This window comes from Methanosarcina sp. DH2 (genome assembly GCF_020804225.1).
In the GTDB taxonomy this organism is placed as follows: Archaea; Halobacteriota; Methanosarcinia; order Methanosarcinales; family Methanosarcinaceae; genus Methanosarcina.
On record NZ_WJBI01000002.1, the window covers coordinates 507,684 to 623,026 of the forward strand.

General features: G+C 43.2%; 105 protein-coding genes and 3 tRNA genes (1 of these 108 only partly in view). 40 read left to right on the top strand and 68 right to left on the bottom strand.

The window, feature by feature from the left end; all coding sequences use genetic code 11:
* Positions 1 to 290: 290 nt before the first annotated feature.
* Positions 291 to 1,154 (top strand): winged helix-turn-helix domain-containing protein, encoded by an 864-nt coding sequence (locus FXV91_RS06135; protein ID WP_229389470.1) that lies wholly within the window; start codon positions 291 to 293, stop codon positions 1,152 to 1,154.
* A 251-nt stretch (positions 1,155 to 1,405) separates the two neighbouring features.
* On the opposite strand, the gene FXV91_RS06140 is transcribed toward FXV91_RS06135, so the two are convergent.
* On the bottom strand, positions 1,406 to 2,476 hold the full coding sequence (locus FXV91_RS06140) for a formate--phosphoribosylaminoimidazolecarboxamide ligase (protein WP_229389472.1): 1,071 nt from the start codon (positions 2,474 to 2,476) through the stop codon (positions 1,406 to 1,408).
* Positions 2,477 to 2,675: 199 nt separating this feature from the next.
* On the opposite strand from FXV91_RS06140, the gene FXV91_RS06145 reads away from it, so the two are divergent.
* Positions 2,676 to 3,626, top strand: coding sequence for a winged helix-turn-helix domain-containing protein (locus tag FXV91_RS06145; protein ID WP_229389474.1), 951 nt, complete (start codon positions 2,676 to 2,678; stop codon positions 3,624 to 3,626).
* Between the two features lie 11 nt (positions 3,627 to 3,637).
* Positions 3,638 to 4,447: a tRNA pseudouridine(38-40) synthase TruA gene (gene truA / locus FXV91_RS06150; protein WP_229389476.1), complete on the top strand. Its 810-nt coding sequence runs from the start codon at positions 3,638 to 3,640 to the stop codon at positions 4,445 to 4,447.
* Between the two features lie 143 nt (positions 4,448 to 4,590).
* On the opposite strand, the gene FXV91_RS06155 is transcribed toward truA, so the two are convergent.
* The 6 genes from FXV91_RS06155 to FXV91_RS06180 form a co-directional block, all read right to left on the bottom strand.
* Positions 4,591 to 5,661 (bottom strand): TRM11 family methyltransferase, encoded by a 1,071-nt coding sequence (locus FXV91_RS06155; RefSeq protein WP_229389478.1) that lies wholly within the window; start codon positions 5,659 to 5,661, stop codon positions 4,591 to 4,593.
* A gap of 459 nt (positions 5,662 to 6,120) precedes the next feature.
* A complete protein-coding gene (locus FXV91_RS06160) occupies positions 6,121 to 6,408 on the bottom strand; it encodes a DUF1805 domain-containing protein (RefSeq protein ID WP_229389479.1) in 288 nt (95 codons plus the stop codon).
* A 45-nt stretch (positions 6,409 to 6,453) separates the two neighbouring features.
* Complete coding sequence (locus tag FXV91_RS06165) at positions 6,454 to 7,299, bottom strand: hypothetical protein (RefSeq protein ID WP_229389481.1); 846 nt, start codon at positions 7,297 to 7,299, stop codon at positions 6,454 to 6,456.
* Between the two features lie 40 nt (positions 7,300 to 7,339).
* A complete protein-coding gene (gene map, locus FXV91_RS06170) occupies positions 7,340 to 8,230 on the bottom strand; it encodes a type II methionyl aminopeptidase (protein ID WP_229389483.1) in 891 nt (296 codons plus the stop codon).
* Positions 8,231 to 8,437: 207 nt separating this feature from the next.
* Positions 8,438 to 9,619: a Xaa-Pro peptidase family protein gene (locus FXV91_RS06175; RefSeq protein ID WP_229389485.1), complete on the bottom strand. Its 1,182-nt coding sequence runs from the start codon at positions 9,617 to 9,619 to the stop codon at positions 8,438 to 8,440.
* A 179-nt stretch (positions 9,620 to 9,798) separates the two neighbouring features.
* Positions 9,799 to 10,446, bottom strand: a complete 648-nt coding sequence (locus FXV91_RS06180) for a hypothetical protein (RefSeq protein ID WP_229389488.1) — start codon at positions 10,444 to 10,446, stop codon at positions 9,799 to 9,801.
* A gap of 103 nt (positions 10,447 to 10,549) precedes the next feature.
* Between FXV91_RS06180 and FXV91_RS19715 the strand changes: the two genes are divergently transcribed.
* Positions 10,550 to 10,681: a hypothetical protein gene (locus FXV91_RS19715; protein ID WP_255679942.1), complete on the top strand. Its 132-nt coding sequence runs from the start codon at positions 10,550 to 10,552 to the stop codon at positions 10,679 to 10,681.
* Positions 10,682 to 10,824: 143 nt separating this feature from the next.
* On the opposite strand, the gene FXV91_RS06185 is transcribed toward FXV91_RS19715, so the two are convergent.
* From FXV91_RS06185 to FXV91_RS06195, 3 genes are all read right to left on the bottom strand, one after another.
* Positions 10,825 to 10,897, bottom strand: a tRNA-Asp gene (locus tag FXV91_RS06185).
* 111 nt (positions 10,898 to 11,008) lie between these two features.
* Positions 11,009 to 11,122 (bottom strand) — tRNA-Tyr (locus FXV91_RS06190).
* The gene (locus FXV91_RS06195; protein WP_229389490.1) at positions 11,113 to 11,250 is read right to left on the bottom strand and encodes a hypothetical protein; all 138 of its coding nucleotides are present in this window, start codon (positions 11,248 to 11,250) and stop codon (positions 11,113 to 11,115) included. Before FXV91_RS06195 ends, FXV91_RS06190 begins: the two co-directional genes overlap by 10 nt.
* Positions 11,251 to 11,385: 135 nt before the next feature.
* Here FXV91_RS06195 and FXV91_RS06200 point away from each other — a divergent pair, with 135 nt between their 5' ends.
* A complete protein-coding gene (locus tag FXV91_RS06200) occupies positions 11,386 to 11,724 on the top strand; it encodes a protease inhibitor I42 family protein (protein WP_229389492.1) in 339 nt (112 codons plus the stop codon).
* A gap of 703 nt (positions 11,725 to 12,427) precedes the next feature.
* Here FXV91_RS06200 and FXV91_RS06205 read toward each other — a convergent pair.
* A complete protein-coding gene (locus tag FXV91_RS06205; RefSeq protein WP_229389494.1) occupies positions 12,428 to 13,624 on the bottom strand; it encodes a methionine adenosyltransferase in 1,197 nt (398 codons plus the stop codon).
* Between the two features lie 598 nt (positions 13,625 to 14,222).
* Here FXV91_RS06205 and hisG point away from each other — a divergent pair.
* From hisG to hisB, 3 genes are all read left to right on the top strand, one after another.
* On the top strand, positions 14,223 to 15,092 hold the full coding sequence (gene hisG, locus FXV91_RS06210) for an ATP phosphoribosyltransferase (protein WP_229389497.1): 870 nt from the start codon (positions 14,223 to 14,225) through the stop codon (positions 15,090 to 15,092).
* Positions 15,093 to 15,397: 305 nt separating this feature from the next.
* Complete coding sequence (gene hisA / locus FXV91_RS06215) at positions 15,398 to 16,135, top strand: 1-(5-phosphoribosyl)-5-[(5-phosphoribosylamino)methylideneamino]imidazole-4-carboxamide isomerase (protein WP_229389773.1); 738 nt, start codon at positions 15,398 to 15,400, stop codon at positions 16,133 to 16,135.
* A 173-nt stretch (positions 16,136 to 16,308) separates the two neighbouring features.
* Complete coding sequence (gene hisB, locus FXV91_RS06220) at positions 16,309 to 16,884, top strand: imidazoleglycerol-phosphate dehydratase HisB (protein ID WP_229389500.1); 576 nt, start codon at positions 16,309 to 16,311, stop codon at positions 16,882 to 16,884.
* A gap of 61 nt (positions 16,885 to 16,945) precedes the next feature.
* Here the strand turns inward: hisB and fdhD are convergent, their stop codons facing one another.
* From fdhD to FXV91_RS06245, 5 genes are all read right to left on the bottom strand, one after another.
* Complete coding sequence (gene fdhD / locus FXV91_RS06225; RefSeq protein ID WP_229389502.1) at positions 16,946 to 17,683, bottom strand: formate dehydrogenase accessory sulfurtransferase FdhD; 738 nt, start codon at positions 17,681 to 17,683, stop codon at positions 16,946 to 16,948.
* A gap of 112 nt (positions 17,684 to 17,795) precedes the next feature.
* Positions 17,796 to 19,205: a hypothetical protein gene (locus FXV91_RS06230; protein WP_229389504.1), complete on the bottom strand. Its 1,410-nt coding sequence runs from the start codon at positions 19,203 to 19,205 to the stop codon at positions 17,796 to 17,798.
* 115 nt (positions 19,206 to 19,320) lie between these two features.
* A complete protein-coding gene (locus FXV91_RS06235; protein WP_229389506.1) occupies positions 19,321 to 19,503 on the bottom strand; it encodes a hypothetical protein in 183 nt (60 codons plus the stop codon).
* Between the two features lie 81 nt (positions 19,504 to 19,584).
* Positions 19,585 to 20,592: a hypothetical protein gene (locus FXV91_RS06240; protein ID WP_229389508.1), complete on the bottom strand. Its 1,008-nt coding sequence runs from the start codon at positions 20,590 to 20,592 to the stop codon at positions 19,585 to 19,587.
* A gap of 39 nt (positions 20,593 to 20,631) precedes the next feature.
* Positions 20,632 to 21,630, bottom strand: coding sequence for a type IV pilin N-terminal domain-containing protein (locus FXV91_RS06245; protein ID WP_229389510.1), 999 nt, complete (start codon positions 21,628 to 21,630; stop codon positions 20,632 to 20,634).
* A 300-nt stretch (positions 21,631 to 21,930) separates the two neighbouring features.
* On the opposite strand from FXV91_RS06245, the gene FXV91_RS06250 reads away from it, so the two are divergent.
* Both FXV91_RS06250 and FXV91_RS06255 read left to right on the top strand, forming a co-directional pair.
* A complete protein-coding gene (locus FXV91_RS06250; RefSeq protein ID WP_229389512.1) occupies positions 21,931 to 22,371 on the top strand; it encodes a type IV pilin in 441 nt (146 codons plus the stop codon).
* 283 nt (positions 22,372 to 22,654) lie between these two features.
* The gene (locus FXV91_RS06255; protein WP_229389514.1) at positions 22,655 to 22,801 is read left to right on the top strand and encodes a hypothetical protein; all 147 of its coding nucleotides are present in this window, start codon (positions 22,655 to 22,657) and stop codon (positions 22,799 to 22,801) included.
* Between the two features lie 755 nt (positions 22,802 to 23,556).
* On the opposite strand, the gene FXV91_RS06260 is transcribed toward FXV91_RS06255, so the two are convergent.
* From FXV91_RS06260 to larE, 12 genes are all read right to left on the bottom strand, one after another.
* Complete coding sequence (locus tag FXV91_RS06260) at positions 23,557 to 24,489, bottom strand: hypothetical protein (protein WP_229389516.1); 933 nt, start codon at positions 24,487 to 24,489, stop codon at positions 23,557 to 23,559.
* Between the two features lie 27 nt (positions 24,490 to 24,516).
* Positions 24,517 to 24,663 carry a hypothetical protein gene (locus tag FXV91_RS06265; protein ID WP_229389518.1) on the bottom strand — a complete coding sequence of 49 codons (147 nt, stop codon included), beginning with the start codon at positions 24,661 to 24,663 and terminating at the stop codon, positions 24,517 to 24,519.
* A 31-nt stretch (positions 24,664 to 24,694) separates the two neighbouring features.
* Positions 24,695 to 25,204: a type IV pilin N-terminal domain-containing protein gene (locus FXV91_RS06270; RefSeq protein ID WP_229389520.1), complete on the bottom strand. Its 510-nt coding sequence runs from the start codon at positions 25,202 to 25,204 to the stop codon at positions 24,695 to 24,697.
* Positions 25,205 to 25,289: 85 nt separating this feature from the next.
* Positions 25,290 to 26,267, bottom strand: a complete 978-nt coding sequence (locus FXV91_RS06275; RefSeq protein ID WP_229389522.1) for a type IV pilin N-terminal domain-containing protein — start codon at positions 26,265 to 26,267, stop codon at positions 25,290 to 25,292.
* Positions 26,268 to 26,352: 85 nt separating this feature from the next.
* On the bottom strand, positions 26,353 to 28,341 hold the full coding sequence (locus tag FXV91_RS06280) for a type II secretion system F family protein (protein WP_229389524.1): 1,989 nt from the start codon (positions 28,339 to 28,341) through the stop codon (positions 26,353 to 26,355).
* Positions 28,342 to 28,352: 11 nt separating this feature from the next.
* Positions 28,353 to 30,029: a type II/IV secretion system ATPase subunit gene (locus tag FXV91_RS06285; protein WP_229389526.1), complete on the bottom strand. Its 1,677-nt coding sequence runs from the start codon at positions 30,027 to 30,029 to the stop codon at positions 28,353 to 28,355.
* Positions 30,030 to 30,793: 764 nt separating this feature from the next.
* Positions 30,794 to 31,498 (bottom strand): RAD55 family ATPase, encoded by a 705-nt coding sequence (locus FXV91_RS06290; RefSeq protein WP_229389528.1) that lies wholly within the window; start codon positions 31,496 to 31,498, stop codon positions 30,794 to 30,796.
* 225 nt (positions 31,499 to 31,723) lie between these two features.
* On the bottom strand, positions 31,724 to 32,905 hold the full coding sequence (locus FXV91_RS06295; protein ID WP_229389530.1) for a cysteine desulfurase: 1,182 nt from the start codon (positions 32,903 to 32,905) through the stop codon (positions 31,724 to 31,726).
* 42 nt (positions 32,906 to 32,947) lie between these two features.
* Positions 32,948 to 33,106, bottom strand: coding sequence for a hypothetical protein (locus tag FXV91_RS06300; RefSeq protein ID WP_229389532.1), 159 nt, complete (start codon positions 33,104 to 33,106; stop codon positions 32,948 to 32,950).
* Between the two features lie 413 nt (positions 33,107 to 33,519).
* Positions 33,520 to 34,068, bottom strand: coding sequence for a DUF531 domain-containing protein (locus tag FXV91_RS06305; protein ID WP_229389534.1), 549 nt, complete (start codon positions 34,066 to 34,068; stop codon positions 33,520 to 33,522).
* A 49-nt stretch (positions 34,069 to 34,117) separates the two neighbouring features.
* Positions 34,118 to 34,579: a GNAT family N-acetyltransferase gene (locus FXV91_RS06310; RefSeq protein ID WP_229389536.1), complete on the bottom strand. Its 462-nt coding sequence runs from the start codon at positions 34,577 to 34,579 to the stop codon at positions 34,118 to 34,120.
* A 149-nt stretch (positions 34,580 to 34,728) separates the two neighbouring features.
* Positions 34,729 to 35,646 (bottom strand): ATP-dependent sacrificial sulfur transferase LarE, encoded by a 918-nt coding sequence (larE, locus tag FXV91_RS06315; protein WP_229389538.1) that lies wholly within the window; start codon positions 35,644 to 35,646, stop codon positions 34,729 to 34,731.
* A gap of 239 nt (positions 35,647 to 35,885) precedes the next feature.
* Here larE and glmM point away from each other — a divergent pair, with 239 nt between their 5' ends.
* The gene (glmM, locus tag FXV91_RS06320; RefSeq protein ID WP_229389540.1) at positions 35,886 to 37,232 is read left to right on the top strand and encodes a phosphoglucosamine mutase; all 1,347 of its coding nucleotides are present in this window, start codon (positions 35,886 to 35,888) and stop codon (positions 37,230 to 37,232) included.
* Between the two features lie 879 nt (positions 37,233 to 38,111).
* On the opposite strand, the gene FXV91_RS06325 is transcribed toward glmM, so the two are convergent.
* The 8 genes from FXV91_RS06325 to FXV91_RS06360 all read right to left on the bottom strand — a co-directional run bounded on the left by FXV91_RS06325 (position 38,112) and on the right by FXV91_RS06360 (position 50,710).
* On the bottom strand, positions 38,112 to 39,236 hold the full coding sequence (locus tag FXV91_RS06325) for a TIGR04013 family B12-binding domain/radical SAM domain-containing protein (protein WP_229389542.1): 1,125 nt from the start codon (positions 39,234 to 39,236) through the stop codon (positions 38,112 to 38,114).
* Positions 39,237 to 39,371: 135 nt separating this feature from the next.
* A complete protein-coding gene (locus FXV91_RS06330) occupies positions 39,372 to 40,490 on the bottom strand; it encodes a site-2 protease family protein (protein WP_229389544.1) in 1,119 nt (372 codons plus the stop codon).
* A gap of 242 nt (positions 40,491 to 40,732) precedes the next feature.
* Entirely contained in the window at positions 40,733 to 41,167 is a 435-nt protein-coding gene (locus tag FXV91_RS06335) for a DUF126 domain-containing protein (protein ID WP_229389546.1), read from the bottom strand.
* Positions 41,154 to 42,359: an aconitase X gene (locus FXV91_RS06340; protein WP_229389548.1), complete on the bottom strand. Its 1,206-nt coding sequence runs from the start codon at positions 42,357 to 42,359 to the stop codon at positions 41,154 to 41,156. The genes FXV91_RS06335 and FXV91_RS06340 overlap by 14 nt, the downstream gene beginning before the upstream one ends.
* Before the next feature lie 243 nt (positions 42,360 to 42,602).
* Complete coding sequence (locus FXV91_RS06345) at positions 42,603 to 43,871, bottom strand: UbiD family decarboxylase (RefSeq protein ID WP_229389550.1); 1,269 nt, start codon at positions 43,869 to 43,871, stop codon at positions 42,603 to 42,605.
* A gap of 420 nt (positions 43,872 to 44,291) precedes the next feature.
* Entirely contained in the window at positions 44,292 to 45,359 is a 1,068-nt protein-coding gene (locus FXV91_RS06350; RefSeq protein ID WP_229389552.1) for a citrate/2-methylcitrate synthase, read from the bottom strand.
* A gap of 411 nt (positions 45,360 to 45,770) precedes the next feature.
* Positions 45,771 to 48,578 carry an aconitate hydratase AcnA gene (acnA, locus tag FXV91_RS06355; RefSeq protein ID WP_229389554.1) on the bottom strand — a complete coding sequence of 936 codons (2,808 nt, stop codon included), beginning with the start codon at positions 48,576 to 48,578 and terminating at the stop codon, positions 45,771 to 45,773.
* A gap of 746 nt (positions 48,579 to 49,324) precedes the next feature.
* Entirely contained in the window at positions 49,325 to 50,710 is a 1,386-nt protein-coding gene (locus FXV91_RS06360) for a hypothetical protein (RefSeq protein ID WP_229389556.1), read from the bottom strand.
* 463 nt (positions 50,711 to 51,173) lie between these two features.
* Between FXV91_RS06360 and FXV91_RS06365 the strand changes: the two genes are divergently transcribed.
* The gene (locus tag FXV91_RS06365; RefSeq protein ID WP_229389775.1) at positions 51,174 to 51,905 is read left to right on the top strand and encodes a hypothetical protein; all 732 of its coding nucleotides are present in this window, start codon (positions 51,174 to 51,176) and stop codon (positions 51,903 to 51,905) included.
* Between the two features lie 129 nt (positions 51,906 to 52,034).
* Here the strand turns inward: FXV91_RS06365 and FXV91_RS06370 are convergent, their stop codons facing one another.
* Both FXV91_RS06370 and FXV91_RS06375 read right to left on the bottom strand, forming a co-directional pair.
* The gene (locus tag FXV91_RS06370; protein WP_229389558.1) at positions 52,035 to 53,765 is read right to left on the bottom strand and encodes a VWA domain-containing protein; all 1,731 of its coding nucleotides are present in this window, start codon (positions 53,763 to 53,765) and stop codon (positions 52,035 to 52,037) included.
* A gap of 40 nt (positions 53,766 to 53,805) precedes the next feature.
* Entirely contained in the window at positions 53,806 to 55,317 is a 1,512-nt protein-coding gene (locus FXV91_RS06375) for an AAA family ATPase (RefSeq protein WP_229389560.1), read from the bottom strand.
* An 829-nt stretch (positions 55,318 to 56,146) separates the two neighbouring features.
* Here FXV91_RS06375 and FXV91_RS06380 point away from each other — a divergent pair.
* Together FXV91_RS06380 and FXV91_RS06385 are read left to right on the top strand one after the other, a co-directional pair.
* Positions 56,147 to 56,881 carry a HesA/MoeB/ThiF family protein gene (locus FXV91_RS06380; protein ID WP_229389562.1) on the top strand — a complete coding sequence of 245 codons (735 nt, stop codon included), beginning with the start codon at positions 56,147 to 56,149 and terminating at the stop codon, positions 56,879 to 56,881.
* 137 nt (positions 56,882 to 57,018) lie between these two features.
* On the top strand, positions 57,019 to 57,963 hold the full coding sequence (locus FXV91_RS06385) for a hypothetical protein (protein ID WP_229389564.1): 945 nt from the start codon (positions 57,019 to 57,021) through the stop codon (positions 57,961 to 57,963).
* A gap of 319 nt (positions 57,964 to 58,282) precedes the next feature.
* Here the strand turns inward: FXV91_RS06385 and FXV91_RS06390 are convergent, their stop codons facing one another.
* The 3 genes from FXV91_RS06390 to FXV91_RS06400 all read right to left on the bottom strand — a co-directional run bounded on the left by FXV91_RS06390 (position 58,283) and on the right by FXV91_RS06400 (position 63,799).
* Positions 58,283 to 60,307: a PAS domain S-box protein gene (locus tag FXV91_RS06390; RefSeq protein ID WP_229389566.1), complete on the bottom strand. Its 2,025-nt coding sequence runs from the start codon at positions 60,305 to 60,307 to the stop codon at positions 58,283 to 58,285.
* A 241-nt stretch (positions 60,308 to 60,548) separates the two neighbouring features.
* A complete protein-coding gene (locus tag FXV91_RS06395) occupies positions 60,549 to 63,023 on the bottom strand; it encodes an MEDS domain-containing protein (RefSeq protein WP_229389568.1) in 2,475 nt (824 codons plus the stop codon).
* Between the two features lie 702 nt (positions 63,024 to 63,725).
* Positions 63,726 to 63,799: transfer RNA gene (locus tag FXV91_RS06400), tRNA-Thr, on the bottom strand.
* A gap of 154 nt (positions 63,800 to 63,953) precedes the next feature.
* Here FXV91_RS06400 and FXV91_RS06405 point away from each other — a divergent pair.
* From FXV91_RS06405 to FXV91_RS06420, 4 genes are all read left to right on the top strand, one after another.
* The gene (locus FXV91_RS06405; protein WP_229389570.1) at positions 63,954 to 64,544 is read left to right on the top strand and encodes an aldolase; all 591 of its coding nucleotides are present in this window, start codon (positions 63,954 to 63,956) and stop codon (positions 64,542 to 64,544) included.
* Between the two features lie 215 nt (positions 64,545 to 64,759).
* Entirely contained in the window at positions 64,760 to 65,371 is a 612-nt protein-coding gene (gene pgsA, locus FXV91_RS06410) for an archaetidylinositol phosphate synthase (RefSeq protein ID WP_229389572.1), read from the top strand.
* Between the two features lie 134 nt (positions 65,372 to 65,505).
* Positions 65,506 to 65,946, top strand: a complete 441-nt coding sequence (locus FXV91_RS06415; RefSeq protein ID WP_229389574.1) for an archease — start codon at positions 65,506 to 65,508, stop codon at positions 65,944 to 65,946.
* A 289-nt stretch (positions 65,947 to 66,235) separates the two neighbouring features.
* Positions 66,236 to 67,738 (top strand): RtcB family protein, encoded by a 1,503-nt coding sequence (locus FXV91_RS06420; protein ID WP_255679945.1) that lies wholly within the window; start codon positions 66,236 to 66,238, stop codon positions 67,736 to 67,738.
* Positions 67,739 to 67,809: 71 nt separating this feature from the next.
* On the opposite strand, the gene FXV91_RS06425 is transcribed toward FXV91_RS06420, so the two are convergent.
* The 9 genes from FXV91_RS06425 to mtrE all read right to left on the bottom strand — a co-directional run bounded on the left by FXV91_RS06425 (position 67,810) and on the right by mtrE (position 75,327).
* Positions 67,810 to 68,940, bottom strand: coding sequence for a hypothetical protein (locus FXV91_RS06425; RefSeq protein ID WP_229389576.1), 1,131 nt, complete (start codon positions 68,938 to 68,940; stop codon positions 67,810 to 67,812).
* A gap of 1,448 nt (positions 68,941 to 70,388) precedes the next feature.
* Positions 70,389 to 71,339, bottom strand: a complete 951-nt coding sequence (mtrH, locus tag FXV91_RS06430; RefSeq protein ID WP_229389578.1) for a tetrahydromethanopterin S-methyltransferase subunit H — start codon at positions 71,337 to 71,339, stop codon at positions 70,389 to 70,391.
* 12 nt (positions 71,340 to 71,351) lie between these two features.
* Positions 71,352 to 71,573: a tetrahydromethanopterin S-methyltransferase subunit G gene (mtrG, locus tag FXV91_RS06435; protein WP_229389581.1), complete on the bottom strand. Its 222-nt coding sequence runs from the start codon at positions 71,571 to 71,573 to the stop codon at positions 71,352 to 71,354.
* Between the two features lie 17 nt (positions 71,574 to 71,590).
* The gene (locus FXV91_RS06440) at positions 71,591 to 71,815 is read right to left on the bottom strand and encodes a tetrahydromethanopterin S-methyltransferase subunit F (RefSeq protein ID WP_229389583.1); all 225 of its coding nucleotides are present in this window, start codon (positions 71,813 to 71,815) and stop codon (positions 71,591 to 71,593) included.
* Positions 71,815 to 72,537, bottom strand: coding sequence for a tetrahydromethanopterin S-methyltransferase subunit A (gene mtrA / locus FXV91_RS06445; RefSeq protein WP_229389585.1), 723 nt, complete (start codon positions 72,535 to 72,537; stop codon positions 71,815 to 71,817). Before mtrA ends, FXV91_RS06440 begins: the two co-directional genes overlap by 1 nt.
* Position 72,538: 1 nt before the next feature.
* Positions 72,539 to 72,865 (bottom strand): tetrahydromethanopterin S-methyltransferase subunit B, encoded by a 327-nt coding sequence (locus FXV91_RS06450; protein WP_229389587.1) that lies wholly within the window; start codon positions 72,863 to 72,865, stop codon positions 72,539 to 72,541.
* Positions 72,862 to 73,665 (bottom strand): tetrahydromethanopterin S-methyltransferase subunit C, encoded by an 804-nt coding sequence (gene mtrC, locus FXV91_RS06455; protein ID WP_229389589.1) that lies wholly within the window; start codon positions 73,663 to 73,665, stop codon positions 72,862 to 72,864. The genes FXV91_RS06450 and mtrC overlap by 4 nt, the downstream gene beginning before the upstream one ends.
* 1 nt (position 73,666) lies before the next feature.
* Positions 73,667 to 74,416 carry a tetrahydromethanopterin S-methyltransferase subunit D gene (gene mtrD, locus FXV91_RS06460; RefSeq protein WP_229389591.1) on the bottom strand — a complete coding sequence of 250 codons (750 nt, stop codon included), beginning with the start codon at positions 74,414 to 74,416 and terminating at the stop codon, positions 73,667 to 73,669.
* Entirely contained in the window at positions 74,413 to 75,327 is a 915-nt protein-coding gene (mtrE, locus tag FXV91_RS06465) for a tetrahydromethanopterin S-methyltransferase subunit E (protein WP_229389593.1), read from the bottom strand. The genes mtrD and mtrE overlap by 4 nt, the downstream gene beginning before the upstream one ends.
* 780 nt (positions 75,328 to 76,107) lie before the next feature.
* Between mtrE and FXV91_RS06470 the strand changes: the two genes are divergently transcribed.
* On the top strand, positions 76,108 to 76,914 hold the full coding sequence (locus FXV91_RS06470) for a sugar phosphate isomerase/epimerase family protein (RefSeq protein WP_229389595.1): 807 nt from the start codon (positions 76,108 to 76,110) through the stop codon (positions 76,912 to 76,914).
* A 136-nt stretch (positions 76,915 to 77,050) separates the two neighbouring features.
* Here FXV91_RS06470 and FXV91_RS06475 read toward each other — a convergent pair whose 3' ends face one another.
* Positions 77,051 to 78,970, bottom strand: coding sequence for a sodium:solute symporter family protein (locus tag FXV91_RS06475; protein WP_229389597.1), 1,920 nt, complete (start codon positions 78,968 to 78,970; stop codon positions 77,051 to 77,053).
* 507 nt (positions 78,971 to 79,477) lie between these two features.
* On the opposite strand from FXV91_RS06475, the gene wtpA reads away from it, so the two are divergent.
* The 4 genes from wtpA to FXV91_RS06495 all read left to right on the top strand — a co-directional run bounded on the left by wtpA (position 79,478) and on the right by FXV91_RS06495 (position 83,161).
* On the top strand, positions 79,478 to 80,569 hold the full coding sequence (wtpA, locus tag FXV91_RS06480; RefSeq protein ID WP_229389599.1) for a tungstate ABC transporter substrate-binding protein WtpA: 1,092 nt from the start codon (positions 79,478 to 79,480) through the stop codon (positions 80,567 to 80,569).
* Positions 80,570 to 80,707: 138 nt separating this feature from the next.
* The gene (locus FXV91_RS06485) at positions 80,708 to 81,526 is read left to right on the top strand and encodes an ABC transporter permease (RefSeq protein WP_229389601.1); all 819 of its coding nucleotides are present in this window, start codon (positions 80,708 to 80,710) and stop codon (positions 81,524 to 81,526) included.
* Positions 81,513 to 82,559: an ATP-binding cassette domain-containing protein gene (locus tag FXV91_RS06490; RefSeq protein WP_229389603.1), complete on the top strand. Its 1,047-nt coding sequence runs from the start codon at positions 81,513 to 81,515 to the stop codon at positions 82,557 to 82,559. The genes FXV91_RS06485 and FXV91_RS06490 overlap by 14 nt, the downstream gene beginning before the upstream one ends.
* A 14-nt stretch (positions 82,560 to 82,573) precedes the next feature.
* Positions 82,574 to 83,161, top strand: coding sequence for a TOBE domain-containing protein (locus tag FXV91_RS06495; RefSeq protein WP_229389605.1), 588 nt, complete (start codon positions 82,574 to 82,576; stop codon positions 83,159 to 83,161).
* Between the two features lie 235 nt (positions 83,162 to 83,396).
* On the opposite strand, the gene FXV91_RS06500 is transcribed toward FXV91_RS06495, so the two are convergent.
* The 3 genes from FXV91_RS06500 to FXV91_RS06510 are packed head-to-tail and all read right to left on the bottom strand — an operon-like array spanning position 83,397 to position 87,959.
* A complete protein-coding gene (locus FXV91_RS06500; protein ID WP_229389607.1) occupies positions 83,397 to 84,458 on the bottom strand; it encodes a COG1361 S-layer family protein in 1,062 nt (353 codons plus the stop codon).
* Complete coding sequence (locus FXV91_RS06505) at positions 84,451 to 85,608, bottom strand: hypothetical protein (protein ID WP_229389609.1); 1,158 nt, start codon at positions 85,606 to 85,608, stop codon at positions 84,451 to 84,453. Before FXV91_RS06505 ends, FXV91_RS06500 begins: the two co-directional genes overlap by 8 nt.
* On the bottom strand, positions 85,605 to 87,959 hold the full coding sequence (locus tag FXV91_RS06510; RefSeq protein WP_345945478.1) for an RND family transporter: 2,355 nt from the start codon (positions 87,957 to 87,959) through the stop codon (positions 85,605 to 85,607). Before FXV91_RS06510 ends, FXV91_RS06505 begins: the two co-directional genes overlap by 4 nt.
* A 226-nt stretch (positions 87,960 to 88,185) precedes the next feature.
* Here FXV91_RS06510 and FXV91_RS06515 point away from each other — a divergent pair, with 226 nt between their 5' ends.
* From FXV91_RS06515 to FXV91_RS06525, 3 genes are all read left to right on the top strand, one after another.
* Complete coding sequence (locus FXV91_RS06515) at positions 88,186 to 88,965, top strand: TrmB family transcriptional regulator (RefSeq protein WP_229389613.1); 780 nt, start codon at positions 88,186 to 88,188, stop codon at positions 88,963 to 88,965.
* 256 nt (positions 88,966 to 89,221) lie between these two features.
* Positions 89,222 to 89,881: an MBL fold metallo-hydrolase gene (locus FXV91_RS06520; protein ID WP_229389615.1), complete on the top strand. Its 660-nt coding sequence runs from the start codon at positions 89,222 to 89,224 to the stop codon at positions 89,879 to 89,881.
* 98 nt (positions 89,882 to 89,979) lie between these two features.
* Positions 89,980 to 90,303: a ribonuclease P protein component 4 gene (locus FXV91_RS06525; protein WP_229389617.1), complete on the top strand. Its 324-nt coding sequence runs from the start codon at positions 89,980 to 89,982 to the stop codon at positions 90,301 to 90,303.
* 34 nt (positions 90,304 to 90,337) lie between these two features.
* On the opposite strand, the gene FXV91_RS06530 is transcribed toward FXV91_RS06525, so the two are convergent.
* Together FXV91_RS06530 and FXV91_RS06535 are read right to left on the bottom strand one after the other, a co-directional pair.
* The gene (locus tag FXV91_RS06530) at positions 90,338 to 90,607 is read right to left on the bottom strand and encodes a hypothetical protein (protein ID WP_229389619.1); all 270 of its coding nucleotides are present in this window, start codon (positions 90,605 to 90,607) and stop codon (positions 90,338 to 90,340) included.
* Between the two features lie 543 nt (positions 90,608 to 91,150).
* Positions 91,151 to 91,456: a signal recognition particle protein Srp19 gene (locus FXV91_RS06535; protein WP_229389779.1), complete on the bottom strand. Its 306-nt coding sequence runs from the start codon at positions 91,454 to 91,456 to the stop codon at positions 91,151 to 91,153.
* A 166-nt stretch (positions 91,457 to 91,622) separates the two neighbouring features.
* Between FXV91_RS06535 and FXV91_RS06540 the strand changes: the two genes are divergently transcribed.
* The 13 genes from FXV91_RS06540 to FXV91_RS06600 all read left to right on the top strand — a co-directional run bounded on the left by FXV91_RS06540 (position 91,623) and on the right by FXV91_RS06600 (position 105,224).
* A complete protein-coding gene (locus FXV91_RS06540) occupies positions 91,623 to 91,880 on the top strand; it encodes a hypothetical protein (RefSeq protein ID WP_229389621.1) in 258 nt (85 codons plus the stop codon).
* A gap of 195 nt (positions 91,881 to 92,075) precedes the next feature.
* Entirely contained in the window at positions 92,076 to 92,936 is an 861-nt protein-coding gene (locus tag FXV91_RS06545; protein WP_229389781.1) for a DUF5803 family protein, read from the top strand.
* 109 nt (positions 92,937 to 93,045) lie between these two features.
* A complete protein-coding gene (locus FXV91_RS06550; RefSeq protein WP_229389623.1) occupies positions 93,046 to 93,723 on the top strand; it encodes a type IV pilin N-terminal domain-containing protein in 678 nt (225 codons plus the stop codon).
* A gap of 1,018 nt (positions 93,724 to 94,741) precedes the next feature.
* Positions 94,742 to 95,065 carry a hypothetical protein gene (locus tag FXV91_RS06555; protein ID WP_229389625.1) on the top strand — a complete coding sequence of 108 codons (324 nt, stop codon included), beginning with the start codon at positions 94,742 to 94,744 and terminating at the stop codon, positions 95,063 to 95,065.
* Positions 95,066 to 95,933: 868 nt separating this feature from the next.
* Positions 95,934 to 96,545, top strand: coding sequence for an FmdE family protein (locus FXV91_RS06560; RefSeq protein WP_229389783.1), 612 nt, complete (start codon positions 95,934 to 95,936; stop codon positions 96,543 to 96,545).
* An 18-nt stretch (positions 96,546 to 96,563) separates the two neighbouring features.
* Positions 96,564 to 97,604: a 4Fe-4S binding protein gene (locus FXV91_RS06565; RefSeq protein WP_229389627.1), complete on the top strand. Its 1,041-nt coding sequence runs from the start codon at positions 96,564 to 96,566 to the stop codon at positions 97,602 to 97,604.
* A gap of 1 nt (position 97,605) precedes the next feature.
* Complete coding sequence (locus FXV91_RS06570; protein WP_229389629.1) at positions 97,606 to 99,360, top strand: formylmethanofuran dehydrogenase subunit A; 1,755 nt, start codon at positions 97,606 to 97,608, stop codon at positions 99,358 to 99,360.
* Between the two features lie 4 nt (positions 99,361 to 99,364).
* The gene (locus tag FXV91_RS06575; protein WP_229389631.1) at positions 99,365 to 100,231 is read left to right on the top strand and encodes a formylmethanofuran dehydrogenase subunit C; all 867 of its coding nucleotides are present in this window, start codon (positions 99,365 to 99,367) and stop codon (positions 100,229 to 100,231) included.
* A 10-nt stretch (positions 100,232 to 100,241) separates the two neighbouring features.
* A complete protein-coding gene (locus FXV91_RS06580) occupies positions 100,242 to 100,631 on the top strand; it encodes a molybdopterin dinucleotide binding domain-containing protein (protein WP_229389633.1) in 390 nt (129 codons plus the stop codon).
* Positions 100,632 to 100,633: 2 nt separating this feature from the next.
* Positions 100,634 to 101,935, top strand: coding sequence for a formylmethanofuran dehydrogenase subunit B (locus FXV91_RS06585; protein WP_229389635.1), 1,302 nt, complete (start codon positions 100,634 to 100,636; stop codon positions 101,933 to 101,935).
* 285 nt (positions 101,936 to 102,220) lie between these two features.
* Entirely contained in the window at positions 102,221 to 102,970 is a 750-nt protein-coding gene (locus FXV91_RS06590) for an SIMPL domain-containing protein (RefSeq protein WP_229389637.1), read from the top strand.
* Between the two features lie 369 nt (positions 102,971 to 103,339).
* Positions 103,340 to 104,242 carry an IS5 family transposase gene (locus FXV91_RS06595; protein ID WP_229389639.1) on the top strand — a complete coding sequence of 301 codons (903 nt, stop codon included), beginning with the start codon at positions 103,340 to 103,342 and terminating at the stop codon, positions 104,240 to 104,242.
* Between the two features lie 19 nt (positions 104,243 to 104,261).
* Positions 104,262 to 105,224: a hypothetical protein gene (locus tag FXV91_RS06600; protein WP_229389641.1), complete on the top strand. Its 963-nt coding sequence runs from the start codon at positions 104,262 to 104,264 to the stop codon at positions 105,222 to 105,224.
* Between the two features lie 84 nt (positions 105,225 to 105,308).
* Here the strand turns inward: FXV91_RS06600 and FXV91_RS06605 are convergent, their stop codons facing one another.
* From FXV91_RS06605 to FXV91_RS06655, 11 genes are all read right to left on the bottom strand, one after another.
* The gene (locus FXV91_RS06605) at positions 105,309 to 106,148 is read right to left on the bottom strand and encodes a DUF364 domain-containing protein (RefSeq protein WP_229389643.1); all 840 of its coding nucleotides are present in this window, start codon (positions 106,146 to 106,148) and stop codon (positions 105,309 to 105,311) included.
* 24 nt (positions 106,149 to 106,172) lie between these two features.
* On the bottom strand, positions 106,173 to 106,964 hold the full coding sequence (locus FXV91_RS06610; RefSeq protein ID WP_229389645.1) for a nicotinate-nucleotide pyrophosphorylase: 792 nt from the start codon (positions 106,962 to 106,964) through the stop codon (positions 106,173 to 106,175).
* A 176-nt stretch (positions 106,965 to 107,140) separates the two neighbouring features.
* Positions 107,141 to 108,202, bottom strand: a complete 1,062-nt coding sequence (locus FXV91_RS06615; protein ID WP_229389647.1) for an ATP-binding cassette domain-containing protein — start codon at positions 108,200 to 108,202, stop codon at positions 107,141 to 107,143.
* On the bottom strand, positions 108,199 to 109,005 hold the full coding sequence (locus tag FXV91_RS06620; RefSeq protein WP_229389649.1) for an ABC transporter permease: 807 nt from the start codon (positions 109,003 to 109,005) through the stop codon (positions 108,199 to 108,201). The genes FXV91_RS06615 and FXV91_RS06620 overlap by 4 nt, the downstream gene beginning before the upstream one ends.
* Entirely contained in the window at positions 108,993 to 109,811 is an 819-nt protein-coding gene (gene modA, locus FXV91_RS06625; RefSeq protein WP_229389651.1) for a molybdate ABC transporter substrate-binding protein, read from the bottom strand. Before modA ends, FXV91_RS06620 begins: the two co-directional genes overlap by 13 nt.
* Positions 109,812 to 109,982: 171 nt before the next feature.
* The gene (locus FXV91_RS06630) at positions 109,983 to 110,624 is read right to left on the bottom strand and encodes an NAD(P)H-dependent oxidoreductase (RefSeq protein ID WP_229389653.1); all 642 of its coding nucleotides are present in this window, start codon (positions 110,622 to 110,624) and stop codon (positions 109,983 to 109,985) included.
* Between the two features lie 348 nt (positions 110,625 to 110,972).
* Positions 110,973 to 111,548 carry a flavodoxin family protein gene (locus FXV91_RS06635; RefSeq protein WP_229389654.1) on the bottom strand — a complete coding sequence of 192 codons (576 nt, stop codon included), beginning with the start codon at positions 111,546 to 111,548 and terminating at the stop codon, positions 110,973 to 110,975.
* 123 nt (positions 111,549 to 111,671) lie between these two features.
* Positions 111,672 to 112,229 carry a flavin reductase family protein gene (locus FXV91_RS06640; protein ID WP_229389656.1) on the bottom strand — a complete coding sequence of 186 codons (558 nt, stop codon included), beginning with the start codon at positions 112,227 to 112,229 and terminating at the stop codon, positions 111,672 to 111,674.
* Between the two features lie 116 nt (positions 112,230 to 112,345).
* Positions 112,346 to 112,657, bottom strand: a complete 312-nt coding sequence (locus FXV91_RS06645) for a putative quinol monooxygenase (protein WP_229389658.1) — start codon at positions 112,655 to 112,657, stop codon at positions 112,346 to 112,348.
* Positions 112,658 to 112,683: 26 nt separating this feature from the next.
* Positions 112,684 to 113,208 carry a nitroreductase family protein gene (locus FXV91_RS06650; protein ID WP_229389660.1) on the bottom strand — a complete coding sequence of 175 codons (525 nt, stop codon included), beginning with the start codon at positions 113,206 to 113,208 and terminating at the stop codon, positions 112,684 to 112,686.
* A 148-nt stretch (positions 113,209 to 113,356) separates the two neighbouring features.
* On the bottom strand, positions 113,357 to 113,914 hold the full coding sequence (locus tag FXV91_RS06655) for a flavodoxin family protein (RefSeq protein ID WP_229389662.1): 558 nt from the start codon (positions 113,912 to 113,914) through the stop codon (positions 113,357 to 113,359).
* A gap of 160 nt (positions 113,915 to 114,074) precedes the next feature.
* On the opposite strand from FXV91_RS06655, the gene FXV91_RS06660 reads away from it, so the two are divergent.
* Positions 114,075 to 114,461 (top strand): helix-turn-helix domain-containing protein, encoded by a 387-nt coding sequence (locus FXV91_RS06660; RefSeq protein WP_229389664.1) that lies wholly within the window; start codon positions 114,075 to 114,077, stop codon positions 114,459 to 114,461.
* Between the two features lie 57 nt (positions 114,462 to 114,518).
* Here the strand turns inward: FXV91_RS06660 and FXV91_RS06665 are convergent, their stop codons facing one another.
* A protein-coding gene (locus tag FXV91_RS06665; protein ID WP_229389665.1) for an MATE family efflux transporter crosses the window boundary here: on the bottom strand, positions 114,519 to 115,343 show its 3' portion. It continues 579 nt past the right edge of the window; the window shows 825 of its 1,404 coding nt (coding positions 580–1,404); the start codon falls outside the window, past its right edge; it ends in the stop codon at positions 114,519 to 114,521.

Genomic DNA, 115,343 nt, shown 5'->3' on the forward strand with positions numbered 1-115,343 from the left:
CGGGATAAAAGTAAGTTCCGCAGAATGTACGCTTGATTCTGCGCAATTATTAATTTGCTGGCAATTTGTGCCAAAATTTCTATGTCGGCTTCAAGAAAACACGGGAGCAATCTTGCAGCCTGACAGATATTACTTAAGGGGAGTTATAGTTCATAACAGAGATAGGCATCCGGTTTTGGGCAAAAGGCTGAGACAGGGTTTTGCTGCCCCGGCAGGAATCAGTCTAATGTCTGTGTATAGTCATGTCTGTGTAACAGCCGTGTATTTACTATAGTCTGGTGGTGGTAGATGTGGATTCTCTTCAGAAATCTACGCTGATAGATCTGCTTTTGAGGTCGGATAAAAGAAGAAAAATTCTGCTTTTTCTCAAGGACGGATCAAAAAATATTGAGGAAATTACGGAGCTTCTGGGCTCTTCCTGTACCGCAGTCCTTCCTCAAATAAAAAAATTAACGGAAAAGGGGCTGATCGAGCAGGAAAATAAAAATTACAAACTTTCTACGATTGGATTGATTATCACTGAAAAAATGGCTCCCCTGATAGGGGCTTTCGAGGTTTTTGAAGATAATCTTGATTACTGGGCACAGAAAGATCTTACAGGAATCCCTTCTTTTTTACGTTTGAAACTTGGGAAGTTGTCTCAATATAAGGTGATTGAACCCCAGCTTAACAGGATGTTTGAACCGCCTGAAGAATTCGTAAATAATCTCAAACAATCAACAGAAATTATGTATTTTTCTTCGTTTTTCCAGCCTTCTTGTTCAGGGTTTGATCAGAATTTTTTGAAGAAAAAAACGGATTCTACCTTTATTTTTACAAAAAATCTTTTTGAAAGGGTTTTCAGTCCTCATCTTGAGGAAACCGAAGATTTACTGCTGCCGAAAAACTCGACCCTCTATATATATGACGATACTTCGTCCGTAGTTTCACTTACTGTGACTGAGAGGTTTATGGCATTATTGCTCCTCAATAAAAAAGGAAAACTTGACCGAAATCTTCTAATAAGTTCCGAAAGTGAGGCGATAGAGTGGGGTAAAGAACTTTTTATGTACTACAGGGGACTTTCCAGAAAGGTCTCAAGAGAGAAAAACAATTGCCCGATCTCTGGAAATAACTCTGATATGGAAAACACTCTGATATGGAAAACACTCTGATATGGAAAACACTCTGATATGGAAAACACTCTGATCTGTGAAAAATCTCCTGTTTGAGAAATCAGGGAGATTCAGGATTAAAAAAGCATTTCAATCAGGATTAAAAAAGCATTTCAATCCTGAAAACCTAATGAAAAATATAATTATTTGGAAGCTTTTGAAGATTCCGGCAATTTCAGAGTACTTCAGCAGCTTCAGAGTATTTCAGCAACTTTGGAATATTTCAGCAATTTCGAAATATTTCAGCAACTTCAGGATATTATTTTATCCAGCTGGTTTGTCCGGGCTGCCTTTTTTATTTCCTGAGCTATTCTTCTTCCGGTAGAGAGATCTTCCTGAATCAAGTCCGCATAAGGGGAACCTGAAATGTAAAGGTTTGTCCCTGCAACGATTCTGGCTGAAATCTCAAACACCTTGATCTCAAGCTCATCCGTGAAGACGGTTTCAAGGCAGAAAGCCCCTATCATCCCGCCGAAAAGGCCAAGGGATTCTTCAACCACTCTTTCTCCAAGGGAGAAGATCAGAGGCAGGAGGGACTCCCTTGCAACGAGAGGCACGTTTCCTGTAACCACGTATGTCGGACGGATACCTGCTTCTACAAGTTCTTTAGGAGAGCCAAGCCTGAAGATTTCATCGGCATTGGATTCTACCCTGCGGTCCATGCTGAGAAGCTCAAGGCTGCCTTCGCTTAAAGTATAGCCTTCATTCCGGATCGGGGAGTAAAAGTAGTGCAGGTAGTAACGGGTCCCGGTAATGAATTCCTGGATCGTGTACTTCTGGGTGCGGTCTACGAGCTCGTCGAATTCTTCATAGGTCTTTGCAACGAAGAAACCTTTGCCTCCTTTTGCACCGTTGTACTTGACCATTACAGGCCCGTTGATATTGTGAGGGTCATCTATTTTTCCGGGCATGTGGATGCCTGCTCCAAGCAGCCATTCCCGTTCTTTATCCCGGTCCGACTCCCATTCCAGTACAGCCCGGTTCCCGAAGGTAGGCACAGCTATCTTTGCAAAATTCTCCGTACCCAGGTAAGCAACAAACGAACCATGTGCGATAATGATTACATTTTTCTTTCTGAGTTCCTCAGCCTTATTCATTATGTCCGCATAGCTTTCAACAATAAGGTACTCGTCAGGTTTTGCTTTGGGAAATGCTTCGTAGAACTTGGGTGGTTTGCCAACGCATATCCCCAGAGTTTTGAAGCCTTCTTTTCGCGCCCCGTCAAAGATTTGAAGGCTTGAGTGAGAACAGACTGTTGCAATAGTAATGTTTTCTAAATCGTAATTTTTCAGAAATTCAAGAACCTGCTGTTTTGTTATCATGATTGCTACCAGCGGAAAATTTAGATTAGAATATACAATGTTGTATTTAAGGTTAAGGGCAGGATTCTATATATAAATATAGTAGTGGATCTATAATAACCCGCAAAAAATAAAACTTTATATTAAGATCGGTCCAAAGTACAGTATAGAGTACAATTAAAAATTACTTATAAGAAGGTTTTTAACTCAGGAAATACGCATGAACGGGCTTGAAGATAGAGACGGTTTATCTGAAACCGGCGAGCCTCCCCAGGGGCCTGTACTCGGGGAGCAGGACAACAGGGTACTTGTTCTCCCTGTGAACGGAGACTCCAGAAAACTCACTCAGATCCTTTCCAATGAAACATCATTGAAGATCCTCGAACTTCTCGGAAAGAAAAGCATGTCTGCAACAAATATTGCAGAGGAGCTGAATCTCCCCCTCACTACGGTCAAATATAACCTTGATTCTCTGGTTGAATCCGACCTGATTAAGGTAAAACAGATAAAGTGGAGCCAGAAAGGACGACAGATCAAGATTTATGAATCAATGGAAAAATTAATTGTGCTTGTCCCTTCCAGGAGCTCAATGGATAAGCTTTCCATTATAAATTTGCTGCAGAAATACATCGGGGTTATAGGAGCAGCCGTCTTTGCAGCTGCAGGCATAGAGTACCTCTCAGCCTATCTGAGGGCAAAAAGTATCATTGATGCTACTGCTCCTTTGCGGATGGGGGTTACGGGGCCGGTAAATGAGACTTATCCCGAAGCAACAATTATGGAGAATGTTAAAGATGAGAGCCTGAGCCCGAAAGCAGGGAGCCCGGATTCTACTTTTGACCAGTCAGTTCCAGAAGAGGAAGGGATGAATATAAGCCCTGATACCTTTGCAGGAGAGCAGGCAATGGATGGCGCAGGCGCAGAAAATCTTTCTTCGGGAATGGAAACTACTCTGGAGGCGGAAAGTGCTGAAGTTTCCATTCCTGAAGAACTGGATTCTGGTCAGGGACTACCCCCAGTCCCTCCCGAAGGGCTTACACATTTCGGAGGGGTACATGGGTTTTATGACTCACTTTCTCTTCACCCAGGTGTCTGGTTCCTTTTCGGGTGTATTTTTGTAATATTTTTAGTGATTGTAAGAGAAGTCTATTATAAGAAAAAGACCAAGTAATCAGGGATTGTATGAGAGTCGCTTTAAAACTTGCATACATAGGCACTGAGTTTCATGGGTCCCAGATTCAGCCGAATGTCGAGACCGTGGAGAAAGAACTCTTCAAAGCTCTTCGGAACGTCAGGCTTATCGAAAGCCCCAAATCTGCTAACTATACATGTGCGGGCAGGACTGATGCAGGGGTTCATGCCCTCGGACAGGTCGTCGCTTTTGATACGGATAAACCCAACCTGGCAATTCCCAGAGTTATCAACTCCGAACTTCCTCCAACCGTGTGGGCATGGGCTCATTCGGAAGTTCCCTTTGATTTCGACGCCAGGAGGAGTGCGGTTTCCAGGCACTACCGTTACGTGATGAGCGGTGAAGGTTACGACATTTCGAAGATCAGGGAAGCTTCAAAATTGCTGCTCGGAACCCATGATTTTGAAAATTTTTCCAGGTCAAACGGAGAAAAAAGTACGGTCCGTACTCTGGAGAGGATCAATGCCCGTGTAGATGGTGAACTTACAAAGATTGACGTCGTCGGCAACAGTTTTCTCTGGAACATGGTACGAAAAATAGTGACCGCTCTTTCAATGATTGGAAAAGGTGTGCGTGATAATGACTGGCTGCTCCAGATGCTGAATCCCGACATTTATGAAGAAGGAATTGAGCCGGCTCCTGCCTATGGGTTAACCCTTATGGGAGTAAACTACGGAGAAAATATAGAATGGATCGAAGACAATTACTCAATCAGGCGGGCAGGTGAGCACAACCATAAACGCATTCTCAGGCACAGGGTCATGGCTGAAGTGCTTGGGGAGTTGATTTCCCGTGAGTGAAAAGTTCCTTTAAAGGTGATTTCTCACCTTTCTATCTTTACTCTCCTTTTTTAATCATTTCTACCTTACTCTATTCTTTTCGCCCTTAGTTTTCATTATTTTCATTTTTTTGCCTTTGCCAGGTTTTTTCCTTTTACCGCTTTTTACTCTTTCATTTCTCCGGAATACAGATCCTTATCTTTCTGGAAAATAGTTATTATTCGTGTAAGGCTCCTGTGCACTCTCTGGACATAGATCTCAAGAACCTTAAGTCCAGCCTTCTCCCCGTACTCGAATGCCGCCTTATCCGAGACAACCACCGCAATACCTCCGGGTTTCAGGACACGCTGGATTTCTATAAGGGCGCCGGAATATAGCTCTTCTAAGGACCCGGCAAGGATTGCTGCCGACCTGCCGTAGGGTGGATCAGTGACAACTGCGTCGATTGTGGAATCTTTTAAAGGAATCCTGCAGGCATCCCCCTCCATCAGTATGTAGTCCAGTTTATAGGCTTCAAGGTTCATGTGAGCCCCGAGGACAAGTTTTTCCTGGGCATCAACCCCTATGACCCTTGCACCCACAAGCCCGGCTTCTACAAGTATTCCTGCAGTACCGCAGAAAGGGTCAAGGAAAAGCTCTCCCGGCTTTATCCCGGATAAATTTGTAAGGGCTCGGGCAACTCTTGGCATAAGTACGCCAGGGTGAAAAAAAGGCTTGTTCTGGGGAGTCCTGGCTTCATATGCGCTCCTGTCAACTGAGGACAGGAGAGTCCCGAGTACGGCTTTTTCACTCACGATAAGCCGGAATTCCACATCAGGGCTCTTCAGGTTTGCCCTGAAGCCTTTCCTGTAAATACACCCTCCAATCTTCTGTTCCAGGTACTCGCACGGAAAGTCAACGTGATGTTTGATCCTCTTTGCCCTAACAACAAAGCTTTCCCTTTCTTTTATATATCTTGCAGGTTCGAAGGTCTCAGCAAGCTCCAGAATGGCATCAGGATTGTTTTCGGCAATCCCGACAACTTTCAGTACATGGTGAGTCATTGCCAGCCTTTCGGTCACAGTGCCTGTCAGGGTTTTTTCAACATCCTCTTCTTTGCCTGCTATGTCCACTATAAGGCACTGGTCAACCCTTATATAGGGCCGGAAATCAAGCCCTTCTATTTTGAGGCAGGCAGTGACTTCGGCAGCTGGCAGTTCTTCGTGTTCTCCAGAGAGTTCAAAAGCGTATAGCATTGATGATCAGAAATAAGTTGGTTTATATCGTTCGAAATAATCTTCAGGCAGTTTGAAATAGCTTGACTCGATTGAAAATGCTTGAAGCGATTCAAAATAATTTCTTGCGGGTTAGGGAATAAAATACAAAATATCATGAATTTAAAGTTGTGTTAAAACTGTGTTTCATTTAGGTCTGTGTTTAATTCGTGTTTAATTTCGTGTTTAATTTCGTGTTTAATTTCGTGTTTAATTTCGTTTTTAATCTCGTGTTTAATTTCGTTTTTAATTCGTGTTTAAACCTGCGGGCTATTTGCGGATTCTGTGAGGAATGTTGAGATCAAAAACAGTATATGTAAGAAAAAGTTGCCTGAACAGGTGGCAGCCTTTGAGATATTAATCGTAATATATCAGGGTATAGGGTCCCATATTCAGGATTCCAATATGTAAAACCTCTATCAGTGAAGCGGGTTATATTCTTCAAAACATTTTTTCCAGGGCTTCCCTGCCAGTCATCCCTATCTCAATTCCAAGCTCTCTGGCAAATTTTGTTACCTCGACAACAGTGGCTTTGAGCATATCTTCGAAACTCTGTACACCTTTCACTTTTGCTGCCACATCTCCGAGTGTTTCTGCAGCACTGACATTCAGGTAGCCGCACATCAGAAAACCCTTTTCTGCCCTTATGGTCATCAGAGGATATTTCTGCATTTCAAATCGGAGGCCAAGTGCGCACCCGTTTTTAAGTGGAATCTGTTCGATGAGCATGTTTTTCTGAATAAGCTTCAAGCAAGATTAACTTTTGGGCTCAGTTCAGGCTGCGTTCAGGCTCCGGTTAATTTCTTTGAAGATATTTTTGAAAAACCCGGAGGAGTAACTGGCTCCAGTCTTTTCTCCAGCAGCCAGAGTTTTGTTTTCTCCGGTTCCGTTCTCGCTTTCCGCACTTTTATTCTCCGCGCTCTGATTCTTATTCATTTCCATATTCAGCAGTTCGGCTTTAAAGCTTTCATTTTCCGAAAGCCATAAAGTAATGTTTTTTTCAGGACCGAAATTTCCTTTCAGTAATGTACGGTTATTTTCAAATCCAAGGCTTTTGTTTTCAAGCCCTTCGGTTAATTCTGCATTAAGGCCTTGCGGGAGAGTAATTGTAACACTTGAGTTCGGAGTGCCCATTAGCCTTATGTCTGTTCCGGGACCTGCTTCTTCTTTGAAACTGTAGCTTACACTGGCAAGGTTTGTAATTGACGGGCTCTTTTCAGTTCTTCCAAGAGCTTCTTTTGAGATCCAGAACTCTACTTCCCTTAATTCAACAGTATCTGAAGTCGCGTTGAGCCTTACATCAGGTTCTTCTTTTATGGCTTTCTCCATTCTGTCCTTTAAAAGAACCTCCATTTTCAGAATTTCCCAGGCATTAACAAAATTGTCGTTATTACCTGTTTCTTTGTCTATTAGATTTCTGAAAAAAATAGCTTCGTTATCTGTAATTTTTTCGTCGTAATTCCATGTAATTTCACTTCTTTCCAGTGTAATGTTATTGTCAGGAATAAAGGCTGCAGAACAGGGTTCTGCCAGGAGGGCAGGAGTAAGGAGAGTTGCCAGTAAAAGACTGGCTAAGGGGAGGTGATACAGTTTCAAAGGTGTCAACTCTTTTTTATTCATCCTTTATCTTATTCGTTTTTCTGTTTTTCTTTTTGAGAACTTATTTTGTTGTGACTTCACATCCGTCCCGGGTTATTATTACTGTATGTTCTGCCTGAGACACAAGCCCTCCGGCACTCTCGATAAGTACGGGGTAAGAATGGAAGATTCCGGCTTTTTCCAGCTGGATTAACGAAAATTCGAGCTTGTCTGAATCGAGCCAGCGCTTTGCAAAGGGGAGTTCTCTGTACTCTTCTGCCTGCTTCAGGACGTTTCTGACTGCTGGCATGCGGACAGGCTTTTTCTTTATAATGCTGAATATCTCTGACCAGCTTCCGTCATGTACAAGCCCTGTCCCGTTAGTTGCAAAGGGTTCTATTGCAAGCACATCTCCTTCTTTCAGAACAACCCCGCCTTCTACCCGTTTATTGGGTACTGAAGGGTCATCGTGAGCTTCGTACTGAGAAAGCCCATGACCTGAGAGATTCATAATAGGGCTTAAACCGTAGCTGCGGATACTCTCTTCTATTGCAGCCCCTACCTCTCCTGTGCTGACCCCGGGCTTCATCAGGTCAATAGCTGCTGCAAGGGCTTCTTCAGAAGCTTTTACGAGATCGGAATTACCTGAAAGGTCCACAGTTACTGCCGAGTCTGCTATGTACCCGTCAACATGGACTCCGATATCCAGCTTCACTATATCCTTTGCAAAGACATCTTTATCCCCTGCTTTCGGAGTTGCATGGGCAGCTTCCTGGTTTCTTGAGATATTACAGGGGAATGCAGGCCTGCCTCCAAGTTCTATAGTTTTCTTTTCAACAAATTCAGCAACTTCAAGCAGGCTGTTCCCGATTCTAACCATATCTGCGGCTTCGGTCCTGACAATCTTCAGTATCCTGCCTGCTTCTCTGTACTTTTCAAGGACATCTTCTCTATTGTATACATTATCTGTCATGTTAACCCCACCTGGATAATCAGTGATAGACGTATCCTGACTATACCTATTTGTAAGCCTTATTATAGCTATATTTTGCCAGCAACCCTAGTTATGAGTTTCTATCCATAAATCCCGGGTATACTATCTTTTCTACCCTTTTATTGCCTATTTTACTGTAGTTTTGGGCATTTAAGGTTGAATGGTGATTATAATCTGTTGCTTAATTTATAAAAAAGGTTTTAATACAAATTTCTTTTCCAATCGTGTAAGGTTCTCGCATCCCTTTTCGGTAACCAGTACCATATCTTCGAGTCGGATTCCTCCGATTCCCGGATAATATAATCCTGGCTCGATAGTTATCACGTTGCCTGCTTCAAGAAGTGCACCGTTTTCTCCTACCCCGGGGAGCTCGTGGATATCAAGCCCTACACCGTGCCCTGTGGAGTGTGTGAACCCGGCTTTTGACCCGCTTCTGTAAGTGTGATAACCCCGTGCTTCAAACAGGTTGCAAACTGCGTTATGTATTTCAGATGCCGGTACACCGGGCTTAACCATGCCGAGCGCCTTTTCCTGGGCTGCAAATACGGTTTCATACATCGCTCTCAGTTTTTCCGAAGCCTCACCCTTTAGCACGGTGCGCGTCATGTCCGCAAAATAGCGCTTCTTTTTGCTCTTCGGGAAGATGTCAAGAATAATCGGGGCGTTTGCCCTAAGAGGGCCGTCAGTAGTCCCATGCGGATTTGCAGTATCCTCTCCGCAGGAAACAATAGTTTCTTCGGCTTCGCACCCGAAATCAAGTAGAGTATGGTCAATGACTGAGTTTACTTTAGCCCCGGTAAGTGCCTGTCCTTCAAAATAGAGAACACCTTCTTTTTCTTCTGCTCCTGCTATCAGGGCAATCGCTGCCTCCATAGCCTTTTCTCCTGCTATCTGGGCATACTTTATGGCTTCAATCTCTTCCTGCCTTTTCAAGCTTCTCATTTTCCTGAAAGGGCTTTTCACAGGCACTACAGTAAAACCTGCTTCTATAAGATAGCTTGAATAAAAGACCGGAAAATCGTAGGGAACTGCAACCTTTTTCACCTTCTCTTCGAGGAGCAGTTCGGATATGCAGGCTGCATAGGCAATAGATGGATCCTTTTTCTCCTTAATTTTCTCACGGTAGCCAAATTCCTGGATTGTCTTTATAGTCAAAACCCTTGACTCAATTTCAGCCCTTCCGCGCTCCATCTCCGAAATAAAAAGGACTTCTTTCCCGGCTCCTGTTTGCAGGTACACAAAATCATCCGATGCCAGGAAGCGGGTTGCATAGTAAATATCGGCATTATGAATATTACCTGTCATCAGGTAAGCATCTGTTCCTGCTTCTTCCAGGGCTTTTTTTATGCTGAAGTCTGACTCTTTCATGCAAGGTAATTCTGGCGCTGGTAGATAAAGTTATTATCGTCAGCTTGCAGGCAGGCCTGTATATGGTTGCTGAATGTGGAACACAGGTCTAAACTGATTTTCTAGTCTAAGTGTCATATCAGTGTCATATCAGTGTCATATAAGCGTCATCTGCTTCGCTTTTTTCCTAATTGGCTTTCTTATTTCTCTTTTATCTTCCCCTCTTCTACCTCATTTTCTATCTCTTTCATCTCATACCCAAGAATAAGAAGTTCCTCAAGCATTGTGAAATAATGATCAAGGGAAACTGTCATCTCGCTCGAAAACCTGAGAATACATATGTATTTTCTTCTTCCCCGCTCTTTTACCCACACTCTACCTTCAGGATTTTCATTTTTCTGGTCAGCGAAAATTTCTGCAGCGCAGCCCAGAATCATTCGAATGCTTGATGTCAGATCCTTCCGGATTTTTTCCTTTTTAAACTCAATGTAGTCACGTGAAACATCTGCATGTAGCAACTCGCTTCTGTGTATCCAGTAATTATCCCGGTTGAGGTGATCTTCGACAATCTCCTGTATGCGGAAGGGTGAGTCCTCAAGGCGCGGCAGTCCACTCAACCTGTCTTTGCCAGTTTCTTCATTTCCAGAGTAACCTTCACTTTTCAGAGGAGGTACGTTTATGTTCATTTCCCTTTGAACCCACTCAAGAGAGAAATTTTTTGCAGCTTCGATAAAAATACGGGTTTCTTTTTCCATTTTTTCTCTGGTACTCTTCATCTTCTGGCAGAGACTGCTGACTCTGCTGGCTCTCTCCTCGGAATAATCCAGAGTATGGGACTCAATCCCCATTTTTGTAGCCTCCTGCTTTAGTTTATTCCTTTATCTTTTTCATTTTACATGCTTTTATGGGTCACATGTTTTTTACGGGAAAGGTTTCCGGGGCTTCGAGATTGTGGTTGTGACGTTGGGAATATGGATGTTAAAAAAGCTCAGAGGAGTAATGAGGGAACTTCAGGAAGGCAGAGCAGAAGGGCAAAGCAGAAGAGCAAAGCAGGGGACTTCGAAAAGTAGAGCAGAAGAATAGAAAATCGGGCTTCAGGAATTTCAGGACTGAGGATTGATTAATCTAAAGATAGTCTAAAAGAAAAAGCATAAATTATAAAAAGCAGGCACGTATGCCAGGTTTAAAACAAAATTTATAAAGTTATCAAATTGAAAAAAAAGAAGCGCCCGGACCGGGATTCGAACCCGAGTCGGAGCCTCGACAGGGCTCCATGATAGGCCTCTACACTATCCGGACACTTCGGTCTTTTTAGTTGCTGTTTTGCCCGCGTTGCGAGCAAACCTTAAATGTCTCTCTGATATATAAATGTTCCCGTTGACTGATTCCGATTCTGGTGAATGTTTCAGGTCCCGCCTCCCAGACTCGAACCGGGGACATCGCGGTGCCTGCGCAGAGATGTACGGGAGGATACCCGCACGAGCCGAACTACAGCCGCGCACTCTACCACTGAGTTAAGGCGGGACAATGATACTGATCCAGTGCTGCACAAGGCTACACTGCTTCAGTGCACCATCTCCATATATGGTGATGGTATTTATCTTTTTCGCTGGGTGGGAAGGATAATAACTGACATTTATAACCTTTTCCATATTTATCAAAAATACTTTTGTATATTACAGAGAACATATAGCATAATTACAGTAAGAAAATAAATGGATCTTGGAATATACAACAAATATCAAAATTCAAAACAACAGATATCACATACAGAAGGGGTAGGGAATATGGTCGCCCAAATTTTTACAAACGCCAATAGTTTCGATACGGTCAGTATTAATCTTGGAGATACCTTTGTGATAAAACTCAGGGATCAACCCGGAGAGCACCTGTACAGTAAAGAAGAATCTGTTGCCGAAACCGTATGGAAGATGGAGGCTGAGGAGGGTCTCAGACTGCTCCGGGAACAGTTTATTCCGGATATCCCGGATACAAAGACAGTTCCGGGAGTTCATGAGTGGGAATACGAGGCTGTAAAACCAGGCACCTGGGAGGTTGAAGGCAGTTATAGTATTATCCGTTTTGGAGGAGAGGAGAAGTTCAAACTAACTGTCAAGGTTATCTAAAAAATCTCCTTGAATTAAACTATTTTTATTACAGCGGGAGTGCGGAAGGTCACGAATACCCTGAATTTAAAGTCGGGGTGAAGTGAACCCTCGCCTCTTTTCGTTTTCGATTTAAACATCTAAATCATAGCTTCTTTGTATAAAGATAGGGATTGGATAGGAAAGCGAAATTGAAGTTTCAATCACTTATGTCAAGGAAATCTTGTTAAAGAATACTTAACTATCTATACCTAAGTAACCGGGCGGGCGGCCAGAATCATACCTCATCCTTTAGAGGCTGTCCGACAATTACTGTCAGTAATAACTGATTTCCTTCTTTTGAGCATTTTAAGGCTTTAGATGCCTCAATTTTACATATTTTTGCCCTGAAATTGATTATCGGACAGCCTGTTTAGGGTGGGGTGGCCGCCCGCAATTTGATTTTTCTGAAGCTTTCAGAGAGAACTAAGCTCCCTGAGATAATGAAAAATCTGCCTCAAATAGCTGAAAATATAACCTTGCCAGCTGAGAATAATTAAAATACCTGAGTTCGGCAAACCTGAATGGTTCAAAAATTCCTTTCTAAACGGCAAATCCCGTTTAAAAACCCCATTTAGATCTTAGGCTTTCAATGACTAACTGTTAAGACAGATACGTAAAAAAGATGTGAAAAGAACCCGAAGGTTCCCCTCGATATTTTCTGGATTCAGATACTTCGGTTTTATCAGAAGGTGTTCAGTTCTCCCCTTATAACCATTTCCGTGATTTTTGTCACATTGGAGAGCCAGTCATCAATTACAACTTCGGTTTCCGATTTGACATTTGCAAAGGAGGTGCCTTCTTTTGGAATGATCTGAGCGCTTGCCACAAGCGGCTGGTCGATGGGCTTTCCTATCTGGGAGAGCAGCCTGATATAGACGTCCTGTACGTCAGGAACCTGCTTTACGATATCCCGGGCCATCTGTGTCGAGAGGAGGTTGTAGATTTTTCCGATATGGTTAATCGGGTTCTTTCCACTGGTTGCCTCCATACTCATGGGCCTGTTAGGTGTGATCAACCCATTGCAGCGATTTCCTCGCCCCACCGAACCGTCATCTCCCATTTCAGCTGAGGTTCCGGTGACTGTAAGGAAGATGCAGCTTGTTTTCAGGTTATCTCCTGTGTTAATCTGGACCTTCACGTCCCGCTCAGTATAGCGAGTTGCAAGCTCTTCTACATAGGTCTTCATTTCTTCGGTCATGCTTATGTAACTGTCCAGGTCGTCAATGTACCTCCCGATCATGCCGCTGCATATAGTGAGGGTGATGTCTTCCCCATCTCTTAGCCCCATAACCTTCATATCTTCTCCTATTGCAGGCATGCGGGACTTCAGGTCAGTAAGGAGTTGCCTCTCTGTATTGTATACGATGTTTTCAAGTTCCGAAAATGGGGCATGTCCAACTCCGAAAGAAGTATCATTTGCAACCGGTACTCTGTCTCTCTTGAAGACGTCTCTGAGATCTGAAGATCCTGTTCCGAGTTTACAGTCCATGATCACGTCTCTTTCGAGGTCCATATTCACCAGAGTATTTCTCAGGTACTTCCGTGCAGCCTGGAGGGCTACGGACTCAGTGGCGAGTTCAGTGCCTTCGAACTCCTTAGTGGCTCTGCCTACCAGGAGCATGTATATGGGCTGCAGTACCTCTCCTCCCCCGAATTTCGGGCTGGATCTTCCGGCTACTATCTGGGTTTCATCAGTGTTGTGGTGGAGTACGGTTCCACATTTGGTTATGTATTCCCTGCATAGCGCTCGGCTTACGGCTTCGGCAAGTCCGTCCGATATGCTGTCAGGGTGCCCTATTCCTTTGCGTTCTACAAGCTCTATCCGCTGCTTTTCAATGGGGGTTTGCAAGAGCTCTTCCACTTTTATATTTCGGGCCATTTGGATCCTCTTTTTTCAAAATTATTGATAATTTTATTGCTAGATCAGAATTATTGGTACTTCACTACGGGATCAGAATTATTGTTACTTTTATTGCTAGATGTTAATATTACCGCTTTATTAATCTTTAGTCTGTTGTCGTAATCAGTTTACTTTCTTATCGCTAATTCCCAAATTAATTACTTACGCTATTACAACATCTATAATATTATTTATATGACTCGATAGTCTGTTTCTATTAAATTACTACGGATATATAATGATTCCCATGTCTTCATTACTGCAGGTAATATTTTTTAATAAGGCTGTCTTTAGGCTTTAGCACCAAAAAACCAGTCCTTTCCTTTTATGTAAAAATTGACCGTAATCTGAACAGAATCAGCCTTAACAACAGGTTTGAGGAAAAAAGGTTCACAAAGAGCCTTACCGTGAAGTCTATATTATACAAGAGTATTCTGGATAAATGTTTTATACGGAATGAGCATACCCGGGGTAAGCTTCCCGGCAGATCACTTAAATCACTTACAAACCACATATTAGAGGTCACTTAAATTACTTATTAGAGATCAGTTAGATCACTTATTAGAGGACAGAGCAGATGATTCGAATTGCAATACCCAATAAAGGGCGCCTTCACGAACCCACAATGTCTATTTTTAAAGATGCAGGGCTTCCCATTAGCGGAGGAGCCGAAAGCCGAATACTCTTTGCAAAAACGACGGACCCTGATATTCATATTCTCTTTGCCAGGGCTGCTGATATTCCTGAGTATGTACAGGACGGAGCTGCAGACGTAGGTATTACGGGAATGGACCTGATCACGGAAAGAGGGGCAGATGTTGAGCCCCTTCTAGACCTTAAATTCGGGAGAGCAAGCCTTGTTCTGGCCGTTCCTGAGGATTCTGTTTTTCAAAAAGCACAGGAGCTTGAAGGCAAAAAAGTGGCAACCGAGTTTCCGGAGATCACGCGCCAGTATTTCAAAAACCTTGGAGTTAAAGTTGAAGTTATAAAGGTCAGCGGAGCCTGCGAAATGACTCCTCATGTGGGAATCGCGGATGCCATTGTGGACATTTCAAGCTCAGGAACAACCCTCCTGATAAACCACCTTAAAGCTATCGAGACAGTCTTTTCTTCCACTGTCCATTTGATCGCTAACAAAAAAAGCCTCAAGGAAAAGGACAAGATTCTGGACATAAAAACTGCACTCGAAAGTGTGCTTAATGCAAAGAATAAGCGCTATTTGATGATGAATGTACCCGAAGCTTCCCTTCAAGCAGTAAAAGAGGTTCTTCCAGGAATGTCCGGTCCGACAGTCATGAAGGTTGAGCCAAGCAAGTTGTCTGAAGAATCATTCGTTGCTGTCCATTCCGTTGTGGACGCTGACCTGATTTTTACCATCGTAAACAAGCTCAGGAAAGTCGGGGCAAGGGATGTACTGGTCGTTCCTATAGAAAGGATCATGCCCTGAGAGGGAAAAGATCTGGGATTCGTATTAGTAAGAAATTAGTAAGAAATTAGTAAAGAAGTATCAAGGAATTAGTAATGAAGTATCAAGGAATTAGTAATGAAGTATCAAGGAATTAGTAATGAAGTATCAAGGAATTAGTAATGAAGTATCAAGGAATTAGTAATGAAGTATCAAGGAATTAGTAATGAAGTAGTAAGGAATTAGTAAAGAAATAGCAAGGAATTAGTAATGAAGTAGTAATGGCGTAAAACATATAGGAAACAGAAGATGTTTTTCTTGCATATATGCCGGAGATGTGGCTTTCTATGGTTTTTGAAGTGATTCCTGCAGTGGATATGAGAGGAGGAAAGTGCGTTCAACTGGTGCAGGGTGTGCCTGGCAGTGAGATCGTATCCCTGGATGATCCTCTTGCAGTTGCCCTTGATTGGGTAGGTAAAGGGGCAAAGGCCCTCCATCTGGTAGACCTTGACGGGGCAATTGATGGGGAACGCAAAAACGCCCCGATTATTGAAAAAATAGTCCGGATCTGCAGGGAGAAAGGTGTAAGTATCCAGGTTGGAGGAGGGATCCGGAGCTTTGAAGATGCAGCCTCCCTTCTTGAGCTTGGGGTCTCAAGGGTAATTCTCGGAACTGCTGCCCTCCAGAACCCCGAACTTGTAAAACAGCTTGCCAATGCCTTTGGAAGCTCATATGTAAACGTTGCACTGGATGCAAAGAACGGGAAAATCTCAATCAAAGGCTGGACTGAGGCATGTTCGCAAACTCCTGTCGAAATGGGCAAGAAGTTTGAAGAGCTTGGAGCAGGGAGCCTTCTTTTTACGAATATCGATTCCGAAGGCCTGATGCAGGGAGTAAACCCCATTCCAACAAGGGAACTTGTGGAATCTGTCAGCATTCCTGTAATCGCATCCGGAGGGGTAAGCTCCCTGGAAGACCTTCAGGTCCTGAAGAAGACCGGAGCTGCGGGCGTTGTGGTAGGCAGTGCTCTTTATACAGGCAGGTTTACCCTTGAAGAGGCGATTGAGGCTGCCCTCGGGGACTGATTAAGGCTTCCTGTTTTTACATCAGGCTGCCTGTTTTTACTCCTGAAGAGGCTTTCTTCTTCAGCCTGTTTCCTTAATTTTTCGGAGCGAACCGAATATAAGGAGCAAGCAGCCAGATACCAGGTATTTAGATACAAAGTATTTAATTATTTTAAAAAAGAATGTGATGCTGTATGAGAACAGGCAAAATCTCCCGTAAGACAAAGGAAACCGATATTCAGCTTGAGCTTTCCCTTGGCGGTAAGGGCGCTGCAGATGTCAGTACAGGGATTGGATTTTTCGATCATATGCTTACTTCTTTTGCAAGGCACGCCGAGTTTGACCTTAAAATACGTGCCGAAGGCGACCTTTATGTGGACGAGCACCACCTGATAGAAGACGTCGGGATAGTCCTTGGAAAAGCTCTTGCCGAAGCCCTCGGGGATATGGCAGGAATCGCCCGTTTTGGGGAAGCCAGAATCCCAATGGACGAAGCTCTTGCTGAAGTTGCCCTTGACGTTGGCGGGCGCAGCTATCTTGTCCTGAAAGCCGATTTTGTTGCCCCACAGGTAGGCCAATTCAGTACCCAGCTGGTGAAGCATTTCTTCGAGACCCTTGCCTCAAACGCAAAAATCACCATACACGCCAGTGCCTACGGAGATAACGACCACCACAAAATCGAGGCTCTCTTCAAGGCTTTTGCTTATGCGATGAAAAGGGCTGTAAAAATTGAAGGCAAAGAAGTAAAAAGCACGAAAGGGACACTGTGAATAATTCCCATTCTAATTTTTTAAACTCTGAAAGTCCCTTTTATTTTCGGAAGTGACGCGCTTAAATCCGCACCCGCCACTCGCCGGCAAAGACAAGCATTGATTCCTGCCTTAGTTGCCCAACAAGGCACATATTTGCTTTCTTTGCAGCTTCAACCCCGGAGTCAAAGGGCATTGCTTTGGTAGCTACAAGGGGGATTCCTGCGCGAGCTGCTTTTGTGATCATGTAGGCGGGTTGTCTGCCTGTGGAGAGCATGTACAGGTGTGAGATGTCAAGCCCCCGGAGAAGGGCAGCTCCTACCACCTTGTCTACGGCATTATGCCTGCCCACATCGACGATCCGGACTGCGAGTTTTCCTTTTCCGTCTATGAGGGCGGCAAGGTGAGTGCCCCTGGTAAGTTTGTATGTCTCGGATTCGAGATGTCCTGTGCCTGCAAAAAGAGCTTCCGGGTCAAAAATAGCATCCGAATCCACAAAGATTTGCGATCTGCTCGCCTCTTTTTCCCCGGATATTTTGTCATCATGAGTTATTTTTTCCTTTCTCGTCAGGACATGAATCTCATTGCCTTCCACTTCAACCCCTGCAATCTCCCTGAAGTTGAGAATTCCTTCGGTTATGAGATGGCCTACTCCAAGCTCTTTCAGTTCAAGCGGGGAAGAAAAAAGAGTTGTAAATGGTTTCCCGTCGAGAAAAAGTTTAACAGGGCATTCTTTTGCGAGCAGCACTTCAGTGTCTTCAGCCCTGCCGTCGGAATGGATTCTTCTGGCAGGGTAGGGAGTTGTGTATTTTTCAGGCATTTCCGTTCTGGTAATCCGATATGCTTTTCAGACTTATTATTTCATTGATAACGGTTTATTGTTTATTGCCTATTCATTTTTGGAATGTCCCTGAAACTTCTTCCTTCTTCTTTTAGCTGTTAACTATTTCATAGTCTGCACTGCAGTCAAAGTACGTATTGCTGGTATTGAATGTAATTGTTAGGAAGTTGTTATTTGTAGTCGACGGTCCTATGTTGTAAAGATTTATTGCGGAGTCATTTACCGGCCACGAGCTAATGAGATTATTCCCGTCAACTAGTAATTGAGTGTCGGATAAATATGACGGAAGCTTGTACGTTAAAGTTGACTCGTAGTCTGAATAATCAGCTACCCATATTCCAGTGACTTTTCCTTTACCTGCAGATTTACCATCAATGTACATTTCGACATTAAAGTTAAAGTTCGAGATTGTATTTGAGTTCATATCTGCCGCTCCGGATGTCTGGTCTCCGTCTATTACAAGCTTTACAATGTCATTATTTTTAAGTTGTGTTGGGGAACCGTCAATTTCGACCCAGTAATTGTTATTTTTGTTGTTTTTAAATTGGATGTAAGTTCCCGAGGAAATAACTCCTCCGATTTCCTGTTTATTTAATATAATCCTGTTTCCATGAATCAGTTCGTTCCCAATTTCTCCATCTTCTCCAACAGCCCCTATCCCTCCGCTGCTTCCGTAATTGGCATAATTGAAACTGCTGCTTGGTCCAAGTTCTGCCCCTATTATTGTTTTGCTGACATAGAGTCTCTCAAGAGCTTTGCTGCCGCTGGACTGGAAAGAAAAGCGTACTGAGCCGGAACTCGGCAGGTATTCAACCGTATAATCTTTTCCGTATTCAAATCCCTGATTCTGTGCGGTTTCATTGAAGTATGAAGCCCAAGCATCCGGATATTTTGTGGCGATTGTCAGGTTGAAACCTGTGATATTTGTGCCAAGATCTTCGTATTCCTGACTGTCATGTACAGGATCTATTCCCCAGCCAGTCAACCTCAAGGGGATGATTGTGTTTGAGGAGATAGAATGAGGCTTCCCTAAAAGCTGAACTGCGCGGAACAGGAAGATATAACTGCCTGTCCGGTTTTCATCCTCTTTAATATAAAGTGCGGGAGGTTGCTTCATCAGAGAGCTTTCGGTATTTGCGAGTATCATTGCTCCGTTTTCATATCTGAAAATCTGGTCAGGGTATTGCCTGTTTTCCGAATAGCAGGTGATCCCTCCGCATTCAAAGGTATAAGGGCTAATTGTCTGGTTTGGGCTGAGCGGGGTTATTGTCATTGCGCACCTTTCAGTATTCACTTCAAGTTTCCCATCCGATTTTGAGGGTTCGAAAACCGGGACCTCTCCCCCTCCTAAATTGAAAGGTACTGTTGCCGATAAACCGTATGCCGAATAATTGCCTGAGTCCATGTACGTGGAGAGTATGTCTACCCTCGTTTTTACTCCCACCATGTCGTCCCATGTATCATACATGTGGTTCTGTTCCGCATTACTTTTCGAGCTCATCCCAAAACCGATCTTATTTTCACATCAACAAGAATTTTAAAACTATTTTCCCAATCAAAAGATCGATTGATTATTCTAGATTCGAGATTTAGGGACTTAATCCTGAGTTTTGGGATCAGCTCTTCCATTCGGGTACATATCCGATCCTGACCACGGAAAGTACTGTAAATATGAGCGCCAAGAGCAGTACTGCTGCAATAGCGGTTACAGCTGCGGATTCGGATTTTGAAAGGCGGGACAAAACTCCTCCTTTCTTTCCTTCGGGTTCTTTTTTCATAAAGGCGGCATTGGGGAGCATTTTCCAAACCCTTCAGTTGTGATTTTTTACTATTTCCTTCTTTTATCCTTGATTTCTCGTCCAGTTTCCTATCCCGTTTACTCAGTTCAGGCCGATTCCAGGCTCAGCACTGACCACGGTTTCGCTTAAATAAAGCCTTTTAAGGCCAATTGTGCTCGCCTCTGAGGGGAAGGTCAAACGCACGCTTCCGCTTTCGCTCTTTTCAATTGTATATTCCCCAGGGTCTATCCCTGCGTCTGAGATTGTTTTTTCAATATATATTTTCCAGGCATCTGGATGCCTTGTATAAACTGTTAATTTGAAGCGGTCAATATTTCCGAAGTTGTCTATGTCGCTGTCATATAGAGGCCTGTAATCGAGGCCTGCAAGGCGCAAAGAACACCCACTGTTTGAAGAAATGACTTCCGGAGGGTAATATTCTTTTTCGAAAATTCTTATAGCATTTATTGTGACATTATATTCATTTGCCGATGTCCTTGAGAAACGGACTGAAGGGTAGAGCATCATAACTGACTGCTCTTTCTGCCCACAGATCAGAGCTCCTCCTTCATAACTGAAAACTTGGTCCACGTAGTACCTGTTCTGAGAATTATATGTAATCGTGCCGCAATCGATAGATTTGAAGTACATATCTGGATCTACGGTTTTTGGATCTAGATCTGAGGGGTTTGCAATTATACTCATGACACATTTGTCTTTATTTACTGCAAGAGTGCCGCTGGACTTTATAGGGCCTATAAGCGGGAGAGCCCCTCCTCCCATATGTAAAGGCGCGCTCATTACTAACTGGGGTGATGAGGAATCTGGGTCCGAAGAATTAAGATATGAAGAATTTGGATTTGAAGCCATTACTATTGACATCATGTCAATTTTTGACTTGATATCTGCCATATCTTCCCAGACATCGTCCATATGAGAGTATTCTGCATCGTTTTTCCACTCAGGGACGTAACCTATCCGTACAACGGAGAATACTGAAAAAACGATTGCTAACAATAGTACTGCCCCGATGACAGTTGATGTTGCGGACTCCGAACCGAAGAAAAAGGTTCTTCCTTGTTCGGATTTATTTCCATTATTTTTTTTCATTTATTTTCGACCCCCAGCTTCATTACCTGCTTCTACAAGTTAATACTCCACATGGACTCCTACAAAATCAACCCATCCGACTTTTTCACTTTGATTGGCTGCATTTCCTGTAGCCTCAAACTTGACCTTGAGGTTTTCAAGCTCTGCCGTGGTAGTTACATTCGAAGTTATGTTGTAGACAGTTAATCCTTCTTTGTCGCAAGCAACTACATTCTTATATTCTTCCATCTCTGAATCTATTAGTTTCCATTCGTTCGGAACGCCGTCATTGATACTGAGAGTCAGGTTATTCAGGCTGTGGTCGTGTGATTGGTAGACTATTTTCAAGAGAACAAGTTTTAATGGATCTGAAATTCCCATTTCATCTGCATCTATGCCAAAAGTAAACTCTTGGTAAATCCATCCATTTTTTGGGACTATGGAATCTGTTAGTAGCCCGTCATTGATTCCATCAAGCATCTCACTGGGTAACCACTCTCCTTTTGGGGGCACTGAGCTGTCATATACGCTCCCGTACGGGTGAGGAGTTATCCAGTAAGGAAGATGTCCATATCCTCTCTGAAGCACTGCTTTCTGGATCACCTGGTGGGATGGCGTGTGCACAAAATACATATCTATGGCGTCTCCGGCTGTCATATCAAGTCCACTTCCTGAGGTATTGATTACTATATAGTCCCCAAGCATCAAGACGCCGTCTGTGGATATATTACCGTCTGGATCCCTTACTTCGAACCCTGGATCTGACTTATTAAACTCAGCTTGCTGCCCGTTAACACTGAATATAACCTTAATTGCTTCAATGTCAATGGCTTCCCCTCCGCTGTGATAAATCTGCACCTTATCCGTACTTGTGTTGATATTTTCATGCAAATCGGTATGAGGTGTATGCGGGGGATTCATTGCTCCCCCATCTGAAAACACTGTAAGAGCGATTGAAGAAAAAGCCAGCACAACTACAGCTACCATGAGCACCTGCCCTATTACCTCTGAAACTGCTTGGTAGTCCTGACCAAGTGCCCTGTATTTTTTACCCTCCACGATAACAGTCACCTTCTATACATTTCTTGCCTAACTTCCTACAATGTTGTTGATTGAATATTAACTTGATTGTATCAAAATACTTATTTTTGGGATGTGGGGCTGGCAGGAAACATTTATAAAAAATAAGAAACATAATTACTTAACAATCTGTAAAAGTGGCAGCAAAAATTTATATACGAATGAAGAATATCTTTGAGTGCAGTTATAAAAAGTAGTAATTGTAAGTATGTGATTAAAGTGTTAAAATTCAGACAGGCTCTCCTGTCTGGAGGTATTTAACTCAGGAGGGAGAATTATATGGATCTCAAAAAAATATTTAATAATAATAAAGCAGTGTCCCCGGTAATCGGTGTTGTGCTGATGGTTGCAATTACTGTCATCCTCGCCGCCGCAATCGGCTCGTCCGTCTTCGGCCAGGGACCTTCCGAATCCGCACCGCAGTCGAACATTGACATAAGTGTTGTTGATAGTGATACAATAAAGTTTGAACACCTAGGTGGAGACACAATTATTTTAGCTAATAACACAACAAAAGTTATGTTAGCAAGCGGTATCAATAGCTACCAGCTTGATATCTCTGCATTTGCTAACTCGACTTTTGATGTAGGGATGACAAAGACTCTCGATCTTAAGAATAGTACTGGAACCGTATCAATGCCTCCAGGTGAATTCGCAACCGTCAAGGTCGTTGATGTTCAAACTAGTCAGCTTATCGCTGACAAGGAACTGAGATTCTAATCATAAATAAAGAGTACCTTAATGGTGCTTTTCTCTTTCTTTTTTAAATTTTTTCTTTACCTTTTGTTTTTTGTGTTTGTTTAACCATTTCTTCTGATCCAGCTTGCATTATAGATACTTACTCTGAGTTATTGAGCATGTTTGTGTTCCCTGATAGTCGGTTGACACTGTTAAGAATATCTAAAGCTGGAACTTTTTATCTTCGGCGCTTTGCCGCGATGAAGCCTTCTCGCAACAGCTCAAGGAGAAAAATAATGATAAACTCATGCTTTGTTCTGAGAAAATGGATCTTATAAAGAAATGCCTAAGCGTCCCGAAAAATACTTCTCTTATCCTAGAAACCGGTTTTAATCCACAGACGAATATGAACGTCTACGCCAGCTTGCCTGGCGGCTGGTTAAAAGAAACAAAAGAATGTAAAAAAGATTGAAACTTCTACCGGTGGGCTTTTTACATGAGCCCCAGTTCTTGTTTACTGGCTTTTCCTCTTTTTTCTCTTTTTTACTTTGAGATACCGCTCTCCTGCGTCGAGCGTGACAAAAAGGGCTCTGTAGAGCTAATAAGGTTGTACTGGCCAGAATTTAGGATTTTAAGCCAGCTGTTATTTTTTACAACAATATTATCTATGCAACCGTGGATGACTTGAATTTGAGACTGGATAGAATCTGAATCAGGGCCACCTTCAGTTACCTATAGTGCTCTACTTAACCATAAAAAATTCCTGAATTGTCTCTTAAAGCCTGTCACCTTTATGCTAAAAACGTTAATTTGAGCCGGCTCATTGTTTGGCGATGTCTTGAGGCTCTATTCTCGTGGCATGGAAACTCCAGATTTATCAAGAATTCGGATGCTTTTGAGAACTCTTTTACAAAAAAATAAATTGAACTTTTATATGGCCAGCGCTCAAAATGAAGATAACACATATATTAAGGTTTGTTGAGGGGCGTTTTTCACTTATATTCTGTGTGTTAAGATCAAAGCTTTTCTTTATCTCCCGTCACTCAATATATTTTAAGAGTATGAATAGTAATTATTTTTATCCAGCTATTAACTATATTCTAAACAATTTTTACAAATAGGTACACAAAAATTCGATCTTCTTTTAAGAATAAAAAGATCAAGATCTTTATTACAGTAAAAAAAAGTTAATTAAAAAAAGTCGCTTTTTTAAGTAAGTAGGGCTTCTTACTGAAGCCCAGTTTCTATTTTTATCACAGCTTCGTCTATATCAATGGATAAATGATCATTCGGAGGGTGAAGTAAAAAAGTAACCGTGTAGGTACTGTTGCTTAAGGTATAGTCTTCATCCTCAAGGTTAATCTCCTCCGCGGAATCTATAAAGAATCCCTCCCAGGCTTCCTTGTTTTCCGTATAGACTGTCAGGTTTATCGAAGTGATACTGTTATTGGCAAGGAGCGGATCATATCTATCTTCGTACATGTGGTCGAACCTGTAGGAAGTAAGCCTGATGTTTTCAATGGTGTTACTGGACAGGACTCCGCGTTCCCCTTTCAGGTTTACCGCCCTTACAGTAACATCCACGAAATCGCTGCTATTCACGCTACTTTTTTCGAACACAATGCCGGGGGCAAGCTTCATCAAGGATCTTCCCTCCTGGGTAATGATCAGGGCTCCGTTTTCGTAGCAGTAAGTCTCGTCCACATAATTGAGGTTCGCGGGGCGGTAGGAAACAGTGCCTGTGTAAAAGAGCCCCGTACCTGTAGTGTATGGTGCGGTTATATTTTTGTTCACGATTACCGTGAGACCGGATATGTCATTATTAATAGCAAGTGAGCCTCCCGTTGTTGTGCTTCTTATGAAAGGGATCTCACTTCCTCCTACCTGGATGGGGCTGTTCATTACTATTTTGACATCGTCGTTAATTGCAAGTCCTGCAGTCAGGATGTCTACGTTTGACTTGAACCTGGACATGTCCTGCCAGACATCGGACATATGGGCATATTCTGCATCTTCCTTCCAGATGGGCATGTAATTAATCTGGACAGTTGTCATAAAGATGACTACGATACCGATAAGCAGGGCTGCAGCAACTGCAGTTGATACCCCTGAGTCGGACCTGCAAAAAGTGTGAATTGCTTTCAAGCCCCTTTTTTTCATCCTTCCATCCTCTTTCATTTTATTATTTTAACTTGCATGTAATGCCATGCAGCTTTCATTCCTTTTATCGGCAATTACTTCTGTATCTCCGGACCCAAATTCTTCGGTTGTCCACGTCAGTATTCTCTGCTGGATATTAACTGGCATTGAGATCCCTATTTTTTCGCTGGGCACCCGGAAGGGCTGCAGGCTTCTGAGATGTGCATTATATTGTAGGATATACTCCAGCAGGAGCCACATTTTCTCCTGAGGAAATTGTCAGGTACTGGATTGTCTGTTTTGAGGGAGTATCGATGAGAAATACTTTGATTTCATCTTCGTCCTTGATATCGACTCCCCAATTGCTACTCGTATTGATTTCAATTCTGTCTCCCAGCTGCCAGTTGCTTCTGTTGAGATCCGAATAAATACTGGCTGGGGGGTAAATGTACTTCGTTCCGTTAATGTTTACTGCAATCTCAAAGGCTTCGGTTTCAAGAAACTCTCCCCCGCTATGTTCAAGGTAAATAATATCTGTCCCTTCATTCATCCATTCCTTCACCTGAGTATGGGGGATATCGGTAGCTCCGTCATAGGTAGAGATGAATATTCCAATAGAGCTCACAAGAAGAACCGCTATGCTCGTCAGAAGCACCTCTCCCATAACCTCCGAAACAGCATCGCTATTTTTTATTAATTTTTTAAGACCAGACAGACCGATCCTCTTCTTCAGCATCTTTCTTCCTCAAAGTCACTTTTTCCGTTCTTTTTGGACTGGACAGGTAAAATTTTCAATCTTCTCTTTTTGTTTTTTCAGGTTCTCATTCGATCCATAAACCCAGATAATCGATGTTTACCTCTTTTCCCGACGCTTCATTAGCATTCGTTACGGCTTCGAGTCTTACCGTGAAATTAGCCAGGTCTTCGGCAGTATTAATATATTCTGTCAGAGATATATATACGGCAGTGAAGGCATTTTTCTCCGGCAGTGTTATTTCTCTGTAAAACCAATTTGAGGGGTTGTCCACATCATAAAATCTCAATTGTATTTTCAGGAGAGAATTGTCGTTTGTTCTGTAGACAATTTTGAGAGTTACGTTTGTTAGGCTGTCTCCCGGTCTGAATCCGTACATACATGGATTGACTCCGTAATCAAATTCCTCATATATGTCCGGGTCTGTTTCGGTCCCGTTTTTCGTAGGGGTCTTATATGTAGTCCATAAGGTGTCGTTTTCTCTCTGCACATCTGCGAGATACGCTGATCCTCCAGGTGAGGTATCATTTGCTCCTCCCGATGGGGTGATCCATCCGACCTTATATGGAGCCTTCCTGAAATCAGTGGTAAGCCTGGATTTCTGGATCAGTTCCTTTGTTGGGGTGTCGACAAGATAGAGGTCTACCTCATGGTAATCCTGAATGTTAAGGCCCCACTCACTGCTTGCATTGATTTCAAGCACCTCTCCAAGTTCCCAGTAACCGTTGTTTCCTGCCCCTGTATAAACTTCAGAAGAGTTGCAGACATACCTCGTGCCGTTGATGCTGGCCACAATCTCCAGCTCTTCGACTTTTATCGGCTCCCCGCTGCAGTGTTTCAGGTAAATCGTATCTTCTGTGGTATCCATCCATTCCTGAAGGCTTGCATGGGGAAGGTCATCTGGACCACCCCTGGCAAATATGAAGGCGCCCTCGAAACTGAGCATTATAACCACTATCCCTAGAAGAAGCGCTACTCCCATAGTTTCGGATACCGCATTTTCCCTTTTTATGAAGTCTTTTTTCCAGGATTTCAAGCCTCCCATGCTTTTCCTCCCCTGCTCTCTTACTTGCTCTCTTATTCCCTTTTTTTATTTCCTGATCTCTTATCTTACTTCCTTAAATCCAAGCTTAAACGAACATTGTAAAGACTGCGTAGGTAATTATCATCATGCTTACGCTGTACTTCAGGCCCATGTATACCGAACCCTGCCCCATCTTTCCGGCAATAAGCCCGGAAGTTATAGCCTGGACAAGAGCCGAGTGGTACATGAGCATCGTGTACTCCTCTACGTTGAAGTAACCGTTTCCTATCCCTCCGGATCCTATTCCCTGGGATGAACTCTTGAATGATGCACTTTCAGGGAAGAATTGCACAGCCAGGATGTAAACGATGAAAAGGAAGACGAAAAAGGCTACGTAGATGGTGACGACGTAGACCACCATTTCCGAAGAACGCTCTTTTTTTAGCCTCTCTTCACCCTTTACCTGTTCTGCGGTAATGGAAAGCACAGTTTTAAGGTCGCTTGTAGATTCGTTTGCTTTTATGAGGGTATGGAGAATCCGGCTTGATGATGCAGTCCGGATGTTGTTTTCCAGTTTCATGAGGGCTCTTGAAGTGGAAGTTCCCCATGAGAGGTCTTCCTTTAGCTTTTTGAGTTCTTTGCTGAGGAGTCCCATCTTGGATTCTGCGATTATTTTTAAGGAATTAGAGAGCAAGATACCCGAATCGTTCATACTGGATAGGTTTCTCAGCAGGTCAGGCATTCTCTCATCAATTTTTCGCATCCTCCATGCCCTGATTTCGTAAAATATGAGGAAAGGAATGAGTGCAATGACGATAAAAATGACCAGGTAGTCATCAATTGTGCTGATAAATTGAATACTGCTGTCGCTGATATGGGTAAAGTTAGGGTTCCAGTGGAAATTAAAATTGATACTGTCCTTAAGAGTTTTCGGAAGATGGGTGAGATAATAAAGCCCAAGAGGAACTCCGAAAAAGAAGGTGTATCTGGGTTCGTCCCGGATAGATTTATACGGATTAAAAACCAGGTCCCTGATATTGTAAAGCTGCCTGTATAGCTTTAACTTTTTGTCCCTCTTTTCTTCCTCTTCTAAATTGAGTTCTGAGCTGAGTTCAGGGATATCGGAAAGGTTTATGGGATAACCAGAAACATTTCCCTTTTCCGGGCTCATGGAGAGTTCTCCTACCGTATCGAGAAGCACTATGAAGAGCAGGGTTGCAAGAGGTATTATAAAATAAATTAACATGTAAAGGATCTGGGCTGAAGCCGGCCTGAAAAACTGCAGCACTACAAGGGTTACCATTATGAATAACGGGCCTGCAACAAGCACGGTCACATAGACTTCTGCAAGGACATCCAGCCTCTTTAACAGGTTACGGTTTGCCAGTTCCGCCATATCCTGGTATTGCTCGGATTTATTTTTTATATAGTCGGTTATGACTCCGCTGCTTGAAACAAGGATCAGGCCGTCAACAAAATCCTTAAAACTTTCCGAAGGGGTGCGTTCCTTGGCTTCTTTAAGGGCACTTATAAAATCCTTTCCCAGGTAATCCATATCGCGCACAATATAGGAAATTTCTTCCGCGCTTGTGCCAAATATATGGGTATACCTACTAAGAGACCTGAAAACATCATAGATTGACATGCCTCCCTTTGTCAGGGCGTACATGTAAGTTACCGCCGGCAGCATTGATTTATCAATGCAGGCTTTCCGGGTATCCGCCTGAAAATAAGGGTAGATGTATGCAATACCAAAGACTGTAAGAAAACTTATAACGAATAATAAAAGGGCAACTAAAATAGCAAGTAAATAAAAGTACTCTTCTACAAATCCTGCCCTGGTGGAATCCACAAAAAGGCTGAGACGAGAAATAGGGTCTCCAAAAGTTTTCAGCCCGAGCCATAGCCCGAAAACTCCTCCAATTATGCCTGCGAAGATCGAGTACATAAAGGCCGATGCCAGGTACTGGTCTACTGACACTGGAATATGGGAGTGGCGTATCTTTACTTTGAGCTCCTGGAAGCTTTTCCTATTTTTGTAGAAAAAGTCCCCAAAAGTTCTGTATGCCAGTTCATCCACAGAAGTGTAAGTCATGCTCCCCCCTCTTAAGCAACCATATCCTGTATCATACTGTGCAGGGTGTCGTTTTCTATGCCTTCCATGACCATTTTCGGATAACTCTGATATGCCTGCACTACAAGAGATACCTGGACATAACTCCTCATATTTTTTTCATACAGGTAGGTAAGGATCTGTCTTCGGCTCTCTATCTCGTTTCTCAACTGGCCCGTATCCCATCCTCTAACGTGCATGATTTCCTGCATGAGATGGGAGTCCCCAACTTTCAGGAAACAGTCTTCAGAAGGTTCCCAGTTGAAAAGCTCGTTTATGCTAAGGTCTCCTGTCTCACTGTCAACGTTAAGGACTTCGACAAGGCTCCTTGTTCTCCTTACTCTTTTATCTTCTATGTACACCTGTTCCTGGATACAGAGCACATCAAGCGACTGCAGCATAATATGAGGCACATTTATGGGTTCGTGGGTAAGCCTGTTTATAACGGTCTGCACATCTCCTGCGTGCATTGTCGAGCTTGTTGCATGCCCCGTTGACATTGCCTGGAACAGAGTAAGGGCTTCACTGCCTCTTACTTCACCCACGATGATGAAGTCCGGACGCTGTCTCAGGGAAGCCCTTAAAAGGTCGTACATGGAAACTTCCCCTGTAGCGTCTGCAGCAAAGCTTTCCCTTGAAATACCCGAGACCCAGTTGTTGTGATAGAGTAAGAGTTCCCTTGTGTCCTCTATAGATACTATCTTGGCTGTAGAAGGCATGAAAAGGGATGTGGCATTAAGCATTGAGGTTTTTCCTGAAGCCGTTCCTCCTGCAAAAAGCATATTGTATCCGTTTTCAATGACCAGCCAGAGGTATACCAGCATTTCCATATCACACGTCTTAAAGCCTAGCAGGTCAATAGGTGTTATCGGATCTTTTCTGAACTTACGGATAGTAAACGAACTGCCGCGGGGAGTGATTTCTCTCCCTAACATTGCCTGAAGCCTTGATCCGTCCTGGATCGTTGCATCCACAATTGGCTGGCTGACGGAAATGTGCTTGTTATTCAGCTGACACATCTTGATTACAAGTGAGTCAAGTTCTTCTTCTTCAAAAGAAATATTACTTTCAATATTGAGATACCTGGTATGATAAATATAGAGCGGAACTCCGACACCGTCACATGATATGTCTTCTATATAAGGGTCGTAAAGAAGAGAATTAATTTTTTCGTAACCAAGCAGGTTCCTTTTGAGGTAATACATAATCCTGTGAACAGCTGATGACGGAATTTCAGCTTTATAGCGCTCAAGAAGGAAAAGCGTTTTATCTACAAGGAGCGCATCTTTCTCTATTTTAGAAGTTGTAGGGTTCAAAACCAAAATATCCTGAAAATCCTCATAAAGCCTTTCAAGCAGCTCTTTTTCAAACTTTGTGAGGGAAGGTTCAACAAGCCTGTAGTATCTTGTTCTGCGGTCTTCCAGGATCGATACCAGAGCATAAGGTTCTTGAAGCCAGTACCTTTCTATTTCTTTTAAGCCTTCAGGCACTTCAAACTCTACAAGAGGTCCTTCTTTTTCCTGGTCGTACGCAGGCATGCTTCTTAAAGGCTTATCAAAATAACTTTTAGCCCTTTTTAGTACATCTGAGATGGAGTTACTATCGCCTGTTTTCCCGAATAACCCCGAAATAAAACTTTTCTTTTCCGAGATTTCTGTCACTTCATCCATACTCTCGCCTTCAGATTTCTCCTTACGGTATATAGGGAACAACATCTTATAAAATCTTCCTATAATACGCCTGTATCTTACTAAATTTTAAACTTATATATCAGCTAACAGAATGATTATTTCTCCTGTAAAAATCTTTTAATAAGGTCTAAAGGCAATTAATGAAAAAATTTAATTATAAAGTAAATAATAAATTTTTTCATAAGGATATATGGGGCTAAGTTAAGAATAGAGTTAAAGTTAGAAACAGAATTATGGTCAAAAACAGAATTATAGTCAAAAACAGAATTAAAGTTAAAAACAGAATTAAGGTTAAAAACAGAATTAAGGTTAAAAACAGAATCAAAAACATGGTTTAAGTTAAAATGGAAACAATTTGGGAAAAGTTAAAATTCCATACTGATAGCTCTGAAAATAATTCTAATTAAAATAATTCTAAATTAGATCCTTCAGGACTGTAAAATCTGATACAAATTAATCAGTATGCCTGGCTTTTTGTAAAGCTGAAGATTCAGGTGGTCCACGGTTAGTCGGTTGATTATTATAGGGCAGCCTTAATGGCATCTTTCAACCTTTCTTTCAACCTTTCTTTATAAACGTCGCGCGCGTCCTGACCGATTGGCTTCGATCAAATTAAGGATCAATCTTCAACCGCACTAAAAAAATATAGTGTCAAATATCAACTGCTTGACCGTGGACGATCAAGATTCAAGAAAAAGATTTTTAGAGAACAGGTTCTCAGCTCTAAAAATAGTCTTGAAGCTTTACTTCTCTCTCATCCCTGAAGGAGTAAGCTCAAAGAAGAGCTTGTCACCGGATAGGTATGTACCCTTCATTTTTGTAACTGAAAGCATACGCAATAATTTTCCGTTTGCTGTATCTTCTCTCAGTTTCAGTTCTATTTTTCCGAACACAAGATAATCTGCAAAACCCTGATGCTGATTGTGGGCACGGTCGTCCATGAGAAAAAGCGAAGTGCAACCATATCTTGCCAAAATACTGTAAATAGCGTCAAACTTGCTAAGGGCTTCATTGCCCGCACAATTACGTGTTCTGGTAAGAGCTCCAAGGCTGTCCAGAACCACAATATCTATATTTTCAGCCAGGTCCTTGATCATCCCAACCCGATCTTTTTCTGCTGCTTCAAGCTCTTTTCCCAGGCGGGAAGAACAGAGAGTCTCCTGAATTCTGCTCTGAAACACATTTTCTACCACAAGCATCCCGGAATCAATAAAAGGTTCAAGATCCATTCCCAGCGATTTTGACTGGAGTATAACATCTTCCAGAAGTGCTCTTGTAAGGATCAAAAGACCCCTCTTTTCTCCGGAGCAGTTGTTGTACAGGAAATGTATGCCCATTATTGTCTTTCCTGAACCTGTAGATCCCGTGATGAGTATTCCTTTTCCTCTGGGATAGCCCCCTCCAAGAATTAAATCAAGGGATTCTATTCCACTCGTTATTCGTTCCATTTATCTTGCTCCTGAAAAGAATTAGATTAAAGCAACTTACTTAAATCTCCTATTTATGTACTGATATTCTCCAGTACCTGTATTAATATCAATCTCTAAAAAGTAAGAAACATATGCCAGGAAATAACATATCTTCACTTAACTTCTATTTAAGTATCGGATGAAATTTTTCAGGATAAGACTTTCATATGTCTTTTTAGAAGGCGTCTCAAGTACAGGTATTTTTCAGGATACAAGTGCTTTAAGCGCGTTAATTGCATTTACAAGTATATCTACTTCTTCTTCTGTATTGTAGAGCGCAAAGGAAGCCCTCACAGTGCTGTCAACTTCAAGGAAGCGGGTAATCGGAATTGCACAGTGGTGACCACTACGGACGCAAATTTTTCTTGTCTGGTCAAGGATCAAGGCAACATCGTGAGCATGAAGCCCTTTCACATTAAAAGGCACAATTCCTGCCCGATTTTCAGGCCCGTAAACCTCTACGTGCTCGAGTTCTGAGAGCTTCTCTGCAGCTTGCCCGGAAAGTTTCGCTTCATACTTTTCAATCTCAGAAACCCTTATTTTTTCCACATATTCTACTGCTCTGCCAAGCCCGATAACCCCGGGAATATTCGGAGTACCGGCTTCAAAACAGGCCGGTGATGGCTCAAGCGTGTATGCAAGTCCGCTGACGTCCGAAACCGTACCTCCCCCCACTGAGGCACTTTCCAGCACTTCCGGTTCTCTTATATAGAGTACACCAGTTCCCTGCGGGCCAAGCAGACCTTTGTGCCCCGCGGTTGCAAAAAAGTCGCATCGAAGGTCTTTCAGGTCTACTGGTATATGTCCTGCAGACTGGGCGCCGTCAATAAGAGTTTTTACTCCGTTTCTGCGGGCAAGTTTAGTAATCCTGTTAACATCCTGGATAGAGCCGAAAACGTTTGAAACCTGGGTTATGGCGATAATCTTTGTTCTGTCTGTGAGAGCATTTTCTATCACCTGCGGGTCAATTATGCCTTTGCGGTCCGGGCTTACAACTGTTACCTTTACCCCTTTCTTCTGCAGGCGCAGCCAGGGCAGGAGGTCTGAATGGTGCTCGAGCATGGTTGTCACGATGTGGTCCCCTGCCTCCCAGGGATAGCTGTTTGCAACAAGGTTGATCCCTTCGGTTGTATTTTTCGTAAATACGGTATTTGAAGATTCTGCATTCAGGAAACGGGCGACAATTTCCCGCGCATCTTCATAGCGGTTTGTGGTCTCCCTGGCAAGGCGGTGCGCTCCTCTTCCGTGGTTGCCGGCATACCTGTAAAAGTATTCGACCATGGCTTCAACTGCAGGAATTGGTGTCTGAGTAGTGGCTGTGCTGTCAAGGTACACAACTTCTTTTAAAACAGGGAAATCTTCACGGACCGCATATACATCGTACATGCTTCTTTTCTAGGAACGAGAAATAAAAAAAGCTTATGCAGGTTATTTACCCTGCACACCGCCTATCATAAAGCGGTAAAGGTCTAATTCATCTGAGTCGAGGCTGTCTGTACAGCCTTTTACAACGGTATGGTAACCGTTTTTGCGGTGTTTGTATCTATATTCACTTCTTTTTCTGTCTTCGTGATTTAGCTCACTCATAAGTTTTCCTCCTGTCTCTTCAATGTTTGCGCTCTGTCAGGGTTAAAACTTCACTCCTTCCAGACACAGGTCCCTGCGGTCAGGGCATAATTCTTGCCCATTTCGAAAGGGTAAACTGTACTGCAGGTCAGAGCTCAAATCTTTCCGGTGAAATTCCTCGAACTGGAATTCCCGGTCCTTCAGGATGAAATTCTGAAATGAAGGTCAGAATTCTAAGTCCTTCAGGTTGCAAACCCCATAACAGCGCAACAGGCGTTGTTCTTACCCACAACAAATTATTAATTGTAATTCGTAATATATATCTATTCCGGAATATTTTTTGATTTCTTCTAAAATTTTTTGGGTTATATCATATTTTCAAATAAATGCGCTTAAAACAGTTATTTTTCCCTGTTCAGAAATTTAGCTTAAGCTTATTTTTTATATTCCAGATTTTCCATTAGCCCCGAGAGGTGGGCAGGAATAGCTCCTATTGCAGTGCACGTTTCAAGGGAAAGCCCTTTGCGGGTGATATCAAGGTGGTATTTTCCTCTTTCAAAGAGCTCTTTCGGAAGCCCTTTATGCCCGAGACCCACAAGAAATAGAAAGGAACGGTTACGTAACGCTTCTTCAGCGATTTTTACAGGCATTACCTGCCTTTTTGGGTCTGGTTTTGAAGTGGTAATAACTATCTCCCCAAAATGGGATGGAAAGCCTTTTTTTGGGAGATCGGATATTGAAAGATGATTTTTTTCGTAAAGGATCCTTAAATAACTTCCCGATTCCCCTATTGTGGTTTTATCCATAACGAACGCGACAAGCTCTTCTGCAGTCATTTTGAATGGAAAGTCATAAAGGGCAAGATGGAACCCAAAAGCATGACACATTGGCGCAGCTCTGGCAATTGCACGGTAGTGGGCATCGAGGACTTTTATCTTATCATAGGTATTAACGATTCCAAGAGTGAGCATAAACTGCTTCATTATGCTTTTTGTAAAATAATGTTTCGTTAACCCTATCAGCCCAGTTTCTTCAGGAAACTAGAGAAAACTTCATAGCGTGCTGTGTACACTTCTCAAAATGCTCGCACTTTCTGCAGTCTTCCCAGAGAATTAACTTCTCAGCATCCTGCAATCCTATAAATCCAAGTTTTTCAAAAAAGCCAGGAGCAGTTGTCCTCACATATAATTCACAGTCAGGAGCTCCGGGAGTATCGGGGCAACTAATAGTATTTATAAGGTACTCCATAAGCCTGGTTCCGACCCCTTTTCCCCGAAAGTTCGGGTGTACGGCGATGGAATGAAGCTCCAGAAAATTCTTCTTTCCGGCTGTGTCCCTGATAAACGCAGCACATCCGATAACCTTTCCTTCCATCTCAGCCAGCACAAAGTCTCCGGGTTCAAGCTCTTCCATATCCAGAAAATAAGTAGATAGTAGTCTCTGAATTGAAAGGAGATCTTTTTCTTCGGCTTTTCGGATTAGAATTTCTGTCATGTTTTTTCCAGCAGTCAGTCTTTTTATGATCAATAAGACTTATCCTACCAATCTTGTTATTTCGGTATTTTATTCTTCTTCTGTTTCATTTTTCTTCTGTTTCATTCTTCTTCTATTTTATTCTTCTTCTGTTTTATTCTTCTTCTGTTTTATTCTTCTTCTGTTTTTCTCTCTTCCTCAGCCTTCTTCCGCATGAAGGGCTCATCCATACTTCCTGAACGGAACCCCTCAAGATCGAGGGTTACATAGTCAAAGCCAAGAGATTTAAGATGCCTGGATATTTTTTCTTTTTTGCGGAGTGCGTCCTCAAACTCTTCGCCAGCAACCTCTATCCTGGCAAGGTTGGAATGCATTCTGACTCTGAACTGTGTAAAACCCAGATATAAAAGATATTCTTCAGCTTTTTCTATTTTCTCAAGAGCTTCGGTAGTGATAGGCTGTCCATAAGCAATGCGTGTGGCAAGGCAGGCTGCAGATGGTCTGCCGGCTGCGGAAAGGGAGCGGTTTGAGGCAATCTCCCTGATCTCCTCCTTTGTGACGTTAAACTTCACAAATGGAGAAAATATCTTTTCACCTGCTTCCTCGATTGCTCTGTACCCGGGGCGGTTTTCTCCTTTTATCTCTGAAGCGTTTGTCCCTTCAAGCACGACATTATATCCGGCTTTATCTGCGAGCTCTACCAGGGTTTCAAGAAGGGCTTTTTTACAGAAATAGCACCTGTTAATTGTATTTGCGGAAAAATAGGGCACGCTGTTCAGGGAGAACGGGAGTATCTTATGCTGAATACCTATTTCACAGGCTGTCTGGGAAGCTGTTTCGAGCTGCTGCCTGGGAAAAAGCGGAGAATCTATAGTTACGGCAAGGGCTTTTTTCCCAAGCTCTTCAAATGCAAGAGCTGCAAGAGTTGTACTATCCACTCCCCCTGAAAATGCAATAATCGCGCTTTCTCTGGCTCTAATAGCCTCTCTTATCATTTCGACCTTTGCAATGTCCATTAATAACGAGTTTTCAGCTAATAAGATATATGTATTTTCCAACCCTATAGTCAGGTGTCTTGCAGCAGTCATAATAAGGGGATATGGGGATACTTAATGGTGCTTTTTCCTGAGTTATAAAAGCTCTCGAAATGACGCCGTTTCAAAAGTTATTTACTTTACTTCAAAGATGTTTTAATTTCGTATCGAAGCTTTGTTTTCCTATCAGAGCTCTGGTTACAATAATAAATCTAATTAGGACCTAATTTCCTTATACCTGGTTTCCTTATAGTAGTATAATTTTGATGTAAATAATGAGATGGAGATCTTAAATGGAATTATTCGGAACTAATGGTGTGCGTGGCATCGCCAATGAATTTGTAACGCCTGAACTGGCAGTCAATTTAGCTAAAAGCCTTGGCACGTATATGGGCTCAAAAGGTACGGTCGCAATAGGCTGTGATACCCGGATTTCGGGCCAGATGCTGAAATCTGCAGCAATTGCCGGAGCTCTTGCAACAGGTCTGAGTGTGATTGATGTAGGAACTGTCCCTACTCCCTCTATCCAATACTATGTGCGCGACTATGCTGACGCCGGGATCGTTATCACGGCATCTCACAATCCCAGGGAATACAACGGGATCAAGCTAATTGCAGGAGACGGTTCAGAGTTCCCGAGGGAAGGAGAGAGAGAAATTGAAAAAATTTATTTTTCAGGCAAATTCTCAGTGGTCTCATGGGAAAAGACGGGAAGTTTCAGGACTGACCTGTCAGTTAATGATTATTATATAAAAAACGTAATCAGTGCAGTAAATGCTGAGACCATACGCAGCCGGAGGTTTAAAGTAGTGGTGGATACGGGCTGCGGAGCTGGTTCCCTTACCCTTCCTTTCCTGCTCAGGGAACTTGGCTGTGAAGTATTGACACTCGGGGCTCAGCCTGACGGGACCTTTCCATGGAGGAATCCCGAACCCACACCTGAAGCCCTGACAGAGCTTTCGGACCTTGTTAAAAAGACAGGGGCAGCCTTCGGGGCAGCACATGACGGGGATGCGGACAGAATAGTCTTTATGGATGAAAATGGGGAATTTGTAAACGAGGAAATCCTGCTTGCCATGATGACGAAATACATGCTTGAGGGTGAAAAAGGGCCTGTAGTCACTCCTGTCAGTTCTTCCCAGCGCATGGCTGATGTCGCAAAGGAAGAAGGGGTTGAACTTTACTGGACAGCTGTCGGTTCAATCAATGTCGCCAGAAAAATGATGGAAGTAAATGCCGTTTTCGGGGGCGAGGGCAATGGAGGCCTTATTTTCCCCAAGCACCAGTACTGCCGGGACGGAGCCATGGCATGTGCTAAAATCCTTGAGATCCTTGCCGGAGGGAAAAAGTTTTCCGAATTAACTAAAAGTGTGCCTGTATACTTCAATGCAAAGACCAAAACGCCTTCCCGGGATGTCATAGGTACTATGGGGAGAATCAGGTATGAGACCTCAAGCATGGGACTCGTAACAGATACTATTGATGGGGTCAAGATCTGGTACGATGATGGGTGGGTCCTTATCCGTCCTTCAGGTACGGAGCCTATTTTCCGGATCTTTGCCGAGGCAAAAAAACAGGAAAGAGCCGAAGAATTAATGCAGGCAGGTCTGGAAATGGTTTTGAGGGCGGAAATGGTCTGAAAGCAATTTTGCCAGCACCATTTTTTCGGCATGCAGGTTCTCAACAGAGCCCGGAGTAATGTATTAGAGTAGTGATAGTGAATCTACAGGATAGATAAAAATGCAGATGAGGTTCAAGTTAAATTGGGCCTTGATCTGCCTCTCTTAATTTCATATTACTTGACATAGAACTGGAGCCAAAAAAATGACTGGCTATGAGTTTCTAATAAATTTTCTGTCCTTCACCAAAAATCATCTTTTTTTGAACCTATTTTATAAATCACTTTTTTGTGAAATTTCTTTTTATCTATTCTGTTTTTATGGCTTCTACTCACGTAATTAACACTGAGTATGAGTTAATAGAAAATAAGTAACAATAAATTATAAATAGTTTAAAGCATTTCTTACATATGGGAATGAAAACGAGGTGCATTTTTCCCGTAAATAAATGTGCCAGCATGAGAGCCTCCTAATCTGAAAAACATATGCCTCCTAAATAATAAAAGTATCAGAAGGTTCTAAGTCACCTGCTAAGATGAATGAGACCAATACAAGATCAATAAGCATATATCAAAAAGAGGACTGAGTACGAGATCAAAGATATCCTTTAAAGTACACGAACCATTAAAGCTGAGAAATTAGTGAGCATACTTTAAAAACAGGCATAGATCAAACCTGCAAATAAAATAACATCTTTGAAAACGATACAGACCGGAGTTTAATTCCGATTAAAGGATTGACAGAGGAGTGAGTAACAGGATCAAAATAAAGGTCTCCTTGTGCGGTTAGTTCAAAAACAGATTTATTGCAAAACGTAGGATTAAAGTTTAGAAGCCGGTATGGAGTAACATCGTCGGCTTTCTTTAATCCGTTTCTCCTTCCTTTTTTTAGATTTTTATTTTAGGTTTTCCTGTATTTTTCCCAGTAACCTGTTAGTTTTCCCCCAAGGGCAAGTTTTCCAAGCTCCCGCCGTACATGGTCGCTAACTTCCGAGGGGACTGCTGATGCATAAGGAGTTCCAGGAAGCGGAGTCATGTAGTGAGCCCGGACAGTCCCTCCTTTTTTGCAGATCCAGCGCACTAGGTCCAGGCTTTTTTCCTGGTCTTCTTCGGTTTCGGTGGGAAGCCCGAAGATAAAATCAACTGCCGGGACGATCTCATGTTCAAGGCAACACTCAACAGCTGAGATGCTGTCCTCAACCGTATGCCCTCTCCTTATTTCTTTAAGGATGCGGTCACTTCCGGACTGAGCTCCCAGGCTAAGGCTGTCGTTTGCACAGTATTTTCTCACAAGTTCGGCAGATTCCTCGGTCACGAACTCTGGACGGACCTCGGAAGGGAAAGTCCCGAAAAAAATCTTTTTATCAGGTAGTTCATAAAGAGCAGAGAGCAGTTTTTCTACCTTATCGAACCTCGGGTGAATCCCATCGCTTCCGTAAGCGAAAGCATTTGAAGCTATGAAACGGAGGTCATCATAGTGCTGTGCATTCTTCAGGATGGAATCAACGCTTCTGTGCCTGACCTCCCTTCCAAAAAGCCTCGGAGTCTGGCAGTACTTACAGCCCCAGGGGCAGCCGCGGCTGATCTCAACGGGAGCCCGAAGCTTTTTCGGGTCAAAACAGGGATATATATCCAGGTTCACATGCGGCCTTTCAGGAGTTATTGTTATCTTGCCGGTATCCGGGGTTTTATAAGCAATTCCCTTTACCTCTCCCGGGTCTCTTCCCTCCTTCAGGACCTTAACAAGTTCTGGAAGTGTTTCTTCCCCTTCACCAAGCACTACATAATCAAAATACTCAAGCGTCTCTTCCGGAGACCCGGAAGGGTGAGGTCCGCCTGCAACGAAGATTGAGTCGGTTTCTGCATTTTCTACTTCTCTAAATACTTTCTCTGCCTGCTTTGTAGTAAAACTGTAGATCATGATCCCGTCCAGGGGCATGTCCGTAAATCCGGCTTCAGGAAGCAAAGGTGAAAGGACCGCAAAACTGTAAGAGTTCTTTTTGCTATACCGGAAATGCACGTTCATTATTTTTTCTCCTTTTTTCAGTGCTTTTTTCAGGTTTCTATCCTCTTCAGATTTCGATTCTCTTCAGATTTCGATTCTCTTCAGATTTCGATTTTCTTCAGGTTTCGATTCTCTTCAGGTTTTTCAATTCTATTTTCAGGTTATGGGCTTAAAAGGTATCAGAGTGAAGCAAAGCAGGCCAAGTATAAAGGTAATTATCCCTATGAGGATGCGTTTTCTATCCAGCTTCACTTTGTCGTGAAGAGGGGAAGGATGCCCGGCTGCTGCAAAAGCCCAGAGGAAGAGAGCCCAGAATATCCATATAAATCCATCTCCCTCTAACCAGTAAACCACATAAAAACCTATCAAGAAGAGGATACGCGGCATCATCGTAGAAACTCTGTCCGCTTTTTTGCCGAGCATTGCCCTGAGCACGTGCCCTCCGTCAAGTTGCCCTGCAGGCAGGAGATTCAGGAGAGTTACAAACATCCCCACCCAGCCCGCAAAAGCTACGGGGTGCAGGTTGCTCCCAGTAACACCGACAAGCTTCTGGACCATTACAAAAAGAGGTGGGAGACCAAGCTCAAACATCAGGGAATCGGGCAATGGTTTGATCGCAGGCGCATCAAGATTTAACCCTATTATGGTGACCGCAATTGAGACAAAAAGCCCCACCAGAGGACCCGCAATTCCAACATCAAAGAGAACTTTTCGGTTGGGGATAGGTCCTCTGTAACGAATTACCGCTCCCATTGTGCCTATAAAAGTCGGAAACGGGATGAAGTAGGGAAGGGAAGTTTTCATTCCATGGTATCTCGCCATTGCATAGTGAGCCATCTCATGAGAACCGAGCACAGCCAGTATTGCAAAGGTGAAGGGCAAACCCTGGAAAACCTGCAGGGGATCACTCCAGAGGTCAACCCCGAACATCCAGGCTCCGCAGATCATGGTTGTAAATACTGTTGCTATGAAAAGTACGAGATTTACCCAGACTTTTTCCTTTGCCTTCTTTACAGGAGCAACAATAAGAACGTGTTCCCCAAGCTCGTACCTCAGGGTACCTCCAAGCCCTTGCTGTTCGAGAGGAGCCCAGAGTTCTCCCATTACATTTTCGGCATCTGTTTTAGGGGTGCCGAAAAAATAAAGTATCTCTCCGGATTTCTGGATTTCATATACATTAAATACCCTGGTTATGAAAGGGTATATGCGTGAAATCGATTCTTCAACATCTGCCTTCCCATTGCCTTTTCTATGGTCTTCGATTCCCGGTTTCATTTTAGGTTTCACGTCTCTGAAGCTTGAGGTTTCTCTTAGCGTTTACACTTAGCCTTTCTGGTTTTATAATTTGATTTGCATCTTTTTAATCTGCATCTTTTTAATTTGCATCTTTTCAATCTGTGCCTTTGTTTCTTGTCCGCTTTTAGAGCGTTTCCTACAGGTTTTCAGGCTGTATCAATGCTATTTTCATATTTCAATCTTTAAGAGGCACGGTATTCAGGTTTAAAGTTTAATCTGCATCATCCTTCGGTCTTACAGCCTTCCGATTTAAGTAATTCGATATACCCCTCACTACCGTTTACCAGGACAATGTCTCCATCCTTTAAAAACTCGTATGGGCTTTTTTCCAGCATATCAACGAGCGGAATTTCAGATATGATTGCTCCTACTGCTACAATCGGTTCGGTTTCCAGATTAATAATCGCCACTGGAGCAGCCTCATTTTTCTTCAGCTGGTACATCACATAAGAGCCAACAGTAGAGCCTTTTCCGTGGGGAAAAACAAGGACCTTTCCTTTAATTGATTTTCCTGCTAGAGCGTGTTTTTCTTCAACTACAATTCCGGTTTCAGGGTCTACACTGCCAAGGAAGGATATGGGATCTCTGGAAAGAAGAACTTCCCCTTCTGCACATCCCCTGGAAATTGTTCTGCCTTTGAGTTTAATGGGAACCACCTGCTTTTTTTCCTTTCCCTCCGGTTGCTTCTTCGATGCAGACTTCCATATCTCCGTATACACTTTCAGCCCCGCACATCCCGGGCACGTAGGCAAAAGCTTTTCCCGAATTAACCATAACGCAGGAGTAGCTGTTGGTTGCCGGAGAAACCACCATACAGGTATCGCAAACAATCTTAGCCCCACTTTCTTCAATGCTCCGGATATACTCAGGGTAGCGGTTTTTAAGTTCCCTTGAGGTAAAAATCCAGGTTTCCTTTGAAACCGTTTTTCCACCCAGGAGTTCAGCCACCTTTTTAAGTTCAGCCGCAGAACAGTGAGGGCAGCCAATAGTAATCAGATCTGGCTCTTTTCCAGCTCTTTTTCTACTCTCATAAACTTCATCCAGCTGGCTCCTCTCGATAATTATTTTTTCCTCAGGCTCTCTAAAATCCAGCCTGCAGGCTTCAGGCGTCACTCCTTTCACATGATAAAGGGCTACTGAACCGGATGCTGCCATTGCAGCTCCAAGGGCTTTAAGGTCATCCTTTTCCGGAGTATCCTTTATACGAAAAATAGGCACCCGATTTCCAATGATTTTGCCTGCTACATATCCAAGTGCTCCGTAATCCGATTCTCTAAGTGAGCATTCCACACTGATAGAGACTTCAGGCACGCGGTTTTCATCAAGATGGAACCCATAGTTTGCAGTTTTTCCCAGAAGTGCTGCCGAAAGGGCTGATGGTCCTCCCTCCCTGTTTGTCCGGGCTCCTATTACGGAATTTGCATAAGAAATGGCTGACGATTCGCTCCACGCCAGATGGTCGCCGTAGCCCGCTGAAAAGCCTTCGAGAGTATAAGGAGTGCAGGTGCATCCGCAGCGAATTCCGAGTTTTTTATAAGCCTGAACAATTCTTTTCTGCTTTTCTGCAAATTCAGGAGAAATTCTCAGCCTTTCCCAGTCTTCCATATCCATTCCTGCCGGGTTAAGAGTTGCGGGGACCTTAACCTGCCCCTCAAGGTCCGAAATCCATTCAAGTCCGGCATCGCCTATAGTCTTATAAGAGACGCCTGCAATCTGGGCGCTTTTGATGGGGATCAGCCTGTCTGCGCCGTATATGTCCCCGAGAGCCACAAGGATCTCAATTGCCTTCCTGAGAGTCTCTCCGGCTTCTCCGCTCTGGATTTGTTCTTCTTCTTTTGTAAGATACATGAAAATTCACTCTTTAACTGCCATGTAGTAAATGCAGAGTACAAAATATTGAGGCAAGTATAATATGGCACATATAAGGCACATATAAACTATTAAGGCAAATACAGAATATTAAGACGCGTATAAAATGTTAAGGACGGGTTGAAATATTAAGACATGGTGCGGGGCCTTTCATACCCCAGATTTCAGTCCTTTAATTTTCCCTGCTCTTTAAAAGCTCCGTATTTTAAAAACCTGGTATAATCATTCCTCAGGAATTATTGCTCTTTCAAAGTTCTCTTTTTCAATAAGAATCTTTGTAGCATCAACTCCCACTTTCGTAGTTGTCCCGTCAGGGGCGCCTCTGGGATCCAGGGAACTGCCTCGGACGTTAGGAATAATCAGGATATCCATATCCCCTTTTACTCTGGTAGCAATTGCAAACTCGACATCGTTCGGGTCAAAGATATTTATGTCTTCATCCACGACAACGACATGTTTCAGGCTCGTGTGGGCGGCAAAGGCTGCCATAATAGCGTTTTTAGCATCCCCTTCAGTCTGCTTTTCGATCTGCACGACTGCATGAAGATAACAGCATCCTCCCTCTGTTAAGACCACGTTCTTGACAGTTGTAACTTCCCCTACAGCCCTGTATATCCTTGGTTCATAAGGCACTCCCATCATCAAAAGGTGTTCGGGCCCGGCAGGCAATATCCCGTGATAAATAGGGTCTTTTCTGTGGATAATTCTGGTAATGCGGATTACAGGTTCTTTCCTTACCACATCGTATGTTCCCGTAATGTCCACAAAAGGTCCTTCATCAACCTTTTCTATCGGGTCAACGTATCCCTCGAGCACGATCTCGGAATGTGGTACTTTTATCCCGTTTGAGCACTCAAAAAGTTCTATCGGAGCTCCCCGCAGGGCAGCTGCGTATTCAAACTCCTTTCCGACAGGGACCCTCGTAGAGGTTGCGTAAATAATCGTAGGATCGCAGCCAAGGACGATTGCAACTGGCAGGGGCTCACCTTTTTCTGCAGCTTTTTTATGGAGGAGATAGGTATGCCTCGGGGGAACAAGGCGGGCTGCGAGTTTGTCCTTCCCCACGAGCATAAGGCGGTGAATTGAAGCATTCATTACTCCACCGTATTCGGAAACAACAATTCCTGCAGTTATGTAGGGGGCTCCATCTTTTTCAAAATGGGTAAGGATAGGAAGTTTTGTCAGGTCAACTTCATCTTCTATGGTCTCAAGGGTAGGAGACTCTGAAACCAGCCGCACTTCACCCTCCGAGGAAACTTCCGAAAGCTTCTTTATAATCTCCTCTTTAGGGACTCTGAGCATGGAAGCAAGTTCGTCCCTGGACCCAAGAAGGTTCATAATAACCTTTGAGCCTGAAATGTCATGGAAGAGAACCGGAGCTTTTGTTTTTTTTGCAATTCTTGAAGCCTCGAACCTCGGGGAAACGGGCTGCTGAACTTCTACCAGTTTTCCGTTTTCTTTTAACCGGTCTATAAAATCTCTATAACTCATGGGTATCTGGATATCAAAAAGCTGTCAGATGATAAAAAGATTATCTGATTCCAGGGCTAAAAATCTCTATGCCCTGTTAACCAATATAAGTGATATATGATTAAAGTGATAAAAGAGGACCTTTATCCTGAAAACCTTATTTCTATAAACCTTATTTCTATAAACCTTATTTCTATAAACCTTATTTCTATAAACCTTATTTCTATAAACCTTATTTTTATAAACCTTATTTCCTTTTGAATTTACATTCTATTTATGAACCTGTTTTGCCTGAAAATTCAGTTTAATTTCTGGTTTTCAGTCTCGGTTTGTCAGATTTGCTCTGTCAAACCTGGCTTAGCATCTGCCTTTATTCTTCTGCTTTTTCGATTTCGTTTATTTCTGTCGGTTTTCAGGCATAACAAGGTTTTTTCTGAGATTTTAGCATTCATCGAGCATGAAGGCTCTGGGCCTTATGATCTTTTTCTTCTCGTACTGGTCGAAGCAATGGGCTATCCAGCCTGAGATTCTTCCGATTGCAAAAATCGAGGTTGCAAGCTGCGGAGGAATTTCCATATATTTATAGATAACTCCCGAATAAAAGTCCACATTTGGATAAATCGGCTTCTCTCTTTTCTCCACAATCTCGCGGACAACAGTATTTTCAATCGCTTCGGCTGTCGCGTACCAGTGCATATCTCCTTTAGCTTCAGCCAGTTTTCTTGAGAGCTGCTTGAATACTGTGCCTCTCGGGTCATATGTCTTGTACACTCTATGCCCGAAGCCCATTATTTTTTCTCTCTTTTCGATTTTCTCAAGAACAAATTTCTCTGCATTTTCAGGGCTGGCAATTTCTTCAAGCATATTCATAACTTCTGCCCTTGCTCCTCCATGAAGGGGGCCTTTAAGTGTGCAGAGCCCTGAAACAACTGCTGAATAGAGATCGGAGAGGGTTGAAGCTGTAACTCTGGATGAAAAGGTAGACGCATTCAGCTCATGCTCCGCACTGAGAATAAAGTCTTTTTCCATGACTTCGGCTTCCAGTGGGTCTGGCTTGCTTCCTTTTAACATGTACAGGAAATTGGCTCCATGGGAAAGGGAGGGGTCAGGAGGTACGGGTTCCTTTCCGTTTGCCATTCTATAATAAGCAGCAACAATGGTTGGGACTATAGCAATTAACCGTATGGCTTTTCTCATATTCCCTTCTTGAGAGCTGTCGTTCAGGTCCGGATCGAATTGCGATATGAAAGAAACAACTGTACGTAACGCTTCCATAGCATCGATATTGAAATTGCACATGCGGATAACATCCATTACCTCCCTGTTGATTCCGCGTTGCGCATGCAGGCGGGCTGAATACTCGGCAAGTTCCTGTTCTCCAGGGAGCTCTCCCCGGATCAGGAGATAGGAGACCGCATCATAGGGAAGTTCGACGAGTTCGTTGATGTCTACTTCCCTGTATTTCAGAATGCCCTCCAGCCCGTCTATGAAACATATATTTTTACTCATTTTCTACCTCGCAGTTATGCTAGAGGATTTTCAAAAAACTTTGAAATTGGGGAATCCTCTGATTAGACGTGAAAGATTTAACACGAAGGATCTTTTTGGGTCCAAAAATAGGGTGACAATGCAATTGTATTATCATCGAATAAGTATATTAAATTTGTTGAAATTGTAAATTTAAATCATTTTAAATATATTTTTTAAAGTAAAGGGCTATGTATCTTTAACCTTTTAACCTTTTCGAATGTGAAATACAATATTCTCAGAATGAAGATATCCTTAAAATATCTATCCGAACAAGAATTATCCCGTATCCGGTCCGGATAATAAGAGAGGTCCCATAAAAATATGAAGCCTTATTAAGGCATGAAGGACCTCCTTAAAAAACTTTTACGCCATTTCGGTGTAAGTAACCTGTTATTTTTTCTTCACTGAATCACGCAGGAACTTATGTAAAATCCCACCGTTCCTGTAGTACTCTATTTCCACAGCAGAGTCCAGCCTCAATGATACCTTAAACTCTGTTTCTCTCCCGTTATCGTCTTTCGCCTTTACGATAAGATCACCGTGGGGTTTCATTTTCTCAATGCCAAGGATATCGTATTTTTCCTTTCCTGTTAGACCGAGAGTATCTGCGCTTTCTCCTGCTTTAAACTGCAGGGGAAGAACTCCCATGCCAACAAGATTGCTTCTATGGATGCGTTCAAAGGACTCGGCAATAACTGCCTTTACTCCAAGGAGGAATGTTCCTTTTGCTGCCCAGTCGCGGGAACTGCCTGTCCCGTACTCTTTTCCTGCGAGAACAATCAGGGGGACATTGTTATCCGCATAGAGCAGAGATGCATCGTAAATCGGGATTCCTTCACAGGATTCCTGCGGGAAGTCTTCTCCTTTGAGATGGACGGCAGTCCAGCCTCCTTCCCTGGTTACAAGCCTGTTCCTGAGCCGGATGTTTGCAAAGGTCCCGCGCATCATTACCTCATGGTTGCCCCGACGCGAGCCGTAGGAATTAAAATCTTTTTGGTCCACGCCCCAGGATATCAGGTATCTGCCTGCCGGGCTGTCTGCCGGAATGTCTCCTGCAGGAGAGATGTGGTCTGTAGTGATGCTGTCCCCGAAAAGGGCAAGTACCCTGGCATTTTGTATATCTCCGGGCAGAGGCACAGTAAGCGGGAAATCTACAAAATAAGGCGGTTCCTGAATGTAAGTGGAGGTCGGGCTCCAGTCATAAAGAGTGCCTTCGGGAACATCAAGGTCTTTCCAGAGCTTGGCCCCTTCCAGAATACCTGAGTACTCTTTTTTGAACATTGAAGGCTTAACGCTGTTCTTTTCTACTTCCCTTATTTCTTCGTCTCCGGGCCAGATGTCTTTGAGATAAACAGGAAGCCCGTTTGGGTCATAAGCAAGGGGATCAGTCTCAAAGTTAATGTTTACCGTACCCGCAATTGCATATGCAACAACAAGCGGAGGGGAGGCGAGGTAGTTTGCTTTAACAAGCGGGTTAATCCTGCCTTCGAAGTTCCTGTTTCCACTGAGCACGGCTGCAACTGTAAGGTCTTCTTCTTCAATTTCTTTTGCAACATGCTCGGGCAGAGGTCCGCTGTTCCCAATACAGGTCGTACAACCGTATCCAACCTGGTGGAAACCCAGAGCCTCAAGATAGGGCAGAAGGCATGCGGCTCCAAGATACTCAGTAGCCACTCTTGACCCCGGAGACAGGCTTGTTTTCACAAAGGGTTTAACCTTCAGACCCCTTTCAACAGCCTTTTTTGCGAGCAGCCCGGCTCCTATAAGGACTGATGGGTTGGAGGTATTGGTACATGAAGTAATGGATGCTATTACAATGGAACCATGCGTGACCCTGAAGTTTCTCTCAGAGGAATCAACCTTTTCTGCCTCTTCCCTGACCGATACTTCGGACTCTTCTACAGGTGCCCCTCCTTCTTCCAGCCAGCGCAGATAGGCGGGGTCTCTGGCAAGCTCAACGCTCCCTTCCTTTTTTCTTATAAATGTCTGCCTCATTATTCCACAGAAATTCTCTGAAACTTCGTTCAGGAAGAGCTGGTCCTGCGGGCGTTTGGGGCCTGCAAGGCAGGGCTTTACAGTACCCATGTCAAGTTCGAGAGTGCTGCTGAAAACAGGCTCGGGTTTATGGACGGAGTAAAGAAAGCCCTGTGCTTCAAGGTACTTTTTCACAAGGTCGACCTGTTCGTCGCTCCTGCCTGTTCTCTTCAGGTAGTTTAAGGTCTCCATGTCAGGAGGGAAAATCCCGAGAGTTGCCCCATATTCCGGAGCCATGTTTGAAATTGTTGCCCTATCAGGAAGGCTCAGGGAGTTCAGGCCGGGCCCATAGAACTCGACAAACTTGCCGACCACGCCGTGCTTCCTTAACATTTTAGTAATCGTGAGGACAAGGTCTGTGGCAGTAACTCCAGGTTCCGGTTTTCCGTAGAGTTTAAAACCGACAACCTCAGGAACGGGCATATAGTAAGGCTGCCCGAGCATTACAGCTTCGGCTTCAATGCCGCCTACTCCCCAACCAAGTACTCCTATCCCATTGATCATTGTGGTATGGGAGTCAGTCCCTACAAGGGTATCCGGGAACGCAAATAGTTCTCCGTCTTTCTCTTTCAGGTGCACGAGTGGGGTCAGGTATTCAAGGTTCACCTGATGGATAATTCCTCTTCCAGGGGGTACGACCCTGAAATTATCAAAGGCTTTCTGTGCCCAGCGAAGAACCGTATAGCGTTCCCTGTTGCGCTCAAACTCTTTTTTCTCATTCTCCTCAAGGGCATATGCTGTACCGTAGGAGTCAACCTGAACAGAATGATCAATAACCAGATCAGCAGGGATTACCGGGTTAATTTTAGCAGGATCTCCTCCAAGGCGCTCCATTGCCGAGCGAAGGGCAGCCAGGTCAACTACCGCAGGAACACCTGTAAAGTCCTGCATGATTACCCTTGAAGGAATAAATGGAATATCCTTTTCGTTTATATTCCCTGGACTCCAGCGGGCAAGGGCTTCCACATCTTCTGCGGTTATTATCCGCTTTTCAGTATCCGCATGCCGGAGCAGGGATTCCAGCAGGACCTTTATGGAGTAGGGGAGCAGGGAAATCCCTTCAAAGCCCTTTTCTTCAAGTTTACCCAGTCTGTAAATTGTAGCTTTTCCGGCGGTTGTTTCGATGCTGTCTCTTACCCCAAAGGGGTCCGTACCTTCTCTCATTGTACTTTTTACCTCCAGCAAAAGTGTGAAATTAAAATGATGAATTTTTTATAGATTACTTTTATGAGTTAGTGTCTCACTTTTTCTTTATCCTGTGAAAGCCCCATCTTATCCTTAGACTATTTTATTCCTTCGGGCTTTTTATTATCTTCATGTTTTCGGGAAGCAGTTTTGTTCCTGTCCTCTTCTCTATTTTCTAAGATGCATATTCATGAGGATGCTTAAAGTAATTTGCCCAGGCAATAGACCTCTAAATATCTGAACCTTACCAGACCTTCAATTACTTAAGATTACAGTTACAGGCTGTATCTTCATATACTCACATACTTCTTCAGATAAGGCCTGTCCTGTTATAAGTCAGGTTTTCTTTTTATCTATGTCTATCTTGGATGTTCCGATCTTTATTAGTTGCAGCACTGCGCGCCATTTAAGACTCCTGCGCAATAGATAAAACCGAGATATAGCCACATCGGGAGCTATGCTTCCAGAATATCCACCTTTTAGTAGTGGTGACTCTTTTTCCTGGAAAAGGAAGAATAAACGGCAGTTTTATCAAACTCTTCTCAAGGTGGGTTTATTAAAATATTACTCAGATGCCCGAAAGATACTGGTTTCTCAGAAGCTTGATTTTTAAGAAAAATAATAACAGATTCCGGGCCTCCATCATGCCCGGAGTCTCACGAATAAAAGGAAAAAAAGAAAAAGGGTTGTTAAAGCTGAACTGCTGTCAAACCTAAGGCAGTTGTTTATTCTTCGGCAGCTCCGACTGTGATGGAATACTCAAAGTTTTCTGTATTCTTGGGAAGGATTGAAAGTGTCCAATCTCCTGCAGCTCCCGGGACTGTATAGGTCTCTACAAAGGTTGTAATTCCACCCTGGTAGCTTCCCTGGTTATAGGTTTCCATCCCGCCTGCAATTCTTGCGGATACGTATGGAAGATAAGGCTGCGGATATGCATTATTTATTATATTTATCGAGCCGCTTTGCTTTGTACTCATGAGAGCAGGTATTACCTCTTTTCCCGAGGGATCTTTCAGGTTCATCTCAAAAGAAGGAGTGAGGTCCCGATTCTCTCCTGCGGTGTACAGTCCGTATCCATACTGATAGGCGCTAACCTCTATGCTGATAGTACCGTTAGTCCCGGCTTTGAAGGTGGTTTCATAAGGTTCTTCGGGAACCGGAAGGATGCGGAAATTCAGGGAGACTTTACCTTCGTATTCTCTGATTCCAGGGTCATCGATGTTGAGGTCAAGGCTTCCGGTGTAGCTGCCTTTTGAGTCAGCCGGAACTTTCAGTGTCAGCTTTACGATAGCTGTCTGTCCTGCTTTTACTTTTTCCGGAGCTTCGACACTTATTGCGTCATTTCCGAAGGCATATGTTACCCCTCCGTAAGGGGAGATGCTATCGTAATATATGACGTTGCCTCCTTCTGTAAGTTCAGGGGAGATTGCAATATCCTTACTGCCCGTGTTCCTCAGTTTTACCTCATAAGTATAGGTTTCTCCGGCTTCTACAAGGTCGTTGACATAAGGTGTAAGGATCTGGACTGTAGGTGGGACCCATACCTGCAGGTTTAACTGCATTGTGCCCGGGAAATTCGGATAATAGCCTGCTACATCTCCTTCAGGTACGTTTTCTGCAAAGGCTATGAGTACGGCGTAGTTCCCGAGATCAGCATTTTCAGGGATATTTACCTCTACTTCAAACTCCTCTTTTTCTCCTGGCTTCAGGTCCTTTGCAGAAGGGCTTATGCTGATCCAGCTTTCATTTATGAAGTTTTCAGTATAAGGGATAATTAAAAGCCTGGGGTTCAATACAATAGTTTTATTGTCTTTGTTTCCAACAGTAACAGTAAAGTTTTTACTATCTCCGGGCTTCAGTTCAAGGTACTGATAAGCCGGATCTACACTGATTTTTTCAAACTCGGGGTAATAATATCCAGCATCCATTCCAGATGAAGCGATAGAACTGACAACAACGGGATTTCCTAATATTTTCTCTTCTATCGCTCCAACTCCTGCAGGCACAGCCTTACTACCCGCTCCTGCCTCTGCACAGGCAATCGAAAGAACAGATAAGATAAGAAGCCCGCATATGATTAATTTCAATTTTTTAATATCAAGCATACTCATACTTTTCACCTCGCCTAATACTCACTAAGGCATGAGACTTATAAAAGAATTACTTAAACTACGAATCAATCTGCAGTTATTCTTAAAAAATAGAAGTTCTAAGCGTTTTTTCGTATCAGTAGGCTTTTTATATCCTTATTCGAGGGAAATGCAGGTTTCTATACTTTTAGGATTAATTTCTCACTTATTAATTTCTCTCTTATTAATTTCTCTCTTAGTATTGTTTTTCGATACTACAGGGTCTCAATCTCATAACTGGATTCCCTGTGTTCCGGAAAGATAACTTCAGGTTAGCGGAACTTAAACAGAAAAAGATATTAAATCCCAGGATGAAATCTGTTTATGTTATTACGAACCATATATGTAACGAAGATGTAATGTGAAAAAAGTGACTGAAACTATCTCAGGCTATGAATATTTTCAGTAAAAATCGAATAGTTCTCGTTTCTAAACAGTCATGGATGTGATTTTCTTGCTCAAAAACAAACAGGACATTTTCAGGAGATTCTCAAACTCCGGCTGCAGGTTTGGGAGGAGCCCGGGACTTGGGAAGGATTCATTACGTGACTCTCTCATAGGGTCCTGCCCCGTAATTGATGCCGAATTTGTCGAGGTTAGCGAAGACCCTGCTTCTGAAGAAGCTTATTCTGCGGAACTGGACTCCGAACTGCTGAAAAATCTCAGAGAATACCTTAGAACGAGGTCCAATGAGGAAATCACTGAAATTTTTGACGAAATTCGTAAAACCCTTGAAGATAGAACCTCCAAAAGCGGATTTTCGGGAAATCGCTGGGAAGATGCCTCTGCTTACGAAAAGATGCGCATGAAAGATATTTCGGGAAAAGCTTTCAGGACATTTTCCAAAACCGCCTGCTGCGGAAAGGACCAGATTCTTAAAATCTCAAAGACCGTCTCTTCGAAAGCCTCTGCAATAGCTTCCGAAGGCAGAGAGTCAGTAAAAGCCTCTTCCAAAATACTCAATGACAGGTGGAGTAATTTAAGCCCCAGGGACCGCAAGCTGATTTCTGAAACCATAATTACTGTAATAGAGCTTGGTTTGCTCAAGAATTCTACCAGAGGTAAAAAGGCGGCATTTATTGTTCTGTCAAGTATTTACAAACATCAAACGCCAGGTAGAAGAGATATGGAAGAGTTCATAGAAGAGGTGAGCAGGCGCCTTAAGCGCAGGCGTTAATTGTTTGTATCCTGCTCTTTTTTATTTGTCTTGTTTTTATAATAAACCATGAGATTTTGAAAAATCCCTCTCTGTTTGGAAATTGTTCTCTCAATTTACCCAGCCAGTTAATATTCCCGTATCTCCTGATTAGAACATCCGCGCAGGCTTACTAACTGATTTTATAAACCTTGCAGGACTTTCCTCAACCTGCCAGTCTCCGGCATCATGGATAATATAAGTATGGTCTGAGACCTTGTCCAGACCTCCAGCATCATAATTTCCTATTATCAGGGAAAAGATGCGGGCTTTTCTTTCTACTTTTATTTCATTCCATTCACGGATAAGAGGTCTCTCTGACAGTTCTGAACTCCCGTCAGTAAGGAAAAGAAGATCTGCTCCCTGGAAGACTTTTTCCTCTTTTACTGCTTTTAGCCCTGCCCGGAGTGCCGTATTGAAATCTGTACCCCCGCCAAATGTATACTTGAGAAATTCAAGAAACTCCTTTCCCATACGCTTTTTGTCCGTAAGTTCAATCTCAACGGTCTGCCATTTTGATGAAAAAAGAATTACTTTGACATCTCTGCTTTCTCTTAACATCCTCCTTGCAATTGCCAGAACCACGGCTTTTGCAAGAAGCTCAGGGGTTCCCCGCATGGAAGCAGAGGTGTCGACAAGGGCAACAACAGGTCCCTTTCTCTTTTTTCCTGCAAGGTCCGAGTTCCAGTTTTCTCCTCTTAACTGGTATGTGAGGAGTTTTTCTTCAATCATGTCAGCATAGAACTTGCGCTTCAGCACGGGATTTTTAAGTTTTACGGTTTCTATCGGAAGCAGGGTCTGGATATCGCCTGAAAAGGTGATTGTGTGCACTTCGCTTTTGCTGTGGGGCGATAATCGCAGCCTTTTTGAGCCGTACTCAAGTTCAATTCTGCCTACCTGATCAAGAATTTCATGCAGGTCAGAACTTTTCCTGAAAAGGGATGCATACCTGTCAAGATTTTCGAAATATTCTCTGTGTAGGGCCTGTAAGGAATGGTCCCATGCTCTTCCTGGAAAAAGCATGGACAGTATCTCAAGCATCTCAAGGTGATCTTCAAGTAGAGAAATAAGCTCCTCAAGTTTTGTAGCTATCTTCTCCCCTGTGACCAGGTCAACAGCCTCGCCAGCCTTTTCGCTGAACATAAATTCCCTGGTCATTGAGGCAAGTCTTTCCGATGCTTCCAGGTCTTCAGACTCCTGGTCCTGATAATCCTCTGCCCTGTCTTCCAGCCTTTTAAGGAAACTTCCCTGGCTACTCTGGTTGCTCTCTTCCGCTCCTTTTCTTTCCTGGAATTCGTTCGAGTTTCTCTGCCACTCGTAGTTTCTCAGGCTCTCATTCCTTTCCAGTCTATTTTTTTCCCACAAAGCCTGAGTTTCATTGATCAGCTCTTTCAGGGCTTTCAGAGCTTTTTCCAGTCCCTTCTGTGATTTCCTGAAGAGCTCTTTCTCCACTTTTTCATAATCTTCAAGGAGCGTAAAAAGTTCTTCGAGCAGAGTTCTCAGGATAAAAATCCCTGCCATACGGTTTGCTCCGGCGAGGATTTTTATTTCTTCCCAGACCTGCTGATTTCTCATGCTAAGAAATACAGGATAAAAAACTCCAAATTTTCCTATAAAACGCTTTTCATCCTTTATTTCGTAGCTTTTTCCTGAAAGAAGCTCATAAATGAGAACCTCTGCAATCTCTTCTCTGAGCCTGTGAGGTACTTTTCGGGGAGTTGCCAGAAATTCCCGCAGTTCTATATTCAATATAGTAGAAGGATTAAAGTCCCGATCAAAAGATGTCCTATCTAATTCGAATAGATTTTCAAAACCTTTTTTTGAGCTTTTCAGATTCTGCATACTCTTTGTTTCCTTTTTGAGCTTTCAGAAATTTTTCGGCTCAAGCAACTTCTGCTTCTTCGATTTCGACATCGAATATTTTCGGTTTTTCTAGAAGGGCCCGGATTTCATTCAGATGACTTGCTATCTCGTAAATATCCGTATTTTTGGAGTGATATTTCATCAGAATTTCTCTGCTGTCCTGTCCGGAAATCCAGATATTTTCCCTGAGGGTTTCTTCGAGAGCTTTTTCTTCTTCTTGCACCTGCTTTCTGAAGTAGTTCAATTTTTCCTCAAGGTTTTCGTACTCTTTTTCGTAGAGTTTTTTGTCTCCGTAGTCAAGGCTCAGCTTGAACTCAAACCCGTACCTGCGACGGAACTGTTCTGCCACGGCTTCAAAACTCAGTGAACCATTGATATTTCCATAGTCAAGCCCGAGACTATAGGTATGAACAGGAAATTCCGTATGGTGTTTTAACAAATCAAGGGCATTACTGAAAGTGAGACTCTTCGGAGCTTTCACTCCCGTAAACCTGGAGCTTTTTATGCTCCCAGTTGCCTTTTTCTCCTCCTCAAAGCACTTATTGCAGGATACAGTGTCCGGAAGCTCCTGCTGCAGGCAAATATAGACAGAGTTTCTAAGGTCAAGCACATTCTGCTTTAGCTTTCCGGTATCAGTGCCTCCTGAGACAACCCTGTCAAGGATAAGTTTCCTGATAGTTTCTTTCTGTTCCGGTAGATCCCAGAGCATATGCTGCAGCAGAACAATGGTCATCCTGTTTACGCTTGTGTGTCCGTTTACGGCTGAAGCTACTCTGAGGACGTTTATGATCTTCTTCCAGCGCCTGTCTGAAACGAAAATGTTAGAGTTCTTAAGCTCTCTTCTCAGCCCTCGAATAATTGTCCTGACTTCGGGATCTACAGGCATTTCCCTTGCTTTCTTTTGAATTTCTCTTATATTTTCAATCGAGAGCTTTGTTGAAGGCAGGAAATCTTCCGTATTTTCGAAAATGAGAGCTTCTAGATTTTCTTCGTGCTGGATATAGTCCACACTGTACCTGAAGAGGAACCTGTCATAAAGGGCTTCAAGGCTTTCATCTTCTTCAGGTAGTTCATTGGAAGCTCCGAAAACGGAAAAGAGAGGAACATCCATAACTTCCTTGCCGTTATGATACTTTCTCTCGTTCAGGACTGTCAGAAGACTGTTCAATATAGAACTGTTCGCCTTGAAAATCTCGTCAAGAAGGGCGATGTGTGCAGTTGGCAGGTAGCCCTCCACTCTCCGGCTGAATTCATCCCTTTCGAGTGCCTTTAAAGAAAGGGGCCCGAACACTTCTTCCGGAGTGGAAAAACGAGTAAGGAGATAATGAAAAAAGTTTCCTCCCTCGATGGTTTCGCAAATTTTGTTTGCAAGCAGGGTTTTTGCAGTTCCCGGAGGACCCAGTAAAAGTACGTGTTCTCCTGAAAGGAGAGCCAGAAGAGAACCGTTGATCTCAGAATCTCGCTCTTTAAAGTAGCCAGAGAATTCCTGTTTAATATTGAGGATAGTATTTTTTAAATCCAGAACTTTCATAAATTCCAAACCTTTATATATTTATATTTTCCAGTCACTCATCTGTATCCCTTAAAAAGGTCTTTATAATAATGAGCAGTAGTACCCGATTCCAGTAATGTTAAAAATTATGTAACTATTTTTATGGGTCTTGCCTTAATTAATTTTTCCAAAAAAAAATTTTCTGCCTTTCAAGCTTTTAACCGCTTCTTGCCCCGAAAATGCACTTTCTCATAGATATATCTTCTCTTGCCTCTTTTTTTATATCTTTTCATTATCTTTTTTATCCCCGTTTTACACCTTTTTCGTGTCTTCAGGTAAGTTCTTGCCCCCTATTGTTTGATATTTGACTTCTCCGAAGGTTTCCGTTCTATTTCAGCTCTCCGAAGATGTTATGCATAAAGAAGTCAATCTACTGAGAAAAGGGCACGGACTTCTATGAAATAGAGCACTATGGGGCTCTACAGATACTGGTAAATCATAATTTAGCACTCCTGAACGAGTTATCATTCCTGGAAACCAGTATCCTGAACAGTTAACAGGGATCAGAATATTAAAAATCAGTTTAGAAAATAACTTACTTAATTTAAAAATTTCTTACTTTATTTATAAATAACTTACTTAATTTAGAAATAAATCACTCAATTTAAAAATGAGTTACTTAATTTAACAATTTCTTGCTTTATTTATGTATAACTTACTTAACTTAAAAATAAATCACTCAATTTAGAAATGAGTTACTTAATTTATAAATGAGTTCCTTAAGAATCAACTCTTAAAAATCGGTGTTCTTGAACTCAGTATCCTTTAAATCAAATTTACTTAAATTAACATTCTGGAAGGGACCTATATGGATAATCTGGAACGAGAAAAGTATAGTCGGCAGATTCTTCTCTTTGGAGAAGAAGGGCAGGAAAAACTAAAGGCTGCAAAAGTATTTGTTGCCGGTGCCGGAGGGCTCGGGTCCCCGGTATCCACATATCTTGCAATTGCTGGGATAGGAAAAATAATCCTTGCAGATTTTGACTTTGTGGATCCTACCAATCTGAACAGGCAGTTCCTTCACCACGAAAAAGACATTGGGAGGTTAAAGATTGAGTCCGCAAAGGAAAAACTTCTTTCAATGAACCCTTTAATTGAAGTTGAAACAATTGAAGAAATGCTTACCGAATCAAATATTGATTCATTGGTCCCCCAGTGCGATATTATAATTGATGCCCTGGATAACCTGGAAACCAGGCATATTCTTAACAGGCTTTCAATCAAGAGAGGCATTCCTTTAATTCATGGAGCAGTTACGGGTTATGATGGGCAGGTCACAACAATAATTCCCGGAAAAACTCCCTGCTTTTACTGTATTTTCCCACGAATTTCGAGAAAAGAGGTCTTTCCGGTTCTTGGAGCAACTCCGGGAGTTATCGGCTCCATTCAGGTAAGTGAGGCAATTAAGTTTCTGACTGGAAAAGGAAAACTTCTGGAGGGCCGACTTTTATTCTGGAACGGGCTTTCAGGGAGCTTCAGTGAAATTTCACTCGCAAAGCTGAACAACTGCCCTATTTGCGGAAGTGTCAACAAAAAAATTTAACTAAGTTTCTTCCCTCCTTTCAGCAGGATATGCCTTATTTCAGCTTCACTGCATGTTTTTAATTATATTTCCTGTTGATCAATTTTTATATATCCTCAGTGATAATATCCTATAGGGTATGTTGGAGGGAAGATGGCATGAAAAAAAAAACCCGACCAGTTGAACAAAAGGAAAACATCTCACAGGATTACTCAGGTTCCTGGTTTCAGGGCTTTTATGACCTGGACCCGTCTGCACCCTGTTTCTCTTTCACTTCTGTCCCGTGTATTCCTTATCTTGATCTTAGCATTTATCGGGAATCAAGGGTGAAGTCAATTATCAAAGCACACAGCAAGGATATGTACCACCTGCTTGAAAATGTTCATTTTGACGGTAACTATTGCAGGGTAAAGTGCGTACGAAACAGAGAGTGGGAGTGCTGTTGGGATCTGGCAGTCAGGGTTCAGTTTTTTGGAAAAATGCAGGGGGTGGCTCTGTACCCGAAGCGTTCGGTTTCAGAAAAAGAGAAGAGGATCGTTTACAGGTCTTTGATTCTGGTTAATCCGTATCAACTCTGGGATGCGTCCCTTGTAAATAGGTTCTGGAATATTCAGGAGAGAGTCGAGTTCCTTATAGCCAGAATCCTTTTTCATGAGTGCATCCATGTTATGATTTCACTTGGAAAGACACTGCCTTCACCTTCCGGTAGTACGGATATTTTCCTTGAATTCAAGGAAATGCTGGATATTGCAAACTCCAGGAAGCTTGTTACCGAAATGCATGAAGTTCAGTTCCGTCTCTGGAACCTGGTTGTTTTCGGGGCATCGGGTTCTGAAAGTGAGCAAAAATTGCTCGAAAGGGTTCAGGAAATCTATGAATTTCTTATTAATGAAAAGTACAGCAACCAGAAAACAGGACAGGTCTTCCACTCTCCTTTACGCAACTCAAAATTAGCCCGGAAATATGCCTGGGTAGCAGCGGTTAAAGCCGGGGGGAACGGGCAGATCAGTAAAAGGGTATGGCAGGTTGAAGTCCGCAGACTGAGCATAGCATTGAGAGCATTATATGATGGGATTGATGCCCTGTTACGAGAAAAAATCTGAAATCAAGGGTTTCATTCTTCGATTAATGAGAGAATAAAACTATAGTGACCGAACCAGGATTCAGTTGAATCTTGATTAGTTGAATCTGGGTTTAGTTGCGTCTGGGTTTAGTTGCGTCTGGGTTTAGTTGCGTCTGGGTTTAGTTGCGTCTGGGTTTAGTTGAATCTGGGTTAGTTGAATTTGCTATGCTAAACCCGAAATCTACCAAATTCGATCTTTATTGAACCGGAATAATTGGACTGAGGGATTATCTAAAAACGAATATTTACAATGAAAATATGGCAGAAATGCTACAGGATAAGTTGTTGCAGAAAAAGCTTCATTGCTTTTCTGTAACCGCAAATGTTATGCGAAACTCAGTTCCGCGCTCTTTTCTCAGTTCGAGTTTACCATTTAACTGGTCTACAAGTGTGGTTACAAGTTGCAGACCCAGGGTTTCAGGGTTTGCGATGTTAAAGCTCTGAGGAATGCCTGTTCCGTTATCCGTAACTGACAGCATAAATTTTGTGTTTTTATAATTTTCTTTTCGGTTCTCTTCCCTGCAGTTTTTACGTTCCCAGGTTTTTTCTCTATAGAGTTTGATCTTAATTTCTCCTTTCACTCTTCCTGGAAATGCATGTTTAAAGGAATTTGAAACAAGTTCGTTAACAATTATTCCTAAAGGAACAGCGGTATCCATATCAAAGAAAATATTTTCTTCCACATCCATGTTCAGGCTGATATCTGAATTTCCAATCCTGTTTGTCTCGAAAAGATTTTCAGTGAGCTTTTGCAGGTACTTCGAAAAATTTAATGTATCTACCTGCCCGCCCTTGTGCAGTTCCTCATGGATAAGAGCCATGGATATAACCCGATTCTGGCTTTCCAGAAATGCTTCAAGGACTTCCGAGGTTTTAACAGCCCTTCTGTTCCTGAACCTTTCAGCCTGAAGGTCGAGCAGAGAGGAAATTACCTGCAGGTTGTTTTTGATCCTGTGGTGAATTTCTTTTTTGCGGGCAAGCTCAAGCGTTGCCAGCGACTCTTCTGCCTCTTTCCTTTCGGTTATGTCATACATTGTACCCTGGTACATATCAGGCTTCCCGCTATTGCCCGGAATCTTCTGATAAATTTCATGGACCCATTTTATTGTCCCTTTTCTGTGTATTATCCTGAAGTCAATTTCTCCATAGCCTGCACCTGGCGAACTTTGAATCCTTTTCTCTTCCTCATACATACGGGGCAAGTCTTCAGGATGAATTATGTTTTTCCAGGGCTGTTCGGACATGAGTTCTTCTTCACTGTATCCCGTAATCTCTTCGACAGTCCCATGCAGGAACACAGGAACGAAGTTCTCATCTGCCTGAAAAGCAATTCCTTTAAAGTTTTTTATGAATGAACGGTATTTCTCCTCACTTTCCTGAAGTTCTCTCTGAGCCTTATTGCGTTCAGTAACATCGAGAACGGCACCTACAAGTCCGCTTATTTTACCGTCTTCATTAAAGCATGGAGCTTTGATAACGATAAATTCCTTTCCAAGGCAGTTTGGAAGGTATCGGCTTTTTAATTCACAGCAGTGCTCTATTCCGTCCCGGTATACCTGGACATCCGTTTCATCATATTTTTTAATCAAGTCTTCAGGTGCCTGATATGTAAGTTCACCATAGACTCTCCCCGTTATCTCTTCTTCAGGAAGGCCTATAATTTCCTTTGTAAAAAGCTTATTGCACCCTGTGTACCTGCCCTCAGTGTTTTTATAAAAAACAGGAACCGGAATTCCATCGAGCATTCTTTTCTTAAATTCCAGATTCTCTCTCAGATCTTTCTCAGTCTGCCTGATTTCAGTAATATCCTGCATAACTGTAACAAGTCCGAAAATTTCTCCCTTTTCGTCACTGAAGGCTGATTTGTTTACCAGGAAAGACCTTTTTATCCCATCGGCACAGATTCCCTGACATTCGAGGGTAAAGCTTTCTCCGGATTTTAGAAGCTGCCTGTCTGTTTTATCCCATTCTTCAAAACATCTGAGAATACTCTGTTGCTTGTTTTCGAAAAGTTTTCCTGGTAACTTTTCTGAGTTGCTGCATGCAACTTCATTCAGGGTATGCCCGATAATCTTTTCTTCCGGGAGGCCTGCAATTTGCCTGGAAAAAGATTTATTAGCACCAAGAATTACTCCGTTTCTGTTGGTATAGAGAACCGGATTTAGAATACTATTTAGCATGCTTTTTATAATGGAAAACGCGGCTCCAATTGTATGTGTTTCTGCCTGTCCCCCGTTTTCAGATCCCGGAATCTGGAAGCAAAAGTTTTGATCTGTAATATCCGGTTTTTTAACTTCATCATCAGCCAGCGTTTCAGCCCCCAAATCTTTTTTCTCAGTCTGCATTTATTCTTTAAACGCAGGTTCTGAAGTTTTTATATACCGATTTTCAAGAATCAATTAGTTATTATCTGGCTTTGTAACCTATCTTTATTGTTTTATATAACTTATAAAAAGCGATCTTATATTATTTGTGCCCTCTCAAGGAACTGCGTTATATATTTCTATGGTAAGTGAAAATAAGTATTCTGATTATGATGGCGTCTCTTTATCCTGAGAGGCTGTCTTAAACGATATCGAAACTTATTTTGAATTCCGTTCCCTGCTCCCGTTTAAGTTCAATATTTCCATCCAGCTGTTCAACAAGAATGCTTACTAATTGCAGACCGAGGGTTTCAAGACTTTCCATCTCTATGTTTTCAGAAATCCCTTTTCCATTATCCGAAACCGTCATAGTGAAACAGGACCTATCGATCTCATTGTCCTTGTGTTCCCTGCAAAGCTGAATTCGGATTTCCCCCTCATCGTTTTCAGTAAATGCATGTTTTAGGGAATTCGAAACGAGTTCATTAACAATTATTCCTAATGGGACAGCAGTATCCATATTAAAAAATGCGTTTTCTTCCAGGTCCATGCACAGGCAAATATTATCGCTCCCGAGACTATAAGTCTGGAAGAGGTTTTTCACCAGTTTTTGAAGGTATGCTGAAAAGTCCAGTGTGTCAGTTTCTTTACCTTTATAAAGTTCTTCATGAATAAGGGACATTGAGATTACCCGGTTCTGGCTTTCCCTGAAAGCCTCGAGAATCTCCTTAGCCTGGATTGCTTCCTTTTCACTGAACTTTTCAACCTGCAGATCCAGCAGAGAAGAGATTACCTGCAAATTATTCTTAATCCTGTGATGAATTTCTTTTTTTCTGGCATCTTCAGCTTTTGCCAGGGCTTCTTCAGTCTCTTTTCTCTCGGTAATATCATATATTGCGCCCTGATAAATCATGGGCTTTCCATTCTTACCCGGAATCTTCTGATAAATTTCGTGCACCCATTTTATTTCCCCGTCTCTGCACTTTATTCTATAGTCAAGTTGCCCGTCACATGCAGAAGGAGAGCTTTTTGTTTCTCTTTCTTTTTTAAGGAACAAAGGCAGGTCTTCCGGCTCAATAAGTTTTCTCCACAGCTTTTCAGATATAAACTCCTCTTCGCTGTACCCGGTAATCTCTTCTACGTTTCCTTTCATATATTCCAGGTTAAAATCCCTGTCTGCCTGAAAAGCAATCCCTTTAAAATTCTGTATGAAAGAGCGGTACCTTTCTCTGCTTAATTCAAGTGCTTTTTCAGCCTTTTTGCGTTCCGTAATGTCCTGAAGTGTCCCTCTAATACTGATAGGCGTATTTTTCTCCTCAAAAATAACTTCGCCTTGCAAATGAACTACGCGCTCTTCTCCATCAGCCCGGATTATTCTATAATCAATGTCATAGGGCTCTCCGTTTAAAGCTCTTCTAACGGCATTATCTGCATAGTCCCTGTCATCAGGATGTATATAGCTTAAAACTTCATCATAAGGTAAACCGAATTCTTGAAGGTCAAGCCCGAAAATGCGATACATTTCATCAGACCAGTATGGTTTATTGGTTACAATATTCCATTCCCAGTTCCCGATATGAGCCATTTTTTGGGCTTCAGAGAGTCTTCTTTCATTTTCCATTAATGCCTTGTAAGCTTCTTCAAGTTCAGCTGTACGTTCTTTAACTCTTTCTTCTAAATTGTCGTGTGCTTTTTTGAGAGCTTCTTCTGCCTTTTTGCTTTCTGTGATGTCGCGGGCGACATGAACACTCCTGATGACTTTCCCTTCGTTGTCGTATAACGGCGAGACACTTATTAAGAAACTATCACCCAGGAGATTTTCGTGAACCTCTATTGTATGTTCGAGCCCGTCCTCAAGCAACCGTCTCTGCGGGCAAAAAGAAGGGGGTTCTGTAGTTCCGTGCATAGCGGGATAGCAGGTCAACCCCATACACTCTTCTGGTGTCGTTCCCATTTTTGCTGCCATTGCTCTGTTTGCACGGACAATCCTGTATTCATCATCAATTACGGATATCAAGTCGGGAACGGCATCAAAGGTTTGCTCCCAGTCTTTTGCAGCCTGAACAGCTGCTTCTTCTGCTCTCTTCCTTCCAGAATTTTCTATCCGTTCCCATTTTCCTTCCCTTTTGATCAAAGCAAATTGATGGTTGGAAATTACATCAATAATCTCGGCTGTGTTGCATATATCGAGATAATACGGGCACAGAGCTATTACATGGTGCTTGTCGATAATAGCATCCACTTTTTTTTCATAATTAACAAAACCATCCCAGCCTTCTTTTTCCAGCCAGCGGTTGTCCCCTGTAGCCCTCAGTCCATCATAGCCCCTTGTCAGAGCCTGATTAATTTTTTCAATCCAATTATTTACGACTCTCTCCGGATTGAAAACACCCTCCTTTAGATACCCATGAGTATGAGGGATAATTTCCATTTGCCCTTTCTCCAGATAAACATCAATATCAGGAACAGCTATTTTCAGGGTTTCTTTTGCTTCTCCCACTTCTGAGGGTTGTGACGTGATCCACACACAAAGCTCGTTATTTTCCAGCCCTGTTTTGAAGTAAGGGACGAGTATTTCCATCAAATCTTTTTTTGTCTGATAAAACTGGCAGAAGTGCGTTCCCCAGGGCACATCTCCAATAACATCAATCCCGGAATTCCTAACATTTTCTTCCATCTCTTTTTTTCTCCGGCTTTGAGAAGCAAATAATCCATTTCTCAGGTTCATTCACCAGTCTATAAACAGTGTCTGGCACTGTACTGGGAATACTTTTGATAAAGAAAAGCTGATTTTACATGCCAACTTTTCTTTGTATCCAGAAGATTAGCTGGGAAGTGTCAACTTCATGTTCCCCAAATTCTTAATCCTTTTTCCAGCATATTCATTTTTTAGTGAAAGCAGATTCTAGCTGCTTTCTAAAAGGTAAAAGACTTACTTATTGCTTAAAATCTCATGAGCTATTTATATATTTCTTAATTTATCTTAATCATTGTTAATTACCAAATTCCCACCGGTAAATAACAGCTTCGTCAATATCCATTTGCGTATATGATGTATTCAAAAACATGTCTGTTGAAGTCTCAGAGATTGAGCTGTCACCTTTGTCAATCAATTGCTCCGGTCAGTAGCAGTAAGTCTGAAATTGGGACATCGGGCTCATAATGAGAGGTTCTTTACAGGAATAATCGGTAGGGAGAGTTTTCATAACAAGTAGGCGGTCCCTTTTTGAAGAGCGGAATTTTTTCCACAATTAACTTTTGCCTTGCCTTCAGGTCCATGAGTGATTCCGGAGCAAAAATCCTCATCCTCTACAACTCAAAAAAGATTCTAAATTCAGATCAAACAATTCAAAAAACAAACAATTTCAATAAATTTAGAAGCCTCGTGCGTGATTCGAACACGCGACCTAGTGATTACAAGTCACTCGCTCTACCGGGCTGAGCCAACGAGGCGCAATGAAGCTGATTGCAGACTTATCTAATTACAATACTCACAGATAAACTTTATGGCAGAATTCTCACTCTCTTACATTTTGCAAATTATTTTAACTGTGGTCTTCCAATCCGCTTTTGCAGTATTCTTCATTTGGGGCGGTGCATAAGCCTTATGGCATTCTTTCTCTATATCTCGGATAAGATGTGGCAGGAAATGACAAAATATGGGCGCAAGCTGGTGGAACATGGGCTTGTGGAATCAAATTTCGGGAATATCAGCGTCAGGGCCGGGGACAGGATGCTTATTACGCGGAGCGGAACTGCCCTTGACGAGATTACAGGCGATAATGTTGTTGAAGTTGACATTCAGGATACCTCGTCTCTGGATATAATTGCATCTTCCGAGACTGTAGTGCACAGGGAGATTTACAGAAAGACTTCCGCCCTTGCAATAATTCACGCTCACTGTCCCTATGCAGTGGTAGAGTCTCTGCTTGCCGGCCCGGGGAGGGTGATTGTTCCTGTGGATAGTGAAGGTCAGTATTTTCTCGGGAATATCCCGGTAGTAGGCGGCGGGATCGGGAGCCGGGAACTTGCCGGAAACCTTGCAGAGGCGCTTTCGGGACACAGGGGTGCTGTGGTTTTCAGCCATGGGACTTTTGCTATCGGAAGAACCCTTGCAGAGGCGTACATCGCGACCACACAGCTTGAACATTCCTGTAGAGTAAAGTACCTGTACGATCTTGCAGCCGTAAAAAAGTGAAAACAAGAAGTAAAAAGGGAAATAAGTAAGTATTATCTATGGAGTGCGCTGATAATTCAACATACAGCCTTAAGTATAAATATCAAAAGACAGGTAAACAAAGAAATAATATAAATAAGTAGATTCAAATCGGCATAAGAAGCAGGATAACCTGCCACTCTTTCAGGCCTGTCTTCTATAACGGATATACAATTAAAAGGAAGATCCCAAGTACCATGACATTTAATGCCCTGAGACCCGTTGCCTCGAGAGTTATTGACCCGCTGGCAGATTTTTTCATTAAATGTGAGGTCTCGCCTGATACGGTTTCCATAGTTTCCTTGATCTGTGCTTTCTTTGCGGGGCTCAGTTTTTATTATTCTCCCGAATATAAGGAACTCATCCTTCTCGCAGGCATCCTGGTAGTGTTTAACTCTCTTTTTGATGCCCTGGACGGGGTAATTGCACGCAAGTCCAATAGGGCAACCCCGAGGGGCGATTTCCTCGACCACGTGATCGACCGCTATTCTGATGTGTTCATTATCTGCAGCATCTTTTTTGCAGGTTATGTGTCCTGGCAGATAGGGGTTGCGGCAATCGTGGGTGTGCTTCTTACAAGTTATCTCGGGACCCAGGCTCAGGCCCTCAATCTCGGGAGGTATTACGGAGGGATCATGGGCAGGGCTGACCGTCTTGTGGTCATAATCCTTGCCGCTTTTGCCAATTCAGTTTATCCGGCTTCGATTGTAGGTTTTACCATCCTGGGCTGGGCTGTCATCCTGATCGCTGTGACCAGCCATATTACTGCAATCCAGCGGATTGTTTATATCTGGAAAAGGCTGGACTGATATTTTTCAGTACTTTTTTGATTCCAGCTGTTTTCCGAGTTTAGCCGGCTAAGCCTCTTTTAAGTCTTTTTGATGCCTGGAAACAGGCTTCTGACGCGAATAGGTTAATGTAAGACAAAATCCAATACTGCGCTATGCCGTCTCAAGGAAAAAAGTATGAGTATCTGGAACATACTGCAGATATAAAGTTCCTGGCTTATGGTAATACCCTGGAAGAGGTATTTGAAAATGCAGCTCTCGCCATGTTTAATGTTATTATTGATACCGGGAAAGTTTCAGGAGAGACGACAAGAGAAGTTTTCCTCACATCTCCTGATCCGGAGTCCCTGCTTGTAGACTGGCTTTCTGAACTTTTATATCTTTTTGAGGTCGATGAGATCATTTTCTGGAAGTTCCAGGTAGAGGAAGTAAGCGAAGAAGCAGGGGAGTACTCAATAAAAGCCCTGGCATCAGGTGAAAAGTACTATCCTGAAAGCCATCCTTTTGAAACTGAGATTAAGGCTGTCACATATAATCAGCTGGAACTCGAAAAAACTGCCAGCGGCTGGAAAGCTCAGGTTGTTGTCGATATTTAAGGATCATAAGCTTTTGGGGTTTTTGGGAATTCTATACATCGCTTTTATGTATGGCTTTTATGTATGCTGTTATGTATGACTGTAGTGTCTGACCTTTTATGTATGCTGTTATGTATGATTGTAGTGTCTGGCCTTTTATACAGTCTCAAACAGTGTTTTACTATATTTCAGAGTAATTTACGATCATCTAGGAAACATAAGGTACATGAATAATTTCAGAATTATATTGATATAGGGAATAATATTTGAAATCACATTTGCACTATATAAGGAGCAGGGAGGATCAGTTATGGTAGAGAGTGAAGATACCGCTATTGAGGAATTGGGTACGGAAGATGTACAGAGAGATATAAAAAGCATGGTCCGGAAGCTTTCCGATAACGAATGGGATATCCCGCAGGGGCATATCCCCAACATGAGAGTTCCAGGGCGCCTGTTTGTATCTGAAAATTTGCTTGGAGGCATTGAGCCTGGGACTATTGACCAGATTGCAAACGTGGCAACTCTTCCTGGCATTCAGAAATATTCCATGGCAATGCCTGATGCCCACCTTGGCTATGGTTTTGCTATAGGGGGCGTTGCAGCTTTTGATGCAGAGGAGGGAATTATCAGCCCCGGAGGAGTGGGCTTTGATATTAACTGCGGTGTAAGACTCATCCGCACAAACCTTCAAAAAGAAGATGTTGTTCCCCACATAAAGAGGCTTACTGACGAACTGTTTAATAATGTGCCTGCAGGTGTCGGCTCAAAAAGCCGGTTCAAAGCCTCTGATAAAGAACTGGACAGTGCATTCCTTGAGGGCGCGAAATGGGCAGTAGACGCCGGATACGGTGTGGAAGCCGATGTGGTACACTGTGAGGGGAGTGGTTACCTGGAAGGAGCAGACACTTCTCATGTGAGCACAAAAGCAAGGAACCGCGGAAAACCTCAGTTAGGAACTCTCGGGAGCGGCAACCACTTCCTTGAAATCCAGTATGTGGACGAGATTTATGATCAGGAAGCGGCTTCAACATTCGGGCTTGAAAAAGGTCAGGTTACGGTAATGGTCCACTGCGGGTCAAGGGGTGCAGGACATCAGATCTGCACGGACCATCTAAAAGAACTCTCTCAGGCTGTAAAGAAGTACGGAATTGAGATTCCGGACAAGCAGCTTGCCTGTGCCCCGGCTCAGTCAAGGGAAGCTCAGAATTATTTCAAGGCGATGCTCTGTGCTGCAAACTATGCCTGGGCAAACAGGCAGATGATTACTCACTGGACACGTGAGTCTTTCGAAAAGGTATTTGGCAGGGATGCGGATGACATGGGAATGAGCCTCCTGTATGATGTTGCCCACAATGTAGCAAAGCTTGAAGAACATAATATCGACGGCAGGAAAAAAGAGGTTTACGTACACAGAAAAGGGGCAACAAGGGCATTTCCTCCCGGACATCCGGAAGTTCCTTCCGCATATAGAGATGTAGGACAGCCCGTTCTAATTCCTGGAAGTATGGGAACTCCTTCTTTCATACTCTGTGGCGCAGAAGGGGCCATGGATGTTTCTTTCGGCAGCGCCTGTCATGGAGCCGGGAGGATTATGAGCAGGGCGCATGCAAAGAGAGAGTTTCATGGGCAGAGCGTAAAAGAGAACCTCGAAGCCCACGGAATTACTGTAAGGGCAACTCACCCTTCCGTAATTGCTGAAGAAGCTCCTGGTGTGTATAAGTCCAGCAGCGAGGTAGTAAATGTTGTGCACGAGCTTGGTATTGCCCGCAAGGTTGCAAGAGTTATCCCTCTTGGGGTTACAAAAGGTTAAACAGATAGAAATTTAACCTTCTTTTTCTTTATTTCTTAATCCTCTTGAGCAACCAGTCTTTCTGAGGAATTTTATTCTTTAGAATAGAAATCTGATTCAGTGAATTCTTCAGCCCTGTATGAATCTAAGCTATCTGCAGGTTCATGTTCCTTATAGAACCTGAATACAATCATACTCGAATACGAAGAAGTTACAAAAGGCGTGCCATTTTCTCTGAATATATTCGAAAAGTATTCGACAAGGGTATGGATAACTTCCTCATTTTTGAAATCATGAAAGATGGTTACGGATTCTTTTCCCGGTTCAAGACATATATCTATATTCTTTACGAGCTGGGTTGCCATGTACATCTTCCTGAAATACACAAGTAAATCAGGAAGAGTCATTTCGCTTACCGATTGTTTGCACAGGCGTTCCAGTATCTTTGTCGGGTTCGGGATATCTCCGGCTGCAAAAGTTTCGAACTGACTTCTATGCAGAGTTACAAGATTGTACCTTTCAACATTGTATGTATACATTAACTGGGTCCAGAACTCCGTGTTGTCGTCGAGTTCTCTGCATACGATGTCAAGATAGCCAAAATGTTTCCTGATCCCTGGCATGGTCTCATTAAGAGAGACTGACAGGTTCTTTTTGAATGATATCTGGGTCGAATTTGCCCGCCTGAAAATATGTTCGACATCCAGCTGTTTCCATCTTGCCAGAAAATGAGCAATAAGCTGGGCAAAGAATTCTCTACTATTTATGGTGGCATTGGAAAGGAGTATAAGGGCAGACTCAGGGTTGTGTATGTCCTCACACTTGATTGAAGTTCTGATCGTCCACTGATAGTTTCTGGAGACCCGGTTCAGGTAGTCCTCCAGTCCTTTCATATCACTGATCTCAAAAGGATTGATGAGTTCATTAACCAGCTCTTCGTCAGTGAGTCTTCCCTTGGTATACCTGAAAAGCCATTCGAGCATCGTTTTATTTATAATGATATTTTCCCCGTTTTTGATTGTATCGCTCAACTCTTCTTTTGCGGGGGTTTCTTTTAAAAATTTGATTGCTTCATCAATACTTTTATGATATGTAAGTGCTGTATCTGCAACTTCAATTGTGTCCCTGACTGCAGCGCTAAGATTCCCATCATTGGCATCCAGAAGAGGCTGCAATTTTTTAAGGTACTTATCATCAAGGGATATATTTTTTCTGATCAGCATATTTTCACCCAAGGTGATCTGGTTTTCTGGTTTCTTATGCTTCGATCCATAATCTGTACCCCTGATACCAATGGTTTTTATCTCTTCATACTAAAAACTTAAAAAATTTGTTTTATCAAATGTAATATTATTCTGGCATCCAAAAAACTTTATCAGTAGTTTATATGTTGGTAAGTGCTACCGAATATTAAATCTTTCTGTTTAGTGCCATTTTTTGAGAATTTTTGTCAATTTATATTATTCTTCTGCGAGATCAATTAATTTGCAGTTTCATAAATATCTCCTGTTTTTTATTTCTGACAACTTCCTCTAATCCACGGTTTTCTCTTCATATTCTACTGCCTGTCTCAGGTAGAACTTTCCTGCGATGTACTGAAGTGGGGAAGTGACAACGTGTCCAAAACAGGTAATATCGGTTCACAATTCTTTATATATATATGTAAGACAGTGTACGAGATGTAAATCAAATAAATTAGAATGTGAATGGGGCTTGAATAGCCTTGAGAATCAGGTTACTGATTTCCTGTATACTCACAGTTTGTATGTCTTTGTTGTCCTCTCTAGTTTCGGAAGACACGGGTTAAATCTCTGACAAATGGTGAGTCTGGAAATGGATTTGTATAACTCCTGACAGGTGGGGGTCCTGTATAAACACTCAGTCAGGCCTTTACACATCCTTAATCTGATATCTACAGGTATATTTGTTCCCCATTGAAAGCGAGTTGGGAGTGGATTCATCGTACCTGGCGGGCTCTTTATACTTCCTCGTCCGCCAGGTACTTTCCTTCCAAATATTCATAAGAATCAATAAGTTTCTTTAACGTCTTTTCTCTATTGTTTTTCGGTTGCTTTCTCTCTGATACTATTCCTCTGATACTATTCCTCGGTGGTATTCTTCGATGTTATTTTATTCTGCTATTCTTCTGTAGTACAATTATTCAGTTGTTCTTTATTGTTTTTATCTCTATTTTAGTTCCGTTATTTCCCCCTTAATTTTTTAACTATTCAAGGGAAAATAGCTACAAGAGAGAAATGCCCCGGAGGATGTAACTTTACAGTCACCTCTATTAAGGACTCTTAGAGCGTGTCTTAAAATTAAGTTTGATTCTACAATTGGGTCCGGACTTACGCATTTGAACTGAAAAAATGGTAACCTTAAATAGTTAAATACCTAAAATGCAATTTTTTAAAATGATGCCTAATGTATTCTATTTTATACATTGGGCGAGTAAGTCCGATGTAGTAAATTTACGACATGAATTTGAAATTAACGTTGCCTATTGTCCAATTGTAGAAATGGTTTGAATTTTAAGACACGCTCTTAGATATAACGATGAGAAAACTTTGAAATAAGCTACAAAATCGATAGTGAAACAAAAAAAAGAAAAAGCAAAGGGAAAACTCCTCTTTGCTTCTGGGTCTTGCGATCCTTTCAATAATTTTTGAGCTTACGTAAGTTTGCTCACAGGGTGGTTTTCCAGATCTGAGATCTCGACGCCAAGTTCCTTTGCGGTTTCGCCAAGCATGATGTCCACCATGGCCACAGCAGGGAAGATCTGGCTCACGTTTTCGATCGGACCGTAGAGCAGGAAGTCAGAACCTGCAATTTGGGCAACAAGGTTGGTACCTATATCAGCAGGCATATAGATTGCCTTGGGGTCAGGCTGGGTCTTCTTGAACTTGCGGAGCCAGTCCCAGGCAGAGGCCATGTTGTGGTATCCACCGCCTACAGGCAAGCCGAGCTTTCCTTTAATTGTAGGAACTGAGCGGATTGTTGCGCCAGAACCTGCGCCAAGGGGCATTGCAGCGACATCGATAAGGGGAATCTTGATCCCACAGTCCTTGGCGACCTGGAGCATACCCTTTGTCTGCCCGGAGCCACCGACTTCAAGAATGTCCATTTTTCCTTTTACGGTTGGGTCGGTTGCATTGAAAGCCAGAACTATTGCGGCTTCTACATCGCTCTCTGTGAGTATATCGATTTCTGACTGTTCGATACTTGCGTTAATGGAGTTGTGAATTGCCCTTTTTGCAACTCCTATTTCAGTACAGTACTGGGCTGCAGCTGCTCGCACTTCTCCGGCTGAAGAGTCGATCAGGAAAGGAGTCCTGTCGTCGATTTCAATAAACCAGTCGATGTAGCGCCTAATTGCTTCGGGAGTCTCGCCCACGATCTGGTTTACATAGGGGTTCCCGGTGGCATCACTCATTGACACCTGGGTATTCCACAGGGTTTCTGCGGCTGCCCTGTCAAAGAGACCCTTGTCCTCGTCGGTCACGATTTTGTGCCTTGCGTAGAACATGGTACTGACTAACACGGTCGGGTTTTCGCCCGGTTGTCCGCCGAACTTAACTCCACCTATCTCGTAAACTTCCTGTTTCCTGTCAAACTTGAACATTTTGATCCCTCATTATATTGTGAACATTGATGATATCGTGGCATAGATCAGGAAGAGAAGCAGTCCTACCACTGCCCCGTACAGAATTCCGATGTCTCTTCCTACTTTCTTTCCGATTCTCTGTGCAACTTCACTGTTGACGAACTCAACCTTTTCATCGATCTTTTCGAGCCTTTTCATTACTTCGTTAAACTCAGCTGGATCTACAAATGCTGCTGGTGCTTTTCCATCCATTGTTTCACCTCTCAAGCTTAGAGACCGGCCATTAACGGGAGTATGATTACCATCAGCAGTGAAAAGAGGAAGCCTGCTGCAAAGCCAATCATTCCGGTAGCCATTACCCCGGAATCCAGCTTCTGGTTCCTCGCGATCAGCTGTGCTCTGTACCGAATGCTCTCAACAGTAGCGTCAATTGCGCCCATCTGGGGGTTGAGCACCATTGGGACTCCTTTTCCGTATTCTTCTGCCATTCTCATTACCTCCCGAGCAGTAACAACCCAAGCAGGGATATGGTTACTGTCAACCCGATCATGGCACCTTCAATCTTTCCTGCATGAATCCCTGAGTGGAACTTATTCAAGTTTCCTATATCAAGCATCCGGGCTTCGATGCCTTTCAGTCTGCTGCGAATGACTGCAATCTCACCGGAGACTGGTCTGATGACTCCAGCCTCTTCTTCTTCTTCTCCCTCGTCGCTGATTACTACGACCATTGGTTCTGCATCAAAGGCACCAGGGTCCTTTGCCACGAGTTCCCTTACCTTGGCTGTGATTGCACCCATGTCTTCTGTATCCAGCAGGTTTACGGTCTGGACCTGCTGCTGGAAGCGGGCAATTACCTCATCGTTCAGGTTTTCTACGTACGGAATGGCACCTACTGCACCTACAATTCTGTGATCTTTTACACCATTTTCATGGACCGCGAGCATTGCCTGTCCTGTAACGTGCCCTTTAACTTCAGCTCCTGTTACGATCAGGAATCTGATATTGGGGTTTGCAATTATGTCGGCAACGACCTTTTCTATACCCAGATTTTCGGTTTTACAGGATCCTGTAATTGCTGCTCCTGCATCGAGAATAGGCTTTCCGGGAAGGTGTGATGCGCAGGTAATGACTGCAACACAGCCCTTTACATCGCCTACTTCGTACTCTCCTTTCAGGATGGGCCATCCAGGTGCGGGTTCTCTTTTATTTACCATTTTACATACCTCCCTCGATCAGTCTCTGTATGAATATGATCAGGGCAAGCAGCCCGCTGAAGGCAAGACCTACAACGATTCCGTAGAACGCGTTTCCATAAATTCCTGCCATATAGGAGGTGTTCTCACGGCCAGGCCATGAGTTAAGGAGTGGTTTGCTGGGTGAAAGTGAGTTCAGCAGATCATCTGCAACCCCATCAAGTTTGTCCATTCTTTCAAAGACAGGTTCCATGGAATAAAGAACCGAGTCCGCCCTTTCTTCTGCTACAGTTGCAGTGTCAGGGTCCATGACCAGATGTACTTCGGGAGCTATGCGAATCATGCTCATTGCAATTCCTCCGCACTTGGCAACAGCCCAGTTCCAACAACCGAATGTGCATCTCTCTTGACAAACCCATAGTACTTCATAAAGGCAACAGTCCAGATAACAAGTCCTACAGCGATGTTTAATCCGGCTGCCATCAATCCTTCATGGAGTGAAGACGCAAAACCTGTAATTATCAGTGCAATGGCTGCCTTTTCAACAGCTACAGACAGAGTCCTGTCCTGCTTCTCGTCAGGGCCGAGATTTGCGTTGAAGGGGTGAAGGATTCCCATACCGCCTATGATAAAGATCAGTGCAATGTATCCGTTGGCGACTACGTTCTCAATAACTGCGCCATATGTGAATTCTCCTGCAATGACAACGCTTAATCCTATAATTGCAAGAGTACCTGCACCTGCGATTTCCACCATGGCCTGTTCCATAATAGGAATACCCATCCCGATTACTTTGTTTGCAAGGACACCGATAACAGCGCCTATAATTGCTGCTGCAACGAAGGATACTATGGGTCCGGCAATGCCTCCCACGGAAAGCCCGAACAGGGCAGCGACGATTCCCATACCAAGGGCGATCATACCAATAGATGGGACACCTGTACCAAGTCCGTAGCTTGCAACACGGCGAACCGCATCAGCACCCCAGACAATAGCGCAGATTGCTCCCAGGCCTCCGAAGAATGAAAACATTGGAGGCAAGAAGTGACCCAGGTAAATTCCTGCGAGACCGCCGACTGCACCTATAGCCATTATTGTTTGTGGAGGATACGCGGCATTTGCTCCTCCTCCTGATCCACCTGCAGACATTTTAGATCACTCCAAGCTGTGAAATTGCGATTACTGCCACAACGGCACAGAGTATAGTTGCGACAAAGGAAGATATTACCGCCTTTGGCCACTTCTTCCATTTCGGGTCGTGGAACCCTTCGATTGTACCTCCGATGTTATAGGAGGGGATCACAGCGTTCACGAAGAAGATACCTATTGCGAACATTGCAGCAATTCCTACAAGTTCATGCCCTGTAACAGAAGAGCTTGTGCCTGCGGTGAGGCCTGCCTTAAGTCCAACTTCTATAAGAGCGTAGTATACGAGGGCTCCACCTATTCCACCAAGTAAGCCACCAATAACACCACTGACAAAAGAAACTGTTGGAAGTCCATGCCCCTCAGTACCCTGGGAGACATACAGGTCCTGTCTGTATTTTGTAATCGGGTCGACTTTTACCTTTGCTGAAGAAGGCACACAGCCCACACCATAGACGTAGACCCAGGTTCCGACAATCATGGTCACAGCGATCATGATCATTGCTCCCACTGCGCCCGATGCGAGAATCAGTGGAAGGTTATCTGTTACGTTCATCATGAATCCGGCACTTACAAGCCCTGTCAGGCCTGCTCCGGCTGCCAGCTGCACGGTACCTGTACCGATACCAGTTGCCTGAGCCATAGCTGCAGGTGCGCCACCTACAGGCACGAAGTGTACACTCCAGGAAATCAGGACGCCACCCAATATAATGTATATCATCGACACGATGTTATCCAAGAGAGCGTCGATCATGCTGAGGCCTCCTCGGTCTTGTCTTCTTTGTAAGGTCCGAAAGCATTACGGGCTTTGACTTCAATTTTCCAGTTCCAGATAATTAAGATAAGGACAATGATGACACCTGCGACAACAGAGAACCAGCCTCTGGTAAGGCTTACTGCAGGATCAAAAACAGTTGTTACCCAGCTTCCAAGGAATACAGTCATACCAAAGGCAATACCTGTAACAGGGCCTCCGAATTTGGCACAGAACCAGGAGTTATCATACCCGTTCCTGACACCGGATTCTCCATATCTGACAATGTTTCCCGAGTTTGAAGCGTTGAGCCCGGAACCGAACTCGAACTGCTGGAATTCACGCTCTGCACCGTAGTGGACGTCACCTGTAGATGAACCAATTGCACCTACTGTAATACCCCAGATAAATGCAAGCATGGTTAATGGGAAGGGGTGTCCGAGAACGACGGTCATCAGATAAGACACGATAAGGATACAGAAAGTCGTTATGAAGGCGTATCCCATGATTACCGGGGTGTGACTTCTTATCATATCCAGATAAACTGGTTGTTTGAAACGCCTCTGACTGGCTGCACGCCCCATTGTAGATGTGACGGCAAAAGTGCCGTGAACGCATGCTGCAACAAGAGCACCGATTACCAGTGCAAAGAGCGGAGATAACGTAAATTCACTTATTAATACTGTAGCTACGGCTGCACCGACCGAGCACATCAATGCATTTGAGGGTGGTTCCCCCGATACCGCTTTATTATATATTCTGTGCGGAAACATCATTTGGGGAGCTAACTGGACCTGTGAGTTGGGATTACTCTGGGATCCGACATCGGATTCTAGGTCTTCTGAGGCACCTGCAATGGTTGCAGCTACGCCAATAAGTGCCAGCACTCCCATGCCTATGAGTGGTTCCATTCATTTTCCTCCTTTATGTTATTAACATGTTAATAAGCTGGATTCAAAAACGTTATACATTTTTTTAGAATCGTCTGCCACATCATTGCAAATAAAAATGATGATGACGAGCGTTAAAATTTGGATTAGAGAGGATCATTCATAAACCTTTCGAAATAAGGGCGCTTTTAAAATATTATTATATGATTATATATTATACAATCAATTTTATAAGATGTATTGTACCCGTTAAAATAAGCAAAATCCTAAATATATATAAGAAAATAAATTATACTTCTTTCAGTATCATATAAAGATTCCGATTCTTACTAATGAATTTTTTTATTTATTTTTAAAAATATATTAACTATTTTTATAATAATCAGTTATCCTGATGTGGTTTTTATATTATTAAATTTTATATAATGTATATCTCATCAATTTCCTGCATTTCTTCAGGGACAAAATGGATATTTTTTTCTGGTTCAGAAATTCTAATTATTTTTTACTGCCTCTATTTTCAATGAAAATATATTGCTAGAGATAAATCTATGTTTTTCTTAAGGAACTATTTATTAATTCTTTTAAAATGAAGGTCGGATAACAATTTATTATATATAAATATGTTGGCTATATTTCCATCTTTACAGGAACTTAACGCCTTCTGCCACGGATTAAATGTAAATCTCATTTTTTTTCCCTTTTTCACTCAAGTATTTTAATAAATCTATACAGTTGAATGCGTTTTGATTATTATTGATGCCGCAAAAGGAATTTATATCTGGTCTCCTTGCTTAATGCGTGATTTTCGGAGCATCATCCTTTGCTGGTTCCCTTCAGGAGCTGAAGGAAAATGTAGGGTCTATAGAATTATATGTCCCTAAGCTGGGAATTTACAATGGTTCAGTACTTGAAAAGAAAGAACTTGAACGTATCCTTGATGAAATGTCAACATATTGTTTCACAGGCACTGTTCACGCCCCTTATTCTGCAGCAGACCCAAGGTACCCTGCAGCCCTGCAGGTGGATACTGCAAAAATGGGAGACCGGGAGTTTACTCTCCTTGAAGAGTCCATGGCAATTGCAAACAGGATAGGAGCCAGTGTAGTGGTGTTCCATCCTGGCAGGATTGGACCAGATAGGGAGAAATCCTTTGCTTCTATGATCAATAACCTAGGATCCCTTGCCTCTCTTGCTGAGGACTACGGAGTTATGCTGGGGCTTGAAAATAAAGAAGGAACAGATCTTTCAAATTTTTGCTGTGAAGCAGAAGAACTTTCCCGGACTATCGAAATTGTAGATTCAGAGCATCTTAAGGCTACTTTTGATATCGGGCACGCAAACCTTACCTGCGGGGGGAATTCCGAAAAGCTCAGGGCTTTTATCAGGACTCTGCAGAAACATATTATTCACCTTCATTTGCATGATAACAGTGGACAGTGGACAGAAAAATATGATGGGGACGAACATATGGTACCAGGAAAGGGATGTGTTGACTTCTCGGTTCTTAAACTGCTTTCCGACTACCGGGGTGTCTATAATCTGGAAGTTTTCTCCGTGGAAGATGTTCAGCTTGGAAAGCAAGTCATCGAGAAAGCTCTATATTAAAATTAAACCTTGGAGTTTGAATTTAACTTCAGAACTCGAATTTAATTTCATAACTAAGTCCAGAAAAAGAAATTAATGGCCGGATTCGTTTAGAATCTCAGCCTTTTTCAATACTTCTACCTTCTTAATTATCTTTTTAATAGAAATCCAGTTTAACTCCTTTCTGGCCAAGCACTTTTTTGAGTTCTTCATAAGCAGTAAAAAGCTCTTTCCTCTGCCTTCCCACGGTTTCAAGTTTTGGTTCGGCTTTGAGCCAGATATCCTTCTCTCCGCTTCCTCTTGTAACAGCAACGCATGCAAGCATATCACCATGGGTCAGCCGGTATACTGAATCAAGCCCTGTTGGAGTAACCCATGCCGGAGAACTGGTTTTCAGCCTGTCCACAAGTTCATGCCAGTTGAGAGCCCCCGAAGCCTGGAGGTTAAGCTGAAGGTGGGTGCGCTCCCCTGTGACTTTTTCATCGATATTTTTGAGGAAAGCACTGTATGAGGGATCTGCTTCATTGATCTCACGGGTCTCGTAGCGGGCAAGCTCTTCGGCTTCCTCTTCGAAAAAGGGGGCAAGGTTAACCCTGTTTGAGGGCTTTGTCATAAAGGAGACTCCAAAGAAGGCAATAGCACTCAGACCCATTCCCACGATAACACCGTGACTCATCAGTGCCGGGTGGACTGTTTCAAGGTAGGAAGGCGCCAGAGGTGGAGTCTTTATAAGATCCAGGGCTACAAGGGTTACCTGGACAACAAATCCGATTACCATCCCTGCAAATGCTCCTTCTTTTGTAGCTCTTTTCCAGTAAAGGCCTCCCATGAGGGGGAAGAAGTAGGAAGCGCTTGCAATAAATGTTGCAATGTGGATTGCATCGATAATATTGGGGATAACAAATGAGCCTGCGGTTGCAGCAAGTACAATGATGAGCACGCTTATTCTGTTTACAACCAGCATCTCCTTCATTGTAGCATCAGGTTTTATGTATCTCTGGAAAATGTCCCTTGAGATACAGGAAGCTCCTGAGGTTGCAAATGTGTCCGCACATGACATGGAGGCCGCTGCAAGTCCGATTGCGCTGAGAGCTATTATCAGGGGAGTTGAGGCGAAACGTTCGCTGACAAAGGCAAGGAGCGCAGGTTCTGCCAGAGCCATGCCTGCAGGAAAACCCATTCCTGCGATCTCAGGGTAAATGGTGTTAAGGGCTATTGCAATTACAGCACATGCCGCGAAAACTACGGTTATCATAAGGGACCCTATGATCATCCCAAGCCGGGCTGATTTTGCATCCCTTGCAGCCCATACCTTTTGCCAGGGATCCTGTTCTGTAATCCAGCCCGGAACAATCGCCAGGACAAAGATAAGGACCATAGGAATACCAATTGAGAAGGGATTCCACCATACATCCGGTACGTTTCCGAAAAGCTCTGAGCTGCTTATTGCAGGAGTATCAAGGCCTCCGTCAGCTACTGCACCTACTGCGGCAAAAGCCATTGCTATTGTGAAGATTGCAAGGAAAGCAAACTGAATTACATCTGTCCAGACTACTGCCGAAAGCCCTCCCAGGGTTACGTAAAGGGAGACTGCAATCGCAACAATAGCTGCAGCATAAAGAGGATCGAGTCCGTAAAAGACCTGAAGTACCAGGGAGAGCCCTGTAACATCTGCTACCGCGAAAAGAATCATCACTACAGTAATGATCAGAGCGATCGGCCACCGGACTGCGCTGCCATAGCGCTGTTCCAGAAGTTCGGGTTGTGTGATTGCAGGCAGGTTCTTGATCTTCCCCACAAGCATCGCAATAATAAGGAGAGCGAGGATGTTCGGGGCAACAAAAGCCCATACAGAGCCCATTCCCTGCAGCATGTAATACCCTATAACCGCAAGGATTCCTCCGGCTGTCAGCCAGGAGGCAGCAGCTGAAAACCCAAGAGCTGAAGGTCCTATCCTGCGTCCCGCGAGCCAGAAGTCAGTAACGGATTTCTGTTTTTTATTGAAGTACCAGCCAATAGCCACAAGTACGGCTATGTAGACCGCAAGCAACACCAAGAAAATATTATAACCATCCATAAGGGCACCTTTAAAAGGATCAAATAATTTATATGAGTATTACCATTTTATAGAAATTTTCCTGAAATATTACAATCATTCAGGAATACTTTGCTTTTATATATTCTCATATTATTAAATCTGAATAAGTAAACTTTACTTTTATTCTACTATTTATTTATTCCTCAGATGCTTTACGAACTTCTTTTTACAAATAAATGCAAGTTAACTTGGGTTTATTCATTTTAATTTCCTTATTTTTATTCATGGATTCTTATTTTTATTCATGGATTCTTATTTTTATTCACGGATTCTTATTTTGATCCATGGATTCTTATTTTGATCCATAGATTCTTACTTTGATTCTTGACTCCCAATTTCATTTTTTACATAAACCGATTTTTCCCAGGGAAAACGCTTTTTTAGGCTTCAGTTCCTTCTTTTTTGTTCATCATGATTTACATCACGTGAAAAAGCAGAGGTTTTACTCAAAAGGTTTATATTTGTTATGTTTAAGACCACATAACTATGAAAGGTAAAATCGAAGTTTTCAAGGTAGTCTCTGTTCTCTTAACCCTGATTACTATATTTGCCGGCCTTGGCTGTGTTGACAATCAGGCAGAAGACGAGAATATAGGAGCTATGGAAGACAGCTCTGAAAATATTACCACAAGCGAAGACACTGTCCTTACGGTTTTTCACGCAGGAAGCCTGAGTGTACCCTTTGAAGAGCTTGAAGCTGAGTTCGAAGCTAAACATCCTGGAGTTGATGTTCAGAGAGAAGCTGCGGGGAGTGCACAAAGCGTGAGAAAGATCACAGAGCTTGGAAAACAGGCAGATGTTCTGGCGTCTGCAGATTATGCCCTGATTCCGTCCATGATGATTCCGGAATATGCAGAGTGGTATGCGGCTTTTGCAAGAAACCAGATCGTAATCGCTTACACTAATGAAAGCCTGTACAGTGATGAGATCAATGCAGGTAACTGGTATGAAATCCTCAGGCGCCCGGGGGTAAATTATGGCTTTTCCAACCCTAACGATGACCCATGCGGCTACAGGACCCAGATGGTTACCCAGCTTGCAGAGTTCTATTATAATGACAACCAGATTTACGATGACCTTATTCTGGATAAGACCGGTATGATTGCCACAACAGAGGAAAACGGGACAGTTCTCGTGAGTGTTCCTGAATCTGAAGCCCTTTCCCCTGATACCAGTAAGATTATGCTCAGGAGTATGGAAGTCGAGCTTTCCTCTGCTCTGGAAATGGGGGAAATCGACTACTTTTATATCTACAGGAGTGTAGCTGAGCAGCATGGCTTTAAATATGTAGAGCTCCCGCCTGAAATTGATCTGAGTTCAATCGAATATGCTGACGATTACTCAAAAGTCCAGGTTGAAATGGCAAACGGAGAAGTAGTTACCGGCTCTCCTATTGTATATGGAGTGACAATCCCTAAAAATGCCGAAAATCCGGAACTTGCAGCGGAATTCGTAAAACTGCTCCTTGACGAGTCTGGCCAGCAGATTTTCATAGAGAACGGACAGCCCCCGATCGTTCCTGCCTTCTCTGAAGGAAAAGAATCAATGCCTGAAGAATTACAGGCTTTTGTGGAATAAATTACAGGCTCTTATAGAATAAAGATGAGCTCTTTCCCTGGTCCTAAAACTACTTTAAACACCCTGGTATAACGAATTTCAGAAAGCAGGATTCAGGGAATTACTTAAAAACAAAAACGGCAGTAAAAGGGTATAAGAATGAATGCCACAATCCAAAAAATCCGCAGAATTGAGCCTCTGACTTTCATCTTTTCCCTTATACTGATCATTCTTTTCCTTTTTATTTTCCTGACTCTTTCAAACATGATCTTCGGGCAAATCCTGGAGAATTTTTCGGGCCTGATGAAAGCCGCAGGAAACCGTTCAGTGATGGGCGCTATTTTTCTCTCACTTTATGCGGGTTTTATTGCAACACTGCTTGCCCTTTTCCTCGGAGCTCCGGCGGGTTACATCCTAGCAAGGTTCGATTTTCCCGGTAAGAGGCTGGTTGAGAGCATAATTGATGTGCCTGTAGTGGTCCCGCATACGGTTGCAGGGATTGCCCTTCTTACTGTTTTCGGATCTCGAGGGCTTATTGGGGAACCTCTCGCATCTTATATCCAGTTCCGCGACGCTCTTCCGGGAATTGTAGTCGCAATGCTTTTCGTATCCCTTCCCTATCTGGCAAATTCTGCAAGGGAAGGCTTCAAAAGTGTGGACCCGAGGCTTGAAAATGCAGCCCGTTCTCTGGGAGCTCCTCTCTGGAAAGCATTTTTCTTTGTAACTCTCCCTCTTTCGGCAAGACATCTCTTAATAGGCGCAGTCATGACCTGGGCAAGGGCTATAAGTGAGTTCGGGGCTGTTGTGATTATCGCTTACTACCCCATGATAGGGCCCACACTTATCTATGACCGTTTTATCTCTTACGGGCTTTCGGCATCCAGACCCATAGCCGTACTTCTTATACTGGTCACTCTTTCTATATTCCTTGTAATAAGAATCCTTTCCGCAGGCTGGAGTATATATGATAGAGATTGAATCCCTTTCCCGGAAATGGAAAACTTTTGCCCTGAACGATCTTAGCCTTAAAGTTGAATCCGGCGAATACTTTGTGATCCTTGGACCCACAGGAGCCGGAAAAACCCTGCTTCTTGAACTGATTGCAGGTTTTCATGTCCCCGATTCCGGAAAGGTTATGGTTGACGGAAAAGAAGTAACACACCTGCCTCCGGAAAAACACGACCTTGCTTTTGTCTACCAGAATTATTCTCTTTTTCCTCATATGAACGTGAAAAAGAATATCGAGTTCGGGATGCGGATGAAGAAAATAAAAGATCCAGAAAGGGTTCTGGAAACTGCCAGAGACCTGAAGATCACCCATCTTCTTGATCGCAACCCTCTTACGCTTTCCGGAGGAGAACAGCAAAGGGTCGCCCTTGCAAGAGCACTTGTTACCGACCCTAAAATATTGCTGCTGGATGAGCCTCTGAGCGCGCTTGATCCCCGTACTCAGGAAAGTGCCAGAGAACTGCTTTCAGCTCTCCATAAAAATAAAAAACTGACTGTGCTGCATATCACGCATGACCAGACTGAAGCCCGCATAATGGCTGACAGGATTGCAATCATAATGGACGGAAAGCTTGTGCAGGTCGGGACTCCTGAGGCTATTTTCGAAAAACCTGTTGATAGCCAGGTAGCCAGCTTTGTAGGGTTTGAGAATGTGCTGAAAGGCAGGGTTATCTCTGCTGACCGCGGCCTTCTAAGAATCGAGGCCGGGGGCGCGGTGATCGATGCCTCAGGGGATATGAAAACAGGAGATCAGGTATATGCCTTCCTGAGACCCGAAAACATAGCTTTAAGTAAAACTTCCGCACAATCCAGCATCAGAAACTCTCTGCAGGGCAGGGTTACGGAAGTCTGGATACTTGGAGCTCTTGTGCGGGTGAAAGTTGATTGTGGGATCCCCCTGAATGTCCTCATAACCCGGCAGTCGGCAGAAGAGATGAATATCTCTCCGGGTGTTCCTGTCTATGCCCAATTTAAGGCAAGTTCTGTCCATGTTCTCCGCTAAAAAGGTGAAAGTCTGTGAAAGCGAAAACAAAGCTCTGGTTTACTGAAGATGGAAAGACGGTAATGGGTGCTGGCAGAGCCGAGTTGTTGAAATCAATTGACGAAGAACGCTCCCTTCGAAAAGCCTGCCAGAAACTCGGAATCTCGTATAAGCATGCCTGGATGATGCTTAAAAAAATGAATGAAGCGCTAGGCGAGCCTGCGGTAGTTACCGTGCGCGGGGGAAAAGACCAGGGCACCTTCCTGACCGATCTCGGAAGAAAACTGCTGGTTGAATACGATATGAACAAAAAAATGATTAATGAAGCCGTAGGGGATGAAACCTCCTGGGAAAACGTAAGTTTTAAGCTTTCAGCTCGAAATAAGCTTCCAGGAAGGGTACTTGAAGTCGAAAAAAGCGGGCTTGTTTCCAAGATCACTATTGAACTGGAACCTTCAGTCCTTACCTCTGTAGTTACGGAAGAAGCAGTGGAAAAACTGGATATAAAGCCTGGAGACCGGATTTATGCAGTCATAAAATCCACCGAGGTAATGGTCGCAAAAGCTGTCAGTAAAAAAGAATCTGTAAACCTCGATTTGAAAGAATCTGATATCTCAGACTGAATATTACTTTTTTACGTAAGATATACTTTAAAGATTATCATGTTGAGATCTTCAAATTTAAGATCTTTAAATGTAAAATCTATAAGTGTAAAATCTGTAAGTGTAAAATCCTTTATCAAAAAGGCTGGAATGCCTGTAAAATTTATCGTTCACAGGCATTTTTTTATTTACTTTCGATTATCTAATTTCTCAATTTCTCAATTTCTCAATTTCTCAATTTTTTTAGCTTTTTTTTTCAGTCCTTCTTCTGTTTTTTCCTGAAAAGGACGAAGCAGGCTGCAAGAGCCATGAAAGCAATGCCGGTTCCAAACTGATACCCTGGAAGGCTTTCTTTGGCAGGCAGGATCTCTACATTAACCTTTATGCTGTCCGAGATCTGGTCGTGCCCGTCAGTGTCTTCATAGAGAATCTCGCTGTTAAGGGAATATAGTTTGGGTGTTGCATCCTCGTCTACATCCATATCAAAAATGGCAACAGCGGTTTTTCCCGGGTTTAGAGTTCCGAGGTAAGCCTGGTCATCGGTTGTGCTGAAGGGGTCACCTGCACTAACCCTGACTGTTGCATCCTTTGCAGGTTCTTCTCCTGAGTTCTTGTATGTAACATAAAGCAGTCCGCCTTCGTCGGGGTAAAGGTCGCCTGTTACATTTGTAACTTCAAAGTAGGGTTCTTTTTTGACCTTTACCTCTATGGTCTGGGTCTGTGTCTTGTTTTCGTACCAGATGCCTACTTCTTTGTTTGTTACAAGGCCTATAGCACTGTCAAATTCATCCCCGCCTACCTGCACATTATGCTGGTACATATATGAAAGCTCAAGGGTTAAGGGATAAGTTCCGGCGGGGGTATTCTTGTTAACTTCAATAGTGAATTTTGTTGGGCTTGAACTCTGTTTACCCTGTTTGAGGGTACCTGCTTCCTGAGGCCCGGATTTCACCTTTATATGCGGGTCATCGGATTTGAGGGTTGCAAGGATACCTACTGCTGTTATGGCCTGGGCTTCGTACTGCATTTCAGCCTGCTGGAGCATCTCAGCCACATAGTCCCCCATATCTACCTCATTTTCGGACTTAAATCCGGTGATTGCACCTTTATTCATCATATTTATGTTCAGAGTTACCGTATCTCCCCTTGAATATTCATTGTTTCCAACAAGTGTCGCATTAAGGTCAGGCCCTCCGTATACGGTGTAATAATTCTCACTGATGTCGAAGTTCTTGGGTAAAGCTGCCTGTGCGGGCAGGGCAGCAGAGCAAAGGATCAGAAGGGCTGTAATAGTAGTAAAAAATCCATTTTTATTCATTCTCATCACCTGACGCGTTCTCATCATTCTCATTATTCTTCTTTCTTTTCCGGTGCATATTTACGATCTGGTAAAGGGCGATAAGGATAATCAGTATAATTGCTATGCCGGCTGGGCTGATTTTTTTCTCTGTGGCTTCAAGAGGCACATGTACTTTCAGGTTATCTGAAAAGGAGGTTTCTCCATCCTCATCAACATATTTTATCTCGCTATCGATTCCATAGCTTTTTACAGTAGCATCCTTGCTTGCAGCGATTTCGAATCTGGCTGTCCTGTTCTCTCCAGGCCCTATATCTCCGAGTCTCACTGTGGACTTCTCCGCGCTAAGAGGGCTCATTATGATTATTCGGGCCATAGCATCCTGCGCAATGCTTTCTCTTGTGTTCGTATAGGTGATTTCAATGACTCTATTTTCTCCCTGTTTCAGGTTGCCTGAAATCTCAGTTACCTCTAACTTCGGTTTGCTTTTTATGGAAATCGGTATTCTAAGCGTCTCTTCTTTCGTCTTATATTCTCTGGTATAGTCCGTATCCGTAAGCCCCAGGTTTATTACTTCCCCGGTTGCGGTCCGGACATTAGCCTGGTAGTCATAGCTTACAGGCAGGAAGAGTTCATAATTTCCAGCAGGGGTGTCACTGTCGATCCTTATCGTATATCTTAGGTTTGCGGTATGCCCTGTTTCAAGCTCTTCCACATCCTGGATATTGGTCGAGGATTCGACCTCTATGTACTCTGTTCCAGAAACAAGGAAGGCGTTGATGTTTTTCGCTGTTGTGGACTCTTTTTCTTCTTCCATCTCAGCAACTGCTAGCGTCTCTTCAGCAGAATCGCTTATCCCAGCCTGATTTACGTTCAGTCTCTGAAAACCTTCTATTACTCCTTTATTCACAATTTTTATCTGCAGGTCTGCAGTCTCTCCCCTGCTGAGCTCGGGATTTCCTGTGACTGATGCCTGCATGACCGGTTCACCGTAACTCCTGTAATAGTCTACGGTGTACCCATAGTCTGGAATAATGAAGTTTGTTTCATCATCGTCATCATTTCCGAGGGCTGGAAATGCAGTCATTGATACTATTAACAGGATTAACGCAACTAAAGGAGCTCTTTTCATTATCTTTTGCCTTAATTTTTTTATGGGCACTCGTGTCATATCTCTGCCCCCTGAATTTGTTTTTTTGCCTCTTTTTCTGCCGCCGTGCTCCCTCTTTTCTTCTCTCGCCAGGTATCAAGGATTACTATAAGCGGCGGGAAGACTACAAAGGTTGCCAGGAGAGCTAGCAGGACATCAATAACCGTAACTTTTCCAAAATTGCTAATCATCGGGAATGGGGAAGCGACCAGGGCCAGGAATCCAAACACAGTAGTAGCTCCTGAAGCAATGATTGCAGTTCCTATTTTTGAACTGGTCATATGGATCGCTTCCATAGGAGTTGCGCCAGCCTCTTTTTCTTCAAAGTAGCGTTCCATCATAAGGATCGCATATTCAGAACCTACTCCAAGAATCAGAGCTCCAAGGGTTGCTGTCATGGGGGTGTATTCGATGTTAAGATAATACATGACTCCTCCTGACCAGCCGATTACTATTACCATCGGAATAATCGGGACTATTGCTTTCAGCCAGTCTCTGTAAACAGCAAAAAGCCCCATAAGCACAAGTCCAAGCCCAAGGAAAGTCATAGCTACTCTCCCACTGGTAAGGGCGGTAATAACTTCCGTAAAGACAACATTGTTTCCGGTAATCGTGACTGTTGTGCCCGGGGGAGCTGGCATCCACTGCATGTCCTGCCTGACAATATCCGTTAGTTCCTGGATACCTGTTACTTTGATATCTGCAACCGCATTTCCGATATTGAAGTTCAGGAGAAGCATATTTTTCCCGTACATGTAGCGCTCTTTCTGCCATTCAGGGATCTCAGCATAAATATTTTCTACTTCCTGGCTCGTGTCAGGAATTGTGCCCCCGTTCTTTTCCTTTACCAGGGATACGATGCTTGAAGCGCTGTATATATGCTTTCTTCCTTCTACTTCATGCTCGGAAAACTGATCCATCCATTTCAGGACATCCGGATTAGCTGTGTCTTCAACCTTGATGATAAGATTTAATTCATCAGTTCCCCCCATGATGTCTCCCATATGCTGGAGATCCATAAGGGCAGGCATATCCTGGGGCACGAAAGTTTGCACGTCAGTCTGAATCTCCACGGACTGATCTGCATAAAGGCCACCAAGACAGAGCAGGCTCGCTATTCCCAGGACAATAATATCGTATTTGATCGTTAGATCTGTAGCTTTCTGGAGGAGTTTCTCTGTTTTGTGTCCGCCTCCGCTCCGTTTTTCTGTTTTTTTCTTTTTCTCTAAACCTGCCGGTTTTATCCGATTCGTAAATTTCTTTAAAGGATTTTTATCCGAATAACTATCAAATAGTGAAACTGTTACAATCCCTACAAATATGGACGATAGATAACACATGATAATGCCTATCAGGAGTAGTTTTCCAAAGTCCTGGATCATTGGCACTGAGGATGTAAAGAGAGACACAAAACCAAGAGCTGTCATTCCAAGGGCTATTAAGACCGCAGGACCCGTGTTCTTTACGGTTTCTACAACTGCTCTTCCTTTACTCCCGTTTCTATGCAGTTCTTCTTCAAGCCTGTTATGGAACTGGATAGCATAATCAATCCCTACGCCTATGAGAATCGGGAACGCAGCCATCGAAACCATGGAAAGAGGAATCCCGATATAACCCATGGCTCCGAAGGTGTAAACGATCCCGAGAAGAACTACCGGGAGAGGAAGAAGGCCCCAGCGGACATGCTTGAACACGAAAAACAGTACAATAACCATGAAAATGCCGGAAAGCCCTAGAAGTGTACCCATGCTCGAATTCATTTCGTAGTTCATGGAGACGCTGAAAGCCGGATCACCTGTAACAATGATGCTGTAAGAAGGTGGAAATTCTGCAAATGAGACCGCATCTTCAGTAGCATGAAGGATATCTTCCTGTGCAGTTTCACTGGCTGAGCCGGCCATAACCACCGAAATTAACATGTGGGTATTGTCAGGAACTATCTGGCTAAAAATATCAGGATTTTCATCTATGATGACCCCAATTTCTTCATCGGTTTCGGGAATCGTGTACCTCCCTGTCGTCTGGTAATTAACCGATTTGATCAGGGAAGCAGGGCTTGTGGTTTCTATGACCCCCTCGGTAGCCTGGAGCTGATGTTCGAGCCTGTCTACGGCTTTCATCAGGTCAGCATTTTTCACCTCGTTGCCCTCTACCATCACCACAATTGACTGTGTCTGGAATATTCGTTGAAAAAGGTGGTCATAGTCCTGGTAGAGAGGGGAGTCTTTGCCTACAAAGGTCTCTGTTCCTGAAGCCATTTCTATTTTCTGCGCGCCCTGCATTGATATGACTATGAACAGGAAAGCTATCATGAGTACGGAAAAACGGTTGTTCTGAATAAAAAATCCCAGTTTTTCAAAAATATTTTTAATAGTGGATTCCCCTCATAATTTTAATATGAAGTACAATTTAGGGATTTTGATGCATATCTTCAACCTGCAGGTTTCCCTTTGGGTCGGAGTTTTACCATTCAAGACTTTACTTACTAATATACATTTTTTCCCTTTTCTACTGTATGAATAGTTATTTAATGTTCGACATTTGTTTGGTATTATATGTGGAAAAGATTTAAATTTATTGTTACTTTAGGGGTAACAAATGTTTTCACAACTTAATCCTCAGTTAATTCGTAATCTGGAGAGGCTAGGGCTAACTGAAAACGAGGCTAAAGTATATGTCGGGGTCGTCAGTTTGAGAGAGGCTACAGCCAGGGAAGTCCATGAACTTACGAATGTACCAAGAGCCAAAATATACGAAGTCCTTAAAGTGCTGGCAAAAAAAGGTTATCTGGAAGTCCGCCAGGGCTCTCCTACCTATTTCCGTGCAGTTGATCCCAAGCAGGTAATAGGCAAGATAAAAGACGAATTCATTAACTGCGCAATCGAAGCGCTTGACCAGCTCAATGAATTAAGTTATGAACTTCCAAAAACTTCTCCTGTCTGGTGTATTCAGAGTGAGTGGGGAATAAAAAACAGAATCCGTGAAATTCTCGGTGGGGTAAAGGAAGAATTGATTGTTTTCTCGTCAAGCCCCGAATTCTTGCAGGAGTTTGAGGCAGAACTGAAAAAATTGGAAAAAACCTGCCGCATAACCCTTATTGTGAACGAACTCGAGAGGTTCAAACTGCTGCCTTTTGAGTTTAGAGAGACTACAAAAGAGTTTACGGACTTCATAACTAATATTGTGATTGATGGAATCCGGTATGACGAAGAATTCTTTATAATTGCGGATGGAAAAGAATCAATAGGAGTCCACAGTGCAGGAAACAAAAGGGAAGCAGTCGTAATCAAACTGCCAGTTGTTTGTTACATGCAGAAAATGATTTATGATAGGGTGCTTGAGCCAAGTTTTATTAAAAAAGATCTTAAATCTGTCTAAGGATCTTAACAGGTCTGCTCTAAAGAAGGGCAGTGCTTCAGGATACTATTAATATGATCCAATATGATCTGAAAGTAGAGCTAATGATCTAAAAGTAGAGCTAATGATCTAAAAGTAGAGCTAATGATCTAAAAGTAGAGCTAATGATCTAAAAGTAGAGCTAATGATCTAAAAGTAGAGCTAATGATCTGAAAGTAGAGTTCTCTAACAGGACTCTTTTCGCAGATGCAGGAAACAAAGCTCAGCAGGTGTATAAATGAATGGCGTAAAAATTGAAGGCGTTAGTATTCAATGGTTGGGAAATTCTGGTTTTTTGCTTGAAGGGGATGGCAAAAAAATTTATATCGACCCGTATCAGATCGGTGAAGAACCGGCTTTTGATGACAAGGCAGATATCCTTCTTATTACACACGAGCACTTTGACCATTGCAGTCCTGAGGATATCCGGAAGGTCCGGAGGTCTGATTCTACAACCATTGTCCCTGAGAGCTGTTCCCTTGAATTCAGGGGAGATGCAAGAAGGGTTGCTGAGGGCGATATTCTGGCTGACGGACTTGAAATCAAAGGGGTTCGGATTGAAGTGGTTCCGGCCTATAACCTTGATAAGCCTAATCACCCCAGGGGACTTGGAGTAGGATATATTGTAGAACTTGGGGGATTGAGAATTTATCATGCAGGAGACACCGATTTTATTCCTGAGATGGAAACTATCAGTACCGATGTAGCCCTTCTGCCTGTTGGGGGCACATATACCATGAATGAAGAGGAAGCTGCCAGAGCAGCAGCAGTAATCTCTCCGAATTCTGTCATTCCAATGCATTACGGTTCAGAAGGAATCGAGGGAGATCCCGAAAGGTTTAAAACCCTTGTACACAGCAAGAACCCAGATATTAATGTAATTATTCTTGACTCCTGATTTCATTTTTCGAGAGAAGGGCTAAACAGGACCCCCATACTGAAACAGGATTCCCATACCAGTGAAATATAGTAGAAATACCAGGGATAGGTCTATCAATGCCTAAAGTAGCCAGGAAAAAGCAAAAAAACCTTATTCAGAATGTAGCAGCCCAGCGTATGTGGCGGCTTTTTGAGCTTGCGAAGGCTGAGTTTTCAGAAAATCCTGAGCGCAGCAGGCGTTACGTGCAGCTCATACGAAATATCTCTATGAGGAACAGGATGAGCATTCCAAGGGAAATTAAAGGCAGGATCTGCAAACACTGCTATGCGCTCCTTATGCCTGGACATAATGCCAGGTACAGATTGAAAGGAGGGTTTATTGTTGTATCCTGTGAACACTGCGGAAAAGAAATGAGATATCCTTATAAAAAGTTAAGGTAAAACCTAATGATGTGCTACCTTATACTGGACCGGATCAAATAAGCAGCGACGTTAAAGCTTCTTTTACAACGTAAGTAGTAACGAGGATCACTATCACGACCATCAGGTATACAAAAACGTTTCTGTAAACCAAATCCCTGTCTGATCCTGCCTTCATTCCAAGGGCTCCGGGACAGTTTTCACAGGAAGCTGCTCCACATCCGCAACCGACATTTATTTCTTTGTATGGTTTCTGGATTATTTTTTTGGAACTACCTGATCCGTTATTTATGACAGGTAGCGTTTTTTTGTTATTTTCGGACATATCTGCAGGTTTTGTTTTCAAATGATATAAACGTTCTTTTTAATTCTCAATACAGTTTCATTATCCATGGCCTCTAACCAGAGTTTCAATTGTCATCTCTAACCAGAGTCTCTTGTTTTATTATTATTCAGCTCTAATATATATTAATTATTCTATATATATCATATTCGGTTAGAATATTTTGTCTTTAAGAGTTGTACAGGTTTATTCAAAACAGGTAATGCAAAATAGGGTGCTTTTGACTCTTTTAAAGTCATTAGTGCGGTTTGAAAATAAGTTTGTGAGACTAAAGTCTGTTCAGGCGCTCCTTTCTAAATACCCTTTATAAATACTCTTTCTAAATACTCTTTCTAAATACTCTTTCTAAATACTCTTTCTAAATACCCTTTCTAAATGCCCTTTCTTCTTGACCAGAGATACTCATAATTCGGGTTCGTTATAATTTACATTCAATATAACTTACATTTATTATTAGTTTACATTTATTATTAGTTTACATTTATTATTAGTTTACATTTATTATTAGTTTACATTTATTATAATTCATGTTCGTGCAGGTGCTTCCTGCCCTCTCATTTTTTTTATTGCTAAGGCGATCTGCTTTGCAATAACGGATTTTGGACCCTTATCATCCACGAGCACTCTTCCGCTAACTTCCCACCATGTTTTAGGGTAGGCTTTCTCAGGCTCTACTTCAGGGTTAAGGCCCATCTGCTTTGCAGCTTCTTTGATTTCATTCAGATGCGGCTCTTTAACGGCATTTTTTCGGGAGATGATCCTTCCGCTGCTTCTAGATTTTGTCTGGTCAATATACGCAGGCCAGATTACAAGTTTTCCCTTATCTTTCATCATCATGCTATCTTCGTCCTAAATTGTTTTCATGGAATTTAAAACTGCCCGGCAATTTCCGCAGTTTCGGAGTTTCTTTTTATTAATTTAAAAGTTCAGGTTTTTCTACAATCTCGTAACCTGTAATTATTTATCTTTCCCTGATAATTTCTGCACGGTGCATTATATGATCCCGGTATTTTCAATTGATGAAAAAGTCAGGGCTTACATCAGAAGGAGCGGGCAGGACTTCAGGCTTTCCACTTCTCCGGATGGTCCTATCCTTTTTCCTCTTGAGGAATCCTCTCCCAAGCCCTCTGATATGAAAATTCTTATTGGCAGCAATACTCTTTACGTTTCCAAACTTCAGGCAAAATATATCAAAAAAATTGACTGGCCTATGGTAGAAAGGTATTTGAGCTATTCAGGAGAATCAAAAACCTGAGCTTTCAGCACAGGGGATTGGGGAGGTGCAGTTCGCATTTTTTTCTTGCAGGTTATCCGTTTTGTTTATTAAGAAGAGAGAGCATAGGATAAAGCTGACCTGTTACAGATCCTGCAAGCTTCGCTCAAAATAGTAGGAAATTGCTGCAGCTGAAAAAAGATCTCTTCAAGCCCAAGGGAGAATTCTTCCGTGAAAATGAAAACAAAAAATATATTTATACTCCTTGCCCTGCTGGTGGTCTTCATGTCGGGCTGTATTGATCAAAAAAAGGAGATCGTTCTGGATGAGCCTGGCAATATCTCTAATTATGAATTTGAGGTTTTTCTGGATGAGTGGGATAACGAAATTCCAGCAAATACCACCACATATTATATTCTGGAAGACAAAACAGAGCTGCAGGTCGTCCATATCATTATAAATAGCAGCAAGCTTGAAATCTTCCCTCCCGATTCCCTTGGTGGCAGTTCCAATGAAGACCCTATTAGAAATTTCGTACTTCTGGTAGAGCCTGCAAACGAAACTGTAGCAAGTTCAAGAACTTTTATGAGGCTCTCAAACAGTAGCAACGTTTCGGACATCAATTATACTCTTACGCAGGAAATTACGCGGAACATGAAGTTAATAAACCTTGAATTTGAAGAGCCTGTTACAGGTTTTATCGCATATACTCTTGATATGCCCGGAACTCAGAGTTTTACCTTTATGAAGCCTGACTCAGAATTCATCCGCGTAGTTCTTCCGGAAGGCTATGCTACAGGCAATAGGGTATTCGGGATAGCAAGGCCTGAACCTTATGACATAAATTTCGATGAAAAAGGAAGGCAAACTCTTCTGTGGATTTCTTCTAAGATGGGGGAACGGGAAGAAGCTATTCAGGTTAAATACTATGCTGAATCTGCACCCATGTATTTCTTCGCCGCAATTGTAGCTTTACTTTTCGGGGTCGCTATGGTGCTTTCGCGTTATTCCCGAAGTAAAAAAGAACTGGAAAGCGTTCGGGAAATCTTCGAGCTCGAAAAGGAATATGAGGAGAAAGAACAACGAAAGAAGAAATAACCACGGGTAAAGTTTCCTCCTTGCCATTGCTTCTCTATTTTTTGGACAAACCATCTATTTTTAGTCAAATAGTAATCTATTTATTCAAGCTTCACTTATTATCTTCTTGATGAAGGCGTTGGGAAGTCTCTGGCATAAATACCCTTATTCCTTAAAATCTGCATCTGAGGGTCTCTCTCCTGTTGTTGGCTCCCTTCTCCTTCTGCTAATTACTTTTGCGCTTGTGGGTGCAATCGTTAGCAGTATTAATCTCTCCGGCAGCAGAACTAATTTCCAGCCTCCTGTGGCAAGGATTACTCTTGAATCCTGTGAAGGAGGGCTTTATGGTACAGGCCCGGCAAACAATTGGGCCAGATTTGAGGAAAATCAGATTGTTCTTATGCATGAGGGAGGGGACTCCCTTCCACTAGACTCTATCTCTATACGAATTTCCGGATATGGACGTTCATACAGGCCTGTCTTTGGAGAGGGTTCTCTCACAGGAGATATCTCCATTCTCTACAAAGACCTGAGCTCCAGAGGGAAAAATTCCACGTGCTATGTTGTTCACAACAATGCTACTCTTGAAGACGGCTCCTGGGATGTCGGGGAAAAGCTTGTGCTCTGCGGGCAGGACAGTGCAGTAGGGGCAAGAGAGTCCAGCGTAAAAGTTAGTGTAAATGGGGACGATAAAACTTCTGACAATTACGGTTTTAAAGCAGGCACCGAAATAACTCTAAAAATCATTGACCGTAAAGGTAGAAATGTTATTGCTGAACGAAAGGCTGTTGTAAAGCTCGCTGACTGATTAAACAAAATCTATGCCGGTAATTAAATGATTTAAGTAATAATGATAAAGCCGGCTCCTTTTTCATTCCCTGTTTAATTGTCGGACACCCATTGTGAAGCATTATGCCAGCTTCAGCTTTGTTCTTGTTCACTTTGTATCGGTTCATGTAAGGGTATTGGTCGGAAACTCTGCTTGTTTCTGATAACGATACTGTATCTATATTTGAAAATAAGGTTATTCTTTCTTTTTCAGGTCTGTTTTCGGATCAAATTTAATATTTACTCTTTAAGAAACGCCTTTTCCCTTAATCCAACTATTTAATCCTCTTTAATATAGAGTTTTTAAATAAATTTATCCTAAAAAGCTTCATTGATCTTATTTTGAGTTTTTTTAAATCTGGCTCGTACGACAAGGATGAGAAACCAATAGCACTAATAATCACCTGTTGAATTAAGAGATTTGACCTGCAAAGTTGATTGTACTTGATTTTGTGCCTTAAGTGAGCAATTAATACTGAATTTAAGTTCTTGTCCTGAACTTTAAAATTTACTTTTTTAAATTCTGGCTCATTTTTCCTGTTCAAATACACGGCTCTTAAGGGTTCCGATAAGGGTTAATCATGTTATTTGAAATCATATCCTGGATTAAATGTTATATAAAGCTTCTTTTATAAATTCACCGAATTAAAACCCGGTATTTTTATAAGTATGCTTTTATTTAATCCCGCTAATTTCAGGAATGTCAGTCGGCGGATAGTCGACAGGACAATTAGAGAAGACCATTAGAGCAAAGCAGGACTTATGCTTTTGAGCTAAGAAAACAGTAGCATGAGACTCCAAAAAATCTAAATCATAGTATTTGTGACAGAATTGTCTATGCTATCTTTTTGACCTCATGGTATCTAAGTCCTAAGAGATAAAAATCGCTCTAAATTATATTAAACATAACAAAAATTAGGGGATTAGGACATATGGGTAAACTAATATTTGACAGACTAAAAAAGATCACGTGTATGTTTATACTGATTTTTTTTGTGATGTCATTTACAGCTACGTCAGTAAGCGCAGAGTCAAGTGATCAGAAATTACAGACATTAAACAATGAGAGAACGCAGCTGGATGCACAGAAGACTGATTTAGAAAAAGAAAGACTGAACCTGAATGCAGAGAAGAAGACATTAGAAGAAAAGAAGAAAAAATTGGGCAACAAAAAGAAAAATGACAAAGAATATCAGAACTGGCTCAATAATTATAACAAATGGCTGAGAAAATATCAGAAATGGGAAGCCAAGCACAAGAAATGGTCCACCAGAAATCATGCATGGCAGGTGAACTATAATAACTGTATGAACAGCCGTTAAAAATCAACTGTATAATATTATGCCCGGTGCTATAAAGTAAATGGTTTCTTGATAGGATTTACGCGCCTGAGAAACAAAAATGAAGCACGAAGATATGTCATAAAGTGTAATTTAAACTCATAGTGTAATTTAGACTCTTTGACATTTCATGCTACCTGTCCTCATTTCAGGTGCGTAAGTCCTATTTATATATAAACTCCTCTCCCTTTAACTCCGTTTGTTCAATTTTCACGGAGTTTTCCCTTTAGATTTATTTTTCTCCACAGATCAAATGGTAATTGCAGTCATAGGCCATCCGTTTCCGTAACGGCATCTTCTTTTTCTGAAGTTTTATGATATCTTTCAGGTCTAGTTCTTTAATATTTTTGAATCCTGCTACCATGAAATATTTAAACATCTTTTCAGGCAGGACTTTATGGTGGTTAGGGGGGAAAAATGCCTTCTCTATCGATAATTTTATAAAATACTTGTTTATATATTTTGAGTATAATAATCCTGTCTTCCGTTTTAATAGATATGTTGAGTCTTACATATCCGGAAGTCGCAGTGTTCTGGCTGGTGTTTCTTTCCGGCCTCCTGTCATTTGAGGGGTTTCTATCCCTTAATTGGAATTTCACCCTTTGAATCCCTCTGGAACTCCCTCTGGAACTCCCTCTGGAACTCCCTCTGGAACTCCCTCTGAATCAAACCACAAATCAATAACTTTCTGCTAAAAAGTTACTTATAAATACAGTGTATCCTTCTGCGTTATGTTGAAATTTACATAATGTAATCCTCCCATTATCACTGTTGTCTGACATTTGATCGTGTTTGCAACTGCATTTAATAGCATTATGTTTAATAAAACATAACGATGAAACCCATGGCGGTGAACACATTGCATAAAAATTCTGATCAAGAGAAACACAATCTGGAAACAATTCTGAAACAGGTAAAGGACCTTGAGTTGCTTTCACAGATTGAAAAGGTCGTCCCCTTTCACGGTTTCCTTACCTCAGGGGCATTAATCGGCATCCAGATGCTCAATATTGCAAAAAGAGAGCTCGATGTCCGTGACGGGGAGCGCATATACGTGACCTGCGAAACGAAAAGCTGCATGCCTGACCCCTTCCAGATCCTTGCCGGAGCTACCATAGGAAACAATGGGTTGAAAATCAATAACCTGGGGAAAATGGCGGTCACGGTAAACAAACAGGCGCCTGAAGGAGTGAACGGCATAAAAGGTGTTCGGATCCTCCTCGATTCTGAGAAAACAAAGGACTATCCTAAACTCCACGCCTGGTACTTGAACACTGAAAAGCTTCACCATGAAGAGGTTGTGCCCATCCTTCTGGAAGCCGGGGAAAAGGTGTATTCCTGGAAACCTGTGGACCTGGAAGTTCCGGTCAGGAAGAAAAAGCGGATACAATGCTGCAAAAAGTGCGGCGAAATGTTCATCCAACACGATAATGAGCTGCTGTGCGGCGGATGCACAGAATAACGTTGAGAGGTAAATAAAATGCAAGATGAGATGCGATTGTCAGTCTTTTCAGAGAAGAAAGACCGGCAGCTGGTCTATCGGCCTGCGAAATGCATTGGCTGTGGGACCTGCGTACAGGCATGCCCCAAAGGTACCCTTTCCGTGGGGGCCGTGGGAGCTGTAGCTAGAGGGCTTCTGGATGCTGATTTTCTGGAAATGACAAAGAGTGAAGACTGCCTTGTCTGCGGGATCTGTGCAAAAGTCTGTCCCACAGGCGCTCTTGAATTGATGCAGGAAGGAAAACCCCTCATAGACATGTCCTATATCTCAAAGGCCATGAGACCAACGTCAGTGAACGAAAGCTGCGTCCACTGCGGTCTCTGTGAGGATATCTGCCCTCAGGGTTGTATTGAGGTAACCCGGGAGATTTCTACGGACGGAAAACTGAAGCTTATCGGAAAGACTCATATTGATACCGAATGCTGTGTCCACTGCGGCTGGTGTGCTGCAGTATGCCCTGTAAACGCTATTTCCGTGGAAAAGCCCTTTGAAGGGCGCTGGTCCAGGGATGAGAATGTCTGCCAGACCTGCCACACCTGCATTGATGTCTGTCCTGCGAATGCCATTTTCAATAAAAAGGCAAAATCAGGGGAAAGGGTTGAAAAGATAACCCACCGGCCCGACGCCTGCATTTACTGTGGAGCCTGTGCGGTTGCCTGTCCTGTGGATGCTATTGACGTCAGAAAAACCGCAATTTTACCGGAAGTGGAGAAAAAAGGCTCCCTTGAGAAAAAGCTGCTTGAAGCCCCTGTCCCCGAAGCCCTGCTCCGCACTCGCCTGGAAACGGATGATGCTGCCTGTCTTGGCTGCGGCAACTGTGTAATTGTCTGTCCGGTAAACGCTCTCGATAACCGCGAACTTGCTGCAGGCTACCTGTATGACATGGACGAAAAAGCTATCCTTGGAGTTAAGAACGGGATAATTTCGGTCGTAAATCAGGAACGTTGCGGAGGAGATGGGACCTGTGCCCTTATCTGCCCTGTTAATGCTATTCGGCTTGTGAAAAAAGAGGTGGAATAAAATGGCAGGAACAATTGCAATCAAGAACGGATATGTCTTTGACCCCCTCAATGAAATAAACGGGGAGATTATGGACGTCTTCATTAGGGACGGAAAAATCGTAAAAGAGCTTTCTGCAGCCGAAATAAAAACATCAAAGGTTATTGACGCCTCAGGCATGACTGTTATGCCAGGAGGGGTTGACTCCCATTCCCACGTTGCAGGCGCAAAGGTTAACGCCGGCAGGTCGATGCGTCCCGAAGACCATTATAAAGCAAATCTTAAGAAAACTTCACTCACCCATTCCGGTTCAGGATACACCGTCCCCTCGGTCTACAAACAGGGGTATGATTACGCAGCAATGGGCTATACAACTGTTTTCGAAGCTGCGGTTCCTCCTCTTGAAGCCCGCCACACTCATGAAGAGATGCGTGCAACTCCCCTTCTGGATATGGGCGGGTACCTTGTGCTTGGAAACAACTTCTTTTTGATGCGCTACCTCAGGGACGAGGACATGGAAAAGGCTGCTGCTTATGTCGCCTGGATGATGAAGACCCACAAGACCTACGGGATCAAATGCGTCAATCCTGCTGGGGTCGAAAACTGGGCATGGGGCAAGAACATTAGTTCTCTTGACGAGACCAACATCCATTTCGAGATTACTCCAAGAGAGACTATCAAAGGGCTTACTGAGATCAACGAAACCCTGGGCATGCCAATGCCAGTCCACCTGCACGCAAACAACCTTGGCCACCCTGGCTGCTATACGATTACCAAGGACTCCCTCAAAATCCCTGATGGGGTAAAGACAAAGCAGAACATGAACGTGGAATGGGCAGAAACCAAAATGGACCCTTCAAGGGACCGTTCCGTATACCTTACCCATCTGATGTTCAACAGTTTTGCAGGCACAACCTGGGGGGACTGTGAATCCGGTGTTAAGGACATTGCAGACTACATTAACAACAGGGATCATGTGGTAATCGACAGTGGATGTACTCCCTTCGGAGAAGCAACAGTTATGACCGGAGACGGGCCTGCTATCCACGATCTTTACACTCTTACGGGAAACAAGTGGTCGAACACTGACGTTGAAATGGAATGCGGCTCAGGTGTCATTCCCTTTACCTATCTCAAGTCCAACCCCGTACATAGCCTGCAGTGGGCAATGGGGCTTGAATGTCTCCTGCTCATCAACGACCCCTGGAAAACCATAATGACCACAGATAGCCCCAACGGCGGACCGTTCACAAAATATCCTGAGGTTATGACCTGGCTCATGTCCGAAGCTTTCAGAAAGCAGACCTTCGGTGAGTGCCACAAGTGGGCAAATGACCGGAGCGAACTCGGAGGCGTAAACCGGGAGCTCTCCCTCTATGATCTTGCTGTCCTGACAAGGGCCAACCCTGCAAAGACGATTGGCATGGTCCATAGAAAAGGTTCTCTTGGCGTGGGTGCAGACGGAGATGTTACAGTCTATAACATAAACCCGCAGCAGCTTGACGCAAACAATTACGAAGCTCTCCTCAGGACCTTCAGAAAGGCAGAATACACCGTGAAGGGCGGCGAAATCGTGGCTGTTAAAGGAGAGATTGTTTCCCTGCCCGAGAAACGGACTTACTATTCCGAAGTGCATGTCGAAAACGAGCGGGAAAAAGAGATGCTGGCTGACGTGAAGGAGTGGTTCAGGTACTACACCCTTGGCTTTGCCAACTATCCGACTCCAGAAAAATACCTGGCAAACCCGACTCCCATACAGGTTAACGGTGAGAGGTGAAGTGATGACAGAGGGAGTACTTACTCATAAAATGACAGATGCCGGAAAAAGTGCCGGAGAAATGGAAGAAGTGACGCTAATTCCTAAAAAAACGATTGACATTAAACTGGAATCAGATGTTATAACTCCTGATTCCTTTGCAGGCAAAAGTGCCGAAGAAATAGGAAAGCTATCCGTCTGGCAGGGCCCAAAGACCTATCCTCTTTCCGATTTCTTTGAAGTCGTAGGCAGTGCAGGCAGTTCTGCATCTGAGACCCTGATCCGCATAAAAGGTGATGCAACGAGGGTTAAAAGGATCGGGGAAGGCATGAGTGCAGGAAAAATTGAGATCGAAGGTTCTGCAGGCATGCATGTCGGGACAGGAATGAAAGGAGGCGAGATCGTCGTTTACGGAGATGCCGATTCCTGGGCAGGCATGGAAATGCTGGGCGGGCTTTTGCACATTAAAGGCAATGCCGGAGACCACGTGGGTTGTGCTTACAGAGGAAAGTGGCACGGCATGAAAGGTGGACGTATCGTTATCGAAGGTTCTGCAAGGCACCAGCTCGGAGGCGGCATGGACGGTGGGGAAATTCTTGTGGAAGGCAATGTTGAAGGTTTCTGCGGGATCCGCCAGAACGGCGGGCTCATTGTTGTAAAAGGCAGAGCTCTCCGCGGAGTGGGTACAGAAATGGCAGGCGGAACCATAGTTATCGGGGGCAAAATAGAGCGTTTCTCTCCGGGGTTCGAATTTGTATCTATGGAAAATAGGGTCAGGTCTGGCGATATTGAACTAATTGGCGAATTCAAGAAATTCACAGGGGACTACGCGATTAGCAAGCGGGCAAAAGGAGCTCTCTATGTGGTTGCAGATGTAAACCCGGAGCTCTGAGGTGAAAAGCATGGAAGTAATACTCATTACCGGAAGTACGATCGATGAAGGCAGGCTTGCCAAAGGCGGGGACAAGTTCACTGAAGAATACACTATGGAGTGTGCGTCCTGCTGGATTTCTCCTGCGGATTTCGCGTTACTCCGTTCTCCTGATAAAGTAAAAGTAACAAGCCGGAACGGAAAACATTCAATCATAGTTTATACGAAATGTACGGACTCAGTCCAGCCAGGGCAGGTGTTCATGCCTAGGGCTATCTGGTCGAATGTTATTATCGATCCTGATACCCTTTCTACGGGTTCTCCCCTCTATAAAGGAGCTCCCGTAAACATTGAGCCCTCAGAAGAAGAGATTCTTAGCGCTGAAGATGTAGTGCTGAAAGTTTATGTCGGGGGACAGTGAGTATGATTTACAAAAACATAGTCTGTCCGGTCTGTGGGGCAGCCTGTGATGACATCCAGGTTGAATTCGGGGACGGAAAGATTGAAGCTAAAAATGCATGTAAAATGGGAAACGCCAAGTTCAAGGAGGTTGTAAGTTCCCACAGGCTCAGGCAGCCCCTTATAAAAGTCGAAGGAAAACTGACCCATGCAGCCTGGGACGAAGCTCTTGAAAAAACTGCCGATATCCTTGTTTCGGCAAAACGCCCCCTCCTCTTTATGGGCAGCGAAACCTCCTGTGAAGCGCATGAAGTAGGGCTCAAGATAGGGGAATACCTTGGTGCTATTGTCGACTCCAATGCTACTATCTGCCACGGCCCGACAGCCATGGGAATCCAGGAGTCTGGAAAAGTCGGTGCAACCGAAGGTCAGAAGAAAAACAGAGGTGACCTCATAGTCTACTGGGGGACCAACCCTCTCGAATCCATGCCCAGGCAGATGTCCAGGTACGGAGTTTTCCCGAGGGGCTACTGGACCAAGCGCGGGCGTTTTGACAGGACAGTCATCACTGTAGACCCAAGAAAGACCCCTACCACCGAAGCTTCCGACCTGCACGTGCAGCTCAAGCCCGGCTCGGATTATGAACTGATAAGTGCACTTCTCACCCTTCTCCACGGGAAGACTCCCCACCCGTCGGTGGAAGAAATCACAGGAGTCCCTATCCAGGTCATGGAAGAGATGCTTGACATGATGAAGAACTGCAACTTCGGGGCCATCTCCGTTGGGCTCGGGCTCTCCTCATCCATTGGAAAGCACAGGAACGCTGAAATTGCCATGAACCTTGTGAAGGAGCTGAACAACTATGCCAAGTTCACTCTCGGAGCTCTTCGAGGTCACTGCAATGTAGCAGGCTTTAATCAGGTTGCTTCCTACATGTACGGCTATCCATTCGGGCTTGACTTCACACGCGGACACCCGCGTTATAACCCGGGAGAATATACAACCGTTGATGTGCTGAGAGAGAAAGATGTAGATGCAGCTTTTGTAATGTGTGCTGACCTTGTCTGCCACATCCCTGCGGACTGCGCTTCTTATCTTGCCGAAATTCCCATGGTCTGCCTGGATATTGCTCCCTGCCCGACCACAGCTGCTTCGGATATCGTGCTCCCGGGAGTCATTGACGCCATGGAATGCGACGGAACTTTCTACAGGCTCGACGACGTGGCTGTACACTTCGAACCTTTTACTACTTCACCCTTCGAGTTTACGAAGAGCAACGAAGATACACTGAAGCAGCTCTTTGAAAAGATTAAAGCAAGGAAATAAGCTAAGTCTGTTTCACAGATTCTCAGTTAAAGGATTCTCAGTTAAAGGACAGTACAAAACAAACAGATGACGTGAGAGTGATATAAAGCTCTCACCTTTTTTATCTTTCAATCCTTCCTCTTTTTATCACTTTACGTATATTTTTTCCTTCAATATTATGTGATGATCATAACTGCGACCGTAGTTGAAGTTTAAGCAATTCTTTAATATGTGCATGTACATTTATAACTTGTTAGAATTGACCGAATCACAATTAACAAAGCATTGGAAAGGGAGTAGGTGAAAGTGTCGCAGGAAAATAAAAATGATAAGTCTTATTACAGTATCATTGCGCTATCAATTGTTCTGGTACTGATGTCAGCAACAATATACGCTATTTCACAGAATGGATCCGAAAAGGATACGGAAAGTACTATTTCCATGAGTGGGTATGCTGAACAGAAGGTTGTCCCTGACACAGCAACATTGAGAATAGGTGTTGTAGTCCAGTCTGCAACTGCAAAGGAAGCGTCCGATGAAAATGCAGCCCTTATGAGTGCTGTAATAGCAGAACTCAAAGCAATAGGATTGCAGGACAGGGAAATGCAGACATCCTATGTTTCCGTGTACCCTGTATACAACTATGATAAAGAACAAACAATCACAGGTTACTCTGCATCCAACAGCGTGCAGATCACAACCACGAATCTCGACAAGCTGAGTGAGATCATTGACAGGTCCACAGCCGCCGGAGCTAATGAGATTGGAAGCATTTCCTTCTCAGTGTCCGATGATATGCAAAAGCAGCTTCGTGAAGACCTAATGAATGAAGCGGTCGTTGATGCATCATCAAAAGCCTCTACGCTTGCTAAGAGCCTGGGTGTTGAGATAACTGGCGTGCAAACCTCATCTATAAGTGAGAACAGTGGTCCCAGAGTATACTACGAATATGATATGGCAGTAGCAGAACAGGCTTCTGGAGCAGTTTCCACTCCTATTCAGCCGGGCGAGTCTACCGTCTCAATGTCAGTACAGGTCACGTACTACATTGAATAAGAAATTTGGACTAAGTAGTTTGAATGCTGGAGCATACAAATAATCAGGAGTTGCAGATAACGGGTGTTGTTTGCAACTTCCTATGTCAATTTTTTATAAAGCCGCAGCCAATGTAGACAGAAAAAAGTATTCTTTAAAGATCCTCTTTTTAAGCACGTAACTATAAAAATCTAAAAATTTAAAAAATATTTTCTGCTATGCCAGTATATTATCTAAAAAATTTGTATAGTTGAGTTCTGATGTGTATTTATATTTCACGGCTCTGTAGAAATCCTCTAAATTCTGCTTTTACCCAAAAATTTATAAAAATTAAATTGTAAAATTGCTCCTTATTTTTTGTCCCCACAAAAAACGAAGGAGCAATCCCTATTGTCATCAAATAAGTATATTAAATTTGTTGATCTTAGTCTTGAGACGGTTCAGTCTTCCAGACTGAACCTTTACTCCTGCAAATATTCCAAACACGTTTATACTCAACATCAGCTTCTTGTTCTGGTTTTATTGAAAGAGTATATAAGTACGGACTATCGTGATTTTGTAGAACTTATCGAGCTCATGAACGATATAAAGGAAAAACTTGACCTTGATAAGATTCCTCATTACACTACACTTCAAAAGTTTGTATCCCGAATTCCTTCTTTACTGTTTAATCTCATTTTGTCAAAAGTTCTAAAGCTATTTTACTCACATGGAGAAATTGTTTCTATCACTGCGATTGATGCAACTGGGTTTACGAGTTCTTATGCAAGTTATTATTACTCTCGAAGAACAGGAAAGCTCCGAAGGAGCTTCCTGAAAACTTCAATAGCAGTAGACACAGATAAAAAAGTGATATTGGGATGGAAAATCAGTCAAAAAACAGATCATGACGTCAAACATGCAAATACTCTGATAAGACAATCAAATAGGACAAGAAAATCAGAATGTTATGTGATGGATAAAGGATATGATTCTGAAAAAATTCATGCTCTAGTTAGAGAAAAAATCAAAGCAGACTCAATTATACCTTTAAGAGAAAGAAAAAGGAAGAAAGTAAAGGGAAAATACAGAAAAAAGCTGCATTTAAGCTTTGACAAAATCAAATACAATAGACGGAATATAGTGGAAACAACGTTCTCTGTTGTCAAAAGGAAGTTTGGAGAAGTGCTCAGGGCAAGAAAGTACTTCAACCAAGTAAAAGAAATAAAACTTAAACTGTTAGTCTACAATATAAACAAAAAAGTTGTAGAAATAATTTGCATCAAATTAAGGATTTCTACAGAGCCAAAATAACTAATGTGGTCTGATTTGAATGCTCAAAAGAAGGAATATTGGTAAATGGCTGATGCTTATCATTTCTGTTTCTGTTTTTTTGTGCGTTTCTGCAAGTGCAGATAATAGTAAATTGAATGATTCTGAATCTGATGAAATCTCCGATTCTGTAAAGGAATTTGCAAATGATCCCTTGTTCATAGCATTCAGGGGAAACATACCAGAAACAGTCGACCAAGAGTGGAAAAATTCAATTACAGATTGCTGGCTAAATCTTAACCGAGTTGGGCCATCGTATTCCGAATTTGACAGTTCTATAAAAAGTGTTGCTGCTAGTGATGTAATAATAATCGAACTGGGCTCTGCTTATAAGGGAGAAGTAGATAACTCCAGAATTAACGAGATGTATCAGAAAATTGAGGAGTACTGTGAAAAGCAGGAAGGGATAAGTGAAATTCCTATAGTCTTTGTGTGGGCACAGGATGAGGAGGATCTTCCATTACCTGATTATGGTCCTCAGATTTTTGAGGAAATTAAAAATGAGACTGGGTTCATAGCTACTCGAGGAACAATGCCTGTAATTACAGACGCTTATGAAAAGGTGGAATGGGAAGAGACAGCAGGGGAGTGTATTCATAGTTTCAGAAGTGAACTTCGGCCCTACATGAAATCATCTGGTGGACCATTGACTGGTTATGGCTATATCTATAGGGGATACATATTTGTGGCTTTTGACCCAAAATCTATAGAAAGTGTTAATGATTCTATTATTGATGAAATTTATCTAATAATCGAGGACCACTGTGAACACGAAGGCGTAAGTGAAGCACCAGTAGTTTTTGAGTGGAGAGGAGATGTGATTGAAGAAGAAGGCCTAGCAGAATCTCCTGATGAGGACAAAGAGGTCACAGATAATCTAACATCAACATACCAGACGCCTGGCTTTACTTCAATAATGGTCATTTTAGGGCTTTTATCGGTACTGGTTTTCAAGCGTTCATAACGTTCTTTTTTAAAGCTTTATTTTGCCCGAAACCTCTGAAGATTCTTCAGGCTTTTTCTACCTTTTTTCTTCTCTCAAGCGGATTTATTTTTCTTTTTGTTTGCTTCTTCTGAACGCAACCTTCTCTCCGCAGTACTGGTGCAGCTTTTTTGTTCCTCCAGCCTCGCTGACCACCGTAAGCATTGTAAAGGGATCAATAATTCGGGTTCCCATTATTGCAGTAATTCCTCTTTCGAAAAATGGGGCAGGGTAGAGAGGTGCGCTTGGGCCGAGAAGGACAACTTCCCTTGCTGCTCCCCGGAGGGAAAGGAGTTCGTCGAAGGTCCTGTTGGCGAGAGTACTTGCACTGAGGATGATCACATCCGATACAGGGAGGATTTCTCTTGCTTTTTCCGAGGGCAGGGTCCTGGTTTTAGGAGATTCTATTTCACGTTTTTCAAGGACTGTGAGTTTTTCGGTTATTTTCAGGATTTTCGGGACTAGAGGACCGAAATAGCCTACCATTGCAACCCTATCCCCAGGTATTATAAGGTCCAGAATGTCCGAGTAGGAGCGCTGGAAATGTTCGGGTTCCAGGTCCCGCAGCATGTGGGAAAGCGCATTTAAGGTTGCAATCCCGACTGCTGCTTCAAGGGGATTTTCTGACAGGGCAAGTTCAAGCACTTTATCCGTAGTTTTGCCTTTCAGGGTCTCCGTAAAACCCAGGGCAGGGCAGCAGGAAAACTCGTAAAGTGGGGTGCAGGCGACACCTCCGTAGTTTTCGGAAAGCAGAACCCCGGTATAGGCGAGCCCTATTCTCACGTCTTCTACCTCGATTTCTTCAAGGGCAGGACCCAGGTCCTTTTTGAGCGCAGTTACGAGGGCGGACAGGATTTCGTTTTCTTCTTTTTTCCCAGTTTTCTGTAAGTTTTTGCTTTCTGGCATGAGTCCACCTTTTATTTTACTCACCTACAGCCTTTCTATTTTTGTTGTAAAGTCAAGAGGATTTGCATAGTATGGGGCGCTTATAACGATAATGTCAACAAGAGGGGCGTATTCAGGGATCCTTTTTGCCTCGATTCCTCCCACTGCAAGTTCAAGTTTCGGGTTGAGTTTCTTAAGTTCAGGTCCGAGTCCCTGCATTTCCTCGGGGGAAAGATGGTCAAGGAGCATAATATCCGACATTTCGGCATATTTGAACGCTTCTTCTCTCGACCGGGGCTCGATTTCGATCTTTTTCAGGGCTCTGAGCTTTTTCAGGTCCCCGGCAACTTCCAGGTGATTCTGGCTGAGCTGGATGGAGTCGCTGAGTGAATTTCTGTGGATGTCTCCTCCGCCTGCCCGGACTGCTTTAAGCTCAAACATGCGGGATCCGGGATGAGTCTTTCGGCTTGTTGCAATTATGATGTCCGGGTTTGCCTTTCGGCCCGCACTTACCATAGAGGCTGTTTTTGTGGCAATGGCACACATGAGGGAAAGAAAGGTCTGGGAGACCCTCCAGAGTTTGAACAGGAGTTTGAGGTCTCCTTCGGCTTCGAAAATTGCATCTCCTGGCTCGAAAGTCATGCCGTCTCCGAGGCAATTCAGGTTTTTCAGGCCTTTTCGTTCGTAATATTCCGCCAGCTCCCCGGCGCAGGCACAGGTCCCGTTTTCTCTTGAAATAATTCTCATTTTTCCTCTGCCTTCAAGTTTGAGCAGTTCCGCGCTTTCATCCTGATAGGGGCAATCTTCGTAAAAGTAAAGCTCAAAAAGGTCTATCATGCTTTGCCTCAAAAATTTCCTTTACATATCACTTATTTTATGTTTCTATTTCCTTTGCTGCCGGCTTTTCATATCATTTTTTTTCTCCCGGTCCATCTTCACTTCACTTCTGGTTCTGTTAATCTTATTCCCGATCTGCGTTAACTTTACTTCGGCTTCGAATTTACTTTATAAATTTACCTTATTATCCTGGCATTTGAAGCCTTGAACACGGCATAGATTTCTCTGCCTGGTTCAAGATCAAGCATTTCACATGAAGTAGGTGTGATTATTGCTTTAATTTCTGCACTTCCCATCTTCAGCTCGACCACGAAAAGGTGTTCCTTCTTGAAAACTCCTGAAACCCTTCCCCTCAAAGTATTCCGGGCCGAACTTTCCATAGCCCCTCTGGCAAGGATGACTTCTTCAGGGCGGATGGAGACCGTGACCTCTTCTCCTGGTTCGGCCGGGTCTGCTGAATAGATTTCCAGACCTTCGGCTTCGATCACCGTCAGTTTTCCTTCGAGCGTCTTTACCTTTCCTTTCAGCACATTGGTGCCCAGAAACTCGGCCACGAAATCCGGAGAAGGGCGCCTGAAAACGGATTCCGGATCTCCTGCCTGCATAACTTCCCCTTTTCTTATGACTACAACCCGGTTTGCCAAGGTCCAGAGATCTTCGAAATCGTGGGTCACGTGCAGGACAGTGGTGCTGTAATCCGCAATTGCCTTTTTCAGCATCTTCCTGAGCTTTTCCCTTGTTCTTGCATCAAGGGCGCTGAAGGGCTCGTCCAGAAGGAGCAGCTTTGGTCTGGCAACCAGGCTCCTTGCAAGGGCTGCTCTCTGTTTCTCTCCTCCGCTCAGGGTTTCCGGTTTCCTGTGCAGCAGTTCGTTTATCCCGAGGACTCCGGCAATCTGCTTTACTTCGGTCTCTATCTGCTTTTTATCCCTGATCTTTTTCCGGAGGGCATACGCTATGTTTTCAAACACGTTCATGTGGGGAAAAAGCATGTGGTCCTGGTACACTATGCTGATCTGCCTCATATCGGGAGGAAGGTCGGTGATATCTTTTCCTTCCAGAATAATTCTGCCTTTCTCGGGTCCGTAAAATCCGATTACGGTTTCAAGAAGCAGGGACTTTCCGCTGCCTGAGGGGCCTATCAGCGCCAGGTAATCCCCTTTTTCGGCTTTAAGTCCCATATCGCTGAGCTGGAAATCTCCAGTGTCAAGGCAGAGGCCCCTTACCTCAAGGAAACTCACAGCCTTCCTCCTTCGAACCTTTCGAAGCTGAGGATTGCAAGAAAAGCAATTCCCATGAGTAAAATCCCGCTTGTCACTGCCATTTCCAGGTTTCCGTATGAGATGTTAAGGTAAAGGGTCACGGGCAGAACTTCAGTATTCATGTAAGAGCCTCCTGCAAGCACAAGCACGGCCCCAAAAGCTCCTATGCAGCGGGCAAAGGTAATTACGCTCGAAGCAAAGAGCCCACTTCTTGCCATCGGAAGAGTTACGTGCCTGAAGGTCTCGAACTCTCCATAACCGAAGCTCCTTGAGACCTGTTCGTATCGCGGGTTGATGTCTTCGAAGGTAGAGTAGATGACCCTTACAGCGTAAGGAAAGGCGACAAAAAACTGGGCAACAACTATTCCAAGCTTGCTGAAGGTTACCTTTATTCCTGCCGCCTCAAGGTAAGGCCCAAGAAAACCGTGCCCGAAAAGGAGCAGGAGTGCAAGGCCCATTACCAGTTCAGGGAACGCCATCGGAAGCCCAAGTATTGCCTTTATGAGGCTTTTCCCCTTAAACGAAAAACGCGAAAGTGCATAGGCTGTCGGGATTGAAAAGCACATGACAGAAAGTGTCGAAGCCGAAGAGGTCAGCATGGAAAGCTTCATGGAATAGAACATCTCTTCCGAAAGCAGGGCTGATAAAATTTCCGAGGGTTTAAGGACAAAGAGCAGAGCTCCTACAGCTATGAAGAGCAAAAAAGTGAAGAAGAAGGTAACACCTACAGTTAGGTTTCTGAACCAGGAGTGGTTAATACTGGCGTATTTTAAGGGCTGCATGGCTCAAAGCCCCATTTTTCCCAGATCTCTTCTGTCTCTTCTCCTGCAATGTAAGTGTTAAAAACCTCTGCCAGTTCAGGGTCTTCGGTGTATACGGAAACCGCTGTGGGTATGGTCTTTATTTTATTCTGTTCTTCAGGAATCGGGATAATTTCGAGTTTTCCGCTGGCTTCACCCCAGCTTGCCATGTCTTCCCAGATAATTGTCGCATCTACCTCTTCGGATACAACGTAAATGAGAAGCTGGTTTACGGTCGCAGTCCTGACAATTGTGTTATTCTCGACTTCGGGAAGGATGCCTGCCTGTGTACAGATCGTTTCCGAGACCTGGCCTATTGCAGGCCCGTTAGGGTCTCCGAGAGCCAGTTTTACTCCGGGTTTCGCCAGGTCTTCGAGCTTGCTTATATTTTCGGGATTTCCCGCAGGAACTGCAATTACAGGAACATGCAGGGTCAGGTTTTCCACGCTTTCATTGAAAACATAATTCCTGTCCATAGCCTGTCCGGTGTAGTAGTAATCTCCGGGGATAAAAATGTCACACTCTTTTGAGGTCAGGATTCCGAAGATTTCGGCGCTCCCTCCGTAGCGGACCTCTACGTCTGCTCCGGTTTCGTTTTCAAAGCTCTCAATCAATTCGTTCATGGGTTTTATCAGCCCCGCTCCGGAACAAACCGTGAGATGTCTCCCCTCAAATGCTTTTTCCTGGTTTTTCAAAACAGGTGCAGATGCTCCTTTTTCAGTACACCCTGAACCGGCAAGAGCCACTGCCAGTACCATGATAATTATGAATGTGCAGACTTTTTTCATTCAAAAACCTCTTCAGATGGAAGTTCAATGATATGTCTGAACATACATAACGGTTAATAAAGTTTTTTACAAAAATATTCAGTGCGGATTTTATTTAAAAGTAGAATGAGATTCAGGCTGCTTTCCATTCCTGAAATCTCAAAAAATAAAAACAGGCGTTTTCCTTTTTATTTAAAGTTCAAATATTCTCTTTCTATATTTCTCAAGTTCTTCAGCCCCTTTTTCCTTTGAAAGGCTGCTCACCTCGTAGATAATATGGGACGGCAGAACCTTCATCCCCATATACTCAAAGACGCAGTGAGTAACCGATTCAAGATGCCTGTTAAGGTCCCCATGTGCCCCTCCTTCGGAATACCATTCTTTTGAAGCCCCTGTAGTAGTGGCAAGAATTGCAGATTTTCCTTTCAGGAGCCCGGTTTCGTAGGCGCTGTTTGTGATAGGGTTGAAGCCAAAACCCGGAGCCAGGACCCTGTCTATCCAGCCCTTCATGATTGCAGGCATGGACGTGAAGTAAATAGGGAACTGAAAGACGAGGAGATCTGCCCACTTTACTTTTTCCATCTCCTCTTTAATGTCAGGCGCAAAAGCCCCGGTTTTGGAGGCCTGGATCGCTTCAAAGAAAGGCTTGAAAACATCCGGCTTTTTTCGTTCTGTGAAGTCTTCCGCATTGAGCACGGGATTGAAGTTCATCGCGTAAAGGTCTGACAGTCTTACTTCGTTGCCTTTTTCCTTCAGGGCAGCAAGAGCTGTGTCTTTCAGGGCAGCATTGAAGGATTTGGGCTCAGGGTGTGCATAAACATAAAGAATTTTCATTTTATTCCCCCTAATTCTATCCATGAAATTCGTTTCCCTTAATATATAAGTAAAGCTGCCTCTCTCGTTGAGACAAAAACATACACAAAATTATATTCATGGTTAAAAATTACGCTTCGAGCCAAAAATGCATTCTCCCGTTGATGGTTAATATTATTATATCACGAATTCCAGCCCGGTTGATACTTTCTTTTTTGTCTACTGTATGCAGGCGGGATTGGGCGGCATATGGCGCATTAAAAAGAAAATTTGAAATGAGGTGTACAGTCTTTCGGATAACGTAAACCAGCTTTTCGGAGAACACTATTAATTAAATCTTAAACTAAATTTTATACCTTGAACTAAGAGTTATGAATTGATCTTTTTCAAAAGCCACGCCATGTTCTGGCCCAGGACCTGCATGGTCCGGATACCTTCTTCGTCTTTTTCAACGTCCCCCTCAGCAAGCCCTATTCCTACGTTCCAGTAACTGGACCCGGGAATTATCATCTGGGAAATCGTGAAGAAATGGTTAATGGAATCAAAGACATGGACTGATCCGGCTCTCCTTACTGCAACGACGGCAGCTCCAACTTTGTACCTGAACATTTCACTATTGGCTTTGGCAACAAACCCTGCCCTGTCTATAAGGGCTTTGAGCTCAGGCGTCAGGTCTGCGAAATATGTAGGCGAGGCAAGGATTATGCCGTCGGCTTCAAGCATTTTTTCAATGCATTCGTTGACGATGTCTTTGTCAATTACACACCTGTGGTCTCTGTTTTCAAAACATTTTGAGCAGGCAATACAACCGTGGATACTCTTTCCCCCTATCTGCACGGTCTCGGTTTCGATCCCCTCTTTTTCAAGCTCTGCAAGGGCGTGTTTTATGAGAGAAGCCGTATTGCCTTCCTTCCGCGGGCTTCCGTTAAATGCAACGACTTTCATTGTTATTCTACCCCTATCAATCTTTAATTATTTATTCTCAGTTTATTCCTTCAGTTAATTAATCCTTTTCAGCTGGTTAATCCTTTTCAGCTGGTTAACCCTCTCCAGTTCCTTTTTTGTCAATCAGACTTTTACCTGTTTTCCAGGCTTCTCCCCCGTAATCCCCCACGGTCCAGTAGCTGTTATCCGGCATGGTAAGTAGCAGGGTTCCATCTTTTTGATATCCGGCTTCCCCTGAGTCAGATACTGCTCTTCCGAATAAGCGGCAATAATTTCTCCCACAAAGAAGTAGTTTGTTGGAAACTCCAGGGTTTCGATAAGCCTGCACTCAAGGTTCAGTGTGCAATCTTTGATCATGGGAGCGGTTTCGAGCTCCCCGTAGAATACTTTAAACAGGCCTGACTTGTCAATCTTTTCTCCGGAGACAAGTCCACAGTAGTCGGTTTTTTCCACCATTTCAGAATAAGGGAAATTTATGCTGAAGCTTCTGTTCTCCATGATACCCTGTGGCGTGTAATGGGATTTGTGGACTCCCACTCCAAGCATGGGTGGGTTTGCATTCACACGGCTTACCCAGCCCAAGGCCATGAAATTAGCTTTTCCTTTCACATTTGCCCCGAGGAGGGTAACAGGCATCGGATAGATGAATACGTTGTTATTTATCCTGACTTTCTCTGCCATGGGTACTTTCCCCCAGCCTGCTTACACATTCATGTCTCTATCTGGTTTGATGATATCGAGTTTGATGTGACTCCTCCTAAAAATGAATAGGAGTAGAATTTGAGGAATAGAATAAATCATAACTTTTTTCTGTATACATTGATTTCAGTGTCTTTCTCAAGACATTCTGAAAGCAAAGGAAATATTTCTCTAAAATGACTGGAGTTTAAGTGTTCATCCAGGCTGCTTTCATCTTTCCACTCTTCTAGCATCGTCAGGATTCCTGAATTCTCCAATTCCTGATACACTCCATATTCTATGCAACCCTCTTCTTTTATTGATCCTTCAACAAGTTTTTCACACAAATCCATAAATTCTTGAATTTTTTCAGGTTTGACCTGATTTTTTGCAACAACTCTTATCGTCAATAAAATCACCAGCCTGTACAATGCTTGACTCTGCCAGTATAACAGTATTATTCTTTCTTCTGACCGTACCTGTTGTGATAAACTTTCTCTTTCCTGTACCGGTCCTGAGGTTCGGGTTGCTGGGCAGGGTAGCCAATAGGTACAAGCCCCAGAGGAAATACATGGTCCGGTAGTCCAAAAGTTTTCCGGAAGCCTTTGACCCTATCTGTCATGGGAAAAATCCCTGTCCAGACCGCCCCAAGCCCGAAATCGTGGGCTGCAAGTAGGAGGTTCTGAATGGCTGCCGAGCAGTCCTGAACCCAGTATCCAGGCGCTTTTTCCTGAGTCGTATCCCCGCAGATCAGAATTGCGAGAGGAGCTTCCCTGCACATGCCGGCATAAGGGCTGAATGTGGGAATCTCGTCCAGAATTTTTCTGTCATCGACTACAATGAAGACCCAGGGTTGAGCATTAACTGCAGATGGAGCACTCATTGCAGCCCTGAGCAGTTCGGTAACAAGCTCTCTCGGAACTGGTCTGTCAGTGTATTTTCGAACGCTTCGGCGAGTATGTATCGCTTCAAGAGTTTCCATATTCAGACTCCTCCAATTTATTCCTGAAAAGTCTGGGCGAGAAACCTCCCTCCAGGCTTCTCTCGCCCTATTTTTATTTTCTTTCCCTGTTCTATTCTCTTTTTAGACTTTATTTTCTTTCCTTACCTTATTTTTCTTTAATCTCTCTTCATTTGAAGAGGTTAAAGCCTGTGTTTTTTGCTTTTTCCATAAGCTCGATATCATCCTTAACTTCTCCCGGAGCGTGATATCCAACTCCTACTATCGTATCCTTCACATCCATGCGCATGAAGCTGGAAATTTGCCCTCCGAATTCATCATAGACTCCTTTGAAAGCTGCCGCATCAGGCGCTCCCTGGGTCCCTATAATTACTGCTTTTTTCCCGGCAGGGAGGCGCGGAGAGAAGTCAGCGTTTATAAGGGAATAGCAGCGGTCAAGGAAGAGTCGCATCTGACCTGTAAACTGACCAAAGTAGATAGGAGAACCAAAGACAACACCATCGGCTACTGCAAGCTCATTGAATAATTCCATAAGGTCGTCTTCAAGCTTGCACTGATCATGGCTTTTGCAATAGTTACAGGCCTGGCAGCCTCTGTAATTCATCTCGTTGAGGATGAAGGTCCGGGTTTCGGCACCTTCTGCTGCTGCTCCTTCAAGGACCTGCTGGACAAGGATATTTGTATTTCCATTCTTTCGGGGACTTCCAACAATACCTATGACTTTCATCTTTTACACCTTTTATCTGTTGATTTGAGCCTCTTTTGGCTAAATAGAGTCTCTTCTATCAGTAACGTAAGTTTATTGATATTTAATCTACAGCAACTATACTTATATACCATACATACAATCCGGATACTTAGTAACAAAAAGGATAGAATGGAAGATTATGGCAAGTGAGGCAAAAAACAGTAAACACTATCACTGTCCTGTTGAAACAACTCTGGACGTAATCGGCGGCAAATGGAAACCTCTGATTCTCTGGCAGTTGAGAGCAGAAAAACTGCGTTTTTCAGGGCTACAGCAAAGCATGCAGGGTATTTCTCCTAAAATGCTCACAAAACAGCTCAGGGAGCTTGAAGAAGCTGGGCTCGTCCTCAGAGAGAGTTTTCCTGAAATCCCGCCAAGGGTTGAATATTCTCTGACTGAGTTTGGAAAAACCGTGCTCCCTGTTCTGGATGCGCTCTGTGAATGGGGAAGTAAATATCTTGACCGAGAATGCTCTTTTGGTAGAAATGAGGGCTTTAAAGCCGCCGACGGCCCCACTTTACAGTAACTATTTCTCGTAGCTACTTCTTGTAGTTATTTTGCAGTAACTACTTTTAGCAGCCGTTCAATCCCCGCGAGCAGGTAAATTCCCTGCAGCCGGGTCATTTCGCACGTTTTTTCCTTTTTCAGCAAGCGATCTGAACTCTCGAATAACCATAATTAGAGTTACCGTAAAAGCCAGAGAATCTGCAAGCGGGAAGGCTGCCCAGACACCTGGCAGATCCAGGTATTTTGGGAGAATCAGCACAAGCGGAATCAGGAAAAGCATCTGCCTGCACATGGACAGAAATAGAGAGGGCTTTGCTTTGCCGATAGCCTGGTAAAGAGCTGCTCCTACTACCTGAAAACCCACAAGCGGGGTTGCAAGCACGACTATTCTTACAGCATTCTTTCCTTCAACTATCAGCTGGTGGTCTCCACTGAAAATCCCGAAAAGCTGCTCCGGGAACAGATAAAGTATAAGGAAACCCGCAATGGACATAACTGTGGTAGTAAGAATGGCAAGCTTTACAGTATCCTTGACCCGTTCAAAGTTTTTTGCCCCGTAATTAAAGCCCACTATGGGTTGGAACCCCTGGATAATTCCGAACATGGGCATGAGCGTAAACATCAGGAGTCTGTTAATTATACCGAATACGGCAATGGCTATATCCCCTCCATAGAAAGCGAGCAGGTTATTCAAGATTATAATCATGAGGCTCCCTGAAACGTTTCTGGTAAAAGGAGACACCCCTATAGCAAGGGCTTCTGTTATTATTTTGCTGTCCGGTTTGAGGTCTGAAGGGCGGAACCTGAGTGTACTTTTTCCACTGAGGAAATAACGGATAACATAAAGTACTCCTATTGCCTGTGCCAGCACGGTCGCAATGGCAGCTCCTCTGATCCCCAT

What these genes read in the sequence shown, in the direction of transcription:
- FXV91_RS06270 (WP_229389520.1), bottom strand. Translation starts at nt 25,204, where the DNA reads ATGCTGAAGAAGAGGATCGGTCTGTCTGGTCTTAAAAAATTAATAAAA.
- FXV91_RS06555 (WP_229389625.1), top strand. Translation starts at nt 94,742, where the DNA reads ATGTCATTTACAGCTACGTCAGTAAGCGCAGAGTCAAGTGATCAGAAA.
- FXV91_RS06580 (WP_229389633.1), top strand. Translation starts at nt 100,242, where the DNA reads ATGGAAGTAATACTCATTACCGGAAGTACGATCGATGAAGGCAGGCTT.
- FXV91_RS06165 (WP_229389481.1), bottom strand. Translation starts at nt 7,299, where the DNA reads ATGAATAAAAAAGAGTTGACACCTTTGAAACTGTATCACCTCCCCTTA.
- FXV91_RS06350 (WP_229389552.1), bottom strand. Translation starts at nt 45,359, where the DNA reads ATGAGTAAAAATATATGTTTCATAGACGGGCTGGAGGGCATTCTGAAA.
- FXV91_RS06385 (WP_229389564.1), top strand. Translation starts at nt 57,019, where the DNA reads ATGAAAAAAAAAACCCGACCAGTTGAACAAAAGGAAAACATCTCACAG.
- FXV91_RS06240 (WP_229389508.1), bottom strand. Translation starts at nt 20,592, where the DNA reads ATGAAAAAAAATAATGGAAATAAATCCGAACAAGGAAGAACCTTTTTC.
- FXV91_RS06235 (WP_229389506.1), bottom strand. Translation starts at nt 19,503, where the DNA reads ATGCTCCCCAATGCCGCCTTTATGAAAAAAGAACCCGAAGGAAAGAAA.
- FXV91_RS06570 (WP_229389629.1), top strand. Translation starts at nt 97,606, where the DNA reads ATGGCAGGAACAATTGCAATCAAGAACGGATATGTCTTTGACCCCCTC.
- FXV91_RS06155 (WP_229389478.1), bottom strand. Translation starts at nt 5,661, where the DNA reads ATGCTATACGCTTTTGAACTCTCTGGAGAACACGAAGAACTGCCAGCT.
- FXV91_RS06440 (WP_229389583.1), bottom strand. Translation starts at nt 71,815, where the DNA reads ATGAGAATGGCAGAAGAATACGGAAAAGGAGTCCCAATGGTGCTCAAC.
- FXV91_RS06475 (WP_229389597.1), bottom strand. Translation starts at nt 78,970, where the DNA reads ATGGATGGTTATAATATTTTCTTGGTGTTGCTTGCGGTCTACATAGCC.
- mtrH (WP_229389578.1), bottom strand. Translation starts at nt 71,339, where the DNA reads ATGTTCAAGTTTGACAGGAAACAGGAAGTTTACGAGATAGGTGGAGTT.
- FXV91_RS06340 (WP_229389548.1), bottom strand. Translation starts at nt 42,359, where the DNA reads ATGTATCTTACAAAAGAAGAAGAACAAATCCAGAGCGGAGAAGCCGGA.
- FXV91_RS06275 (WP_229389522.1), bottom strand. Translation starts at nt 26,267, where the DNA reads ATGGGAGGCTTGAAATCCTGGAAAAAAGACTTCATAAAAAGGGAAAAT.
- FXV91_RS06530 (WP_229389619.1), bottom strand. Translation starts at nt 90,607, where the DNA reads ATGTCCGAAAATAACAAAAAAACGCTACCTGTCATAAATAACGGATCA.
- FXV91_RS06230 (WP_229389504.1), bottom strand. Translation starts at nt 19,205, where the DNA reads ATGAGCTCGAAAAGTAATGCGGAACAGAACCACATGTATGATACATGG.
- FXV91_RS06305 (WP_229389534.1), bottom strand. Translation starts at nt 34,068, where the DNA reads ATGAAGCAGTTTATGCTCACTCTTGGAATCGTTAATACCTATGATAAG.
- FXV91_RS06145 (WP_229389474.1), top strand. Translation starts at nt 2,676, where the DNA reads ATGAACGGGCTTGAAGATAGAGACGGTTTATCTGAAACCGGCGAGCCT.
- FXV91_RS06655 (WP_229389662.1), bottom strand. Translation starts at nt 113,914, where the DNA reads ATGAAAGTCATAGGTATTGTTGGAAGTCCCCGAAAGAATGGAAATACA.
- FXV91_RS06450 (WP_229389587.1), bottom strand. Translation starts at nt 72,865, where the DNA reads ATGAGCATGATTCGCATAGCTCCCGAAGTACATCTGGTCATGGACCCT.
- acnA (WP_229389554.1), bottom strand. Translation starts at nt 48,578, where the DNA reads ATGAGAGAAGGTACGGACCCCTTTGGGGTAAGAGACAGCATCGAAACA.
- hisG (WP_229389497.1), top strand. Translation starts at nt 14,223, where the DNA reads ATGATTCGAATTGCAATACCCAATAAAGGGCGCCTTCACGAACCCACA.
- FXV91_RS06415 (WP_229389574.1), top strand. Translation starts at nt 65,506, where the DNA reads ATGCCGTCTCAAGGAAAAAAGTATGAGTATCTGGAACATACTGCAGAT.
- FXV91_RS06295 (WP_229389530.1), bottom strand. Translation starts at nt 32,905, where the DNA reads ATGTACGATGTATATGCGGTCCGTGAAGATTTCCCTGTTTTAAAAGAA.
- truA (WP_229389476.1), top strand. Translation starts at nt 3,638, where the DNA reads ATGAGAGTCGCTTTAAAACTTGCATACATAGGCACTGAGTTTCATGGG.
- hisB (WP_229389500.1), top strand. Translation starts at nt 16,309, where the DNA reads ATGAGAACAGGCAAAATCTCCCGTAAGACAAAGGAAACCGATATTCAG.
- mtrD (WP_229389591.1), bottom strand. Translation starts at nt 74,416, where the DNA reads ATGATCGACGCTCTCTTGGATAACATCGTGTCGATGATATACATTATA.
- FXV91_RS06550 (WP_229389623.1), top strand. Translation starts at nt 93,046, where the DNA reads ATGAAGGCGTTGGGAAGTCTCTGGCATAAATACCCTTATTCCTTAAAA.
- FXV91_RS06535 (WP_229389779.1), bottom strand. Translation starts at nt 91,456, where the DNA reads ATGAAAGATAAGGGAAAACTTGTAATCTGGCCTGCGTATATTGACCAG.
- FXV91_RS06255 (WP_229389514.1), top strand. Translation starts at nt 22,655, where the DNA reads ATGGATCTTATAAAGAAATGCCTAAGCGTCCCGAAAAATACTTCTCTT.
- FXV91_RS06630 (WP_229389653.1), bottom strand. Translation starts at nt 110,624, where the DNA reads ATGAAAATTCTTTATGTTTATGCACACCCTGAGCCCAAATCCTTCAAT.
- FXV91_RS06540 (WP_229389621.1), top strand. Translation starts at nt 91,623, where the DNA reads ATGATCCCGGTATTTTCAATTGATGAAAAAGTCAGGGCTTACATCAGA.
- FXV91_RS06330 (WP_229389544.1), bottom strand. Translation starts at nt 40,490, where the DNA reads ATGAAACCGGGAATCGAAGACCATAGAAAAGGCAATGGGAAGGCAGAT.
- FXV91_RS06635 (WP_229389654.1), bottom strand. Translation starts at nt 111,548, where the DNA reads ATGAAAGTCGTTGCATTTAACGGAAGCCCGCGGAAGGAAGGCAATACG.
- FXV91_RS06375 (WP_229389560.1), bottom strand. Translation starts at nt 55,317, where the DNA reads ATGAAAGTTCTGGATTTAAAAAATACTATCCTCAATATTAAACAGGAA.
- FXV91_RS06290 (WP_229389528.1), bottom strand. Translation starts at nt 31,498, where the DNA reads ATGGAACGAATAACGAGTGGAATAGAATCCCTTGATTTAATTCTTGGA.
- FXV91_RS06310 (WP_229389536.1), bottom strand. Translation starts at nt 34,579, where the DNA reads ATGACAGAAATTCTAATCCGAAAAGCCGAAGAAAAAGATCTCCTTTCA.
- FXV91_RS06585 (WP_229389635.1), top strand. Translation starts at nt 100,634, where the DNA reads ATGATTTACAAAAACATAGTCTGTCCGGTCTGTGGGGCAGCCTGTGAT.
- hisA (WP_229389773.1), top strand. Translation starts at nt 15,398, where the DNA reads ATGGTTTTTGAAGTGATTCCTGCAGTGGATATGAGAGGAGGAAAGTGC.
- FXV91_RS06285 (WP_229389526.1), bottom strand. Translation starts at nt 30,029, where the DNA reads ATGGATGAAGTGACAGAAATCTCGGAAAAGAAAAGTTTTATTTCGGGG.
- FXV91_RS06160 (WP_229389479.1), bottom strand. Translation starts at nt 6,408, where the DNA reads ATGCTCATCGAACAGATTCCACTTAAAAACGGGTGCGCACTTGGCCTC.
- FXV91_RS06345 (WP_229389550.1), bottom strand. Translation starts at nt 43,871, where the DNA reads ATGAGTTATAGAGATTTTATAGACCGGTTAAAAGAAAACGGAAAACTG.
- FXV91_RS06200 (WP_229389492.1), top strand. Translation starts at nt 11,386, where the DNA reads ATGGTCGCCCAAATTTTTACAAACGCCAATAGTTTCGATACGGTCAGT.
- FXV91_RS06325 (WP_229389542.1), bottom strand. Translation starts at nt 39,236, where the DNA reads ATGAACGTGCATTTCCGGTATAGCAAAAAGAACTCTTACAGTTTTGCG.
- FXV91_RS06660 (WP_229389664.1), top strand. Translation starts at nt 114,075, where the DNA reads ATGGCAAGTGAGGCAAAAAACAGTAAACACTATCACTGTCCTGTTGAA.
- FXV91_RS06420 (WP_255679945.1), top strand. Translation starts at nt 66,236, where the DNA reads ATGGTAGAGAGTGAAGATACCGCTATTGAGGAATTGGGTACGGAAGAT.
- FXV91_RS06500 (WP_229389607.1), bottom strand. Translation starts at nt 84,458, where the DNA reads ATGAATAAAAATGGATTTTTTACTACTATTACAGCCCTTCTGATCCTT.
- FXV91_RS06205 (WP_229389494.1), bottom strand. Translation starts at nt 13,624, where the DNA reads ATGGCCCGAAATATAAAAGTGGAAGAGCTCTTGCAAACCCCCATTGAA.
- FXV91_RS06515 (WP_229389613.1), top strand. Translation starts at nt 88,186, where the DNA reads ATGTTTTCACAACTTAATCCTCAGTTAATTCGTAATCTGGAGAGGCTA.
- FXV91_RS06520 (WP_229389615.1), top strand. Translation starts at nt 89,222, where the DNA reads ATGAATGGCGTAAAAATTGAAGGCGTTAGTATTCAATGGTTGGGAAAT.
- wtpA (WP_229389599.1), top strand. Translation starts at nt 79,478, where the DNA reads ATGAAAGGTAAAATCGAAGTTTTCAAGGTAGTCTCTGTTCTCTTAACC.
- FXV91_RS06425 (WP_229389576.1), bottom strand. Translation starts at nt 68,940, where the DNA reads ATGCTGATCAGAAAAAATATATCCCTTGATGATAAGTACCTTAAAAAA.
- FXV91_RS06300 (WP_229389532.1), bottom strand. Translation starts at nt 33,106, where the DNA reads ATGAGTGAGCTAAATCACGAAGACAGAAAAAGAAGTGAATATAGATAC.
- FXV91_RS06360 (WP_229389556.1), bottom strand. Translation starts at nt 50,710, where the DNA reads ATGAGTATGCTTGATATTAAAAAATTGAAATTAATCATATGCGGGCTT.
- fdhD (WP_229389502.1), bottom strand. Translation starts at nt 17,683, where the DNA reads ATGCCTGAAAAATACACAACTCCCTACCCTGCCAGAAGAATCCATTCC.
- FXV91_RS06175 (WP_229389485.1), bottom strand. Translation starts at nt 9,619, where the DNA reads ATGAAAGAGTCAGACTTCAGCATAAAAAAAGCCCTGGAAGAAGCAGGA.
- mtrG (WP_229389581.1), bottom strand. Translation starts at nt 71,573, where the DNA reads ATGGATGGAAAAGCACCAGCAGCATTTGTAGATCCAGCTGAGTTTAAC.
- FXV91_RS06650 (WP_229389660.1), bottom strand. Translation starts at nt 113,208, where the DNA reads ATGGAAACTCTTGAAGCGATACATACTCGCCGAAGCGTTCGAAAATAC.
- FXV91_RS06620 (WP_229389649.1), bottom strand. Translation starts at nt 109,005, where the DNA reads ATGCAGCCCTTAAAATACGCCAGTATTAACCACTCCTGGTTCAGAAAC.
- FXV91_RS06485 (WP_229389601.1), top strand. Translation starts at nt 80,708, where the DNA reads ATGAATGCCACAATCCAAAAAATCCGCAGAATTGAGCCTCTGACTTTC.
- FXV91_RS06140 (WP_229389472.1), bottom strand. Translation starts at nt 2,476, where the DNA reads ATGATAACAAAACAGCAGGTTCTTGAATTTCTGAAAAATTACGATTTA.
- FXV91_RS06640 (WP_229389656.1), bottom strand. Translation starts at nt 112,229, where the DNA reads ATGGCAGAGAAAGTCAGGATAAATAACAACGTATTCATCTATCCGATG.
- FXV91_RS06395 (WP_229389568.1), bottom strand. Translation starts at nt 63,023, where the DNA reads ATGGAAGAAAATGTTAGGAATTCCGGGATTGATGTTATTGGAGATGTG.
- FXV91_RS06505 (WP_229389609.1), bottom strand. Translation starts at nt 85,608, where the DNA reads ATGACACGAGTGCCCATAAAAAAATTAAGGCAAAAGATAATGAAAAGA.
- FXV91_RS06370 (WP_229389558.1), bottom strand. Translation starts at nt 53,765, where the DNA reads ATGCAGAATCTGAAAAGCTCAAAAAAAGGTTTTGAAAATCTATTCGAA.
- FXV91_RS06575 (WP_229389631.1), top strand. Translation starts at nt 99,365, where the DNA reads ATGACAGAGGGAGTACTTACTCATAAAATGACAGATGCCGGAAAAAGT.
- larE (WP_229389538.1), bottom strand. Translation starts at nt 35,646, where the DNA reads ATGACTGCTGCAAGACACCTGACTATAGGGTTGGAAAATACATATATC.
- FXV91_RS06380 (WP_229389562.1), top strand. Translation starts at nt 56,147, where the DNA reads ATGGATAATCTGGAACGAGAAAAGTATAGTCGGCAGATTCTTCTCTTT.
- FXV91_RS06490 (WP_229389603.1), top strand. Translation starts at nt 81,513, where the DNA reads ATGATAGAGATTGAATCCCTTTCCCGGAAATGGAAAACTTTTGCCCTG.
- modA (WP_229389651.1), bottom strand. Translation starts at nt 109,811, where the DNA reads ATGAAAAAAGTCTGCACATTCATAATTATCATGGTACTGGCAGTGGCT.
- map (WP_229389483.1), bottom strand. Translation starts at nt 8,230, where the DNA reads ATGACAGATAATGTATACAATAGAGAAGATGTCCTTGAAAAGTACAGA.
- FXV91_RS06600 (WP_229389641.1), top strand. Translation starts at nt 104,262, where the DNA reads ATGCTCAAAAGAAGGAATATTGGTAAATGGCTGATGCTTATCATTTCT.
- mtrA (WP_229389585.1), bottom strand. Translation starts at nt 72,537, where the DNA reads ATGGTAAATAAAAGAGAACCCGCACCTGGATGGCCCATCCTGAAAGGA.
- mtrE (WP_229389593.1), bottom strand. Translation starts at nt 75,327, where the DNA reads ATGGAACCACTCATAGGCATGGGAGTGCTGGCACTTATTGGCGTAGCT.
- mtrC (WP_229389589.1), bottom strand. Translation starts at nt 73,665, where the DNA reads ATGTCTGCAGGTGGATCAGGAGGAGGAGCAAATGCCGCGTATCCTCCA.
- FXV91_RS06605 (WP_229389643.1), bottom strand. Translation starts at nt 106,148, where the DNA reads ATGCCAGAAAGCAAAAACTTACAGAAAACTGGGAAAAAAGAAGAAAAC.
- FXV91_RS06180 (WP_229389488.1), bottom strand. Translation starts at nt 10,446, where the DNA reads ATGGGGATTGAGTCCCATACTCTGGATTATTCCGAGGAGAGAGCCAGC.
- glmM (WP_229389540.1), top strand. Translation starts at nt 35,886, where the DNA reads ATGGAATTATTCGGAACTAATGGTGTGCGTGGCATCGCCAATGAATTT.
- FXV91_RS06195 (WP_229389490.1), bottom strand. Translation starts at nt 11,250, where the DNA reads ATGGAAAAGGTTATAAATGTCAGTTATTATCCTTCCCACCCAGCGAAA.
- FXV91_RS06260 (WP_229389516.1), bottom strand. Translation starts at nt 24,489, where the DNA reads ATGAAAAAAAGGGGCTTGAAAGCAATTCACACTTTTTGCAGGTCCGAC.
- FXV91_RS06545 (WP_229389781.1), top strand. Translation starts at nt 92,076, where the DNA reads ATGAAAACAAAAAATATATTTATACTCCTTGCCCTGCTGGTGGTCTTC.
- FXV91_RS06280 (WP_229389524.1), bottom strand. Translation starts at nt 28,341, where the DNA reads ATGACTTACACTTCTGTGGATGAACTGGCATACAGAACTTTTGGGGAC.
- FXV91_RS06525 (WP_229389617.1), top strand. Translation starts at nt 89,980, where the DNA reads ATGCCTAAAGTAGCCAGGAAAAAGCAAAAAAACCTTATTCAGAATGTA.
- pgsA (WP_229389572.1), top strand. Translation starts at nt 64,760, where the DNA reads ATGACATTTAATGCCCTGAGACCCGTTGCCTCGAGAGTTATTGACCCG.
- FXV91_RS06405 (WP_229389570.1), top strand. Translation starts at nt 63,954, where the DNA reads ATGGCATTCTTTCTCTATATCTCGGATAAGATGTGGCAGGAAATGACA.
- FXV91_RS06610 (WP_229389645.1), bottom strand. Translation starts at nt 106,964, where the DNA reads ATGATAGACCTTTTTGAGCTTTACTTTTACGAAGATTGCCCCTATCAG.
- FXV91_RS06250 (WP_229389512.1), top strand. Translation starts at nt 21,931, where the DNA reads ATGGATCTCAAAAAAATATTTAATAATAATAAAGCAGTGTCCCCGGTA.
- FXV91_RS06565 (WP_229389627.1), top strand. Translation starts at nt 96,564, where the DNA reads ATGCAAGATGAGATGCGATTGTCAGTCTTTTCAGAGAAGAAAGACCGG.